The organism is Bradyrhizobium liaoningense, from assembly GCF_018130785.1.
Lineage (GTDB): Bacteria > Pseudomonadota > Alphaproteobacteria > Rhizobiales > Xanthobacteraceae > Bradyrhizobium > Bradyrhizobium liaoningense_A.
In genome coordinates this window covers 54,788-165,545 of sequence record NZ_JAFCJT010000002.1, presented here as the reverse complement: position 1 = coordinate 165,545, position 110,758 = coordinate 54,788, and the positions used below count along the sequence as shown (strand labels likewise).

Sequence of the window (110,758 nt, the reverse complement as noted above, 5' to 3'; positions counted from 1 at the left end):
GGCCGCTTCCGCGACCGCCTTGCCCATCGTCATCTCGCGTAGTGCGGCCGCGTCCTTCATGTTGGCGAGAACGGGATAGTTCACGGTCGCGCTGCCGATCGTGACGAGCGGATCGGCAGCCAGCTTCGCCAGATCCTCCCAATCCATCGAGGCCTCGCGCGAGAGCGCGCCGAGGTCGATCCGGTAGCGCGCGCAGAGATCGGCGATCGCAGCCGACAAATCCGCGGGCGGCAGCGACCGCAGCCACTCCTCGACGAACGAGAACAGCGCCCGCTTTTCGGCATTGCCCGTGACGGTGAAGCGCTGCTCTCTCTCGCCCATCATCAGGCTGATCCGGCTCTCGCGCGCGATCACCTGCTCGAGCCCGAGCCACCAGGCCTCTCCGACTCCATCGGGAAACGCGGTTGGCACGTAGACGGTGAAAGGCACGGCGTGGCGCGCCAGCACCGGATAGGCAAAGCTGATCAGATCCTTGTTCGCACCGTCGAAGGTGAGCGCCACGAAGCGCCGCCTCTCCGGCAGCGTCACCGCGCGGCGGCAGACATCGTCCATGCCGACGAAGTCATATCCCCACCGCTTCAGTGCACGAATGGCGCGATCGAGAAATTGCGGACTGATCTCGTTTCCGCGCAGTGGCTGAAACGCGCCGCGCCGCCTCGGCCGCACGCGTTGAAAGCGCAGGATCGTGCCGGCACCGCGGCTGCGCAGCGCAGCCTGACCGGTGAACCATGCCAGTTCAAGCCGCAACCGCTCCAGCCATCTGTCGTCGGATGCCAATATCCCACCTTCGCGTTCGCCGGCGGCCTGTTCCCTCGCTCATTGTCATTACCCTTTGTTGACATTTCTTTGCAAAGGTCGGCCACAGGCCGAACTACGCAAATTTTCGTTTCTCGACAGGTTTCGTGAATGACCATGGCTGCGGCGATGCAAAGCCGGACGGCAGAATCGCCAGCGCGGTCGAAAGCGAGCCGCATCGCGCATGTCGATATCGTCACCGATCTGGCCGAGGCCGAGACGGTCTGGCGCGCGTTCGAGCAGAGCGGCCACCTCTTCACGCCCTACCAGCGCTTCGACCTGCTTAGCCCATGGCAACGGCTCGTCGGCAGCCATGAAGGCGCCCGCCCCCTCATCGTCATTGCCCTCGACGCCGAGCGCCAGCCGCTCCTGCTGCTGCCGCTTTCGCTGCGGCAAAGCCACGGCGTGCGCACGGCCTGCTTCATGGGCGGCAAGCACACGACCTTCAACATGGGCTTATGGAATGCCGAGTTCGCAGCCCAGGTCGCCATCGCCGATCTCGACACGCTGCTTGCGCCTCTGCGCGAGCATGCCGACGTGCTCTCGCTGACGCAGCAGCCGCTGCGCTGGCACGACCAGCACAACCCGTTTGCGGCTCTCCCGCGGCAGAGTGCGATCAACGGCTGTCCGCTGCTCGTGACGGAGCCCGGCGGGCCGCCCGCGTCGCGGATCAGCAATTCCTTCCGCCGCCGCCTCAAGAGCAAGGAAAAGAAGCTCCAGGCGCTCGCCGGCTATCGCTATCTCCTCGCCACCACGGATGCGGACGTCACCCGCCTGCTCGACTGGTTCTTCCGCGTCAAGCCGGCGCGGATGGCCGAGCAGAAACTGCCAAACGTCTTTGCCGAGCCCGGCGTCGAAGCGTTCATCCGCAGCGCGTGCCTTTCGGCGCGCGGCGAAGGCCGCGTCATCGACATCCATGCGCTCGAGTGCGATGACGAGGTGATCGCGATCTTCGCCGGCGTCGCCGACGGCCAGCGCTTCTCGATGATGTTCAACACCTACACGATGTCCGAGCACGCCCGCTACAGCCCCGGGCTGATCCTGATGCGATACATCATCGACCGCTACGCCGAATGCGGCTACTGCTCGCTTGATCTCGGCATCGGTTCGGACGATTACAAGCGGATGTTCTGCAAGGACGACGACGACATTTTCGACAGCTTCGTGCCCCTGACCGCGCGCGGAAAACTCGCGGCGATGGCGATGTCCTCGCTGAGCCACGGCAAGCGGCTGGTGAAGCAGAACCAGATGCTGTTCGATCTGGCGCGGCGCTTGCGGCAGGCGTTCGGGTAGCCGTCGCAGTTCGTAGGGTGGGCAAAGCGAAGCGTGCCCACCACGTCTACCGCAATCGTTGAAAGGTGATGGGCACGGCGCAAGTGCGCCTTTGCCCACCCTACGATTCCGAACTCGTGGAGAAAGATCCCCACCTGTCTCGCCGCTAGCGCGGCGAGCCCCCCTCTCCCACAAGGGGAGAGGGAAGAGAAGCTACGCCGCCACGACGCGCGGTGCTTCGGCCGCATTCGACGGCTGAACCGGCCTGCTCAGCATCGTCACCTCGCTGAAGCCGACAGCGCGGAGCTGCTCGCACATCAGCGTGCGCGCATCGGCGGCCATCGACGCGTCGGGCACCACGACGGCGCGGGCATGCGCCGTCAGCAGTTCGGCCGGGAGGTCGGAGGCGCTTCCGGCGTCCACCAGCACGTGGTCGTAGGCGCGGAGCAGCGCATCGATCGCGAGCGTCACCCGCGGCGATTGCAGCAGGCTGCGGTCGAAGCCGGGACGGCCGGCCATGACCAAATGCAGCCGCGAGAGCTTGTCCCGGGTGATGATTTGCGCGAACGAGGCCTCGCCCTGCATCAGCTCGGCGAGGCCGGGAGCCGAAGCATCGACGGACACCGCGGCGATGGTCGGCGAGGATGCGGCGAGATCGACCACAACGACGCGCGCATCGCGCGCCAGGTGCCGGGCCAGCGTCAGCGTTGACAGCGTGATGGCTTCGCCGGCTGCGGTGCCGAGCACCGTGACCTTCTTCGCCGCCGGTCCCGCAGCTCGCAGGCTGTCGGCGAGATGCTCGATCTCGGCGAATTCGGAGACGTCGGCATCGGCAGTCATCTCGGGCTGAAGCGGCGCAAGGTCTTCCACAACGGGATCGAGCATCGGTTCGACCACCGGCTGAACCACAGGCTGGACTACAGGCTCTTGGCGCACCGGCGCCTGCGTTTGCGCCTGCGTGAACACGGCCACCGCGCGCGGCGCGGTCTGGCGCAGCAGTTCGCCGGTGACGACGACGCCGGACGAGAGCAGCAGCGTCGCGATCGTCGCGATCAGCACGATCGGCAGCTTCTTCGGATAGGCCGGCGTATTCGAGACGATGGCGCGCGAGATGATGCGGCCCTCCGCCGGCGCGGTATCGATGCTCTCGCGGGTGCTGGCCTCGCGATATTTCCCAAGATAGGTCTCGAGCAGGTCACGCTGCGCCTTGGCTTCGCGCTCGAGCGCGCGGAGCTGGACGTCCTGACCGTTGGTCGAGGTCGCCTGCTTCTTGAGCTGATCGAGGCTCGCCGTCAGGCCGTCGACCCGGCCACTGGCGATCCGCGCATCGTTTTCGAGCGAGCGCGAAATCTTGGCCGCTTCGTCGCGAATTTGGTTGTCGAGGTCGCCGAGCTGCGCCTTCAACTCCTTGATCCGCGGGTGATTGCCGAGCAGCGTGGACGATTGTTCGGCAAGCTGCGCCCGCAACGTCACCCGCTGCTCGGACAGCCGCCGCATCAGTTCGGAATTCACCACCTCGGACGCTTCGATCGGCTTGCCGCCCTGGAGCATCTCGCGGATCAACCGGGCCCTGGACTCTGCGTCAGCCTTCATCGAGCGTGCGTTGTTGAGCTGGGTATTGACCTCGCCCATCTGCTGGTTCGACAGCGTGGTGTTGTTGGTGCCGATGAACAGGCTCGACTTAGAGCGGAAATCCTCGACCTTGGCTTCGGCATCGGAAACCTTCTTGCGCAAATTCTCGATCTCGCCCGAAAGCCACTGGCTGGCGTTGCGCGCCTGGTCCTGCCGCGCATTCTGCTGCAGTACGAGATAGCCGTCGGCGATCGAATTGGCGACGCGCGCGGCGAGCTCGGGATCGGCCGACTGGAATTCGACCACGATCACGCGCGACTTGTCGACAGCGTAGGCCTGAAGGCGATCGTAATAGGCGTCCAGCACGCGCTCTTCCGGCGTCATCGAGAACGGATCGCGGCCGATGCCGACCAGCGCCGCCAGCGACTTCAGCGGTGAAATCCCCTGAAGCACGGGATCGAACTCGGGCCGCTCCGAAAGCTTGTTCTTCTTGATGATCTCGCGCGCGAGATCGCGCGACAGCACGAGCTGGACCTGGCTCGTCACCGCCTCGGGATCGAGTGCCTGCCGCTCCTCGGTGCTGCGGTCGCTGCTCGGGCGCAGGAACACGTTCTCGCGGCCGTCGATCAGGATGCGCGATTCCGACTTGTAGCGCGGCGTGACGAGATTGACGGCAGCGACGGAGGCGACGAGTGCGAGCACCGTCGGCACGACGATCCAGCCGCGCTTGCGGGCGAGCGCGCCACCGAGCGCATGGAGATCGATATCGCCGGATTCGACTGGCGCCTGCTTCGCGGCAACGGGCGCAGGCTTTGCTTCAACCTTGGGCGCGGTTTCGGTCACCTTGGTGTCGGCCACCCTGGCTTCAGCTTTGGACTTCGAAACAGCCCGCTCGACCACAGCCTTGTCCTTGCCGGCACGCCAGAACGCTAAACGCATCGAACACTCCCGCAGGGCAATGCTGCGACTCTACCTCAACCGGGGCGATTACACTCCATTAAGGTTGCCGCTGAGTTAATCGTGGCTCGCCGCGACCGGCGCGCACGGCGCCGACACCGTTTGTTAACTACGAGGGCTCTTAATCCGTCTCGATATTTCGAGAATTGTTCGAGCATTCGCCGTCGAGCGCTAGTTCTGATCATGCCCCCCTCTCCCGACCGGCCGCTCCGCATCCTGCACGCCGTGCGCGCTCCCGTGGGCGGCATCTTCCGCCACATCCTCGATCTCGCCAACGGTCAGGTCGATCGCGGTCATCACGTCGGGATTCTCGCCGACAGTCTCACCGGCGGTGAGCGCGCGGAAAAGGCGCTGGCCGAGCTCGCGCCGCGGCTGAAGCTCGGCGTGCACCGGCTGGCGATCCGCCGCGAACCGTCACCGGACGACGTCCTGGTCTGGCTGCGGATGCGACGCCTGATTGGCGAACTCAAACCCGACGTCACGCACGGCCACGGGGCCAAGGCCGGCGCCTTCGTCCGCATGCGGCGGCGATCCGACGACACCATCCGCATCTACACCCCGCATGGCGGCTCGCTGCACTATCCCCTCAACACCCTCAAGGGCGAGTTTTATGCGCGGCTCGAACGCACGCTCATGGACGCGACCGACCTGTTCCTGTTCGAGAGCGCGTTTGCCCGCGACACTTATCAACGCATCGTCGGCACGCCCAAGGGCGTGGTGCATTGCGTCTTCAACGGCGTGACGCCGGAAGAATTCGAGCCGGTTATCATCGCCGACGATGCCACCGATCTCGCCTATGTCGGCGAGTTCAGGCACATCAAAGGCGCGGATCTCCTGGTCGATGCCGTGGCACGCCTGCACGCGGGCGGCAAGAAGGTCACGCTCACGCTCGGCGGCGACGGCGAGGAGACGGCGGCGCTGAAGGCGCAGGTCGACAAGCTCGGCCTCACCAGCGCCATCCGCTTCATCGGGCACGTCAAGGCGCGCTACGGTTTCTCCAAGGGGCGACTGCTGGTCGTGCCCTCGCGCGGCGATTCCATGCCCTATGTCGTGATCGAGGCGGGCGCGGCCGGCATTCCCATGATCGCGGCCCGCGTCGGCGGCATCCCCGAGATTTTCGGGCAAGAGAGCCCGGCGCTGTTTGCGGCGAGCAACGCCGAGGCCATGGCCGAAGCGATCGCGGCCGCACTCGACGATCCGCAAGCGATCGCGCAGCGCGCAGCCTCCCTGCGCGAGCGCATCTCCGCGCATTTCTCCCAGCAGGCGATGGTTGACGGCGTGCTCGCGGGTTATCGCGACGCCTTTGCCAATCATTAACCAACCTTAAGGCCCGCTTTAGAGAATCTTCCGATTTGTCCGATAATCGACGTCCCAGGGGATGCTCGCCCGGGGCGCAACGCTGCGACCCACGGTTTTTTTGGAATGGACGTGGACGCCCGTGGAACCGCTCAACGCACGCTCGATGCTCGATGCCGCGACAAGCGCCGCTGCAAAGCCTGCCGACCAACCCTTTGTGGAGCGCCGTCGCCGGCTCTCGCCCGCCGCGCTCGAAGTCGTCAACCAGAAGGTCGCCCGCGCCTATTCGCCGATCGTGATCGCCGGCTTCGTCCGCTTGGCCGATTTCGCGCTGCTGAGCCTCGTCGGCATCGCGCTCTATGTCGGCTATGTCATGCCGCTCGCCGGCTCCTTCAGCTGGGTTTATCCCGCGCAGATCATCGCCGTCGCGGTCGCCGCCGTGGTCTGCTTCCAGGCCGCCGACCTCTATCAGGTGCAGCTGTTCCGCGGTCAGCTCCGGCAGATGACGCGGATGACCTCCTCCTGGTCGTTCGTCTTCCTGCTGTTCATCGGTGCATCTTTCTTCGCCAAGTTCGGCAGCGAAATGTCGCGGCTGTGGCTTGCCGCCTTCTACTTCCTCGGGCTCGCCGCGCTCATCTCCGAACGTCTGGCGCTGCGCTCGCTGGTGCGCGCCTGGGCACGCCAGGGCCGGCTCGACCGCCGCACCATCATTGTCGGCTCCGACAGCAACGGCGAGCAACTGGTCGAGGCGCTGAACGCCCAGGAGGATTCCGACATCCACGTGCTCGGCGTGTTCGACGACCGCAACGACAGTCGCGCGCTCGACACCTGCGCCGGCGCGCGCAAGCTGGGCAAGGTCGACGACATCGTCGAATTCGCCCGCCGCACCCGGGTCGATCTCGTGCTGTTCGCGCTGCCGATCTCGGCGGAGACGCGCATCCTGGAGATGCTGAAGAAGCTCTGGGTGCTGCCGGTCGACATTCGCCTCTCCGCGCATACCAACAAGCTGCGGTTCCGTCCCCGCTCCTACTCCTATCTCGGCGAGGTGCCGACGCTCGACGTGTTCGAGGCGCCGATCACCGACTGGGACCTGGTGATGAAGTGGCTGTTCGACCGCATCGTCGGTGGCCTTGCGCTGCTCGCAGCCCTGCCGGTGATGGGACTGGTGGCGCTGGCGGTGAAGCTCGACAGCCCCGGCCCGGCGCTGTTCCGCCAGAAGCGCTTCGGCTTCAACAACGAGCGCATCGACGTCTACAAGTTCCGCTCGATGTACCACCATCAGGCCGACCCGACCGCCTCCAAGGTCGTGACCAAGAACGATCCGCGCGTCACCCGCGTCGGCCGCTTCATTCGCAAGACCAGCCTCGACGAGCTGCCGCAGCTCTTCAACGTGGTGTTCTCGGGCAATTTGTCCCTGGTCGGCCCGCGCCCGCACGCGGTGCAGGGCAAGCTCCAGAGCCGCCTGTTCGACGAAGCCGTCGACGGCTATTTCGCCCGTCACCGCGTCAAGCCCGGCATCACCGGCTGGGCCCAGATCAACGGCTGGCGCGGCGAGATCGACAATGAAGAGAAGATCCAGAAGCGCGTCGAATTCGACCTCTACTACATCGAGAACTGGTCGGTGCTGTTCGACCTCGTCATTCTCCTGAAGACGCCGGTCTCGCTGCTGACCAAGAACGAGAACGCGTATTGAGTTGAGTCGTGCCCGAGCCTCACTGTCATCGCCCGGCTTGACCGGGCGATCCAGTAATCGCCGGCAGTAGAAACTGCCACGAACGGCTCGGAGTACTGGATGCCCCGCTTTCGCGGGGCATGACGTCGGAAGTTGTGTGCGTGTACGAGTAGCGTGAGCGTGTGATGGCGTATGCGGCGACAGCCGGTGGAGTGAACGTGGCCGCACCGGCTGCGCCCGGCGTGCTGGCCATCCAGCGCGCGCTGGTGTGGCTGGTCGGCGCCTCCGGCGCCATCGTCTTCATTGAGCCGAGCCCGTACGAGATCGCGACGCTGCTCGCGACCGTCACCTTCTTCGCGACCGGCCTGCGCCTGCGGCTCGTTCTGATGCCGCTGATCCTGATGCTGGTGCTGCTCAATGTCGGCTACACGATCAGCGCCATCCCGCTGTTCGATCAGTCCGAGGTGGTGAGCTGGATCGCGACCTCCTGGTACATGGCGGTCACCGTGGTGTTCTTCGCCATGGTCACGTCCGAGGACACCGCGGCCCGGCTCGACATGCTCCGCCGCGGCCTCGTGGTGGGCGCGATGGTCGCTTCGCTGCTGGCGGTTGCCGGCTATTTCCACCTGGTTCCCGGCGGAAACGACCTCCTCACGCTCTACGGACGCGCGCGCGGCACGTTCAAGGATCCGAACGTGCTCGGGGCGTTCCTGATCCTGCCGGCGCTATTTGCACTCCAGAGCGTAGTCTCGGACAAGTTGGCCAAGGCGTTCCGCAACGTCATCGCCTTCGGCATCATGTCGCTCGCCATCCTGCTCGCCTTCTCTCGCGCCGCCTGGGGCGGACTGGTGCTGACCTCCGCCTTTATGCTGGCACTGATGGTGCTGACCAGCCGCTCCAACGCGCAGCGCTCACGCATTGTCATCATGGCAATCGTCGCCGCGGTGCTGGGCCTCGCGCTGATCGCGGTGCTGCTGTCATTCGACTCCACCGCCGAGATGTTCAAGCAGCGCGCGAGCTTCGACCAGAGCTACGACGAAGGCCGCTTCGGCCGCTTCGGCCGGCACATCCTGGGCGCGGAGATGGCGCTCGACCTGCCGTTAGGCATCGGTCCGCTGCAATTCCACCGCTACTTCCCCGAGGACACCCACAACTCTTACCTCAACGCCTTCATGTCCGGCGGATGGCTCTCCGGCATGTGCTATCCCGCGCTGGTCTTCACCACCGTGATCATGGGCTTCCGGCACATCTTCGTCCGCGTGCCCTGGCAGCGCGCTTATCTCGCCGTCTTCTCCGCCTTCGTCGGCACCGTCGGCGAAAGCTTTGTGATCGACACCGACCACTGGCGTCACTTCTGGATGATGCTGGGCGCGATGTGGGGCATGATCGCGGCCGCGCAGATCTACAAGATCAAGGCTGTCGACGAAGCTTCTTCAGCTTGAGATCGGGCCGCTTTTCCGGCGGCGTATCGATGAGGCTCTTGAGCGCCTCGGTTGCCGCAAGCACGCCCTTGTAGCCCTCATTGGCGAAGCGCAGCAGTAGCCGCAGCTCCTCGTCGGAATAGGCGCCAAACACCTTCTCCATCGCCTGCTGCATCGGCACGTAGAGCTCGCCGATCTTCATCGCTTTCTCCGGCACGACGGAAATGAAGACCTTGCGCCGGTCTTTCTCGTCGCGCTCGCGGCGCACAAGCCCAGCCTTCTCGAGTCGGTCGACGACGCCGGTGATCGCACCGGTCGTCAGCCCCGTGACCTCGGCGAGCCGGCCCGCGGTGACGCGGCCTTCGAGATAGAGGATGTCCATGCATTCGAGGTCGGAATTGGCGATTCCGGCAACGTTCGCAACGGTCTGGCCATAAAGCACGCCCTGCGCGGACGACCGGCGCATCGCCTCCTCGAGATCCTGCAACAGCGCAGCGCGCACCTTCGTCCTTGACAAGGTCGGCCTCATATCTTAGTCGATATATATCTTAGTCACTAAGAGATTTAGCGACCGTAATTTCTCCTAGCACCACGGAAACGTCGGGAGCAAGCCATGTCCTACCGTCCCCGCAAAGCCCTGATCATCGGCGCCGGCATCGCCGGGCCCGTCACTGCGATCCTGCTGCGCCGCGCCGGCATCGAATCCGCGATCTACGAGGCCTGGCCCTATTCGAAAGGCATCGGCGGCGGCCTCCAGATCGCGCCGAATGGCATGCATGTGCTGGACGAGATCGGTCTTGCGAACGAGCTGATCAGCCGCGGCTCGATCGCGGAGGCCTTCGACTTCTATTCGCAGGGCGGAGAGCGGCTCGGCTCGATCAACCGCGACATGGCGCGACGCTTCGGCCAGCCGGCCGTCAACGTCTGCCGCGCCACGCTGAACGAAATCCTGATCGACAAGGCCTGGTGCGCCTGCGTCTCGCTTTATTTCGAGAAGCGCCTGATCAAGATCGAGGACCGCGGCGACCAGCAGATCATCGCCTACTTCTCCGACGGCACCACGGCCGAGGGCGATTTCCTGATCGGCGCCGACGGCGTGCATTCGGTCGTGCGCCGCCAGGTGGTGCCGGACGGGCCGCAACCGTTCGACACCGGGCTGATCGGGTTCGGCGGCTTCGTGCCGCACGCCGTGCTCGACGGCAGGCCGATCGGCCGGCACGTCGAGACCACGTTCGGCAAGAGCGGGTTCTTCGGCTATGGCTATTGCAGCCCGGATCCGAACGACGGCGTGATGTGGTGGAGCACGCAGCCCGCGCACGGCATGGACGCGGCGATGTTCCGCGCGCTCGACCACGCGACGCTGAAGCAGCATCTGCGCGGCTTCCATCACGGCTGGCACGATCCGATCCCCGATATCATCGAGGCGGCCGAGAACATCGTGGTCACCGACACGCTCGACGTCGCGACCTTGCCGACCTGGTCGCGCAAGCGCTCGCTGCTGATCGGCGATGCCGCGCATGCGACCAGCCCTCACGCGGGCCAGGGCGCTTCGCTCGCGCTCGAGGACGCGATGCGGCTCGCGCGGCTGATGCAGGAGGGCCAGGAGCTCGGCGCCACCTTCCACGCCTTCGAGGCCGAGCGGCGCCCGCGCACCGAGAAGATCGTCGCGATCGCGCGCCGCAACGGCAACAGCAAGCGCGAATTCAGCGCCACCGGCGCGTGGGTCCGCAATCAGATGATGAAATGGCTGTTGCCGCTGGGATCGAAGAGCATGGAGTTCATGTACGCGTATGATGCGCGGGCGGCGTAGGCCCGCCGCTGTCGTAGGGTGGGCAAAGGCGCAACGCGCCGTGCCCACCGTCTCTCCGCAGTTCGCTTCGCAAGTGGTGGGCACGCTTCGCTTTGCCCACCCTACGATACCGAACTAGGCCTCCACCCCGAACGTCAGCCCGGCGTGATCGACCAGCCGCTTGATCAGCTTGTGCTGCATCGCCGCGCCCGGGGTCCAGAAGCCGGCTGGCACATCTGTCACATCGCGCAACAGGCAGATCGCGCATTCCGAGATCATCTTCGAGGTCGAGCCGTAGCCGGGATCGCGATCGCCGGTGACGCCGGCGCGGACCATGCGGCCGTCGGGTGCGATCGCGATATAGAGCAGATCGAAGAGACCGTTTTCGCGCTCTTCCTTCGAAGGCCCCTCGCCGGGCTTCGGTGCGTCCGGGCCGGTCTTACCGGCGTTCGCCGCCATCACGCGTTTGGCGTTGGCCTCGCCCTTCTCGCCGGGACCGGTCAGAACCATCTCGTCGTAGACGAACTCGCGGCCGTAGGGAAAGCCCATCAGCATGTTGGAGCGGTGGACGTTGCGCGTGTTGATCAACGCCATCATGAAGGGCGCGGTCCAGGATTGCAGGTCCTCCTCGAAGGCCGCCCTGTTGCCCTTCGGCTGCTTCGGGCCGGTGAAACCGGGCGTCAGCGCGAAGTGATCGTTGAGAATGGCGACAAGGCTGAGATCCTTGGCGACCGCGTCGAAGGTCGCTTTCGCGCTCGCCGCGGTGCCGCCTGACAGCGTGCCGCGCATGTCGCGCACGCGGCCCTTCACGCGCGCGGCGGGCGCACCGAACACACGCCTGGCCTCGTCCTGCACGAAGAACGTGCCGAGCTCGAACGGTACGGAATCGTAGCCGCATGAAAACACGATGCGTGCGCCGCTCTCCTTGGCTTCCGCCTCGTACTTGTCGATCATCTGCCGCATCCACACCGGCTCGCCGCACAGATCGAAATAATCCGTGCCGGTGGCGACGCAGGCCGCGAGCAGTTCCTCACCGTAGAGCTGATACGGGCCGACGGTGGTGATCACCGACATCGTCTGCTCCGCCATCGCCTTCAGCGAGGCCGCGTCCGACGCATCCGCGACGATCAACGGCGTATTGCCGGGCGCGCCGATCGCGTCGCGCACCGATTTCAGCTTGCCGAGGCTACGGCCTGCCATCGCCCATTTGAGTGCGTTGTCGCCCTTGTAATGTTGAGTCAGATATTCGGCGACGAGCTGGCCGGTGAAACCTGTCGCGCCATAGACAACGATGTCGAATTTCGCAGAGCTCATGGTCGGCCTTTACTTCTTCGCGTAACTCACGCCCATGCCGGCACGGACGTCGCTTTGAATACCATAGGGCGGGATCGGATAGCGCAGGCCGTTCCTGGCCAGCGCCTTCATGCCCTCGATCGCCTTGGCGAGATGCGAGGGCTTCAAGGCCATCAGCATCTCCTCGTCCGGCACGCCGCCATAGCGCCGTTCGGCATAGCATGGCAAGGACAGGCTGGGCTCCCCGGTCTTGAGCGCCCGGCCCCAGGAATCCGCGCAGGCGGTCTCACCGACGACGCCCCAGTCGAACTTCTTGTAGCCGGTATATTGCAGCCCGTTGATCAGGATGATCATCTGCCCCGGCGTCGCGTAGACCAGGCAGATGTCGGGCGGATCGAGCCGTCCGCTCGCGAGCGGACTGACCGCGAGCGCCTGATACTGCCCGAACGGAACCACGTCCAGCGCCTCCTGGCGCTTGCGCGCGTCTTCCGCCGTGCCGTGCCAGACGCCGACATAGTTTTCGCCGGCGAGCCATTTTTCATCCTGCGGCGCAAGGCCGATCACCGCACGGCACTGCGCGCCGACGAGATCGTCGGCGGTGATGCCGACCGTCCAGCCCAGACGTGCGGCCATGCTGACGATCTGGTCGGTGGTGTGCACCGCGTTCGGCCGCCGGATTTTCGGGATCGCCTCCATGTCGGCGGCACGCGCGAACAGCTTCATGCCGATCACCGTCGTCTTCAGCCGCAGCAGGCTGTTGAGGTCGGCAACGAGGCCGGCAAGATCGATCCTGTCTGCGCTCTGCTGTTGCATGCCGTCCTCCCGACCGGCCATCGCGCGCCGGTACCGTGCTCTTGTTTTGCGGCTCTCGTTTTAGTCCTTGCCGGGTCCCGGAAGCAACTCGCCGGTCCGCCCCAGGATGCGATACGTCAAGAGGCCGATCCATTCGCGCACGGCGACGTCGGTCTTGCCGAGACCGTCCGCCCCGTTGCGGGTGAAGGCGAAGAGCTCGTCGCGCCCGCCCATCCGCCAGTCGACCGGATAGGCTTCGACATCAAATCCGGCCTTGCGAAAAATCCCGATCGAGCGCGGCATGTGGAAAGCCGACGTGACCAGAAGCCAGCGTTCGCCCGGCTTCGGCGTCACCAGCTGCTTGGTGAAGATCGCGTTCTCCCAGGTGTTGCGGGAGTCGCGTTCGAGGATCAGGCGTTCCTTCGATATGCCCAGGCTTTCCAGGATCGGCGCGGTGTAGTCGGCCTCCCTCGCCTCCGTCGAGACCAGGTTCGCCGTGCCGCCGGTGAAGACGATGCGGGCATTCGGATAGCGTCGCGCGAGCTCGGCCGGCGCCAGCATGCGATCGGCCGCGTGCCCGACCACCGGCGTGCGATGCGCCGCCGACAGATCGGTGTCGATCGAGCCGCCGAGCACGATGATGCCGTCGGGCGCGCCCCGCGACGGGTCCCACGCCGGAAAGCGCGACTCCAGCGGATAGAGCAGAAGATTGCCGAGCGGCGAGAACGCGACCAGTGCCAGCAGGACCAGCGTGGTCACGGCGAGCTTGCGGCCGAGCGCTGCAAAGCGCGTCGCCATCAAGACGAGCGACAGGATTCCGAGCTCGACCAGGAGATTGACCGGCAGCAGCGCGGTGCCGAGGGTCTTGGAAAGAAAGAAATACAGGGGAGCCTCGCTGGACTGATCGTGCCTTGCGCGGGCTTGACCGGCCCGTCCATCTTCAGAAATCTTCTTGAAAGAGGATCGATCGCCCGGTCAAGCCCGGGCATAACAAGTTCTCATGACGAGTTCTGATCAAACCGAACGGACGCGGCAAATGACCCATCACCACCTGCATTCAAGTCCCGAAACCTGCCATTGGGGCTTCTTCGAAGCCGCGCTCGAGCCCGTCGTCACCATCAAAAGCGGCGATGAGGTGACGGTCGACACCATCAGCGGCGGGCCCGACATGCTGCCCGACCGCGACAAGTTTCACATTCCGCCGGAGATGCTCGAGGTTCATGCCAAAAACGAGCGCATGCTGCCCGGCCACATCCTCACCGGCCCGGTCGCGGTCGAGGGTGCCGAGCCCGGCGACGTGCTCGCGGTCGAGATCCTCGACGTCCAGCTCCGGCAGGATTGGGGCTGGAACATGATCAAGCCGCTGTCCGGCACCCTGCCCGACGATTTCCACGAGACGCGCATCCTGAACATCCCGCTCGACCGGGCGCGGATGGTCGGCCGCATGCCCTGGGGCCTCGATCTGCCCCTCAAGCCGTTCTTCGGCGTGATGGGCGTCTCGCCGCCGCCGGCCTGGGGCCGCATCTCCTCGCTCGTGCCGCGCGCGATGGGCGGCAATCTCGACAACAAGGAACTCGGCGCCGGTGCGACGCTGTACCTGCCCGTGTTCGTCCCCGGCGCGCTGTTCTCCTGCGGCGACGGCCATGGTGTGCAGGGCGACGGCGAGGTCTGCGTCACCGCGATCGAGACCGCGCTCCAGGGTCGCTTCCGCCTGACGCTGCGCAAGGACCTGCGGTTCGACTATCCCCGCGCCGAGACGGCCACGCATTACATGACCATGGCCATGGATCCCGACCTCGACCAGTGCGTGGTGCGCGCGCTGCGCGACATGATCGTGCTGCTCGGCGAGACGCGAAACCTGTCGCGCGAGGACGCCTATACGCTGTGCAGCCTGGCGGCCGATCTGCGGGTGACGCAGACCGTCAACGGCTGCAAGGGCATCCATTGCATGATCGAAAAGGCGATCGTGCACGGCTGAGCCAGACCCGGCTCCCCTGACCTGTTGACGCCACGCCGCCGCGCGGTCTCCCGCGCGGCGCATCCTGGCGTGTCTAATTTCCTATGAGATTCCAATGGGCTAAGCGACGCCCTCAGCTTGCATTTGACTCCTGCCCCTGGACACCTAAATAGAGTCTTAATCGTTACTTTTATGTACCCGAGTAAGAGGCTAGCGTTCGGGCCATGGCCACCGAAAAAGCCGAGACTGACCGCATTCCCGTAACCTTGGCGCTCTCGACCATCACCTACCTGGAGAAGTTGGTGAGACAGGGCACCCACGGCACCAGCGTTCCCGGCGTCGCACGTACACTGATCGAGGAAGGCATCCGTCTCGCCATCAAGGATGGACTTCTGTCGATTCGCGACAATGGCAGGACGTGAGCACGCGCCGGACGTGAGGCGGACGGATCTCGACAGGCGGATGGCCGACATCTGCAACCTGGGACCGTTACAATGCCTGTTCTCTCACCAACCTGGACCGACGAACGAGTTGAACTTCTGAAGCAGCACTTCGAGGCCGGCCTCACCTGCAGCGAGATCGCCGCCGGCATCGGCGTCAGCCGCAATGCGGTGATCGGCAAGCTGTCCCGGCTCAATCTCACGCGCGGCAGGACGAGCGACGAGCGCAAGTTCGAGCGGAGCCTCGCGCCGCGGCGCGGGACGCGAGCCGTGCCGCGGCTGCAATATGAGATGCTCGCCACGATCTACGGCGAGACCGGCGCGCCCGTGGTCGCAGGTCCAATCGACGATGCCAATCGCTGCTCGCTGCTGGAGCTTGCCGAGAATTGCTGCCGCTGGCCGATCTCGACGCCGGGTGCAGACGACTTCTGCTTCTGCGGCAATATCGCGCCCGACGGCCAGTCCTACTGCACCGGCCACAGCCGCCTCGCCTACCGGCCGAACTCACGCCCCCGCGTGATGCGCGGCTGAAGGCGAAGTCCCAAAACGAAAAACCTCCGGCGGGGCATCGCCGGAGGTTTCTGGAGGCTTAGCATGAGGCTAAGAGCCGTGACTTTCGTAATCGGCTAAAAACAAGATAGCTGATCAACTCAGGTAAGTAAATAAATTTGAGGACGATCGAATCGCATAGCTCGTCTTCGTCGCTTGCAACGGGCTGCCGGATTTTCCGAAATCTGCTTTCATGAAAAAGCCCCGGCGGGTATCCCGCCGGGGCTCTGTCAGATCGTGAACGGCCTTGAGCTTACCAGTTGCGCTGGGCGCGCAGCAGCAGGCTGTAGGTGTCCTGGTCCTTCAGCTCGTACGTGGCGGCCGGCTTGGCAACCGACGTCAGCGCCGGGCTGGTGATCACGCCCGAGTACTTCTGGTCGAGGTGGCTGTAGGTGAAGTCAGCCGAGAAGGTCAGGTTCTTCACCGGCGTCCAGCGGGTGATGACACCCACCTGGCCGATGTTGAAGTCCGGGTTGCAGGTGCCGGTCAGGGTCGCGAACGCGGCGCTTCCGCAGATCATGGACTTGGCCGTGCCGCTGTAGTTGACCGCAGCCCACGCGCCGTAGAGCGCCGTGTTCCAGTACGGGCTCCAGTTGTGGGTGTAGGCACCACGGAAGCCGTAGGTCTTGGTCAGCTCGAGCTGGCCGCTGGGACCGAACACCGCGTCAGACACGCCGGCAAAGCCGATGCTCTGGTACGCGCCGCCCGAACCGCCGAACATCGAGTAGCTGGTCGCAGCCAGCTCCTGGAAGTTGTAGCGGCTCGCACCTTCTGTGTAGACGCCCGAGAGGTTGATCACGTCGCCGGCACCGGTCGGGATGTTCTTGATCTGCAGAGCGAGCTGCACGGCCCAGCCCCACTTGTCTTCCGGATGACCTGTGACTTCGGTCGCACCGTAGTAGGCGGCGTGGTTGTCGTGCGCGGCCACCGACGCCTGGAACAGGCCCCAGGCCTGGTCGACGCGGACCATGGCGACGAGGTCGGGAGACCGGGTGCCGCCAAAGTCGCTCGTACCGTAAGCGCCGCCGAGAACGCTGGAGGTGGTCATGCCCGCGGTGTTCCAGATGTTGGTCTGGAAGGCCTGGGTCTGATCCTGCGCCGAGAACGCAGCCGTCACGCCCTGGCCGAAATCAGCGGTGTAGGTGAACTGGGCAACGCCGTTGGTGGTGCCGCTGCCGCCGACCAGCTGGTCGAAGTTGTTGCCGGGATAGTTGATCCAGGGCGCGTCGAACTGCGACACCGCCTTACCCATCGTGAAGCCCGCGAACTGGACGAAGGCGTAGTAGACGCCGAGCGTACCACCCGAGATATTGCCCGCGTTTGCGTTGTTCGGCGCAGACACGCCGGTGCTTCCGAGTTGTGAGTAAACGGTCGCACCCGGCGTCGTGCCGCTTCCCGTCGTGAAATCGGTCGTCCAGGTGAACACGGCGTCAAAATAAGTACGAACCACGCCGTATTCGGTCGCGGTACGGGTATCGATGTTGAGGTCTTCGCGAGCGCGCGCCGAGTAGTAGTTGGCCAGGCGGTTATTCGCGGCGGAAACGCCGTTGTAGGAGCCGCTGTAGTTGCCGCCGGCATTGAGCGCGACTTCAGCACGCAGATAGCCGCCGAGCTTGATGCAGGTATCGCTGCCCGGGATGTAGTAGAAACCCGCGCCGTAGAGCGTGCAGATCTTCACGTACTCGACCGCCTTGGCCTTGACCGGAAGATCGGCCGCCTGGGCTCCACCGACGGCCATCAGAACCGCCGAAGTGCCGAGCAAAAGGCTCTTCACCACTTTCATATAAAACCTCCAAGTTGCTCATTTTGCGGAGACCGGACCGTGAGGCCCCCCAGATCCCCGTCTCTTCAAATCCGCTCGGCCGCTTCGCGCTTTTGGACACACCCGCATCGACGCGAGGGACGTGAGCGAACCACCTGCAACGGGACGATTGAGTACCCCCCACCGTCACGGGCCAATATGCCTGCGCCGTTCCTCTAATCAAAATAGTTTATTTGGTAAGCTTTGTGGTTTCAATAAACCTGTGCCTCCGGCGCAACACTCGGGCTGCGGCAAATAGACTGAGCTGCTCATCTTTGTAATTTTAGTGACAAAATTACCCTGCTCTGCACTTGCGTCAGGGCAGGCTTGCGTGGACTATGGCCGTGCAAGACACCGGCCGGCAAAGAATCAGATCACGGGGAGTGACGCTGTGTCAGCGACGAGGAAAGAAGGGGCGCGCCTCCGCCCCATCGGCAATCTGGATATCATCAGGCGTTTCACCTGGGAGATATCGTCGATCAACATGTATCTGGAGGAGCTGCGTCAGTTCTGGGCGCGGACGCTGGGCATCAGCGGTCCGCAATGGCTGATCCTGATGGCGATCTCCGACCTCGACAAGGACGACGGCGTTCCGGTCAACGTGGTCTCCAAGCTGCTCCACGTCGACCCGTCCTTCGTCACCACCCAGTCCAAGCTGCTCGAGAAGAAAGGCCTGCTGCGCCGGCGGCCCTCGCCCACCGACGCCCGCGTGGTGCGGCTGTCGCTGGTCGACAAGACGCAGAAGCACATCGCCAGCCTCAACGAGCAGTACAAGACGATTCGCGAATTCGTCTTCCAGGAGTTCGACGAGAACGAGCTGACCGAATTCACCGGCAAGCTCGCGACGCTGAAGACCCGGCTCGAAAAGGCCTGCGTCCGGATCTCTCTCGACTTCTGAGCAGCCGTTCAGATCCGCCGGCCGCCGGCGCCGAGCTGCGATTCCAGCCAGTCGAAGATATATTCGTTGGCTAGGCTGGGATTGTCCGCGTGGGCCTGCGCCGCGCCGGTCTCTTCCGCGGTAAACACCTTCAGCACGATATCGGAGCTGCCGAGGCGCGACTTCTGCACGATCTGGCGCGCCCGGTCGGCCTTGAGCCAACCGTCCTCGCCGAGCGTGATCAGCACCGGACAGTCGACGCTGGAGGCCATCAGCGGCGAATGCGGCACCGGGACGATGCTGAGGTCGCTCATCGCAAAACGGCTGGCGAAAAAGGATCGCTCGTGCAGGTCCCACAGGCCGCCGTCGCACACGGCTGCTGCGAATCGCGGCTCCTGCAACACCGCGCGGGCAACGAAGGAAGACCCCCACCCGTCGGCCACGATCGCGACGCGATTGAAATCGACGTCGCTGCGCGTCTCCAAATAGTCCATGACGCTCGCAATCGAGCTCTCGAGATCCCGGCGCTGCAACAGCGTGTCGGTATAGTCGTCGCGCTGGTCGCCGAGCAGATCCAGCGCCAGCATCGACAAGCCGCGCTCGCGCGCATGCGGCGCGAGCTTGAACAGGAATTCTTCCTTGCGATGGCCCGGCTCGCCGATACAGATCACGGTCGGAGCCCGCCCATTCGCCGACGGCGCGGGCAGGAAATAGCCTTGCAATGCGTGTCCGTCGTCGGCCCAGGGAATCGTCACGACTTCGCCGGCCGGACCGCGTGCAGTGAGGAAGCGCCGCGCGCATTCCTGCATCGCGAGCACCGCGACCCAGCGGCGCTCGTCGTCCTGATCCAGCGGCATCGCGGCCGCGCCGTAGTAGTTCATCGCCCGCAGCCAGTTGCGCTGCGCGGTCGCCATGTGGCCTTCCGCGTATGCCGCCTCGGCACGATGCCGGTTGGCTTGCGCCAGCCTCTTCCATTCACGGTGCCAGGATTGCTCGCCGCCCTGCTTGAGCTGGCGTGCGATCATCAGGCATTCTGCGATAGTGGCGCCGCCCTCCTGCGCCGCGGTGAGGAGCCGCGAGAATTCAGCGGAAATGTCCTCTCTCTCCGGGCAAAGGATCCAGTCGTCGGAGAGGCATGCGGGTATCATCGGAGCTACGCTTTATGATGGCATTACCCCTGTTTGACTAAACTATTTTGGTTCCCCAACCAAGCTGCCGTGCGCCGAATGAGAGCCGTTCGAGATCACCATCGCTTGAACATTGCTTGAACGACGAGCATGTCGCATGCGTGACATTCCAAATCGTCATAAGCCGGCCAATACTGGCAAGAGGTGGCACGCAAAATTGCCTGCGCACCTCTTGCCATGATGGTCATCATACCTATATCGGCGCGCGTTCGTCGACGATGTCAGCCGAGCCGCCAGCCGACCTCCTGTGTAAAGCTCTCGTAGAAGGCGCGGTCATAGGCCTGCTCCGGCGTTGCCCGCACGCGCTCGTCAAGACGCTTTGCGTCCTCGCCCACAAGAATGCGCCAGCGCTCGGCCTTGACGCCGTCGAGGATGATTTTCGCGGCCTGCGCAGCCGTCGTCGGCGCATCTTCGAGGAAGCTGCGGGCGCGCTCGGCGAACGCCGCCTGGATGTCCTCGTCCGACATCCTGTCGGCATCCGGCACGCCGGCCGCGACCATGCGCTTGCGGGTCAGCGCGACCTCGTCGGCATTGAGCCGCTCCGACCCGTCGGCGCTCTGCACCTTGCGCGAATTGGAGACGATGGAAGTGCCGATATGGCCGGGCATCACCACCGAGCATTTGACATGCGGCGCATGCAGGCGGAGGTCGTTGATCAGCGCTTCGGTAAATCCCTTCACCGCGAACTTGGCCGAGCTGTAGGCGGTGTGCGCCTGCCCCATGCCGATCGAGGCCCAGAACCCGTTGACGCTGGCGGTGTTGACGATGTGGGCCTCGTCCGCGGCGACCAGCATCGGCAGGAACGTGCGCACGCCGAGATAGACGCCGCCCCAGCAGATGTTGAAGGTGCGCTCCCACTGCTCGCGCGTATTGGTGAACAGGCTGCCGCCGCCACCGATGCCGGCATTGTTGAACAGGAGATGGATCCTGTCCGTCTTCTGCTGCTCGGCGAGCTCATCGCGGAAGCGCTTCAGATGATCCTCGATCGAGACGTCGGCGACATGCGTCGTGACGCGTAGGCCCTGCGGCAGCTTCTCGACCTCGCAGAGCCGCCTGGTCTCGGCCATCGCGGCTTCGGAGACGTCGCACATCGCGACATTGCACCCCTCGGCGACGAGCTGCCGCGCGAGCTCGCGTCCCATTCCCGTGCCGCCGCCAGTGATGACGGCGATCTTTCCTGCAAAATCCTTCATGGGACTTCGGTCCCTCCCCTTGTCGGTATGTTTCTTCACAGCTGGCGCCGCGCATCGGGGCGCGCGCAAAATGTAGCAGCGCCGCATCCGCAGGTAAAAGCGGATCGGCGCTGCCATCTTCACATCAGTTATTTCGGGCTGCGGACTATTCAGCCGCTTCGACGCGCGCCCCGTTCAGCGCCCCGAGCGCCTCCAGCGCCTTGCGGGTCGCGGCCTGCTGCGCCGGCGAGGCCTCCGGCATCGGCGCGCGCGGATAAGTCTTCGGCAAGCCCTGGAGCGTCTGGGCGTAGCGCGTGCAGGCCGGCAGGTTGTCGGCGATAACAGCGTTCCACAGCGTCAGCAGCTTCTTGTGCAGGTCGAGCGCGCGCGGATGGTCGCCCGCCTTCACCGCATCCCACAGCGCGACGGACGCATGCGGTGCCGCAGTCAGGATCGCGGCGATCGAGCCATGGGCCCCGAGCGTATAGGACGGATACATCAGGGCATCGACGGCGCTGTAGATCAGCTTGTCCGGCGCCATCATCATGAGGTCCGCGAACAACTTGAGGTCGCCCGCGCTCTGCTTGACGCCGACCACCAGCGGCACCTCGGTCATGATCCGCGTCAGCAGCGCCGGCGAGAGGTACGACCACGGCACCACGTTGTAGATGATGATGGGCATGCCGGTCTCGTCCGCCATGGCGCGGAAATGCGCGACCATCGCCTCGTCGTCCGGCTTGAACAGGTAATGCACCGGCGTGACCTGGAGCGCTGCGACATTCATGTCGCGCACCAGCTTGCCGCGGCGGATCGCATCGCGCGTGGAGTCCACGATGATGCCGGCGATGACAGGAATGCGCCCGTTCACCGCTTCCACCGTCGCGGCCATGAGGTCGCGATATTCCTCGTGATCGAGCGTGTGGCCCTCGCCGGTCGAGCCGCCGGCCGCGACGCCGTGCGCGCCGGCGCCGATCATCCAGTCGACCTGGGGCGCCACGAGCCCAAAGTCGATCTCACCGTCTTTTCGGAACGGCGTCGTCATCGGCGGGATCACGCCGGTCGGTCGTGCCTTCATGGTCTGCCCTCGCGTTTCCTTTGGTCCTGTGGCGGTCCCGCTCTTTTGACGAGTATCCGCAAGCTTCCGAGCCTATCGGCTGCGCAGGCCTTGTGAAGGGGCGGTTCGCGCGGCGCTGCCCCCACAATCAATCATTCCTGCGCTCATTCCTGCGTCGATCGCTGTGGGTTCCCCGTATTTGTCCGGCTTCGGTTTAGGGGCAATTTTTTTACAATCCGAATCGCCAAATGGGGGTGGCCGCGGGGGTCGAGTCGGCTAGGCCAGCGTGTTGTTTGTGTCACAGGCTCTGGCACTCCGCTTGCATCCTCTTCGTGGTCTGAAACGACCGATGAGGTGACAGGAATGTTCGTGACCGTGGTTGCCGTGCTCTGCCGGCTGAGCGCAGCCAGCTCAGGCAGTTGCATCGAGGAAATCGTGACCGACAGCAACATGACGCCCGAGATGTCGATGATGCAGTGTGCGATCGGCGCACAGGCCCCGCTTGCAAAATGGATGGGCGAGCATCCGATCTATCACGCCAACTGGCGCCTCGAGCGCTACAAATGCGTGCCGGGTCATTACGAGATCAAGGGCCACGCCTAAGGCCACGCAAGACGACCGATGAGGAAACGCCCCGGAGGCCGCCTGGTCTCTCCGCACGGGAACCACTGGCGCCAGACCCCATTGCGGCGGCGCGCCGCTGTGACAACGATCACGCCTTCGCTTTAAGCCACTGCACGCAGAATGATCGCACGCGCATGTCGCCCTTCCGGCGTCGGCATCAGCGCAAAATTGTGCGGCTGGTCACGGAGCAGATGCAGTTCGACCGCCACGCCCGCCGCCCTCGCCCGCTCCGCGAGATCGACGCTGTCAGGGTAGAGCAGATCGCGCGTGCCCGAGAAGATCGTCATCGGCGCGAGCGAACGGAAGGCGCCGTTGAGCGGGCTGACGAAGGGATGGCCGACATCGAGCTCGCCGGCATAGAGCCGCCCCGCCTCGACGATCCCCGGAATGTCCTGGATCGGATCGCGCGCCGCGATCTCGACCTGCTCCGGGCGGCTGACCGACGCATCGGCCGCGGGCGAGATCAGCATCAGCCGGCCCGGCTGCCGATGCCCGCGATCGCGCAGCCACTGGCAGGCGGCGAGCGCAAGGCCCGCGCCCGCGGAGTTGCCGACCACCGTGACCTTTGCAGGTCCCGCATCCTCCAGCAGCATCCGCAGCAGCTCGGCCGTCGCCGGCACGACGTCCTTCGCGGTCGCGCGCGGCGCCAGCGGATAGATCGGCACGACGCACACGACGCCCCCCTTGCGCGTCATCTCGCCGACGAAGCGCCAATGCGCCGGCACGATCTCGTTGATGTAGCCGCCGCCATGCAGGAACATGACGAAGTTGCAGCCCTCATGGCCCGAAGACGGCGCCGTGTAATAGACCGGCCATCCGCCCATCTTGGTCAGCGTCGCCCCGACGCCGCGGCCTAAACCCGTCGGCTCGTAGGAGGCTGGCTGCAATGCGAGCTTCTGCACATGTGCCTGCACCGCCTCGACGGACGCGAGCTGCTGCTTGTATGGAAGCAGCCTGAGCAGCAGGTTGAAGGCGCGGCTTTGCAGGCTCGGCGCGGGATCGCGCGGCGCCCGCGCACCGAACACGCAGCCGCCCGGGCAGAATTGAAAAGCCGACACAAGTCTTGCAACGCTCATGGTCCGTTCCCCACCTGGCTCAGCGTCCATATGGCGACAAAGAGAGCTGGCGACAGGCCGCCACATGCGAATATAATGCGAGTATTCGCTCGCTTTTCCTACTCGCATTTGGATCGCAAGGACCATGGCGCGCAAACCGCCGACAAAACCCCGGAAAAATGCCTCGCAGGCGCGATCCCGCGCCACCGTCGACGCGCTGGTCGAGGCGACCGCTCGCATTCTGGTCCGCGAAGGTTTCGAGAAAGCGAGCACCAACCGCATCGCCGAAATCGCCGGCGTCAGCGTCGGCTCACTCTACCAGTATTTTCCCAGCAAGGAGGCGCTGGTTGTCATCGATCGCCACAACGACGAGATCATGCAAATCGTCCGCGCCGCGTTCGTCGAGGTCGCGGACATGCCGATCGAGAAAGCCGTGCGCCGCTTGGTCACCGTCGCGATCGAGGCCCATCACATCGACCCCGACCTGCACCGCGTCCTCGCCGAGCAGATTCCACGCTCCGGTCGGCTCGCCGAGGTCGAAGCCTTCAATCACGAGGTCGACGGCCTTGTCCGCGCCTATCTCGAAAGCCACCGCAAGGAAATGCGCAAGATCGATCCGGGGCTGGCAGCCTTCATGTGCGTCAGCGCGATCGAAGCGGTCGCGCACAACACGGTGCTGAACCCGGCCGAGATGTTGTCGGAGAAAATGGTGCGGACGCTGGTGGATGAGACGACACGGATGGTGGTGGGGTATCTGAGGTAGTTTGCGAAACCGTCGCCTCATGCACCCTCTACGCGGGAGAGCGGGCATCCTGCTAAGCGGTTGATTTATCTGCGGGCTGCATTGAGCCGAGCCCATGGCCATGAGTTTTCCATTTTTGATGGCGATCAATTCAGCTTTCTTAATTGAGGACAAAACATATGCCCAAGGAAAATTGCCTGATAGTCCATGCCGCCGGAAGACAGCTCGACCTACTGCGCGGAGAGGCTTCCCGCATTGCGAAGGCGAACAACGTCGACTGGTGGATCGATCGTGCCGACGTCGGCACACTTTTTTGCTTTGAAGACGCAAATGCTACAGATGCCTTCGCTCGCACCTGCGACAACCTCGGAGTCCGATGCCAAGACCGCTAGCTCAAAAACCCCGCCGGCTTTGTGAGCCGGCGGGAGTTGAGTGAATACCTACGAAAACCGGCCCATCGCCAAACGCGCGTCGGACGGTGGGGCCGTTCCGGGTGGATGGCGGGACCTTGAGGAGGTCCAGATTCGCCACAGACCAATTTTTCAATCTCTCCCTTGGAGAGTCGTTCCTCAGACGCCGCGATGCCAATATTTTTGTGATCTGGCGCAAAAGGAAGGCCCCAGCCAATGGGGAAGACCGGGGCCTTCACAGGCCTTGCGATGGATCACACGCAAGACCGATCGCTGGATAGCTGCAGGAGCGCTCGTTCCTCCTGCGGACGCAATCTCGACCCAAGTTGGCTGCAACTCCAGATGAGTCGCGAGAGCCAGCATTCCAGCAGCCAAATAGGGGCTAGAGTGTGTCCGAAGTTGCAGCAGACGCGGGCGAAAACCAACGTGCTGAAGCCGCTATCCGACTCGAGTGTTTCGCAAATTATCGATTCTTCGCAGGTCGAACCCGCGGCGAGCGACTAGGGCGCGTGGGTGAAGATATCCACTCGTCGATTTCGTCTGGCTCTACTCGCCACGAAGGTGAGACGCCATCGGCTGTCCGGGCTGTGACACGGTATCGGCGCTTACGCAGCTTGGCTGCCAAATTCTTCGCGCCGTCTTCGTCTCGACATTCAATAGAAAAATTACCGTAACAAACAACCCAGCGCTTCCGACTTACTTTTCGTTTGGATCGCGCTGAACGCTCCATCTAAGGGACCCCGTGAGTCCCCAAGCCCATCCCAGTATCAAGACTCCATTCTTACCAAACCGTTTAAACCTGTCCGCGACCTCGCCAAGGGCAGCAGACCGCGGCGCGGACGCTACTTGCTTGCCGCCAGGACAGGTGACGCATCATAGCGCGGAGAGAAGCCAACTCCGCTCCGGACGTCGCGCCTCCCAAGTCCCTGCGACAATGCATTGAAGCAGCCGTCGTGAATACTCCCCCGTCCCACAGGCTGGCATGGTGACATCATGCTCCTGTTTTGCCCGACGCGTCAAACCGATTCGGAAAAACGTCATCCGCCAATGGTTTCGCTACTGTGCATGGGGTTGTTTTCGACATTTTAATTTGCCGACCACCGAAGCGGCCACCCGCTACCGGTCGTCGCGCATGCGTCACGCAGCGGGAGCAGGCTCCACGCCGACGGTCAATCCACCGATGAGTTGGAAAAAATGGTCGGAGCGAGAGGATTTGAACCTCCGACCCCTAGTCTCCCAGACTAGTGCGCTAACCGGGCTGCGCCACGCTCCGAACGTCGTTCCATTAGCTAGGATCGCCGCTTTGCGCAAGGCGAGGTCACACCATTTTGGCGTCCTGCCCCCAAGGCCTCGGAACTGCCGGCAAAGCTCGCGAAAAGCGCCCTCACCCGTCCTTCAGCGCCTGATCCAACATTTCCCGGCAGGCGACGAGGTCGGCGAGTGCCCGTCCGAGGCGCTCCCGATCGATGGCGCTGGGGCCGGTGGGTGCGGCGGCAGCGCCGCCCTTGCGGAAGGTGGTGAGGATGTCCTCGTCGTCGACCTCGGTGAAGCGGAAGTCGATGCCTTCCTCCTCGTCGCCCTGGTAGTCGTCATCGTCGGTGTCAGTGATGCCGCGGATGGGCGCCTCGTCGTCGTCGGGCTCCATCAGGCTCTGGCCGATGGCGTCCTCGATGGCCCCGAACGAGACCGCGGCCGCGCTGTCGGCGAGGCCCTGCACCGACTTGACGCCGTGCTCTTTCAGGATCCGCTGCACCCCGCGGATGGTGTAGCCCTCCCCGTAGAGCAGGCGGCGGATGCCCTTGAGCAGGTCGACGTCGTCGGGGCGGTAGTAGCGGCGGCCGCCGCTGCGCTTCATCGGCTTGATCTGGGAGAATCGGGTCTCCCAGAACCGCAGCACGTGCTGCGGAATGTCGAGTTCCTGCGCTACTTCGCTGATGGTTCGGAACGCATCCGGCGCCTTGTCCAAATGCCAAATCCTTCGCGCAGGCGGTTACGCCTCGGGTTGAGCCTTGCTGGCATCGCCATTGCCGCGATGCTGGGTGTTGATCCGCTGCTTCAGGATCGCCGACGGCTTGAACACCATGACGCGGCGCGGCGAGATCGGCACCTCGGTGCCGGTCTTCGGGTTACGACCGATGCGCTGACCCTTCTTGCGGACCATGAAGGAGCCGAAAGAGGACAATTTCACCGTCTCGCCCTTCTCCAGGCAGTCGGTGATCTCCTTCAGCACGAGTTCCACGAACGCAGACGATTCCGTCCGCGACAGGCCCACCTTCTGGTAGACGGCCTCGCAGAGATCAACACGCGTTACGGTTTTGCTTTGATCGGTCATCGCCCTGCCCCACATCACGGCGAACAATTGTTGTCTGAAATTATGAGGTTACGATACGGCGGTCAACAGCGCTCATCAATGCAGACGCATCGATAATCGCGGCTAATTCCGGCAAAATTTTATCGATTGTGGCCCTACCAGCGCACCAGCGCGGAGCCCCAGGTGAACCCGCCGCCCATCGCCTCCAGCAGAACCATGTCGCCGCGCTTGATGCGGCCGTCCTTGCGCGCCACCGACAGCGCCAGCGGGATCGAGGCCGCCGAGGTGTTGCCGTGGCGGTCCACCGTCAGCACCACCTTCTCCGGCGCGATGTGGAGCTTGTGGGCGGAGGCGTCGATGATTCGCTTGTTGGCCTGGTGCGGCACGAACCAGTCGATGCTGTCGGCATTGAGCCCGGTGGTCTGGAAGGCGTCGACGATCACGTCGGTGATCATGCCCACCGCGTGCTTGAAGACCTCGCGGCCCTCCATGCGCAGATGGCCGACGGTCTGGGTCGAGGACGGACCGCCGTCGACGAACAGCTTTGCCTTGTGGCGGCCGTCGGAGCGCAGATGCGTGGTCACGATGCCGCGGTCGGTCGCGGCATTGCCCGGCTGCTCCTGCGCCTCCAGCACGACCGCGCCGGCACCATCGCCGAACAGCACGCAGGTGCCGCGATCGTTCCAGTCGAGAATGCGCGAGAAGGTTTCGGCGCCGATCACCAGCGCGCGCTTGAAGGCGCCGGTGCGCAGGAAATTGTCGGCGGTGGCGAGCGCGAACACGAAGCCCGAGCACACCGCCTGGAGATCGAACGCCGCGCCATGGTTGATGCCGAGCGCGTGCTGCACCGCGACCGCGCTCGCAGGGAAAGTGTTGTCGGGCGTCGAGGTCGCCAGCACGATCAGCTCGATCGACTGCGCGTCCACGCCGGCGTCGCTGAGCGCGGCCTGCGCCGCCTTGATCGCCAGATGCGAGGTGAACTCGCCCTCGGCCGCGATATGCCGCTCGCGAATGCCGGTGCGCTGCACGATCCACTCGTCGGACGTGTCGATGCGCGCCGCCAACTGGGCGTTGGTCACCACCTGCTCCGGCAGATAAGAGCCGCAGCCGAGCACGACCGAACGAATTTGAGTCACGAAACAGCCTCCTGCGCGGCCTGCACGGAACTAAGTGCACCACCCTCGCGGTTGAGCATCTGATTGATCTTGTTCAGGAGATCGTAGTGAGCCATCTCATAGCCAACATCGATCGCATAGGCAAAGCCTTCGGCGCTGGTTCCACCGTGGCTCTTGACCACCAGTCCGTTCAGACCCAGGAACACGCCGCCATTGGACTTGTTCGGGTCCATTTTGTCGCGCAGGGCCTGGAAGGCGCTGCGCGCAAAAAGATAGCCGAGCTTGGACAGCCAGTTCCGCTGCATCTCGCTGCGGAGTAATTCCGCCATCTGCCGGGCGGTTCCCTCGGCGGCCTTCAGGGCAATATTGCCGCTGAAACCTTCGGTCACGATGACGTCGGCGAGCCCCTTGCCGATGCCGTCGCCCTCGACGAACCCGATATAGTCGAGTTCCGGCAGGTTTCTGGCACGCAGGATTTCTCCGGCCTCGCGGATCTCCTCGTGCCCCTTGATCTCCTCGGTCCCGATATTGAGCAGGCCGACCGTAGGCCGGGGCTTGTTGAACAGCACGCTCGCCATCGCAGCACCCATGAGCGCGAGCGCCACCAGATGGTGCGCGTCGCCGCCGATGGTGGCGCCGAGGTCGAGCACGGCGGACTCGCCGCGCTTGGTCGGCCATATCCCCGTAATCGCCGGGCGGTCGATCCCTTTCAGCGTGCGCAGGTGGAAGCGCGCCATCGCCATCAGCGCGCCGGTATTGCCGGCGGAGACGGCGACATCCGCTTCGCCCTTCTTCACCGCGTCGATGGCGAGCCACATCGAGGAGGTCCTGCGGCCGCGCCGCAGCGCCTGACTCGGCTTGTCCGAGCCGCTGACCGCAACGTCGGTATGGATGATCTTCGACGCGGCCTTGAGGGCGGGATGCTTCTCGAGTTCGGGCTCGATCTTGGCGCGGTCCCCGACCAGCAGGAACTCGATCTCGCGATGCCTCTGAAGCGAGATGGCGGCGCCTGGAATGACCACGGCGGCGCCGACGTCGCCCCCCATGGCGTCAAGCGCGATGCGAACCTTGCTTGGCATAAAAGTCCTGGAAACCTGGTCTGGTGCGGTCTTGAACGAGCGGGGCCGCAAATGGATTCGCCATGGACATGGCGACCGGCCTAGCGCCACGCCGCGCCCGGACCGGGGCGCGACAATAGCGTTTTGTTATCCCGAAACAACCTCTTGCCCCCAGCCTTTTGCATTCGGGGCGATCTGCGGGCGGCGGCACGATTTCAGAAGAAATATATCGAAATCAGATAGATAAGCCGGCCTTTCAACCGACTGCCGCAAGCGCCTCGCGCCCCGTAGCAACGCGGGTCTTACGGGGAATGCCCAGCTATTTGCCTTTCTTTCTGTCCTGAAGCGCCTTCAACCCCGCGAAGGGATGGTCCTCCGGATCGAGGGCGGTGACTTCGGCCTCGAATACGGCTCCCTCCTTGCGCGGATAGGGATCGACCGCGAGAAACACCGCGTCGGTCGCGATCCGGCCAAGGTCGATGATTCCATTGATGATCGCCTCCGGCGGATCGATCACCTCCGGGGGCTCCGCGTCGTCCTGTCCCTCCTCGATCAAGTCGGCCATCTTCCGAACCTCGGCTTCGGGGGCGAACACCAGGTCCACCTCCTCCTCGATCTCGCTCTCGATCGGATCGAGGGTGACGACGCAGGTCTGGCCGATCCGGGCCCTGACGCTGCCCGTGACCTGGAAGCGGCCGCCGCTTTTCGGCACGATTTCGAGGTCGGCCTGGGCGGAAAGGACCTCCCGCAAGCCGGCGACCTCGGCCATCGCCTGCCGCTCGATGGCCGAGGCCTCGAGCTTGCGATGCAGGCCGGTGTCGGGAATCTGCGCGACGATGACGGGCGACCGCCAGGGATCGGGCCTAGCTTCGGCATTCGGTCGGCTCATGGCGTGATGTCCTCCGTGAGCGCTGGGGGAAATTTGAAGGACGCGCACAGCAACGCGGCCTCGTCGGCCCGGCCGAGATCGGCCTCGGTGGCCCGGGCGTAAGCCGCGAGCTGTCGGGCCTGGTCCATCCTCGTCCCATTCAAGATATTCTTGCAGATCGCCGCTGCCAGCGCCTCGCCGCCGTCCATGGCCTGGTCATAGGCCTGCACCCGGCCGTAGAAGGCCTCACCAAAAGCCCGCATCCGCTTCGGCACGGTCTGGTCGCCGATCCCCATCTCGCGCAGATTGTCGTCCATGTCCTCGCAGAAGCGGTCGAACAGCGCCTGGGACAGCTCCGTGGCGCCCTGGACCGTGCGCAGACGCCGCAGCAGCAGCCAGAGATGCAGCAGCAACAGGTCGAAACGGCCGTTAACCGTATCGGGTACGCCCAAGTCGCGGTAAAATATGGGTTCTCGCGCCTGCGTCACGATCATGCCATAGATGGCTTCAATGGTGCCGCGCGGGGCTTGCCGGGGTTTCCTGAAGTGATTGAACGGCCAAACCATTGTGGGTTCCGCAAGCGGGCGTGCGTGTGTTGCAATTGCAGCCTCCGCCCGGTACTTCAGCGCCTCGCGCGACGCAAGGGGACGGAATCAGTTCCGCTATGACGATAACGAACCAGACCAGCCTGCGCGCCGACAAGCCGCGCGGCCATCATGCACGCTGGCGCGGCTTGCGCATGCTCGCCGCCGTGGCTCTGGTCGGCGCCGCCCTTGCCGGCTGCACCGGCGAGCAGTTCCAGAAGGGTTACATCCTGCCGCCCGGCGCGCTGGAGCAGATTCCGATCGGCGCGAGCCAGGACCAGGTGCTGATCGTGATGGGCACGCCCTCCACGGTCGCGACCCTCGACGGCGAGGTGTTTTACTACATCTCGCAGCGCTCGGAGCGGATGGTCGCCTTCATGAACCAGAAGGTGGTCGACCAGCGCGTCATCGCGATCTATTTCGACAAGAACCGGCGCGTGCGCCGGCTGGCGAATTACGGCCTCCAGGACGGCAAGATCTTCGACTTCATCAGCCGGACCACGGCGACGTCGGGCCAGGAGATGAGCTACCTCGCGCCGCTGTTCAAGCTGCTCAGCTTTAACTGAGTCTTCAGCCTGCGGCGTCGTGCCGCCTCCCGCGCGGCACTTGCCGTCGCGCACGGCTTGCCGTTGCGCGTCCGGTTCCATACGCTCCCTGCAAAACAAGAAGCAGGGAGTGGATTCGTGCACAATAAATTTCTGTCTCGCCGCCGCGTACTCGCGGGTGCTGCCGGCCTCTCGGCCGCAGCGATCCTGCCGCGATCGAGCCTGGCCGACTGGAAACCCACCGAAAACGTCCGCGTCGTTGTGCCGGCTGCGGCCGGCGGCTCGACCGACGTCATGGGCCGGCTGCTGGCTGCCCATATGCAAACCGCCTGGGGCCAGTCGGCCGTCGTGGAAAATCGCTCCGGCGGCGGCGGCACCATCGGCACCGCCGAGGTGGTCCGCGCCAAGCCGGACGGCCACACCATCCTGATCGGTAACCCCGGGCCGAACGCGATCGCCTACAGCATCTTCAAGAACCTCACCTACAAGCCGGACCAGCTCCAGCCGGTCTCCAACATGATCCGGATCCCGAACATCGTCTCGGCGCATCCGAAGACCGGCATCAAGTCGGTCGCCGAGCTGATCGCGTATCTGAAGGCGAACCCGGACAAGCTAAGCTACGCCTCGTCCGGCGTCGGCCAGAGCCCTCACCTCACCGGCGCCTGGTTCCTCCAGCTCACCGGACTGAAGATGACGCACATCCCGTTCCGCGGCGCAGGGCCGGCGCTCCAGGCCGCGCTTGCCGGCGACATCCAGATCCTGTTCGACAATCTCTATCCGAGCCTGCCGCAGGTGCAGAACGGCACCCTCACCGGCCTCTGCGTCACCACGACCGAGCGCAGCGACCTTGCGCCGAACCTGCCGACCATGCGCGAGAGCGCGCCGGAGCTGGCCAATTTCGACGTGTCGTCGTGGTTCTCGGTGTTCCTGCCGAAGGGCGTTCCCGCCCCCGTGCTCGAAGCGCTCAATCTCCAGGTCAAGGCGATGCTGGAGCGCGACGACATCAAGAAGAACATCGCCGCCATGGGCGCCCGCGCCGACTACGGCACGCCGCAGCAGTTCGCCGACTTCGTGGACGCCGAGACGAAGAAGTTCGCCGGCATCATCCAGAAGGAAGGCCTGCAGATGGACGTGCAGTAGCTACGTCCTCCGTCATTGCGAGCGAAACGACTTGTCCGCCGAAGCGTTTGGCGAAGGCGGAAGCAATCCAGAGTCCATCCGCAGAGACAATCTGGATTGCTTCGCTGCGCTCGCAATGTCGTGGTGAGAGCCACGCAGAATGTCTCTTGACTTAGAGTGCGCTCAAACCCGTAGCTTCCCATGCGTCGTGATGAGAGACAGGTGGGTATGAAGATCGGTGAACTGGCTAGGCGTTCCGGACTGACCGCCCATACGATCCGCTACTACGAGCGGATCGGGCTGTTGCCCTATGCCGACCGGAATCAATCCAGCCATCGTGACTACGATGCCTCGATCCTGCTCTGGATCGAGTTTCTCGGCCACCTGAAGACGACCGGGATGCCGATCCGGGAAATGCTCCGTTATGCGGAGCTTCGGGAGCGAGGCAGCGGCACGGGGGCAGAGCGACGCGCACTGCTGGAGCAGCACCGCGAACGCGTGCGTACCCATGTCGACGAACTGAACGCCTGTCTTCTCGTCCTCGACACCAAGATTGGCGGTTACGCCGAAACGGAACAAAGGATGAAAGACTATGACGCAACATTTCCCGCACGCAGGCGAAAGCCGGTTGGAGCGCGGTCATCGGGCTCTCGCTGAGATCGACGGACAGGCCGGGCAAGAGGTCGTGGCAGCACTCGCCGATATTGCCCCGGACTTCGCCACCTATGTGCTCGAGTTTCCATTCGGCGACATCTATTCGCGGCCTGGGCTCGACCTGCGTTCGCGGGAGATCGCGACGATCGCGGCGCTCGCGGCCATGGGGAACGCCACGCCTCAGCTCAAGGTGCATATCGAGGCAGGCCTGAATGTCGGGCTTAGCCGCGACGAGATCGTCGAGACCCTGATGCAGATGGCCGTCTATGCCGGCTTCCCCGCCGCTCTCAACGGTCTGTTCGCTGCGAAGGAGGTGTTCGCGCAGAGAACTGGGCAAGGATCGGAGGCCGGGGCGTGAGCCTCAACGACTCTCAATAACAAGACCCCCGCGGCTTGCGCCGCGGGGTATTGCGTTCATCCGTACCGGCACCTCAGTGCGCCAGGATCGCCAGCAGCAGCAAGGCCACGATGTTCGTGATCTTGATCATCGGGTTCACCGCCGGGCCCGCCGTGTCCTTGTAGGGATCGCCGACGGTGTCGCCGGTCACCGCCGACTTGTGGGCATCGCTGCCCTTGCCGCCGAAATGGCCGTCCTCGATGTACTTCTTGGCGTTGTCCCAGGCGCCGCCGCCCGAGGTCATCGAGATTGCGACGAACAGGCCGGTCACGATCACGCCGAGCAGCATCGCGCCTACGGCCGAGAACGCTGCCGACTTGCCGGCCGCGCCGCCGCCCGCGATCGCGTAGATCAGGAAATAGACGACGATCGGCGACAGCACCGGGAGCAGCGAGGGGATGATCATCTCCTTGATCGCCGCGCGGGTGAGCAGGTCGACCGCCTTGCCGTAGTCCGGCTTGTCGGTGCCCTGCATGATGCCCGGCTTCTCGCGGAACTGGCGCCGCACCTCCTCGACGATCGCGCTGGCCGCACGGCCGACGGCCGTCATGCCCATCGCGCCGAACAGGTACGGCAGGAGGCCGCCGAACAGCAGGCCCACCACCACGTACGGGTTGTTGAGCGAGAAGTCCGGATTGACGCCGGCGAAGTAGGTGTGGCGCGCAGAATCCGCAACGAAGAACTTGAGGTCCTGGTTGTAGGCTGCGAACAGCACCAGCGCGCCGAGACCGGCGGAGCCGATCGCGTAGCCCTTGGTCACCGCCTTGGTGGTGTTGCCGACCGCGTCGAGCGCGTCGGTCGACTTGCGCACCTCCTTCGGCAGGCCCGCCATCTCGGCGATGCCGCCGGCGTTGTCGGTGACGGGACCGAAGGCGTCGAGCGCGACGACCATGCCGGCCAGCGCCAGCATGGTGGCGGTCGCGATCGCGATACCGAACAGGCCGGCGAGGCTGTAGGTCACCAGGATGCCGGCGATGATGACGATCGCGGGCAGCGCGGTCGCTTCCATCGAGACGGCGAGCCCCTGGATCACGTTGGTGCCGTGACCGGTCACCGAAGCCTGGGCGATCGACTTCACCGGACGATAATCCGTGCCGGTGTAGTACTCGGTGATCCAGATGATCAGCGCGGTGACGACGAGGCCGACCACGCCGCATTCGAACAGCGCCATGCCGGTATAGTCGACGCCGTCGAGCTTGCCGAAGCCGATCAGGTAGTAGATCACGCCGGCGATGCCGACCAGCGACAGGATGCCGGTGGCGATCAGGCCCTTGTAGAGTGCGCCCATGATCGACTGGCTCGGCCCGAGCTTCACGAAGAAGGTGCCGATGATCGAGGTGATGATGCAGATGCCGCCGATCGCGAGCGGCAGGGTCATCATGTTGGCGAGGATCGGCGTCTTTGCGAAGAAGATCGCCGCCAGCACCATGGTGGCGACCGCGGTCACCGCATAGGTCTCGAACAGATCGGCCGCCATGCCGGCGCAGTCGCCGACATTGTCGCCGACGTTGTCGGCGATGGTGGCCGGATTGCGCGGATCGTCCTCGGGGATGCCGGCCTCGACCTTGCCGACGAGGTCGCCGCCGACGTCCGCCCCCTTGGTGAAGATGCCCCCGCCGAGACGGGCGAAGATCGAGATCAGCGAGGCACCGAAGCCGAGCGCCACCATGGCGTCGACCACGGTTCGGCTATCGGGCGCGAGCTTCAGCGAATGGACCAGGAAGCCGAAATAGAGGGTCACACCGAGGAGCGCGAGACCCGCCACCAGCATGCCGGTGATCGCGCCCGCCTTGAAGGCGAGTTCGAGGCCGCCGGCGAGCGACGTGGTCGCGGCCTGGGCGGTGCGCACGTTGGCCCGGACCGAGACGTTCATGCCGATGAAGCCGGCCGCACCCGACAGGATGGCGCCGATGGCGAAACCGATTGCGACATAGAGTCCGAGGAAATAGGCAAGCAGCACGAAGATGACGATGCCGACGATGCCGATCGTGGTGTACTGGCGCCGGAGATACGCCTGTGCGCCTTCACGCACCGCTCCCGCGATCTCCTGCATGCGCGGTGACCCCGCATCCGCACTCAACACCGAAGACGTCGCCCAAATCGCGTAGACGACGGAAAGCACTCCGCAGAGCACTATCAACCATAATGCTGTCATGTGATTTTTGCCTCAGATCCTTGATGTACGTACCCCCGGCGCCTTTTGTTTTTCCGTCATGCGGTGGGCGCCCTTATGTTGAACAGGGCCGCCCCTCGCACGAAGGTGTGGCCCTGGTCGGTCACAAGCTTGCCAAAATCAAATTGAGGGTGCAACGCCGGATAAGGCCGAAAAAGCCGATCTCGGCAGGTATTTAGGCCAATTCTGGAGCGCTCGACCGACGGCTTGACGCAACTCCGCGAGGTGCCTCTCCGAACCGGGCGACGCTTGGCCGCGGCCCCGCCTATGCGGCCGACCTCACGGGATGGCGAGACGCCGCCGCCAGTTCCAAGGTCTGCCCATCGGCTGTCGTGCGTCGGCTGAAGATCTTGACGTCGTAGACGCTGCCATTGGGGCCAGCCTCCAGCGTCACCGAAATGACCTGCTCGGGCTTGAGGACGCCGAGCGGCACATCCTGGTCGGGCAGGATGAGCGTCGCCTGCTCATTGACCAACACCACGACAAGATGGCCTTTCGCCATGTTGCTCTTCGACAACCCGCGCAACTGGCCGTGATAGGGCTCCCGGGTCCAGGCCGATGGCAGGCCGGGATCGACCACGACATGAATGTTGTTGGTCCCGGGATGCAAGGTGAGCACCATCTTCGACTGATCCGGCTTCCATTGCATGGACATCGACGGCATGGTCTTCCAGAGACAATTGAACGCGGCGCACTCGTCCGGCAGATTGTCGTGGATCGTGCAACCCCGGCCGGGCTTGCAATGCGAGCACCATTTGCCGGCGGCCTTGCCGAGCTCGACCACGTTGTAGACCTTGCAACAGAGCGTGCAGCTTCCGCACTCCCTCCCGGGAACAATCTGCACCTCGCTCAAACCCGCAACGGCCGCCGTCATCGAATCAAATCCATTGGCTGCATTCGCACCAACGGTTCGGATACATCTACTTGCTTTCGTCGGGGTTGCGGCAAGCGGCGACCGGCAAATCCGGACAGATCGGGCTTGAGGCGGGTCGAATTCAGAAGTGGCTGTAGGACAAGCGCTTCAAGGCCAGTTCCTGGCCCTGACCATCCAAAAAGCGCGGCGGTTCGCGGCCCGCGACGATCGTGCCGATCGCCGCGACGGCCACGCCCGCCGCCTGCCCTGCGGCAATCAGCGCCGCACTTTGCGCCGGCGGCACCGCGCACAGCACCTCGTAGTCGTCGCCCCCGGCGAGCAGCGTCTCAACGCAAACGACGTTGCCCGCGATCAGGCCGGCCGCAGCAGCCGAGAGCGGCACGTTCGCGATGTCGATCGTGGCCGAGACGCCGGACGCCGCGCAGAGTTTCGTCAGGTCGCCGGCGAGCCCGTCGGACACGTCCATCGCGGCGGTCGCGTGGTCCCGAACGGCCTGCGCCAGCACATTGCGCGGCTGCGGCACGCGATAGCGTGAGACGAGCGCGTCCCTTGCCGCAGGATCGGACGCGAGGGCCGAAGCCACGGCGCCTCCTGTGAGCAGGTCGAGGCCGAGCGCGGCATCGCCGATCGTTCCCGTCACCAGGATGCGGTCGCCCGGCCGCGCGCCGGTGCGGCCGACCATCCGCCCCTTCGGCACGCGGCCGAAGGCGGTGATCGAGATCATCTGCGGTCCCGGCGTCGACACCGTGTCGCCGCCGAGCAGCGGGCACGCGAAGGTCCTGCTGTCCTCGCCAAGCGCATCCGCAAACGGCCTGAGCCAGGTATCCTCCTTGCTGCGCAGTGCCAGCGTCAGCACGAACCCGGCGGGCGCCGCCCCCTTGGCGGCGAGATCGGACAGGTTCACCCGCAGCGCCTTGCGCGCGATCGTGTCGGGGGGATCGGTGGCGAGATAATGCACGCCCTCGACGACGGCGTCGGTGGTGACGACGATGTCCTCGCCGGACGAGGAGAGCACAGCGGCATCATCGACCAGCCCGAACGCGCCGGGGTCAGTCGCCAGCGGCTTGAAATAGCGCGCGATGAGGGAGTCTTCGGCGGAGACCTGGTACTTGTCCTGACTCACGATAGCTGCCCCGTCATCCCCGCGCAAAAGCGCAGCTTTTGTCGCTGGAGGTGCGAGCCCTTGCGAGCCTCGAAGGATGCACGGCCGAGATGCACCTTCAGCGGCACGCCGCCGCCCTTCGAGGCCTCCGCTTCGCTACGGCACCTCAGGGTGACGGCTGCTGCGAGGGCCATCGACCGATCCTACCCCCGCCCGAACTCGTCGCCGCGGAACTGGCGGCCGATCTGGTCTAGCACGGCGTTGACCATGCCGGTCTCCTCGCGATCGACGAAGGCATTGGCGACGTCGACATATTCGGACACGACGACGCGGCCCGGCACGTCCTTGCGGTGCTGCAGCTCATAGGCCCCTGCCCGCAGCACTGCGCGCAGAATGGCCTCGATGCGCTTCAACGGCCAACCCGTCGACAGCGCCTCGTCGATCAGGGGATCCAGCTTCTTCTGGTCGCGCACGACGCCGGACACGACATCCCGGAAAAACGCGGCTTCCGCCGGCAGGTATGTATCGCCCTCGACCTCGTTGCCGAGCCAGTGGCTTTCGAACTCCGCAAAGATGTCGTTGATGCCGGCGCCGGCGATGTCCATTTGATACAGCGCCTGCACGGCCGCGAGCCGCGCCGCACCGCGCCGGTTCGCCTTCTTCTCGGTGCCAGCCGGCGGCTTTTTGCTGTTGTCGGCCATGATCAAGCCCGCGCCAGCCGGCGTTTGATGCGCAGCATCGCAAGTGCGGCGCGCGCGGCATCGCCGCCCTTGTTGAGTTCGCTGGCGCGCGCGCGCGCCCAGGCCTGCGCCTCGGTGTTGACGGTGAGGATGCCGTTGCCGAGCGGCAGCTTTCGCGACACCGCAAGATCCATCAGCGCGCGCGAGGATTCCTGCGAGACGATCTCGAAGTGAATCGTGTCGCCGCGGATGACGCAGCCGAGCGCGATGACCGCGTCATAGGGCTTGCCGTTCGCCGCCGCGGCATCGACGGCGATGGCGACCGCCGCCGGGATTTCCAGCGCGCCGGGAACCGTGATGACGTCATGCGTCAGACCCGCCGCCTTCAGCTCGGTCACCGCGCCGTCCAGAAGCGCATCCTGGAGATCGTCATAGAACCGCGCCTCGACAATCAGCGCGCGTGCGCCGGAAATGTCGGTCTGGTCCTTCAGGGGTGCGCGCCGCGCGTCTGCCATCGTCTCAATCCGTTTAGTTAAGTCGTCTCTTGGTTAGTCTCTTGGGTCGGCGCGTTATGTAGTCGCCGCGAGCGGGTAAGCCAAGTTTTAAACCGTCATTTCCGTCAGCCGCGCCGCATAGCGGGCCATCAGATCGACCTCGATATTGACCTCGTCGCCCGCCTTCCAGCCGCCGATCGTCGTGACCGTCAGCGTATGCGGGATGATCAGCACCGAAAAGGTCACGTCCTTCACCGTATTGACGGTCAGCGAGACGCCGTCGAGCGTGATCGAGCCCTTGGTGGCGATGAAGCGCGCGAGCTCCCGCGTGGTCGAGAGCTCGAACCGCGCCATGTCCGGCAAGTCCTCGCGACTGACGAGGGTGGCGACACCGTCGGCATGGCCGGCGACGATATGGCCGCCGAGCTCGTCGCCGATCTTGAGCGCGCGCTCGAGATTGAGCCGCGTGCCGACCTTCCAGTGCCTTGCAGTTGTCAGCGCCAGCGTCTCGGCGGCGGCATCGACGTCGAACCAGGTTCTGCCGCCCGCGACGCCGGAGGCAACCACCGTCAAGCAGACGCCGTTGCAGGCGATCGAGGCGCCGTCGGCGATGGTGGTCTGATCGTAGCGGCAGGCGATGCGCAGCCTGTGCAACTGGCCCTGCGCCGTTGGCGTGAAGCCGACGATCTCGCCGATATCGGTGACAATGCCAGTGAACATTACGAGCGCTCGTAGATGGTGAGAGTATCCCTGTCGAATGTCTCGCTAGCATGAACCTTATAGGCCTGCGACTGCGTGATTTTCGACAGGGGCAATGCATCGAGTGCATCGACGCCGCCCGGGCCGACCTCTTCCGCTCCGCGGAACAGCCATATCTCGTCGGCGAGGTCGGCCGCGACGAAGGACGCCGCAACGCGGCTGCCGCCCTCGACCATCAGCCGCGTGATGCCCTTCTCCGCCAGCACATGCAGCACGGCCGGAAGATCGAGCCCGGAAGCGTTTCCTGGCGGTACGCGGATGATCTGAGCGCCGGCCGCTCCGAGCCGCGTGGCGGCGGCGGCTTCCGCAAGCTCGGAGCCGATCACCCAGAGCGGCGTCTCTCGCGCGGAACGACCAAGCTGGCTTGCGGCCGGAATACGCAGATTCTGGTCGAGCACGACGCGTATGGGAGAACGTGCTTCCATGCCCGGCAGGCGACAGTTGAGCTGCGGATCATCCGCCAGCACCGTGCCGATGCCGACCAGGATGGCGTCGCTCTGCGCGCGGAGCAGATGCACGCGATTGCGCACGGCCTCGCCGGTGATCGCAAGCGGCTTGCCGCCAGCCGCGCCGATCTTGCCGTCAGGCGAGACCGCGAGCTTCAGGATCACATGCGGGCGCTTGTCACGGATGCGGCGAAAATGCCCGGCATGGTCGAACGCGGCCTCTGCCGCGCACAGACCCACATCCACATTGATGCCGGCGGCGCGCAAGCGCGCATGACCCTGGCCCGCGACTTCCGGATTGGGATCCTCGATCGCCGCAACCACCCGCGTGATACCGGCGGCGATCACCGCGTCTGCGCAGGGCGGCGACTTGCCGAAATGCGAGCAGGGCTCCAGCGTGACATAGAGCGTGGCGCCCCGCGCGGCCTCGCCGGCCCGGCGCAGCGCTTCGGGCTCGCCATGCGGCCGCCCGCCTGGCTGCGTCCATCCGCGGCCGATGATGACCCCGTCTTTCACGATGACAGCGCCCACGGCAGGATTGGGCCAGGTGCGCCCCTGCCCGCGCCGGCCGAGCGCCAGCGCAAGCTGCATGAAACGGCGATCGGCATCTTTGGACTCGCGGGCCTTCTGCGCGAACTGATCCTCAAGGATCCGGAAGATCATTTGCGGATCGCGGCGAGCCGCGCTTCCTCCTCACCGGAGAGCTCGCCGAGCACGTCGGCGAAATCCTTGGCCTCGCGGAAATTGCGGTAGACGGAGGCGAAGCGGACATAGGCGACGTCGTCGAGCGTGCGCAGATGCTCCATCACGGTCTCGCCGATCACCTCGGAGGAGATCTCGGCCTCGCCGCCGGTCTCGAGCTCGCGGACGATGGTGGAGACCATCTTCTCGACCCGCTCCGGCTCGACCTGCCGCTTGCGCAAGGAGATCGACACCGAGCGCATCAGCTTGTCGCGATCGAACGGCACGCGGCGGCCGTTGCGCTTGATCACCGTGAGCTCGCGCAGCTGCACACGCTCGAAGGTGGTGAAGCGGAAATTGCAGGCGACGCACACGCGCCGCCTGCGGATGACGGAAGAATCCTCGGTCGGACGCGAGTCCTTTACCTGCGTATCGAGACTGTTGCAGTTCGGGCAGCGCATCCGTTTACCCTAGACCTTACTGATAGATCGGGAACCGATCGGTTAGCGCCTTGACCCGTTCCTTGATCGCGGCTTCGACCAGCGGCGCCTTGCCGTCGTCGGACTGCGCGATCGCGTTCAGGACCTCGGCGATCATGCCGCCGACCTGCTGGAATTCGGCGACGCCGAAGCCGCGGGTCGTCGCCGCCGGAGTGCCGAGACGCAGGCCCGAGGTGACGAAGGGCTTTTCGGGGTCGAACGGAATGCCGTTCTTGTTGCAGGTGATGGCGGCGCGGACCAGTGCCTTCTCCGAGACGTTGCCCTTCAGGCCCTTCGGCCGGAGGTCGACCAGCATCAGATGGTTATCGGTGCCGCCGGAGACAATATCGAACCCGTGGCTCTTCATCGCCTCGGCCAGCGCCTTGGCGTTCTCGACGACGTTCTTCGCATAGATCTTGAAGTCCGGACGCAGCGCCTCGCCGAAGGCAACCGCCTTCGCCGCGATCACGTGCATCAGGGGGCCGCCCTGCAGGCCCGGGAAGATCGCCGAGTTGAGCTTCTTGGCGAGCGCCTCGTCATTGCTGAGGATCAGGCCGCCGCGCGGACCGCGCAGCGACTTGTGCGTCGTGGTGGTCGTGACGTGGGCATGCGGCACGGGCGACGCATGCACGCCGCCGGCAACGAGGCCCGCGAAGTGCGCCATGTCGACCAGGAGGTATGCGCCGACGCTGTCCGCGATCTCGCGGAAGCGCTTGAAGTCCCAGGCACGCGAATAGGCCGAGCCGCCGGCGACGATCAGCTTCGGCTTGACCTCTTCGGCCTGCTTGGCGACCGCGTCCATGTCGATGATCTGGTCCTCGCGGCGCACCGTGTAGTGCGCGGCCTTGAACCACTTGCCGCTCATGTTGACGGGCGAGCCGTGGGTGAGATGGCCGCCGGCCGCGAGGTCGAGGCCCATGAAGGTGTCGCCGGGCTGCAGCAGCGCCAGAAACACGGCCTGGTTCATCTGGCTGCCGGAGTTCGGCTGCACATTGGCGAAGTTGGCGCCGAACAGCTTCTTGGCGCGATCGATCGCGAGGTTTTCGGCGACATCGACCCACTCACAACCGCCGTAGTAGCGCGCGCCCGGATAACCCTCTGCGTACTTGTTGGTCATCACCGAACCCTGCGCTTCCAGCACGGCACGGCTGACGATGTTCTCGGAGGCGATCAGCTCGACCTCATGGCGCTGCCGGCCCAGCTCGCCCTTGATGGCGGCGGCGATTTCCGGGTCGGCCTGGTCGAGCGAGGCGGTGAAAAACGAGTCGGGCGCGGAGGCGGTTCTGGCTGAGGTCATCTTGCGAATATCTCCACCGCCGCAGCCTTTTGGCGGGCTACGGGCGGTCTGGTGTGGCGATCGGAAGCGGCGAGCGCGATCTACCACATCACCCGCCCCCGGCCAAGTATTTGCGGGTCGGGCCTGATATTTATGCAAGATATGGTGGGGATCGAAGGATTCGGGCGGGAGGACGGCTCTTTGAACCGTCCGACTTGATCCGTCCCGAAGGGTCCGGTTTGGACCCTAAAATCCGTGCCGGCGTCGGCCGATGCGAGCCGGACCGCCCCCTAAAGCCCCGTATACCCCGCCTTCACCGGGTCCACGCTGCCATCGAGCTGGCGCAGATAGGTCAGTCCGCACACCGTCAACCTGTGGGGGTCCTTTTCGCCGGCTTCCATCAAGGTATTGAGATAGGTCGTGACCTTCATGCGCGCCTCCTCGCTCGCCGCCGCGGTGCGGTTGGCGAGCAGGTCATAGGTCTGCATGATGCGGTCGATGGCAGCTTCCATGGCACCCTCTGGTTCACTTGAATTCTGGGAGTTTTGATCAGGCAACCGCCCTGGCCTCGGATTGCGCCTCGAACCGGGCGATCGCCTTGTTGGCGAGCCTGATCTTGTTGAATTCGCCGCGCTGGAGCAGCTTGATGATGATCTCGAGCAGGCGTTCGTTGGTGACCAGCGTGTCGGGAATCGCGCCGGAACGGCGGAGGTAATTCGCAGCGATGGCATAGGCATCGCTCACGAGTTCGACGTTCATTGCCTGAAGCCCGCGCTCGACCAGCATCGCATCCCTCCGATCCGCAGTAACAACTGCGGCGCGAGGAACTGGTTCCGCCCCGCTGGGTAGTTATTTCGCAGCCGCGAAAACGACAAAACGCACCGGTCCGGGACAAGCCGGGCCGGCGCGCTTGGGGAGGTCAGGCACGTTCGGGAGGCTTGCCGGTCTTGTTGTGGGCCGGCTTGGCCAAGTCCCGTCGAAACGAGCTCAGAGACGATACAGGATCTGGTCGGTCCAGAACCGCTCGAGGCGGTGCAGCGACTTGTTGAGGGTCGAGAACTCCTCGCCCGAGATGCCGCCGACCTGCTCTACCGTCTTGACGTGCTTCTGGTAGAGGGAGTCGACGATGCGACGGACTTCCTGGCCCTGCGGGGTCAGGCGGATGCGCACCGAGCGGCGATCGACGCGCGAGCGCTGATGATCGAGGAAGCCGAGCTCGACGAGCTTCTTCAGATTGTAGGAGACGTTGGAGCCGAGATAATAACCGCGCGTGCGCAGCTCGCCCGCGGTCAGCTCCTTGTCGCCGATGTTGTAAAGCAGGAGCGCCTGCACCGAGTTGATGTCCGCTCGGCCGCGGCGATCGAATTCATCCTTGATGACGTCGAGGAGCCGGCGATGCAGCCGCTCCACCAGAGTCAAAGCTTCCAGATAGAGCGACTGCACCGAACCCTGCTGGCCGGAGACGCGCTCTGCGGTATCGGCCGCGGTTGCGACGGCTTTCATCATGACACTTCCCCTGTTGTCGTTTTTATCGACACTTATTCGACGAAACTTGTGCTCCGTCTGATAGGTGCAACTTAAGGGGGGCGTTTGAAGATCGGCTTAAATAAGAGAATAAAGAGATCATGAATTTAAGACAGTGAATTGCGGATTAAGCCTGTGCCACAAGGGCTTTTCGCAACTGTCTGTTGACCTTCGCAAGTTCCTGTTCACCCTCCGTCCGCCACCTCTGTCGCATTCCAGCACAGGGCCGCCCCGTTTCGAAACGGGCGCGTAAGAGCTGTGGCGGAACACGCTGGTTAGCGAAAAGTTACGTCGAATTTTACGCAACCAACGGTCAACCAAGCGCGTGAAACGTTGCATGTCCCGGAGCGGAACAGACCGTGGGATGGGTAGAGCGAAACGAAACCCATCCTGCAAAAATGCCCGCACGTGCGATTGCTACGGCGGTCTCTCGCGCGCGGCCATCCAGGCGAGCGCGAGATATGCGGCGAGCATGAAGGCTTCGACACCGACGACGATCAGGCTGCCGCCGTAGATGCCCGGGAACATCAGCTCGATCACCGCCATCGACACCACGGTCGTCAGCCACACCACCGCGCCCCACGGCGTGGCGAGCCAGAGGCCAACCGCGGCGACGAGCTCGATCACGGCGAAATAGACGGTGGCGGCCTGCCAGGCCATCGACTGGTTCTCGAACGCCTCGTCCTCGCCGCCGACGAAGCCGGTGACCTGGGCCCAGTGATACAGGCCCTTCAGAATCGACAGCAGCGCCATCACCCGCAGGAACAGCACGAGCCGGCGCGTCCAGACATTGTCGTCGGACTCCTGGCGCTCCGACGAAATCGCCGCCACCGACATCGCGTTGTCTCTGGCGTTGTCTCTGGCGGCGTCCCTGGCACTGGCGCCGTCGCGGGCCGCATCGCGGGTGGAGATCTCGGACATGGCCCCCTTCTGGCTGCTTCGCCCCGCAAAATCAATCGGCTGCCCAAGTGAGTTCAATTCTGCCTTGCGGCAGGTCAAGCCGCGGTGGCGGGAACCATGCGAGCTGGTATAAGAATAATTCCAGCCGGAGGAAGAATGATGGCGATCAAATACGGACGTCCGATCGAATTGCGCGAGGTTTCGCGCCGGGATGGCGCTGCGGCCTCCCCTGCCCTCGATCTGACCGTCCGCCCGCGCCGCAACCGCAAGGCCGAATGGGCCCGGCGCATGGTGCGCGAGAACGTGCTCACCACCGATGATCTGATCTGGCCGCTGTTCCTGATCGACGGCAACAACAAGCGTGAGGCGATCGCCTCGATGCCGGGCGTCGAGCGCCTGAGCGTCGACCAGGCCGTCCGCGAGGCCGAGCGCGCCATGAAGCTCACCATCCCCTGCCTCGCGCTGTTTCCCTACACCGACCCGTCGCTGCGCGATGAGGAAGGCTCGGAGGCGACCAATCCGAACAATCTGGTCTGTCAGGCGGTGCGCGCGATCAAGAAGGAGCTTCCCGAGATCGGCATCCTCTGCGACGTCGCGCTCGATCCCTTCACCAGCCACGGCCATGACGGCCTGATCTCCGACGGCAAGATTTTGAACGACGAGACTGTCGCGGTGCTGGTGCGTCAGGCGCTGGTACAGGCCGAAGCCGGCTGCGACATCATCGCGCCCTCCGACATGATGGACGGCCGCGTCGCCGCGATCCGCGAGGGGCTGGACCGCTCAGGCCTGCTCGACGTGCAGATCATGGCCTATGCGGCCAAATACGCCTCCGCCTTCTACGGCCCGTTCCGCGACGCCATCGGCTCGGCCAAGACGCTCACCGGCGACAAGCGTACCTACCAGATGGACAGCGCCAACACCGACGAAGCGCTGCGCGAGGTCGAGCTCGACATTTCCGAGGGCGCCGACATGGTGATGGTGAAGCCCGGCATGCCCTATCTCGACGTCGTCCGGCGCGTGAAGGACACGTTTGCGATGCCGACCTTCGCCTACCAGGTCTCCGGCGAATACGCGATGATCGCGGCCGCCGCCAACAACGGCTGGCTCGACGGCGAACGCGCGATGATGGAGAGCCTCTTGGCGTTCAAGCGCGCCGGCGCCGATGGCGTGCTCAGCTATTTCGCACCGAAGGTGGCGGAGAAGCTGCGCGCCCAAGGATAAGATGCCGTAGGGTGGGTAAAGCGAAGCTTGCCCACCAGTCCATCCATCTTGCACGACAGCGAGCAATGGTGGGCACCGCTACGCGCCTTTGCCCACCCTACAGCCCTTCTAAGTCCCCGCCCCCGAATCGCCGGAATATTTCGGCTTGGTGACACCCGCGCCCTTGGCACGGGGATGAGCTGTTCCCATGTCCTGCCACGGGAGTTTCCCTCTGTGAGGACGGACTATGTCGTATTCGGACTCGGGCAATGCCTGGCGCAATGACGGCGCGGTGCAGCCGCACGCCTACGACCCCGACCTGCACCCGGAACTGTTCCGCGGCGTCGCGACGCGGCGGGCGTTCGCCTTCCTGATCGACCTGGTCATCATCTCGGTGCCGGTGATCCTCGGCTACGTCTTCATTTTCTTGTTCGGCGTGGTCACGCTCGGCGTCGGCTTTCTCCTGTTCGGGATCGCCTGGCCGGCCTCCGTGGTCTGGGCCATCGTCTATTACGGCGCCTGCATCGGCGGTCCCTCGTCCGCGACGATCGGCATGCGCCTGATGGATCTGGAGCTGCGCACCTGGTACGGCGCGCCCGGCTATTTCGTGCTCGGCGCCACCCATGCCGTGCTGTTCTGGGTGACGGTCTCGTTCCTGACACCTTTCGTGGTGCTGGTTGGGCTGTTCAACGGCCGCCGGCGCCTGCTGCATGATTTCGTGCTGGGAACGGTCGTGATCAACAATTCCGTCCGCGCACCCGTGCCGCAGGCCGCAAGGACCTACTGAGAAGCTGATGATCAAGGACCTATCAACCAGGACCGACTAAACTGACTGATCTGATCTGCCGAGTAGACCGATTGACCAGGGGCCTTCGTAGCGCGATGCTAATACCCATTTCGGAGGCCCACGACGTCCCTTGACCCAGCACTCGCGCGACACCCCCCAATTTTACCTCACGGCGCCCTCTCCCTGCCCGTATCTTCCGGGCCGGCATGAGCGCAAGGTGTTTACGCACCTCGTGGGTGAGCGCGCTGGCGACCTCAACGACCTGCTGACCCATGGCGGGTTCCGCCGCAGCCAGTCGATCGCCTACCGGCCGGCCTGCGACCAGTGCCGCGCCTGCGTCTCGGTCCGCGTCATTGCCAACGAGTTTCGCGCCTCCCGCAACTTCCGCAAAGTCATCGCACGCAACGCCGACATCATCGGCGAGCAGCGCAGCGCCGTGCCGACCTCCGAGCAATATTCGGTGTTTCGCGCCTATCTCGACTCCCGCCACCGCCATGGCGGCATGGCCGACATGACCGTGCTCGACTACGCCATGATGGTCGAGGACAGCCATGTCGAGACCCGCATCATCGAGTACCGCAAGCGCGGCCCCGACAGCGGCATCACCGGCCGCGGCGAGGAGCTGATCGCGGTGGCGCTCACCGACGTGCTGAGCGACGGCCTGTCGATGGTCTATTCCTTCTTCGAGCCGAGCCAGGTCAGCCGCTCGATGGGCACCTTCATGATCCTCGACCACATCGCCCGCGCCCGCCGGCAAGGATTGCCTTACGTCTATCTCGGCTACTGGATCGAGGGCTCCAAGAAGATGGACTACAAGGCCCGCTTCCTGCCGCAGCAGCGCTTGGCGCCGTCAGGCTGGCTGCGCATCGATGCGCAAGGTGACGCGACGTCAGAGCCGCAGGATTAGGGCGTTCACCCGAACAGCGTATCGGCCAGCAGCTTCAGATTCAGAACCACGATGACGCCCGCCACGATCCACGCGATCGCGGCGACCGACGTCGGTATCGCGAACTGGCCCATCTTGCGGCGGTCGGAGACGAAGCGAACCAGCGGGATGACGGCGAAGGGCAGCTGCATCGACAGCACGACCTGGCTGAACACCAGCAGATCGGCGGTGCCGCGCTCGCCGTAGATCGCGGTGACGATGATCACAGGAATGATGGCGATGCCGCGAGTCAAGAGGCGGCGCGCCCAGCTCGGCAAACGCAGGTCGAGAAAGCCTTCCATCACGATCTGGCCGGCGAGCGTCGCCGTCACTGTCGAGTTCAGGCCCGAGGCGAGCAGCGCAATCGCAAACAGCGTCGAGGCGATGCCGAGGCCGAGCAGCGGCGACAACAGCTCGAAGGCTTGGCCGATCTCGGCGACGTCGGAATGGCCGCTCTTGTGGAAGGTCGCGGCCGCAACGACGAGGATCGCGGCGTTGATGAACAGCGCCAGCATCAGGGCGATGGTCGAGTCCGTCGTCGCCCATTTGATCGCCTCGCGCCGGCCGGTGTCGTTGCGCTCATAGGCGCGCGTCTGCACGATGGAAGAATGCAGATAGAGATTATGCGGCATCACGGTGGCGCCGATGATGCCGATGGCGATGTAGAGCATCTCGGAGTTGGTGAAGATCTCCGCCTTCGGCATGAAGCCGCGCAGCACCTCGGCAACCGGCGGTGCAGCCGCCACGACCTGGACCGCGAAGCACACCGCGATCACGGCCAGCAGCGCCATGACGAAGGCTTCGAGGAAACGGAAGCCGCGGTTCATCAAAAGCAACAGCAGGAAGGCGTCGAGGGCTGCGAGCAGCGCGCCGCCGATCAGGGGAATGCCGAACAGCAGTTTCAGCGCAATCGCGGTGCCGATGACCTCGGCGAGGTCGCAGGCGATGATCGCGGCCTCGCAGGCGAGCCAGAGCAGAAAGTTCACCGCCGGCGAATAGGTCGCGCGGCAGGCCTGGGCGAGGTCTCGGTCGGTGACGATGCCAAGCCGCGCCGCCAGCGACTGCAGCAGGATCGCCATCAGGTTTGAAAGGAGGATGACCGAGAGCAGCGTGTAGCCGAACCTGGAACCGCCGGCGAGGTCGGTCGCCCAATTGCCGGGGTCCATGTAGCCGACCGAGACCATATAGCCTGGGCCAACGAAGGCCAGCAGCCGCCGCCACCACTGCCCCGCGGCGGGAATGGCGACCGTGGCATTCACCTCGGCAAGGCTTTTGGTGGTCGGCGCATCGCTGCGCCAGCCGGTGGCATCACTAGTCAGATCGGGCGATCGGGCATCCATGCGGTCAGAATACCGAAGTCGAGCCTTATTGCAATTCATTTGCAACTGCATCTAGCCGCATCGGTTCCCGGCGCGGCCGCGCTTTCCCCGCTCCTGTCGGGAACCGGGTGGGTTTGGCCAGCGTCGGGAGCGGATACTGGCGCCAATCCGACTTTGCAGGAAATGAGCCATGTCAAATCCGCTTCGCCTCCCCGACACGTTCAACCGCCTCGCCTGGTCCAACCTGGCGGCGCAATCGGCCGAGCAGATCGCACTGGCCGCAGCTCCCATCGTCGCCGTGCTCACGCTGGGGGTTGCGGAAGGCCAGACCGGCCTCCTCCAGACCGCCCTCACCCTGCCCTTCGTCCTGTTCGCCATTCCGGCCGGCCTGCTCGCCGACCGCATCTCCCGCCGCTCGCTGATGGCCGGTGCCGAAGCGCTGCGAGCGATCGCGCTGGCGGCCATTGTGCTGCTGCTCACACTTGGTGCGCTCAATTTGCCGCTGCTGGCTCTGCTCGGCTTTGCCGCCGTATGCGGCACGGTCGTCTACAGCGTGGCGGCGCCGGCCCTGGTGCCCTCGCTGGTGAGCGCGGAGCTGTTGCCGTCGGCGAATGCCCGCATCGAGCTCGCCCGCACCATCGCCTTTGCAAGCGGGCCCGCGCTCGGCGGCGCGCTGGTCGGCTGGTGGGGCGCGAGCCCGGCCTTCGGCTTTGCCGCGGCGCTTTCGGCCATCGCCGTCGTGCTGCTCTCCGGCATCTACGAGCCGGCGCGCGCACCGGTGCCGCGGCGGCATCCGTTCCAGGATATCCGCGAGGGCGCGGCCTTCGTGTTCCAACATCCGCTGCTGCGGCCGGTGTTCATTACCCAGTTCATCTTCAACACCGGCTGGTTCCTCCAGATCGCCGTGTTCGTGCCCTATGCGGTGCGCCATCTCGGCCTGACGGCCGCAGGCGTCGGCACAGTGCTGACGATGTACGGAATCGGCATGGTGATCGGCGCGTTGTTCGCCACGCGCGTGATGAAACGCATCGCCTTCGGCACGGTGGTCGGCCTTGGCCCGGTCACCGGCTTCGTCGCCGCGGTGGTGATGGCGCTGACCGTGCTGGTGCCCTCGCCGTGGCTCGCGGGCGTGAGCTTCTTCCTGCTCGGCGTCGGGCCGATCCTGTGGGTGATCTCGACCACGACCCTGCGCCAGTCGGTGACGCCGCCGCGCCTGTTGGGGCGCGTCTCCGCGATCAACATCATGAGCTATGGCGCCCGCCCGCTCGGCTCGGCATTGGGCGCGATCGTCGGCGGCTTCTGGAGCGCGGAAGCGTGCCTCTATCTCGCAGCCGCCGTGTTCGGCGTGCAGGCGCTGGTGATCTGGCTGTCGCCTGCGGTGGCGTTGGACCGGCAGCCGGCCATGGTGGGAGATGAGGCGGTGGCGGCGCGGTGTTAGCCCACGCCGTCATTGCGATAGCCCGGCCTAGTTCGCCAGATACCGCTCGTAGCTCCCCGTCACCGGCTCGCTCGCGTCAACATCGGGATCCAGCGTGTAGAGGTCCTGCGCGCGGCCGATGCCGCGCAGCGCGTAGCGGCCCGTGGAGACGAGATAGCGGCGGCCGGCGGCGTCCAGGCCCTTGTAGAACTCCGCGGATGCGAGGAGCTCGCGGTCGACCGAGCGGCTCATCGAGGCGATGCGGCTGACCTCGTTGACGGTCGGGCCGACCACCGTGAAATCGAGCCGGTCCTCGCTGCCGATATTGCCGTAAAAGACCTCGCCGACATGCAGGCCGATATAGGCGGACGTGGTTGGACGACCGTCGGCCTCCCGCCGCTTGTTCAGCCCCGCGACGTTCTGGCGGAACAGATGCTCGGCACGGAGTGCCGCGCGCCGGGCATGCGCCATGTCCTCGCCGGTGAACATCGCGAGCACACCGTCGCCGATCAGCTTCAGCACGTCGCCGCCGGCATCGTGGATGGCGTCGATCACGGCCTGCGCATAATCGTTGAGGAACGGGATGATCTCGTCGGGACCGATGCTCTCGCTGATCCCGGTCGAGCCGCGCAAATCCGAGTACCAGAGCACGGCCTTGATCCGCTCGGTGACGCCGCGCGAGATGCGGCCGCCCAGCACCTGCTCGGAGGCACCGCGGCCGAGATAGACCCGCCCGAGCGTGCGCGCGATGTCGACCTGCTGCGCCGACTTAATCGCGAGCCCGAGCACCGGCACGAGACCACGCATGGCCTCGAGCTGGGCTTCGTCAAACCCTTCATCGCGCCGCGTGGTCCAGCAGGAATAGAGGCAGTCCATCAGCCCGAGCGCGCCGTTCTCGCCGAAGCGATGCACGAAGGCCAGATAGTGCTTGTGGCCCTTCTCGGCGAGCTCGCCGATCTGCGAGAAATCCATCGACGGCGCGTCGGCAAGATCGATCACCATCTCGTCGTGGCCATGCTCGAGCATGTGGAAGAACACCGAGCGGCGCCAGCTCTTGTTGGCATCGCCCTCGGCGGTCGAGCCGTACTCGAACATTTCGCTCTCGTTGCTGGCGCGGTCGCTCCAGCGGAAGCCACGCCCCTCGTAGATCGGATGCAGTGTGTCGATGACGACCAGCGCGCGCGAAAGTTCCAGGCCCTCGGCGCGACAGCGCTCGCAGAACCCCCTGAGCAGTTCGTTTTCGGGCAGGCCCGTGAGCCCCTGGCCGGTCAGCCAGTTCATCAGCGCTAGGCGCGAGGTCAATTGCATGCGCCATTATGGCGTGTATTCATGACCAGCGAAAGGCGGATGTCCGCACGCGCCCAAGGCTACTTCCGCAGCAGGTCGAATATGCCGCAGACGCTGTTGACGCGCTGTCGCTGCGGGCTGCAAATGCAACGGATGACTCCGCCGACCGGAAATACAGGGATATGAGCCAGCGCCAGCTTCCGATCATCCTGGCGCTCGGTACGACGCAGACCCTCGCCTGGGCCTCCAGCTACTATCTGCCGGCGCTGATCGCCGATCCCATGGCACGCGATCTCGGCGTCTCCTCCAACTGGATTTTTGGCGCGTTCTCGGCTTCGCTGGTGATCTCGGCGATGCTCGGCCCGCGCATCGGACGGCAGATCGATCTCGTCGGCGGGCGGCAGGTGCTGTCGGCCTCGAACCTGACCATCGCTGCCGGCCTCACCCTGCTTGGCTTCTCTCACTCCGTCCCGGTGATGGCGTTCGCCTGGCTCGTGCTCGGCATCGGCATGGCGATGGGGCTCTACGACGCCGCCTTCGCCGCCCTCGGCCGCATCTACGGCACCGAAGCGCGCAGGCCCATCACGGGCATCACGCTGATGGCAGGCTTCGCCTCGACCGTCGGCTGGCCGCTCACGGCCTGGGGCCTGTCGCATATCGGCTGGCGCGACACCTGTTTCGCGTGGGCTGCCGCCAACATCCTGATCGGCCTGCCCCTCAACTTCTTCATGCTGCCGGCGATCAAGGGGGCGAAGCAGGCCGCCGCCACGGCCGAGAAGCCGCACCTGCCGCTCGACCGCACCATGATCCTGCTCGCCTTCATCTTCGCAGCCGTGTGGACCGTCACCGGCGCGATGGCCGCCCACTTCCCGCGCATCCTGGAAGCAACTGGCGCGACGCCGGTCGAGGCGATCGCTGCCGGCGCGCTGATCGGCCCGGCCCAGGTCGCCGCGCGCATTCTCGAAGCGGGCGTCCTCAGCCGTTTCCATCCGCTGTGGTCGACACGGCTCGCCTGCCTCACCCATCCAATCGGCGCGGTGATCGTGGCGATCTTCGGCGGTGCCGCGGCGAGCCCGTTTGCGCTGTTCCACGGCTCGGGCAACGGCATCCTGACCATCGCACGCGGCACGCTGCCGCTATCGATCTTCGGCCCGAAGGATTTCGGCTACCGCCTCGGCATCATCGGCGCGCCGGCAAGAATGGCGCAGGCCGTGGCGCCGCTGGCCTTCGGCCTGCTGATCGACATCATGGGCGCCAAGGTGCTGATCGTCTCGTCCGCGCTCAGCCTATCCGCCCTGGCCGCGCTGCTCCTGGTACGCCCGGGACCGCGGCCGGATTGACCGCGCAACCGCTTTCGCGCACAAGCGGGCCATGAGCGATGACACTGGCCCGCCCCGCACCTTCAAAGGCCTCTTGCGCTGGGCGACCACGCGGCCGCAGGCCTGGGGCGTCTATCTGCTCGCCGTCCTGCTGGTGTGGCTGGTCTCGTTCTACGTCGGTTCGCTGAAGCCGAAGAAGGCGCCGGACGCGAACCCGCCGGCGGTCACTGCGCCAAAGAGCTAAACCGGCTTCGCCTCGCTGGTCGCGATCCAGATGCCCGCGAACACGGCGACCAGCCCGATCAGAAGGTTTGCCGTGATCGGCTCGCCGATCAGCAGCGCCGCCAGCAAGGTCGCGGCAATCGGATTGACCGTCATCGTATTGGCGACGCGCGTCGGCGTCGCGCGCGCCAGCGCCATGACCCACAGGATGAAGGCGAGCGCGCCACCGCCGATGCCGAGATAGATGCCGGCAATCCACTGCCCCGTCGTGAAGTGATCGAGCGCCGCAAAGCTGCCCTTCACAAACCCCGCCAGCACCAGCACGGCGGCGCCCGCCCCCATGCCAACGGTGAGAAAACCCAATGCGCTGGAGCGCTGCATCAGCGGGCGCGACAGCACGTTGTAGAACGCCATGCAGAACACGGCACCGGTCATGATCAGCTCGCCGCGCCAGGCGCCGGGCGGGCTCTGGGCGAGGCCAGCCGCCAGCGCCGCTGTCACACCGAGCACGGCGATGCCGACGCCGATAATCTTGCGCGCCGTCAACCGCTCGACGCCGAGCAGCGCGCCGACCACCATGGTGTGGAGCGGCAGCGTCGCGAGCGCGAGGCTGGCGCGTGCGGCGGTCGTGTAGGACACCGCGATGTTGTAGAGGATGAAGAACAGGCCGAAGAAGCAGATGCCGAGGAGCGCCACCGCCGGCCAGTCCGACCGCTGCGGCCAGCGCACGCCGAGCAGGAGCGCGCACGGCAGGAGGCAGAGAAAGCCGATCCCCCAGCGCAGGATCGCGAGCAGAACCGGATCGGCGCCGCCGACGAGATATCGGGTGATCGCCGCGGCGGTTCCGCCGAGGATGCTCGACGCCAGCGCGATCGCAACCCCGGCCCACTCTCCCACGATCATCTCCTGTCGCGGAGCTTTCCGGGCCCGTAGCACGCTGCTGCTGCCAGCATCATGGCAGCAGCCTCGGCGCAAACGCTAGTCGTAGAACTCAGGCGCCATCTTCTGGCTGTCGCGCTGGGCCTTGTCGTGGTTGATCCAGAGCTGCGCCTTCTCCTTGGTCAGCGTGTCGGCGATCTTCTGCATCGAGGCCGCGCTCATGTCCTTGTTGGCGTTCATGCTGGGGACGCGGCGATTGTCCCAATTATCCCTGAAGTGGACGGCGTCGCCCGACAGCACCACCGCGCCGGTCTTCGGCAATTTCACCAGCAGCGACTGGTGTCCCGGCGTGTGGCCGGGCGTCGACAGGATGGTCACGCTGCCGTCGCCGAACACGTCCTTGTCGCCGGTGAGCAGCTCGACGGGATGCGAGGGCTTGAAGCGCGGCTCGTTGTTGGCGCCGGGCCAGTCATATTCGGCCTTCTGCACGTAGAGCGTGGCTTGCGGGAACAGCTCGACATTCCCGGTATGGTCGGGATGGGTGTGCGAGACCGCCATCGCCTTGACGTCGTCAGGCTTGAGCCCGAGCTGTTCGAGCTGGGCGGCAAGCGTCTTCGGCCGGCGCCAGGTCACGGCCTTGGGATCGGCGGGGACAAGGCCATTCGGCATGGCGGCGACGGCGTCGGCGATGCCGGTGTCCCACAGGAACCAGCCCCTGCTGTGCTTGATCAGATAGCAGCTGTCGACGAAGTCCATCGACTTGCCTTCGTTCAGGCCGGGCGTCCAGCGCGAGATGTCGCCGGCGGTGCCCTCCCCGCAATTGAGGACGTAGAGCTTTTCGACGCCTGATTTCTCGGACTGCGCAACGGCGGCGTGGCCGAACAGAGCCAGCGCGGCGACGGCGAGAGCAAACTTCATCCTGGGCATCATCCTTGGTCCCCTTTGCAGAGCCTTGTATGGCTGCGATCGAGGATCAACCCCGGCCGCGCCGCCGAATTCCGTTTCGGCGGATCACATCAATGCGGGCAGGTCTCGACCTCGACCGTGACGTGGCTCAGGCCCTTCAGCCCAGCGAGCCGCTTCTTGTAGACGGCCGGCTGCTTCGGCTTGTCCGACACCACCGAGACCAGCACGGCGCAATGGCCGGGCCCGACCTGCCAGAGATGCAGGTCGGTGACGCGGTCCTCTCCGACCTCCATGCGCGCCCGGATCACCCGCTCCAGCTTCTCGTCCGCGCGCACGTCGAGCAGCACGGCGCCTGACGTCTTGATCAGGCCGAACGCCCAGCTCGCGATCACGGCGCTGCCGATCAGGCCGACTGCCGGATCGGCCCAGACCCATCCCGAATACATCGCGACGACCAGTGCGGCGATCGCCAGCACCGAGGTCGCCGCATCGGCCATGACGTGGACATAGGCCGCACGAAGATTGTTGTCGTGATGATGGTGGTGATGACCGTGATCGTGGTCATGATCGTCGTGATCATCATGCGCATGCGCATGCCCATGGCCGTGGTCATGGCCGTGATCATGGCCGTGATGATGGTGATCATGGCTGTCGCGCAGCAGCCACGCGCTGGCGAGGTTGACGCAGAGGCCGAGGGCAGCGACCGCGATCGCCTCGCCATAGACGATCGGCACCGGCGAGAACAGCCGCAGCACGCTCTCATAGGCGATCTCGACCGCGATCAGACCCAGGATGATCGCGCTGGAGAAGGCGGCGAGATCGCCGAACTTGCCGGTGCCGAAAGTGAAATGCGAATTCCCCAGATGCCGGCGCGCGAAGCGGTAGGCGAAGGCCGCAATGCCGAGGGCCGCCGCATGCGTCCCCATGTGCCAGCCGTCGGCCAAAAGCGCCATCGAGCCGAACAGCGAGCCGGCCACGATCTCGCCGACCATCATCACCAGCGTCAGGACGACCACGAGCCAGGTGCGCCGCTCGTTCTCGTCGTGCTTCTCGCCCAGAAAGGCGTGGTCATGGGTCCACTGTTCAATGGAGTGGGAATGCATCGAATTCTCCAGAAGATTCAGGTCCGTTGGCGCACATTATAGACCGGCGGCAACCTGTTTTCTAAGGCCCAATCGCTCCGTGGATTGACAGTTCCGTTTAGTTTCGCTGTAATTGGCCTATGGGGATTTGAGCGATCTCCCCACGAGGCGACATGCCCAAGTATCGCGTCCCGTTCGGTTTATGCGAGGACGCATCATGTCTACGTTCACGACCATATCATGTGACAAATTGGTCCGGCTGATCGGCACGGCGAACGCGCCTGTCCTGATCGATGTCCGCACCGAAGAGGATTTCGCCGCCGACCGGCGGCTGATCCCAGGCTTCCTCAAGCTCAGCCACGACAATGTGACGGACTGGGGCGGCGCATTTGCCGGCCGCCGGGCCGTCGTCTCGTGCTTCCGCGGCGAGAAGCTCGCGCAGGGCACGGCGGCCTGGCTCCGCCAGCTCGGCGTGGCGGCCGAGACGCTGGAGGGCGGCTTCGAGGGCTGGAAGGCGGCCAAGCTGCCGCTGCTCGACACGCGCAAGCTGCCGCCGCGCGACGCGAAGGGACGCACCGTCTGGGTGACCCGGGCGCGGCCGAAGGTCGATCGCATCGCCTGCCCCTGGCTGATCCGCCGCTTCGTCGATCCCAACGCGGTGTTCCTGTATGTCGCGCCGTCCGAGGTCGTCGCCGTGGGCGAGCGTTTCAACGCGGCGCCCTTCGACATCGAGAACGTGTTCTGGAGTCACCGCGGCGAGCTCTGTACCTTCGACGTGATGATCGAGGAATTCGGGATCGCAACACCGCCCCTGCTGCGGCTCGCCACGCTGGTCCGTGGCGCCGATACCGCGCGGCCCGACCTCGCGCCGGAGGCGCCCGGCCTGCTCGCGGCCTCGCTCGGGCTGTCGCGAATGTACGATGACGACCTCGAACAGCTCGAGGCCGGCATGCTGCTCTACGACGCCTTCTACCGCTGGTGCCGCGACGCCACGGGTGAGACCCACAACTGGCCGACCAACAAGGTGAAGGCCTGATGGACACCCGCGCCAACCGAACGGAAGCTGATGCCGGTCACGGCATCAGCTTCGGCGAAGCGCTTCGCGTCTGGCTCCGCGTCGCCTGCCTGAGTTTTGGCGGGCCCGCGGGCCAGATCGCGGTGATGCACCGCATCCTGGTCGAGGAGAAAAACTGGATCTCGGAAGGCCGTTTCCTGCATGCGCTGAACTACTGCATGCTGCTGCCCGGGCCGGAGGCGCAGCAGCTTGCAACCTATATCGGCTGGCTGATGCATCGCACCGCCGGCGGATTGATGGCGGGCGGGCTGTTCATCCTGCCCGGCATCTTCGCCATCATGGGCCTCAGCTACATCTATGCCGCTTACGGCAATGTCAGCTTCGTCGAGGCGCTGTTCTTCGGCCTCAAGGCCGCCGTCCTCGCCATCGTCGTCGAGGCCGTGTTCCGGGTCGGCAAGCGCGCGCTGAAGAACCGCATCATGATCGCGCTGGCCGCGATCGCGTTCGTCGCGATCTTCTTCTTCGCGGTCCCCTTCCCGGTCATCATCATCGCCGCCGGCGTGATCGGCTATGTCGGGGCCAGGCAGGGCCGACCGGAATTTGCTCCGTCCGGTCATGGCCAAGACGACAGCAGTGCCGTGATCGACAGCATGCTCGGCGAGGCCGTGCCCGAGCATGTCCGCCCCAACACCGCGCGCGCGATCCGCACCGGCGCGCTGTGGCTCGCGCTCTGGCTGGTGCCCGTGATCGCGCTGCTCCTGGTCCTCGGTCAGGCCAGCGTCTTCAGTCAGATCGCGCTGTTCTTCTCCAAGATGGCGCTGGTCACCTTCGGCGGCGCCTATGCCGTGCTGGCCTATGTCGCCCAGCAGGCGGTCGAGCATTATCACTGGCTGAAGCCGCACGAGATGCTCGACGGTCTCGGCATGGCCGAGACCACGCCGGGCCCTCTGATCATGGTGCTCCAGTTCGTCGGCTTCATGGCCGCCTACCGTGATCCGGGCGGGCTGTCGCCGATGCTCGCGGCGACCTTCGGCGGCTTGCTCGCAATCTGGGTCACCTTCACGCCCTGCTTCCTCTGGATCTTCGTCGGCGCGCCCTACATCGAGCGCCTGCGCGGCAACAAGGGCCTTGCCGGCGCGCTCGGTGCGATCACCGCCGCCGTCGTCGGCGTGATCCTCAACCTCTCGGTCTGGTTCGCGCTGCACACGCTGTTCCGCGAGACCGTGCCGGTCCACGCTTTCCCGTTCGCATTCGACATGCCGGTGCTGAGGAGCGTCGATGTCCCCGCGCTCCTGCTGTCGATCGCGGCGGCAACCGCGATCTTCCGGTTCAAGCTGGGTATGCTCACCGTGCTCGCAGGCAGCTGCGCCGCAGGCGTGGTCCTGCGGCTGGTGGGGGTGATCTGAGGTACCAGCCCCATCCTCGCTGTCATCGCCCGCGAAGGCGGGCGATCCAGTACTCCGAGACGGCTGTGGTTGAATCGATAGGCCGCGGCGTACTGGATGCCCCGGTCAAGCCGGGGCATGACAGCCGTGTTGGAGCGGCAAGCTGCCCGCCCACCGGGCTTTCGCCTACCGCATCATCATCCGCGCGATCGCTTCGCCGATCACCACCGTCGTGAAATGGGTGTTGGCGCGACAGTCGGACGGCATGATCGAGGCGTCGGCGACGCGCAGGCCTGAGATACCCTTCACCGAACCATCAGGATTGACCACGCCATCGGCGTCGTTGACACCGCTCATGCGGCAACTGCCCGCGGCGTGCTGGATGTCTCCGGTCTCTCGCCGCAGCAGCGCATCGAGCTCGTGATCCGGCAGGCTAGCTGCCTGCGGCAGCGTCAGATCGGTGTCGGTGAGCCGGATCCAGTCGGCAATGCCTAAAAGCGCCGGCTGCGAGGTGATCACGGCCAGCCGCTTCACCGCATCCTTCATGCGCAGCATGTCGCGGGGATCGGCCAGCATGTTCTCCTCGACGACCGGATCGATCGCGGGATCGGCCGAGGCCAATTTGAGCGTTCCACGAGAATACGCATTGAACAGGCCGGCACCGATCGCACCGGGCACGCCGATGCCGCGGTGGTTGAAGGCGATCAGGATCATGTCGCGCTTGCCGCCATCGGCGAGGCCGGAGGAATAGGTCACGCAGCAATTGGTGTGGCGGGTGTCCGGATCGGTCGGCCGCAGGTTTTCGTGGAGCTGGATCGTGGCGCGAAACAGCGGGTGGTCGAAGAAGTGGCGGCCGACCGGCAGATCGCGCTCGACCGCGATCCCCATTGCCCTCAGCTCGTCCGCCGGTCCGACGCCCGAACGCAGCAGGATCGCCGGGCTGTGGATGGCACCGGCGCACAGCACGATCTGGCGCGCACTGATCTCGTGGGTGCCCTGCCCCTCGAAATGGACGCGGAGGCCAGTCGCCCGGCCGTCGCTGATCAGCACGCGATCGACCAGCGCGTGCCCGCGAATCTCGAGATTGGCACGGCCGCGCGCGGGCTCGAGATAGCCCTCATTGGTCGTGATGCGGCGGCTGTCGCGGCTGTTGATGGGATAGCAGGCGACGCCCTCGCCATCCGGGCCGTTGAGATCGGCGCACCACGGGTAGCCGCTCGCCAGCGCCGCATCGCGCAAGCCCCGATCGATCGGGCCCCACTTCTCGGGCGGAGCGCGATAGACCGGCAACGGTCCGCCGCTTCCATGGCCCGGGGCGTCACCAAATTCCAGGTCGTCCTCGATCACCGAGAACAGCGGCATCACGTCCTTGGCCGACCAGCCGGTGCAACCACCGGCGGCCCATTCGTCGAACGCGTCGGCAACGCCGCGGATCGCAATCTGGCCGTTCATCATCGATGAGCCGCCGAGCCCCTTGCCGCGCCAGTAGAAGCGCGGTTCCTGCTCCGCCACCCGGCGCGTCAGAAGATCAGGCCATTGCCATTTCTCCTGGTACTCACGCTTGTGGATGATCGGGATCGGATTTGGCGTCATCACCTCCCAGGGCGCCTCGTCGGCGCGCCAGTCCAGCCCCGCTTCGAGCAGCAGGACGCGCCGTGCGGAACCCTCGGAAAGCCGCGCCGCAACAGCGGCGCCGGCGGAGCCGCCGCCGACAACAATGACATCGTACATCGCGTTACTTCTCAACATTCCAGAAAACCGGGATGGCGGACGGTATCAGACCGCGCAAGGTGGCGCGATAGGCGGCCGGCTGGGCGAACTGGCCCCACGGGATGGCAGGCGCCTGATCGTACATCACGGTCTGGATCTCGCCGGCGATCTTCTTGCGATCCTCCTCGGCGGGCGCCTTGGCGAAGGCTTCCATCAACGGCGTGATCCGTGAATCGCACTGCCAACCGGTGAAGTCGGCGCAGTTGAAGGCAACCATGACGTTGGTGAGCGGCGAGCCAAGGTCAAAACCGCCGGCGTGAACGCCATAGACGCTCCAGCCCTCCTTCTTGGCGCGGCGCGCCAGCACGCTCGCCCAGTCCATCACCTGGAGATCGACGTTGAACCCGGCCTGCTTCAGCCGCTCGGCCAGCACCTGCGCCGAGACGCGCGGGGCTTCGAGATCGTTGGCCTCCATGACGACGACGGGCTCGCCGGCATATTTCGTCGCCTTCAGCGCGGCCTTCGCCGCCTCGATCGATGGCTTGGCGGCAGCTTCAATGCCGGCCTTGCTGTCATAGGTGGTGCCACAAGTGAAGTAGGTCGCGCAGGGGGTGGCGTATTTGGCATCGAGCCCAAGGGCGTCCAGCACCTCGCGCTGGTCGACCAGCTTCCACAGCACGCGCCTGATGGCGGGATCGTCGAACGGCTTTGATGCCGCATTGAGGCGATAGGCGCCTGCGAACATGTTGCCGCCGGTGAAATTGACGAGCTTGACGCGCGCGTTCTTTTCCAGCTGCGGCAACAGGTCGAACGGCGCGTATTGCATGAAGTCGATCTCGCCGGCCTGCAGCGCAGAGGCCGCGGTCGCACCATCGGGAATGACGCGGATCTCGAGCGTATCGATGTTGACGCGCTTGCCGCCGGCGAGGAAGTCGGCCGGCTCGGAACGCGGCACGTAGTCGGCGAATTTCTTCAGGATCATGCGATCGCCGGTACGATGATCGGCCTTGCTGTAGACGAACGGACCGGAGCCGACGATCTCGGTGATGCGCTGGTCGCCGGGCGTCTTGGCAATGCGCTCGGGCATCATGAAGGCGACGGGGCTGACGGGATTGCCGAGGGCATCGATGACGAGGCCGGACGGCTCCTTCAGCGTCAGCACGAAGGTTTTCGCATCCGTCGGCTCAAGCGAGGCCGTGATCGCGAAGATGCGGCGGCCGAGCGCGCTGCGGGTGCCCCAGCGGCGCAGCGACGCCACGCAATCGGCCGCCGTGACCGGCTGGCCGTCGTGCCACTTCAAGCCGTCGCGCAGCGTGAAGCTGTAGGTCAAACCGTCCGCAGAGACCTTCCAGTCCTGCACCATCTGGGGCTTGATCTCGCCCTTGGAGTCCTTCGCGAACAGCGTGTCGAACACCATGTAGCCAAACGTGCGCGAAATATAGGCCGTGGAGAAATGCGGATCGAGCGTGACGATCTCCGCCTCGGGCACTGCGACGAGATTGTCCGCCGCATGGGCCGGCGTGAGCGTGGGTGCCGCAACAGTCGCGAACCCGAGCAGCGCCGGAATGAAAGCCTTCAGTTTGAACATTGGTGTCTTTTTGCCTTTTGACTGAAACGTTCGCAGTCGTCAGGAAAAAGCAATGTTCGTGCCCATACGGCGGAAGCACTTATGCGCTCACGGCTATCTGCCGCGCGTTTGCGCGCCACACTCTCGCTGTCATCGCCCGGCCTTGACCGGGCGATCCAGTATTCCAGAGACGGGCGTGATCAAACCGAGAGGCCGCGGCGCACTGGATGCCCCGCTCCCGTGCGCGATTGCGCACTAGGCGGGGCATGACACCGGTGTTGTGGCGACAGTCGCGGCCTGCGCCCTACCCGATCACCTTGCCGAACTTGTTCGACTTCGGGAAACCCTTCGGCGGCAGGCGGCCGGCGTCGGCACGGGTGCCCTGCCACTCGGCGAGCTCCTTCATGGTCGCCGAGAATTCGCGGCCGGCGGAGTCCTTCCAGGTGAGGCCCGCCTTGGCGTCGAACACGGCAACGTCCGAAAGCCCGCCGTCCTTGTACTTCTGCAGGCGGACGCCGCGACCGCGAGCCATCTCTGGCACCTGATCGAGCGGGAAAACCAGCATCTTGCGGTTCTCGCCGATGACTGCGACGGTGTCGCCGAGCACCTCGGTAACCGTGCGCGCCTCGTTCGGCATGTCAACGTTGAGGACCTGCTTGCCCTTCTTGGTGGTGCCGACGCAATCGTCCTCGTTGACGACGAAGCCCTGGCCCTCGTGGCTCGCGACCAGGAATTTGCGCCCGCCCTTGTTGACGAACAGCGCAACGGGGGCTGCCTCCTGCTCGAGGTCGATGAACAGGCGGATCGGCTCGCCATGGCCGCGACCGCCCGGCAGCTTCGCAACGTCGAGCGAGTAGAATTTGCCATTGGTGGCGAACAGCAGCAGCTTCGACGTCGTCTCCGCGAAGAAGGCGAAGCCGAGCTTGTCATCCTGCTTGAAGGCCAGGCCCGAAAGGTCCTCGACATGACCCTTCATGGTACGGATCCAGCCCTTGTCGGATACGACGACGGTGACCGGCTCGCGCTCGACGAGGGCTTCCTCCATCGCGGCGAGGTCGTGCTCGGGCGCATCCGCAAAGGTGGTGCGGCGCTTGCCGAGCGGCGTCTTGGGCCCGAACATGTCGCGGACCTTGCCGACCTGCTCGGCGACCTTCTTCCACTGCTCGGGCTCGGAGGCGAGCACGCCTTCGATACCCTTCAACTCCTTGCGCAGATCCCTGTCTTCATTGCGGATCTCCATTTCCTCGAGCCTGCGCAAGTTGCGCAGACGCATGTTGAGGATGGCCTCGGCCTGAATTTCGGTAAGCTTGAACGCCTTGATCAAGGCCGGCTTCGGCTCGTCCTCGGTGCGGATGATCTTGATCACCTTGTCGAGGTTCAGATAGGCGACCAAATGGCCGCCGAGCACTTCCAGCCGATGCTCGATCTGCGCCTTGCGGTAATTGCTGCGGCGGATCAGGACGTCGCGCAGATGGTCGAGCCATTCGCGCAGGCACTCCGCGAGCCCCACGACTTTGGGGATGCGGCCCTTGATCAGCACGTTGAGGTTTAGCGGAATCTTGTTTTCGAGCTCGGTCAGCCGGAACAACGATTCCATCATCAGCGCCGGATCGACGTTCTTCGATTTCGGCTCGATCACGATACGGACGTCTTCGGCCGACTCGTCCCTGATATCACCGACCAGCGGCAGCTTCTTCTGGTCCAGCAGCTCCGCGACCTTCTCGATCAGGCGCGACTTCTGCACCAGGAAGGGAATCTCGGTGACGACGACGACCCAGGTGCCGCGTGCGCCCTCTTCGTGCGACCACCTGGCGCGGACGCGGAACGAGCCGCGGCCGGTCGTGTAGGCTTCAGCGATGGCCTGCTTGGAATCGACGCAGATGCCGCCGGTCGGGAAATCGGGCCCCTTGACCCATTTCATCAGCGCCTTCGACTTCGCGTCAGGCTTCTCGATCAGATGCAGCGCGGCTTCGCAGAGCTCGGCGGCATTGTGCGGCGGGATCGAGGTCGCCATGCCGACCGCGATGCCCTGCGCGCCGTTGGCGAGCAGGTTCGGGAAGCCGCCGGGCAGCACGACCGGCTCTTTCGACTGGCCGTCGTAGTTGGCGCGGAATTCGACGCCGTCCTCGTCGATGCCCTCGAGCAGAAGCCGCGCGACATCGGTCATGCGCGCTTCGGTGTAACGGTAGGCGGCCGGGTTATCGCCGTCGATATTACCGAAATTGCCCTGGCCGTCGACCAGCGGGTAGCGCGAGGAGAAATCCTGCGCGAGACGCACCATGGCGTCGTAGATCGCCTGGTCGCCGTGCGGATGGAACGAGCCCATCACGTCGCCGACGATCTTGGCGGATTTCTTGAAGGCCGTGCCAGGGTCAAGCCTGAGCAGGCGCATGCCGTAAAGGATGCGCCGATGCACCGGCTTCAGGCCGTCGCGCGCGTCGGGCAGCGCGCGGTGCATGATGGTGGAGAGGGCATAGGCAAGATAGCGCTCTTCCAGCGCTTCCTGCAGCCGGACCTCGTGAATTTCGGCCGGTTCTTCCGGCGGAACGATTCGTTTTCCCATGCCGCCCGGTTAAACCGTGGAAGCGAATCGGGCAAGGATCGATTGGTTCCCTGTGGGCGGACTACTGCCCTGCCCAGCCGGCCGTCACAGCCTGGGTCTTGGTCTGGGCAGGCGCCGGCGCGTTGGTCAGGCAACGACGGGCAGCCTCGATTTCGGCCTCTGTCGCACCCTTGGACCGCGCCCATGTCTCTGCGGCCGCAGCAGAATATTTCGCCACATAGTACCGGACGACGGTGCAGGATGCCCGGCGAAACACGCCCGGTTGCGGCTCGCCGGCCAGCGCATCAGGCGCGAAAGCGAGCAGCGCCGCGGACAAGGCAAATCCCCTGATCAACATTTAGGCCGTCCCCCCGTTGTGGAACCCAGCCCGGCCAACTCCAGCAGCCGGATTTTGTTCCGGGGAACCTCATGTCCTGAGGCAACCCAAGGACGCGGTCGGTTCACGGCGCGGGAAGCACGACCCTCGCCTGTTGCCGCGTCAGGGCATTGATGAAGCCCGCGCGCGCGTCGGAATGGCCCTGGCCGCGCGGCTCGAGCACATGGCGCAGCAGGAAGAGGCCGGTGAGCCGAAAGCCGTCCTGAAGGTCCTGATCGGTGAGGTCGCTCGCGGCCTCGCCATGACGCAGGAACGGCGGCAGGCGCAACAGGCGGTCGCGCCACGGCTCGCCGGCGCCGCGCGACACCGCGCCGCCGGATTTCGGCGAAACATAGATCAGGTCCGTGGTCTCGCCGGTCACCGCGCAGTTTTCCAGCGCGAGCCCAAAGCCGAGCTCGGCCAGCATCGCCAGCTCGAAATGGATGAGGTGCACGGCGGCGCTGCCGATGTCGTCGAAATCGTCGAGCGAATGTTCGAGCAGCGCAAAGATGTCTTCGTGCGGATCGCGTTCCGGCAGCAGCCGGGCAATCGAGGCGAGATGGGTGACGCCGTAGACCCCGTGGGAGGAGCCCAGCAGCGTCGCCGCGCGCAGCTTGAGGCCTTCGATGGCATAGGTGCCGAGATGCTCGTCGAGCCGCGCCCGCCACACCGCGCTCACGCTGTTGCCGGGTTGCAGCAGCGGCCGCATCCGCGAACCGGCGCCACCGCGCACAAGGCCGAGATGCCGGCCGTGCGTGCGGGTCAGCAGCTCGACGATGGCGCTGCTCTCGCCATGCCGCCGCACGCCCAGCACGATGCCTTCGTCGGTCCATTCCATGGAACGGAGCTTATCGCATTTCAGGTGATCGTAGGGCGGCCAAAGCGAAGCGTGCCCACCAATTTGATCTCCGGCACGATTATGGTGGGCACAGCGCGCAGGGGCGCGCCTTTGCCCACTCTACAGGACCGGACGAAACCTCACGCGTTGAACCAGCCCTGCGCGTCGCCGGTGAAGGAGAAATACAGGCCCATCGTCGTCAGCACGCAGGAGACGATCTCGATGGCGCTGTCGAGCTCCATGCCCTTCTCCCCGATGATCTGGCCGAGCGAGATCACCGACAGCACGAGCGCTGCCGCCAGCACCCAGCGCGGCCAGTTCTTGCGCCAATGCGCGGCGAGCCAGACGAAGTAGACCAACAGCACGATCATGCCGCCGGCGAGCAGGGTCGCCATCATGATCATCGGCTCGGTCATCTCGGCATTGGGCGTGCGGTCCTGCACCGCGACCGACAGGGCATCCAGCATCAGTGAAGCATAGAGCAGCGCTTCGAAGCGCTGGACGTTGCTGGGTACGCTCATCGGACCGATCTTTTCTTGGTTATTCTTTGGGAAATTCCAGGCCCATCTCGCGATAGCGATCGGGATCGTCACCCCAGTTTTCGCGCACCTTGACGAACAGGAACAGGTGCACCGGCACGCCCAGGATCTCGGCGAGCTCCTTGCGCGAGTCCGCGCCGATCGACTTGATGGTGGCGCCACCTGCGCCGAGCACGATCTTGCGCTGGCTCTCGCGCTCGACGAAGATGGTCTGCTCGATCCGCACCGACTTGTCCTTGCGCTCCTCCCACTTGTCGGTCTCGACCGTGGATTGGTAGGGCAATTCCTGGTGCAGCTTGCGATAGATCTTCTCGCGCGTGATCTCGGCCGCAAGCTGCCGCATCGGCGCGTCCGACATCTGGTCTTCGGGATAGAGGAACGGCCCCGGTGGCACGATTTCGGCCAGTGTATGCCTGAGATCGTCGACGCCGTCGCCCGAGATCGCCGCGATCATGAAGGTCTTTGCGAAGGCCATGCGTTCGTTGGCGGCCTGCGCCAGCGCCAGCAGCTTCTCGCGCTGGACCAGATCGACCTTGTTGATGACCAGAATCTTGTCGTGATTGACGCTCGCCGCCTTGGTGAGGATCGCCTCGGCCTCTTCATCAATCCCGGTCTTGGCGTCGAGCAGCACGCAGACGAGGTCGGCGTCATGCGCTCCGCTCCAGGCGGTCGAGACCATGGCGCGGTCGAGCCTGCGCTTGGGCAGGAAGATGCCGGGCGTGTCGACCAGGATGATCTGCGCGTTGTTCTCGATGACGATGCCGCGGATCAGCGCGCGCGTGGTCTGCACCTTGCGCGAGACGATCGTGACCTTGGCCCCGACCAGCGCGTTGACCAGCGTGGATTTTCCGACGTTCGGCGCGCCGATCAGCGCAACGAAGCCGCAGCGCGTAGCAGTGGGCGCCTCGCCGCTTGCTTCAGCCGTCATTGCCGCCGCCAACACCTTCACGTTCGATCATCACTGAAGCCGCCACCTTCTCTGCTGCGCGCTTGCTGCCACCGATGCCTTCGGCCGGCGCCAATCCCGGCAGATCCACCGCGACGCGGAACTGCGGATCGTGATGCGGGCCGGTGCGCTCGACCTCGCGGTAGACCGGCGTCGGCAGCCCCTTCCCCTGCGCCCATTCCTGCAGCACGGTCTTGGGATCGCGCAGCGGACGCCGCGGCTTGTGCATGCGTTCTGTCCAGTTGCGCCTGACGAATTCCGCCGCCGCCGCGTAGCCGCCGTCGAGGAAGACGGCGCCGATCACGGCCTCGCAGATGTCGCCGAGCACGCTCTTGCGCAGGCGGGCATCGGCGCTCGGCCCGACCGAACCGAGCTTGACGTCGTCGAGCAGACCGAGCGACTTGGCAACGTCGGCGCAGCTCTCCTTGCGCACCAGTTCGGCAAGTCGCTTGGACAGCTCGCCTTCGTCGGCATTCGGGAAGGCGTGGTAGAGCATGTCGGAGACGACGAGCCCGAGCACATGGTCACCTAGGAACTCCAGGCGCTGATAGCTGTCGCCGCGCTTGCGCCCGGACTTCAGCGCCGAGACATGCGTGATCGCCTGCATCAGCAGATTCGGATCGGCGAAGCTGTGGCCGATGCGCGCTTCGAGCGCCGCGTTCGCATCCGAGCCCTTGGCCTTGCTGCTCCGCACCCGCTTCTTCCTTGCAGGCGTCTTGGTTTCAGGCGTCTTGGTTTCAGGAGTCTTGGTTTCAGGAGTCTTGGTCGCAAGCGTCTTGGTCGCAGCTTCGCCGTCGGCGCCCGCTGCGGGCTCGTTCGATTGGATCGGGATGTCCTTGGCTTCGTCTTTCATCGAACGATTTTGAAGAAGCGGTTCCAGCGCACGGCCCACGGCCAGCGCCAGAACATCCAGGCATGCTCACCTTCGGCGATGGAGAAGAAGATCATCTGGGCGCGGCCGATCAAATTCTCCTGCGGCACGTAGCCGACCTGACCGAGGAAGCGACTGTCGGTGGAGTTGTCGCGGTTGTCGCCCATCATGAAGAAATGGCCCGGCGGCACGGTGTAGACGTTAGTGTTGTCCATGTAGCCGTTGTCGGCGCAGTCCAGCGTCTCATAGGACACGCCGTTCGGCAGCGTTTCCTTCCAGCGCTTCACCCGCGAGATGCCGCCGCCTTCGGAGCCACAGGGATCCTCGCCGACAAATTCGCTCATGCGCTGCCGCTCGACCGGGGTGTCGTTGATGTAGAGCAGCCCATCCTTCATCTGAACGCGGTCGCCGGGAAGGCCGATGACGCGCTTGATGTAATCGGTGGAATCGTCCTTCGGCAGGCGGAACACGACGATGTCGCCGCGGTTCGGGTCCGAGCCCCAGATCCGCCCCGAGAACAGCGGCGGCGAGAACGGGATCGAATAGTGGCTATAGCCGTAGGAATATTTCGAGACGAACAGATAGTCGCCGACCAGCAGCGTCGCCTTCATCGAACCGGACGGAATGTTGAACGGCTGGAACAGGAACGTGCGGATCACGAGCGCGATCAGGAGAGCGTGGATCACGACGCGGATCGTCTCGCCGACGCCGCTTTCAGTTTTCGTTCCCGAAGTCACGCTCATTGCTCTCTCATTCCGGCCGGCGATCACAGAGCGCCCTCCTCCCGCGAACAGCCCATCGCGTCGCGGCCCAAGGAGATTGTCCTGATTCTGATAATGAGGGCCAATTCCGGCGTAAAGCCGAATTCGCCCAGCCTGATTTGCGTTCGCGGACTTTTAGACGGTTGTCGGGGGGCACGCAATCAAGGATCGCATCAAAACTGCATAAGACATTGATGTTTAATGCGAATTATAAAAATCACCCGCTGCAGGTCAGGACCTGGCCAGCGGCACCGCGGAAATGATGACGAAGGCCTGCGCCAGCGGCCAGTCATCGGTGATCGACAGGTCGATCTTCGCCTCGAACCCCTCGGGCGTCAGGGCCTGGAGCCGGGCCAGCGCCCCGCCCGTCAATTGCATGGTCGGCCGCCCTCCCGGCAGGTTGACCACCCCCATGTCGCGCCACCAGACACCGTTCCGGATGCCGGTGCCGAGCGCCTTTGAGCACGCCTCCTTGGCGGCGAAGCGCTTGGCGTAGGTTGCGACCACCATCTTCTCGCTCTTGGCGCGCCGCTCCGCCTTGGCCCGCTCGGCCGCGGTGAAGATGCGGTCGAGGAAACGCTCGCCATGGCGCTCGATCACCTTGCCGACGCGGGTGATGTCGATCAGGTCGGAGCCGATGCCGATGATCATGCCCGGCTCCGGCCGCGGTCCATCGCCGCGCGCATGCTGCGCACCGTCTCGGCGAGACCGACGAACAGCGCCTCGCCGATCATGTAGTAGCCGATGTTGAGCTCCATGATCTCCGGCAGGGCCGCGATCGTCTCCGCCGTCGCATAGTCGAGCCCATGGCCCGCATGGACCTCGAGCCCCGCTTCCTTCGCCAGCTTCACCCCTGCCACGATCCGCTGCCATTCTGCCTCGGCCTTCCCGGTGTGGCCGTCGACGACGGCGTCGCACCAGGCCCCGGTGTGGATCTCGATCACGGGCGCGCGCAGCCGCGCCGCCATCTCGATCTGCGCTGGATCGGCGGCGATGAACAGCGAGACCCGGATGCCCGCATCGTTCAGGCGTGCGATGTAGGGCGCGAGCGCATTGTGCTGGCCGACGACGTCGAGGCCGCCTTCGGTCGTCACCTCCTGGCGGCGCTCCGGAACCAGGCACACCGCGTGCGGCTTGGTCGCAAGCGAGATGCGCATCATGTCGTCGGTCGCCGCCATCTCGAAATTGAGCGGCTTGGAGATCTCGGCCCTCAGCCGCGCCATGTCCTCGTCGCGGATGTGCCGCCGATCCTCGCGCAGATGCGCGGTGATGCCGTCGGCGCCGGCCTCGATCGCAAGCAGCGCCGCGCGCACCGGATCGGGATTGCGGCCGCCGCGCGCGTTACGCAGGGTCGCGACATGGTCGACATTGACGCCGAGGCGGAGCGGAGCTGCGGGCATTTCAGGACTCACGAAATCGGAGGGACAGACGCATGCGAAAGGCGCCTATCCATTAACACGTTCGACGCGCGCGACGACCGCCTTCGCGCGCAACTGGGCGAGGATCGCGCTCAAATGCTTCAGATCGTAGACTTCGAGATCGATCGTCGTCTCGGTGAAGTCGGGCGAGCGGCGCTGCATGCTGATGTTGTCGATGTTGCCGTCATGCTCCGCGATCACGGTCGCGATCTGCGCCAGCGCGCCGGGCTCGTTGACGTTCTCGACCTTGATGCGGGCCGGGAAGCGCTGCGGGGCGGAATCCTCGATGTCCCAGCGCACGTCGAGCCAGCGCTCCGGCTCCTCCTCGAAATCCTTCAGGGCCGGCGCCTGGATCGGGTAGATCGTGATCCCCTCGCCCGGCGTGACGATGCCGACGATGCGGTCCCCGGGCACGGCGCCGCCGTTCGGCGCGAACTTCACCGGCAGGTCGGAATTGATGCCGCGGATCGGGATCGCGACCGGGCTGCGCGGCGGTTCCGACGACTTCTCCTTGAGCTTGGCGGCGAGCCCCTTCTTGACGCCATAGCGCGCGATGCGCTCCTCCTTGTAGTCGGGATACATCGCACGCGCGACGTGGGAGGCCTTGATCTCGCCGCGGCCGACCGCCGCCATGACGTCCTCGATCGAGGTCCGCGCCAGCCGCGGCAGCGCGCCCTTCAGCTTGTCGTCGGCGTATTCGATCTTGGCGCGCTCGAACAGGCGTTCGACGATGCGCCGGCCGAGACCGACATATTGGTCGCGCACCGCAGTCCTGGTGGCGCGGCGGATCGCGGCGCGCGCCTTGCCAGTGACCGCGAGCGTTTCCCAGGCCGACGGCGGCGCCGCTTGCGCTTCCGAGGTCAGCACCTCGACCTCGTCGCCGTTCTGGAGTTCCGAGGACAGCGGCGCGAACTGGCCGTTGATCTTGCAGCCCACCGCGCTGTTGCCGACGTCGGTATGCACGGCATAAGCGAAGTCGATCACATTGGCATGGCGCGGCAGCGCGATCAGCTTGCCCTTCGGGGTGAAGCAGAACACCTGGTCGTGGAACAGCTCGAGCTTGGTGTGCTCGAGGAATTCCTCGGGGTTGGCGCTTTCCGAGAGGATGCCGATGGTGTGGCGCAACCAGGCGAACGCAGTGGACTCGCGCTTGAGAAATTCGGTCGGCGAGCCCACGCCTTCCTTGTAGAACACGTGCGCAGCGATGCCGCGCTCGGCGATCTGGTCCATCGCCTCGGTACGGATCTGGAGTTCGACGCGCTGGTTGCCCGGGCCGATCACGGTGGTGTGGATCGAGCGGTAGTCGTTCTGCTTCGGCGTCGAGATGTAGTCCTTGAAACGCCCGGGCACGACCGGCCAGGTGGTGTGGACGATCCCGAGCGCGCGATAGCAGGCCTCGATGTCGTTGACGACGAGGCGGAAGCCGAAGATGTCGGACAATTGCTCGAAGCCGACCGACTTGCGCTCCATCTTGGTCCAGATCGAGAATGGCTTCTTGCGGCGGCCATAGACCCGCGCGCCCAGCCCCCGGTGGCGCAGATTGTTGGAGAGCTGGTCCTCGATTTCGCCGATCAGGTTGCGGTTGCGCTCGGCGAGCGCATCGAGCCGCTGCATCACCACCGAATAGGCTTCGGGATCGAGGGTGCGGAAGGACAAGTCCTCCAGCTCCTCGCGCATTTCCTGCATGCCCATGCGACCGGCCAGCGGCGCGTAGATGTCGAGCGTCTCCTCGGCAATGCGCCGGCGCGACTCGGTCGGCACGAAGTCCAGCGTACGCATGTTGTGCAGGCGGTCGGCGAGCTTGACCAGCAGAACGCGGACATCGTCGGCAATGGCCAGCAACAATTTGCGCAGGTTCTCGGCCTGCTTGGCCTCGCGCGACACGAGTTCCAGCCGCTTCAGCTTGGTCAGGCCCTCGACCAGCGCGCCGATCTCGGGCCCGAAGATCTGGTCGATCTCGGCACGCGTCGCCTCGGTATCCTCGATCGTGTCGTGCAGCAGCGCGGCCACGATGGTGGCATCGTCGAGCTTCAGGTCGGTGAGAATCGCCGCCACTTCGAGCGGGTGCGAGAAATACGGATCGCCCGAGGCACGGGTCTGCGAGCCGTGCGCCTTCATGGCGTAGACATAGGCGCGGTTCAGCAGGTCTTCGTTGGTATTGGGATTGTAGGACCTGACGCGCTCGACGAGGTCATATTGACGCATCATGCGCGCGCGAGGCTTGGCCGGGCGCCCCACCGGCGCAGTCGGGGCCACGGCAACCGATTCGGTTGCGGCCAGCATCTGCGTTGGTCTGCGGCGCCGATACACCATGCCATCCTGCCTTCAAACGGACGATGACCGCCCGTTGCATTACATCTTAGCCTCGATCGCGCATGCGTCCGATCAATTCAGTGACCGGCGCGCAACGCGATGTGCCAACGCTATGGTAACCACGAAAACGCCAACAAAAGCAAAGGCCCGAACGCGGGTTCGGGCCTTTGATAAGATCACAAGAAGTCGACGACTGCGATGGGACGATTACTCGTCCTCCTCGGGCTGCTCTTCCGGCGGTGCGAGGCCCTCGAGGCCCTTCAGGAGTTCCTCTTCGGTCATGCGCTCAACGGCAACTTCGGTATCGTCCGCATCGACGCTGGCGCCGGCGGAACCGATCAGCGGCACAGTATCGGGCTCGGGCTCGTCGACCTCGACGAACTTCTGGAGCGAGTGCACCAGCTCCTCGCGGAGGTCCTCCGGCGAGATGGTCTCGTCAGCAATTTCGCGCAAGGACACAACAGGGTTCTTGTCGTTATCACGGTCAACCGTTAGTTGTGAACCGGACGAAATCATGCGGGCACGGTGGGCGGCCAGCAGGACCAGGTCAAACCGGTTGTCGACCTTGTCGATACAATCTTCTACGGTGACGCGAGCCATGGACTGTCGCTCCGTTGTGGGTGGGACGAAATATGTGGATGATCGGGGCTAGTTATAGGGGCCAAGGCGGTTTCGCAAGGCCAATTTGTGATTTGGCCTCGCCAAACGGCTCTGCTACCCCCACATTAGGGCTAGGATGGGTGATTTGCCGGGCTGCCGTTGAGGGCGGCGCCGGGCGTATGCGGGTCCGTCATAACTATACCTTGATTGCCCCGACTTCTCCGGATTTGCGGTTTCGACGGGTTTGGGCGGCACCCTAAGACTGCGCGGCTTGCTGCCGCCGCGCCAACAATAAACGATTAATCACGACCACTACGCGAGCAAACTGAATGTCACCTTCTGCCACTAACAAGATCGCGCTCTTCATCGATGGGGCCAATCTCTACGCGACGGCGAAAACTCTGGGCTTCGACATCGACTACAAGCGCCTGCTGAAGGAGTTTCAGAGCCGCGGGACGCTGCTGCGGGCGTTCTACTACACCGCGATCATCGAGGATCAGGAGTACTCCTCGATCCGACCGCTGATCGACTGGCTGGACTACAACGGCTACACCGTCGTCACCAAGGCGACCAAGGAATTCATCGACGCCTCCGGCCGCCGCAAGGTCAAGGGCAACATGGACATCGAGCTCGCCGTGGACGCCATGGAGCTCGCCGAGCACATCGACCAGATGGTGCTGTTCTCGGGTGACGGCGACTTCCGCTCCCTGGTCGAGGCCGTCCAGCGCCGCGGCGTGCGGGTCACCGTGATCTCCACCATCGCGAGCCAGCCGCCGATGATCGCCGACGAGCTGCGCCGCCAGGCCGACGTCTTCACCGACCTCGTCGAGCTGCAATCCAAGCTCGGCCGCGACCCGTCCGAACGCCCCGCCCCGCGTGACCGCGGCGAGCGTGGCGAGGGACGCCACCATGCCCCGCAGTTCCTCCAGCGCGCGACCACGATGGCGCCGAGGGGCGATGACGACTTCGAGGAGTGAGGCGGCACGGTCAAGCCGCCAGCCCCCCACCGTCGTTCCCGACCGCGACTGTCCGCTCTGCCCGCGCCTGGTCGCCTTTCGCGAGGCGAACCGCGTGCGCGAGCCGTCGTGGCACAATGCGCCGGTTGCGCCCTTCGGCGACAGCAAGGCGCGGCTTCTGATCGTCGGCCTCGCGCCGGGCATGCAGGGCGCCAACCGCACCGGCCGTCCGTTCACCGGCGACTATGCCGGCGACCTGCTCTACGCCACGCTGCTGGAATACGGATTTGCCAAGGGCATTTATCAGGCGCGGCCTGATGATGGCCTGAAGCTGGTCGACTGCCGGATCGCGAATGCCGTGCACTGTGTGCCGCCGCAGAACAAGCCGCTGCCGATCGAGATCAATACCTGCCGCCAGTTTCTCGCCGCGAATCTCGCGACGATGCCGAACCTGCGCGCGATCGTCGCGCTTGGACGCATTGCACACGACACCGTGCTCAAGCCGCTGAACCTGAAGGCCTCGCAAGCCCCCTTCGGCCACGGCGCCGTGCATCAGGCCGGTGCGTTCAGGCTCTACGACAGCTATCATTGCTCGCGCTACAACACGAACACCGGCGTGCTGACGACGGACATGTTCCGGAGCGTATTCGCGAAGGTGAAAGCCGACCTGGATTAGAACTTGGCTGGATTGGCCTTCAGCCAGTCCAGGACATCGCCGGCGTTCCGGTCGGGCGGAAACACCGGATAGAACACATGCGTGACCTCGGCATTGTCGATGATCAGCGCGAGCCGCTTGATCAAGGTGAGGCCTGCGACCTCCATGGTCGGCAAATCGAGAGCGCGCGTGAGTGCCAGCTTCTCGTCCGACAGCACGGGGAACGGCAGGTGCAGCCGCGATGCCATCTCGGTCTGATAGGCGTTGCTCTGCGTCGAGAGGCCGTACACCTGGGCTGCGCCGGCGGCCTTCAGCTCGGCGAACAGATCGCGAAACGCGCAAGTCTGTGGAGTGCAACCGCGCGCGCCCGGGATCATGTCCCAATCGTCGACCAGCGCAATCTTGCCGGGCTCGCCGGTGCGGGGATAGGCGAACACCACGGTCCGGCCGCCCAGCGCCGACAGCGTGACTGACGTGTCGTCGGTGGCGAGCAGGCTGATCGCCGGCAGCGTCGTGCCCTTGAGATGCGCGGCGCCTCCGTCATCGGCTGGCGCCGGGATCTGGCTCCAATCGACCTCGAGCAGGTTCTTCTGAGTCATCCCGCTATCCCCTCGCCCGCATCAACCGGCCCTTCTCCCGGCTCCAGTCGCGCTTCTTCTCGGTCTCGCGCTTGTCGTGCAGCTTCTTGCCCTTTGCAACCGCTAGCTGCAATTTGGCGCGACCGCGCTCGTTGAAATAGAGCTTGAGCGGGATCAGCGTCATGCCTTCGCGATCGACCGCGCCCATCAGCTTGTTGATCTGCTTGCGGTGTAGAAGCAGCTTTCGCGGCCGCTTGGGCTCGTGATTGAAGCGGTTGCCCTGGAGATATTCGGGAATGGTGGCGTTGATCAGCCAGATCTCGCCGTCCTTGGAATCGGCATAGGACTCCGCGATCGTGCTCTTGCCGTTGCGGATCGATTTCACCTCGGTGCCGGTCAGCGCAATGCCCGCCTCGATCGTATCCTCGATCGCATAGTTGAAGCGGGCCTTGCGATTTTCCGCCATGACCTTGATCGGACGTTCGTTCTTATCGGCCATAACCTACGAAACCTGGCAATAAACCTGATCGAGATGCGCAGCAAAGCTAACAGTTTGGATGAAGCGTGCGCGTCACTTCTTGAGGAGATCGCGGATCTCGGTCAGCAGCACGACCTCCGCCGACGGCTTCGCCGGCTCCGCGGGCTTGGTCTCTTCCTTGCGCTTCAACGTGTTCATTGCGCGGATCACCAGGAACAACACGAAGGCGACGATGATGAAGTTGATCGTCAGCGTCAGGAAGCTGCCGTAAGCAAGGACGGCGCCTTGCTTTTTCGCATCAGCCAAGTTGGTGGCGGTGACCGCCTTCGACAAGGGGACGAAGTAGTTCGAGAAGTCGAGGCCGCCGGTCGCAGCGCCAATGATCGGCATGATGACGTCGCCGACCAGCGACGTGACGATGGCGCCGAAAGCCGCGCCGATGATGACGCCGACCGCGAGATCGACGACGTTGCCCTTCATGGCGAACTCGCGGAACTCCTTGAGCATTTGCGCACCCTTTTCCTCGACGCTCATGAATAAGCTCCCGGATCGGATCGGCTAGCGCATCAGTTGATCAGGCCGGCGTGCACCATGGCACTGCGCACGGCAATGCGCGTCGGCTCGGAGACCGGAACCATCGGCAGCCGCAGCGTCTCGTCCAGCTTGCCGATGAGCGACATCGCGTACTTGATCGGCGCCGGATTGCTTTCGATGAACAGGTTGTTGTGGAGCGGCATCAGCTTGTCGTGGATCGCGAGCGCTGCCTTGGTGTCGCCCTTCGCCCAGGCGGCCTGGAACTCCGAGCACAGGCGCGGCGCGACATTCGAGGTCACCGAGATGCAGCCATGGCCGCCATGCGCCATGTAGCCGAGGATGGTCGCGTCCTCGCCGGAGAGCTGGTTGAAATCCTCGCCCATCGCCGCGCGCTGCTGCGAGACGCGGACCATGCTGGCGGTGGCGTCCTTGACGCCGGCGATGTTCTTCAGCTCCCACAGCCGCTTCATGGTGTCGACCGACATGTCGATCACCGAGCGTGGCGGGATGTTGTAGATGATGATCGGAATGCCGATCGCATCGTTGATCGCCTTGAAGTGCTGGTACATGCCTTCCTGGGTCGGCTTGTTGTAATAGGGCGTCACCACCAGCACGGCATCCGCGCCCGCCTTCTCGGCGTGCTGGGCGAGCTCGATCGCCTCCTTCGTCGAATTGGAGCCGGCGCCCGCGACAACAGGCACGCGCCCCTTGGCTTCAGCGATGCACCATTCGACGACCTTCTTGTGCTCGTCATGGCTGAGCGTCGGGCTCTCGCCGGTGGTGCCGACCGGGACCAGGCCGTTGGTGCCCTCCGAGATCTGCCAGTTGACCAGGGAGCGGAACGCCGCCTCGTCCAGCGAGCCGTTCTTGAACGGCGTGACCAAGGCGGTGAACGATCCCCGGAATTTCGTCTTGGCTGCCATGGACTTCCTCCGTACGCGGCTATCTAAAGAGCAAGCCGCATTCATATCGGGTCTATCCCGTCGGTAAAAGGCCCGCTTCCGCGTGACGCACCGTTTAGGCCGCGATTTTGCCGCGGTGGTGGTGCAAACCCGGCAAAGGTAAGCGGCTGTTGGTATTTTGTCCGCATATTCAATCGAATACAGCTAGGTTTTGAGCCAACTGACTGATTCGGGGCGACGAAACGCCGTGACCTCCTTTCCTCGTGCCGCATGGCGCTCCACCGGTCTGGTCGTGTGCCTCATGGCAGGGCTGTCGGTCGGCTGCGCCGCCCTCGCGAAGTCCAATGAGACGACCGCGGAAGGGGCCAAGGACACCGCGAAGCCGGCCGCCAAGGACGCCGCGAAAGGACCAGCCAAAGGAACCGGCAAGGAAACTTCGAAGGAAACTTCGAAGGACACAGCCAAGGGCGCGAGCAAGGGTCCGGCTAGTGCCCCGGCCAAGGATGCCGCGAAGAAACCTGCCAAGGACGCTGGGAAGAACGCCGGCAAGAACGCGGGGAAGGAACCCGCGAAAGACAAGCCCAAGCCTGCGGCGGCTGCCGCTACGCCAAAGCCGCACCCGCCCGCCAACGGTTCGGCCCCCAAACCCGCCTCCGCGCCGGCCGTGACGGCCACCGTCAGACCTACCGCCCCGGCGCCGGTCGCCAAGCCCGTCGCAGCTCCCGTCCTTGCGCCGGCGACCCGCCAGCACGCCGCGCCGCGCAAGCCGGTCACGCCGGCGGCGGTCGCCGCGACCTCCTCGACGTCGCAAGCCGACAAGGACACGCTGGAGACCGTCATCGAGCTCGTGCGCAAGCGCAAGGCGGGCGACGCCACCAATTACGCTGCCTCGATCTCGGATCCCGTCGCGCGAAAGCTCGCCGAATGGATCATCCTGCGCAGCGAGGACAATGGCGCGACCGTGGAACGCTACCGCGCCTTCCTCTCCACCAATCCGAGCTGGCCGTCGCAGACCTTCCTGCGCCGGCGCCTCGAGGCCGCGATGTGGGACGACAGGCGCGACGATTCGGTCGCGTGGTCGTGGTTCGAGAATGAATCGCCGGTGTCCGCCAAGGGCCGCTTCACGCTTGCCAAGGCGATGCTGGCGCGCGGCGACCGCGCCAATGCCGAGCGGCTGGTGCGCGAGGCCTGGCGCAGTGATCCGATGTCGGAGGACACCGAGAACAACGCGCTCGACCAGTTCGGCGCGCTGCTGACGCCCGGCGATCAGAAGGCGCGGATGGACACGCTGCTCTATGGCAGCGAGAACGAGGCCGCGCTGCGCGCCGCAAAGCGCCTCGGCGCCGGCTATATCGCGCTCGCCAAGGCCCGTATCGCCGCCGTCAAGAAGGCGCCGAACGCGCGCGCGCTGCTCGATGCCGTGCCGCGCGAGCTGCACAGCGATCCCGGCTTCATCTTCAGCAAGATCCAGCTCCTGCGCCGCGAGGAGAAGTTTGCGGAGGCCGCCCAGCTGATGCTGTCGGCGCCGAAGGATCCGAACCGGCTCTACAATCTCGACGAATGGTGGATCGAGCGGCGCCTGCTGGCGCGCAAGATGATCGACACCGAGGAATTCCGCAGCGCCTATCTGATCGCGCGCGATGCGGCCCTGCCCTCGCGCGACATCTACAAGACCGAGCAGGAATTCACCGCGGGCTGGATCGCGCTGCGCTTCCTCAACGATCCCGCGGCCGCCACCCAGCATTTCGCCCGCATCGGCGTCGGCAGCGTCAATCCGACCACGCTGGCGCGCGCCGGCTATTGGCAGGGCCGCGCCGCGGAAGCCGCGGGCCGCCAGCAGGAGGCACGCAACGCCTACGCGCGGGCAGCCGAGCAATCCACCAGCTATTACGGCCAGCTCGCGCGCGCAAAACTCGGCCTGCCGCAGATCGAGCTCAACAGCCAGCCGCGCGGCCGCGGCGCCGAACGGCTGGAGATCGTGCGCGCCGCGCACCTGCTCTACGAGCTCGACGAGCGCGAGATGGCTGTGCCCATGCTCGCCGACATGGGCGAGAACGGCGATCCCGAGGCGCTTGCCGGCCTCGGCGAGCTCAGCCAGCGTTACAGCGACGCGCGCGGCATGCTGCTGCTGGGCAAGGCCGCGCTCAACCGCGGCCTGCCGTTCGACTTCTACGCCTATCCCGTCAACGGCATTCCGCAGTTCACGCCGATCGGCCCCGAGGTCGAGCGCAGCATCGTCTATGCGATCGCGCGGCAGGAAAGCGCGTTCAACCCCTCCGTGGTTTCGCCGGCGCAGGCTTACGGCCTGATGCAGGTGACGCCGGATGCCGCGCGCTATGTCTGCAAGCGGCACGGCGCGACCTACGATCTGGGGCGGCTGAAGGACGATTCGGTCTACAACGCCACGCTCGGCTCGGCCGAGCTCGGCGGACTGCTCGAGGATTACCGCGGCTCCTACATCATGACCTTTGCCGCCTACAATGCCGGCCGCGGCAGCGTGAAGAAATGGGTCGACCGCTACGGCGACCCGCGCGATCCCAGGATCGACGCGGTCGATTGGGTCGAGCTGATTCCGTTCTCCGAGACGCGCAACTACGTGCAAAGGATCATGGAGAATCTTCAGGTCTATCGCGCCCGCTTCGGCGGCGGCACACGGTTGCAGATCGAGGCTGATTTGCGCCGCGGCGCAGGCGGCGAGTAGACGCCCTTCTCCCGAAACGGAACCTCCCGAGTTGGGTAGCCTCTTTCGGTATCAAGCGTCACGCGTATCAGGAGCCACCGCGGGCGTCGCTGCGCCGCGCGCCTCGGCGATCACCGCCCGCCCGTCGCGGCTGACTTGCCGGCCTCCAGGTACTGGGTCGGATATTCCGCCGAGAACTCCGCCGTCACGCCCTGAGCGAGATTGGCAGTGTAGGTGAACTGGTTGATACCAGTGACCGTGCCACGGCCTACCGAACGTCCTGCCCACGCCAGAGAACGCTCCGAAACGGGCCTATTAAGTTCGTTTTCCGACGGGTATTACAGAAATAATCCGCCGAAGTGATCAAGCCATCCCTTTAATATGTTGTTTTTGTTATTTTAATTCCCCCTGGGCGCCGAGACAGACGCTCTATATGGCGTGCGCGGGGATGGACCGGGCATCGAGGTCGGCAGCTCGGCCGACCCAGGCGGGGGCTTGAACCTCGACAGGCCCTTTTGCGCCACCAAACTTAATTTCTAAGTAGAATCAATTCGTTACATGGAAACTAGCGTCTTGCGCGTGAAAGCCATATTGAACGATACGCGCCAGACGTCGAACCTCAGCGCCCGTTCTCACGGCATTATGGTCTCACTTTCAAAAGCAAACCCGTTTTGCCTGGAAGATCGCTGGGAATATTCGAACGAAAACACGCGCTTCCAAATTGACCGGCCCAAGTAATTAGATGCATAAGGCTCGCACCGGAGAGGTGGCCGAGTGGCTGAAGGCAACGCTTTGCTAAAGCGTCATACGGTCTCAAGCTGTATCGAGGGTTCGAATCCCTCCCTCTCCGCCATCCAGCAGCAGAATCGATAGCGGTACGCTCATTCACCCGAACGCGACCACCGAACGGCGGCGAAAGCCTGGCGCAAGGATCAGCGCGGCTGAACTGAGCCCGATTCGCTCTCTCCTTACATAAGTGTCAGCGTAACTAGATGCGGGATCGCCAGATCCGCCAATGCGAGGGCGATATCAGCACCGCCTCACCGGCCCAGACATTGAACCAGACGCCGGCCTTGCGGCGGCACGGAAAGGTCAACGGCAGGATGCCGGTCTTGTGCGGCCGTCCGAGCTCCAGATCGCAATCGTCGGGCGCGATCTGAATCGGCAGCCATTGACTCGGTCCTGAGTCATTCTTGTCGGGGTCGCCCATGCCGTGCGGGTTCTAGTGGCGGCACTGACGCCGGGATTTGATTCAGCTCAACCAAACCCACCCGTGCAAACACGGATGCGGGTGCGATTCCCGGTTCGATGCATCTTCCAGCGAAGTGGATACCGGCTCGCGTGACGAAAACGCGTCAAAGCAAGAATCCTTAGCCCCGTTCCGATTCCATCGGAACGGAAATGGCTCAGTGAGCGGAAACCCAGGCCCGCGCGTCGCGCTGCGCGGCCGCGATCTCGGCATCGGACATCTGGCCGGCGACTTCCTGGCGCAGCGCCACGGCGTCCTTGCGGCCCTTCAGGGCGGCGAGGTTGAACCATTTATGTGCGGCGACGAGGTCGACGAGGCCGGAGCGCCCGCTCGCCCAATAGATCCCGCGCTCGAACAGCACGTCCGACAGCGCGCTCGCGTCGATCGGCGTCGCCGTCTCCAGATCGAAAGTACCCTGAAACATAACGCATCCCCTTTTTTCTTATGCCGCCTCGTTCCCCCGAGCGCGGCTCCCGTCCAAATGATTGTTCAACTCGTCCCCATGCCGTTTGCCGGCTTGTTGAAGGCGATGATGGCGGGCAAATTTGAATGGCAGTTTAAGTATCGCGATGAAGCAGACGTAAACGCCCCCGCACGGGGTGCGCACGACAAATGCAAGAAGTCCTCGTTTTGCAGGCACTTCTGCGATTCTTCAGATTCGGTTTACCTTGGGATTTTGGGAGAACGATAACCATCGCGCGCGGTGACGCGTGTCCTGCGGTTACGATTTGCGGAAGGGGCGTGCCTGGAAAGGCCGCATGGACGCCTGGCGCCGCGGCGCCACCCGGTGGCCGACAGGCCGCGCAGCGCGAGGCTCGCTACTCGGAAGCGGAGCGCTTCGCATTGCCGCCTGAGCGGCCACCCTCGGGGCAAACGGCAGTTCGCTGCAGCCCTCGCCTGCCCCAAGGCAGTACGGTCACGTCACGGTCAGATCGGCGATGTCGGAAAAGGGAATGCCGGCAATACCCCGGCCTCAAGAGAACGAGGGCGTCGGCGAACACGTCAGGACCAGATTCCACGTTGGCCCGAAGGCCGCTTGTGAAATTGCGGAGCTCCTTGCAGAGAACCGCACCGAACGAAGAAAACTTGTTTCTTCTGCCGGGCCGCGAAAGAGAACGACCCGACCGTTGACCTGATGTCTCGCCGACACCCTCTATCGTCGACCAGAACCTTTTAGGAGGCGCTGATGACGTGCCGGCTCTCTAGGAGCCGGCAACTTCAGAAGTCGAAGTTACTTCTTCTTCTTCGCGACCTTGCGGGTCTTCTTCGCAGTCTTCTTCACTGCGCTCTTCGCCTTCTTCGCCTTCTTCGCTTTCTTGGCCATGTTGCCCTCCGATGTGTGAGATGGCTTTAATCGCTGCGCGCATTCGGGGATCGAATGCACTCACCCCGAATACACCAACACGACGAAAAAAACATCTTCTCACTTAAGGAAGTGTTGACGGCGCAGTGCGCGTGGGTCAGCCGCGCTTGATTTGCGGACACGCGGAGACACGCGTTTGCGATTGCAAATGCTTCTCGCAGCATTGACGTCAACAACAGCAGCGATTGCAAAAAGACTCTATGCAGCAAGTAGTATTCTGCGCGCGCACATCACGCGTGATCAGCGCAATGAAGCACGCCGCAAGGCGCTCGATCGCGTCGCGGAGGCGACTCGCGGACTCTGAGTCGCGGATTTTGGCAATGAAATTATTTTCATGCTTAACGGCGCGAACGCTCGTCGGCGCGAGTGGGAGCCGCCGTTTTGCGCGAATCGCGTGGCGGCGATTCGGTCGCAGCATCGCCGCCGATCGGGATGAAGTTTGCCGTCGAGGGTGCGCGCGAGCGTCGCAGCGCGAAGCGGAAGCGAGGTGACGGAGCGTATCCGTCACCTCGTTCAAATGTGTGACGTCAGATGCCGAGCTTCGACTTCAAGAGGTCGTTGACGCTCTGCGGGTTGGCCTTGCCACCGGACGCCTTCATGACCTGGCCGACGAACCAGCCGAGCGACTGCGGCTTGTCCTTGACCTGCGCGGCCTTGTCGGGATTGGCCGCAATGATGTCGTCGACAACCTTTTCGATCGCCGAAAGATCCGTCACCTGCTTCATGCCGCGGCTTTCGACCAGCGCGCGCGGATCGCCGCCCTCCTGCCAGAGGATCTCGAACAGATCCTTGGCGATCTTGCCTGAGATCGTGCCCTCGCCGATCAGGTCGATGATCGCAGCCAACTGCTCGGCGTTGACGGGAGAGGCCGTAATATCCCGGCCTTCCTTGTTGAGACGGCCGAACAGCTCGTTGATCACCCAGTTCGCCGCCATCTTGCCGTCGCGGGCGCGATTGCCGAGCTTGTCCAGCACGGTTTCGTAGAACACCGCGCTCTCGCGCTCTGCGACCAGCACGCTCGCATCGTAAGCCGACAGGCCGAAATCGGCGACGAAGCGCGTCTTCTTCTGGTCCGGCAGCTCGGGGAGCTTCTGTTTCAGCTCGTCGACGAAGCTTTGCGAGAACTCGAGCGGCAGCAGGTCGGGATCGGGGAAATAGCGGTAGTCGTGCGCCTCTTCCTTGGACCGCATCGATCGCGTCTCGCCCTTGTTGGGGTCGTAGAGCCGCGTTTCCTGGTCGATCGCGCCGCCGTCCTCGAGGATCTCGATCTGGCGCCGCGCCTCGTACTCGATCGCCTGGCCGATGAAGGTGATCGAATTCATGTTCTTGATCTCGCAGCGGGTGCCGAGCGGTGCGCCCGGCTTGCGCACGGAGACGTTGACGTCGGCGCGCAAGGATCCCTTCTCCATGTCGCCGTCGCAGGTGCCGAGATAGCGCAGGATCGAACGCAGCTTGGTCACATAGGCCTTGGCCTGCTCGGCGTCGCGGATGTCGGGCTTGGAGACGATCTCCATCAGCGCCACACCACAACGGTTGAGATCGACATAGGACATGCTCGGCGACTGATCGTGCAGCAACTTGCCGGCGTCCTGCTCAAGATGCAGGCGCTCGATGCCGATGGTCGCGGTCTTGCCGCCATCCAGTTCGACCACGACCTCACCTTCGCCGACGATCGGCGACTTGTACTGGCTGATCTGGTAGCCCTGCGGCGAGTCCGGATAGAAATAGTTCTTGCGGTCGAACACCGAACGCAGATTGATCTGCGCGTTCAGCCCGAGCCCGGTCCGGACAGCCTGTCTGACGCATTCCTCGTTGATCACGGGCAGCATGCCCGGCATCGCGGCATCGACCAGCGACACGTGGCTGTTCGGCTCACCGCCGAACGTCGTGGACGCGCCCGAGAACAGTTTCGAGTTCGAGGTCACCTGGGCATGGATCTCCATGCCGATGACCATCTCCCAGTCACCGGTGGCGCCCTTGAGAAGCTTGTGCGTGGCCGTGCTCATGTCTTGCTCCCGAGCAGCGTGGCAACGATCCGCTGCCACTCCGCCTCCAATGAATCCTTTGCCGTCGGCTGGCCGGCCTGGCGATACCAGTAGCCGGCATTGCCGAGATCGCCTTCGACGCGGTGCAGATAGGCGTGCACCCAGGCGGCGTCACGGCTGCTGTCGTCCTGAACGATCTTGTGCGCCTGGTCCCAGTCACCCTTCGCAGCCCACCAGAGACCGGTGAGCGGCGCGTTCAGATCCGGCGCGGGCGCCGCGCCGTCGAGGCTCGCGATGAATGCGGCGACATTCACCACCACCTCGCGGGCGTGAAGCGGCCGGCGGCCTGCTCGATCACCTCGCCGAGCGAGAACAGCGTCTCCTCGTCGAAGGGACGGCCGATCAATTGCAGGCCGAGCGGGAGGCCCTGCGCGTCCTTGCCGGCGGGCACGGCGATACCTGGCAGGCCCGCCATGTTCACGGTCACCGTGAAGATGTCGTTGAGATACATCTCGACCGGATCCGCGCCACCCTTCTCGCCGATGCCGAAGGCGGCCGACGGCGTCGCCGGCGTGAGGATCGCGTCGACGCCCTTGGCGAAGCAATCCTCAAAATCCTTCTTGATCAGCGTGCGCACCTTCTGGGCGCGCAGATAATAGGCGTCGTAATAACCCGCGGAGAGAACGTAAGTGCCGATCATGACGCGCCGCTTCACCTCGGCGCCAAAACCTTCGGCGCGGGTGTTCTCGTAGAGCTCGATGATGTTCTTGCCCTGATCGCGCAGGCCGTAGCGGACGCCGTCGTAGCGCGCGAGGTTGGAGGACGCCTCCGCCGGCGCCACGATGTAATAGGCCGGCAGCGCGTACTTGGTGTGCGGCAGCGACACCTCGACGAGCTCGGCACCGGCCGCCTTCAGCCAGGCCGCGCCCTCGCTCCAGAGCTTCTCGATCTCGGCCGGCATGCCGTCGAGACGATACTCCCTGGGGATGCCGATCCTGATGCCTTTCACGGACTTGCCGATCGCGGCCTCATAGTCTGGCACGGGCATGTCGACCGAGGTCGTGTCCTTCGGATCGTGCCCGGCCATCGAGCGTAGCAGCATCGCGCTATCGCGCACGCTGCGCGCGATCGGACCGGCCTGGTCGAGCGAGGAGGCAAACGCGACGATGCCCCAGCGCGAGCAGCGGCCATAGGTCGGCTTGATGCCGACGGTCGCGGTGAACGCCGCCGGCTGTCGGATCGAGCCGCCGGTGTCGGTCGCAGTCGCACCCATGCACAGCAGGGCCGCCACGGCCGAGGCCGAGCCGCCGGACGAGCCGCCCGGCACCAGCGTCGTGTTGCTTCCCTCGCGCCGCCAGGGATTGCCGACGGGACCGAAGCAGGAGGTCTCGTTCGCCGAGCCCATCGCGAACTCGTCATTGTTGAGCTTGCCGAGCATCACGGCGCCGTCGCGCCAGAGCTGGGAGGTGATCGTGGACTCATAGGTCGGCACGAAATTACCGAGGATTTTTGAGCACGCCGTCGTGCGCACGCCCTTGGTCGCGAACAGATCCTTGATGCCGAGCGGGATGCCGGCGAGCGGACCGGCATCACCCTTGGCGATCTGGGCGTCCGCCTCGCGCGCCATGGCGCGCGCCTGCTCGGGCGTCTCCATCACGAAGGCATTGAGCACACGCGCGGCTTCGATCGCGGACAGATGCGCGTCTGTCAGCTCGAGGGACGTGAAAGTCTTGGCCGCGAGACCCTTGCGGGCCTCGGCGAGCGTCAGCGATGTCAAATCAGTCATTTATTGATCGGGCTGCAGAAGAACGGAGAGAGGGTCTTGTCGTTGGCCGGGTCGTCTTTTTTCTTGGCGGCGGCGTTCGCAGCGGCCTCGATCTCGTCGAGCACGGCATTGACGGCGACGTTGGGATCGGCAGCCTTGCCCTGCCGCTCCATCTTGTCGAGATAGTTCATGTAGGCCTGATAGGCCTTCTCATCGTCGCAAAGCATGCACATCGGACTTGGTCCTAAGACTCTTTATTTGACGCGTTTTCTTCACGCGAACCGGACTCCACTTCGCTCGAAAACGCTATGCTACTCGACGACCTTCGGCACCAGGAAGAAGTGACCTTCGGTCGCGGGCGCGTTGGCAACGATATCGTCGGCGATCTCGCCGTCATTGACCACGTCTTGCCGCTTTTTCATCTCCATCGGGGTGACCGAGGTCATCGGCTCCACGCCCTCGACATTGACCTCCGAGAGCTGCTCGACAAAGGCGAGCATGGCGTTGAGCTCGCCCTGCAGATGCGGAACCTCGCCCTCGGAAACCGCAATGCGCGCCAGATGCGCGATGCGGCGGACGGTAGCGGCGTCGACGGACATTATATAAGGCCTCTCACGGCAAAACCTATGTGCCGTATAGCAGAGGCCGGTTTTGCGCCGCAACCGGCGGCGCGACCTTAGCCAGCCAGTCCCTTCATGCGGGCCAGGGCCGATTTGGCGAAATCCCGGGTCAATTCGGCCGCGGGGACCTCACGGCCCAGGGCCACGGCCTGGCCGGCCCAGAGATTGGTGAAATCCACCCTGCCCTGCTTTTCGGCAGCCGCCTTCAGCGGCCCCAGCGCGGTCGCGGCATGGGGAAACGGCGGCGCCTCGGGCGAGATCGGGCCGGCTTCGCGCATCAGGCGGTTCTGGACGCCGCGCGCCGGACGCCCGGTCATGACATTGGTGATGACGGTGGAATCGTCCCGCGCTTCAGCCAGCGCCTTGCGCCCGCCCGCGCTCACCTTGGATTCCGGGCAGCGCAGATAGGCACTGCCGATCTGCACGCCGGATGCGCCGAGCGCGAAGGCCGCGGCGATGCTGCGCCCGTCGGCGATACCACCGGCCGCGATGACAGGCACCTTCACGGCGTCGGCGACCTGCGGTACCAGCGCAAAGGTGCCGGGCTGCTCGGAGATCTTGTCGGTCAGGAACATGCCGCGATGCCCACCCGCCTCGGCGCCTTGCGCAATGACGGCATCGACGCCACGCTCTTCCAGCCAGACTGCTTCCTTCACCGTCGTGGCGGACGAGATGACGAGGCAGCCGGCCGCCTTGACGCGCTTGAGCAGCGCCTGCTCCGGCAGGCCGAAATGAAAGCTGACGATCTCCGGCTTCAGCTCCTCGACGACCTCACAGAAGGCGGCGTCGAACGGCGCACGGTTCGCAGCGTTGATGGGCGCGGCGGGATCGAGGCCGTGCTCGGCGTAATAGCCCGCGAGCCGCTGCTTCCATCGCGCTTCGGCTTCAGCCGTGAGGTCGACCGGCGTGTGGCAGAAGAAGTTCATGTTCACCGGCGACTTCACCCGCTGGCGAATGATGTTGACCTGTTCGCGCGCCTTCTCCGGCGACAGCATCGCGCTCGGCAGCGAGCCGAGCCCGCCGCCCTCTGCCACGGCGATCACCAGTTCGGCATCCATCACACCGGCCATCGGCGCCAGCACGATCGGGAATTCGGTCTTGAAGAGATCGATCAGTCGACGGTCAGGCCACATAATTCTTGCCTCATGTTCGCTCTTCCCTCTCCCCTTGTGGGAGAGGGTGGATCGCCGCGCAGCGGCGAGACGGGTGAGAGGTTTGCATCCGCGGAGACAGACCCCTCATCCGGCGCGGATTGCATCCGCGCCACCTTCTCCCACAAGGGGAGAAGGAAAAGAAGAAACCGAGTTGCGTCGCCCGGCAAGAAGCTGCTCCGCCTCGATCGCAATCCGCTCCACGATCTCGGCCGCCGGTGCAATATCATGAATCAATCCGACCGCCTCGCCCGCGATCACGGCCGCGACGTCGAAATTGCCGGCGGCCTTTGCCGCAACATAGTCCGTCGCAACTGCGGCGACATTCTGCATCAGCTCGACCTCGCGACCGATCCAGCGTCTGGCGTGATCGTTGACCAGACATCTTCCCGTGAACGGCGCCGGCCAGACATTGTTGCGTGAGAGATCGAAGATGATACCGCGCACGGTCGAGCCGCTGTTCGCTGCGCAAATGCGCCGCTTGGCTTCCTCCGCGCCGTCGGCCTCCTGGCTCGCATAGAAGCGTGTGCCGAGCAGCACGCCGCTTGCCCCCAGCATCATCATGGCAGCAAGCCCGCGCCCGTCGGCGATGCCGCCGGCCGCGACGACAGGCACACGGCTCGCGGCGAGGTCAACGATGGCGGGCACAAGATCGACGGTGGTACGGGAGGCACCATGACCACCCGCCTCCGTCCCCTGCGCGATTAGGATGTCGGCCCCGGCATCGAGCGCCTGCCGCGCCATCGCCTCGTCCTGCACCTGGCAGATCAGGCGCGCGCCGGCGGATTTGATCTTGAGCGCGAACGGCGCGGGATCTCCGAAGGACAACATGATCGCGGACGGCTTTGCGGCGAGCGCCACGTCGAGAAGCTCGGGCCTCTTGGCCAGGCTCCAGGTGATGAAGCCGATCCCGAACGGCGCATGTAATCCGGCGAGCTTGGCGGTCTCCTGCTCCAGCCACGCCCTCTCTCCATAGCCGCCGCCCAGAATGCCAAAACCGCCGGCGCGGCTCACGGCCGTCACCAGCCGGCTGCCGGCGACGATATCCATTGGCGCCAGCAGGACGGGATGCGTGATCTCCAGCAGCGTGGTCAGCGATGTCGCAATCGGCATGGCTCCCTCCCCATCTGGACAGGAACACTAGGCGCGAGTAGCATTCTCGAAAAATGAATTCTAGCGAACGCTGCCATCACAAAAGCGAAACGACGCCATGGAACTCAGCGATATCCAGACCTTCGCCGCGGTCGCCCGCACCGGCGGCATCACCCGCGCAGCGGAAGAGCTCAACACGGTCCAGTCCAACGTCACCCAGCGCGTGAAGGCGCTGGAAGCCGAGATCGGAACGCCGCTGTTCGAACGCCACAGCCGCGGCATGACGCTGACGGGCGCCGGCAAGCGTCTTCTCCCCTACGCACAGCGGATGGCGGCGCTATCACGGGAGGCCGTGCTCGCCGCGCGTGACGATGGCGAGCCGAAGGGGCCGCTCGCGATCGGTTCGATGGAGACGACGGCAGCCGTGCGGTTGCCGCCCCTCCTCGCCGATTTCCACCGCAACTTCCCGGCCGTACGCCTCTTCTTGCGCACCGCAACGACGGCCGATCTCGTCGCGGGCGTGCTCGAAGGCACGCTCGACGGCGCCTTCGTCGCGGGCCCCATCGCACATGCCGACCTCACTGCGACGAGTGCGTTTCGCGAAGAGCTGGTGCTGGTCAGCGCGCGGCGCTGGACCTCGCTCGCCGAGCTGCGCGCCGGCACGCCGGAGTCCGGTCCGACCGCGCTGGTGTTCCGCACCGGCTGCACCTACCGCCAGCGTCTCGAACAGATCTTTGTCGAGTTCGGCTGGCCCTCGGCGGCGCGCCTCGAGCTCGGCACGCTCGACGGCATGATCGGCTGCGTCGCCGCCGGCATGGGCGTGACGCTGCTGCCGCGCGCCGTGGTCGAACGCAGCGCGATGGCCGGCAGCGTGTCGATCCACGCGCTGGGCCCGTCACACGCGCGCGTCGAGACGCTCTTCATCCAGCGTAGCGCCGGACATCAATACAGCGCGCTTCAAGGTTTCATGTCCTGCCTGAAGAAAGACAACGACGTCATCGCGGCCTGAGATACCAGCGCCGGAGCGCCACCACCGCCCAGATCGCCTCGACCAGCCCAAATGGCCAGGCGCCTTGCAGGAAGCCGTAAGCCGAGCCGAGCGCGCAGGACACCGCGAACAGCAGCACGAACCAATGGCTGCGATCCTCCAGGGCATAGCAGACCAGCATCGCCGTCACGGCAAACAGGCCGAATAGTGTCAGTGCATCCATGTTCCGGGTTCACTCCGCAGCGCGACGCGTGATAAGCGCTAGTCCCATGCCGGCTCTTATCCTGCCCCTGATCGATGCTGCAACCCACTGGCCCGAACGCGGCGGGTTGGTCGGCCTTGACCTCGGCACCAAGACCATTGGTGTTGCCGTGTCCAATCCGGACCGGCGCATCGCGACGGGCGTCGAGACCATCCAGCGCAAGGCGTTCAAGCAGGATGCCGCCCGGCTGCTCGCGATCGCGGCCGAGCGCAAGGCGGTCGGCTTCGTGCTCGGCCTCCCCATCAACATGGACGGCAGCGAGGGCCCGCGGGCGCAATCGACCCGCGCCTTCGCCCGCAACCTTGCCGGGCTGACCACACTCCCCATCGGCCTCTGGGACGAGCGTCTGTCGACCGCCGCGGTCGAGCGCGAACTGATCGGCATGGACGTCAGCCGCGCCAAGCGCGCCGAGGTGATCGACGAGCACGCCGCGATCTTCATCCTGCAAGGCGCGCTCGACCGTCTCGCCAATCTTCGCGCGGCATTGGGCTGATCCATGGCCGTCGTGATCGCGGCGCTGCTGCCGGTCTTCATCCTCATCGTGCTCGGCGTGGTGCTCAGGCACACCCTGATGCGGCTCGACACGCAATGGCACGGGCTGGAGCGGCTGACCTATTTCGTGCTGTTCCCGATGCTGCTGATCCAGACACTGGTGAAGGCCGACCTCTCCAGGGTGCCGGTCGCCGGCGTCGGCGGCGCGCTGCTGCTGTCGGTGCTCGCGATGTCGCTGCTCTGCCTCGCGCTCCGCCCGGTGCTCGCGCGGCTCGACATCGACGGTCCCGCCTTCACCTCGATCTTCCAGGGCGCGACGCGCTGGCAGACCTATGTCGCGCTCTCCGTCTCCGCCAACATGTTCGGCGATGTCGGACTGGCGCTGGCCTCCGTGGCGATGGTCGCGATCATTCCGCTGGTCAACGTGTTCAGCGTCGCCGTGCTCGCGCACTATGCATCGCCCGAGAAGCAATCGGCGCGCGCCATCGTCATGACGGTGATCCGCAATCCCCTGATCTGGGCCTGCGTGATCGGCCTCTTCATCAACGTCATTCATCTGCCGCTGCCCAAGATATGGCATGATGTGGCGGACGCGCTGAGCCGGTCCTCGCTCGCCATCGGCCTGCTCGTGACCGGCGCCGGCCTGCAGCTCAACGGCCTGCTCCGCCCGAGCGTGAGCGCAACCATCGGCGTGGCGTTCAAGCTGGCGCTGATGCCCGTGCTCGCGCTGGCGCTCGCCGCCTGGTTCGGGCTCTCGGGCGACAGCCTGGCGATCGTCGCGATCTGCGCGGCGGTGCCGACCTCCCCCAGCGCCTACGTGCTGGCCCGCCAGATGGGCGGCGATGCGCCGCTGCTGGCGCAGATCATCACGCTGCAGACGATCTTGGCGGCGATCACGATGCCGGTCGCGATCGCGCTGGTGGCCTAAAACTCGTCATTGGTGCGCACCTCCCTCGCCTCGTCATTGCGAGGAGCTCGTGACAAAATTGCGAAGCAATTTTGCACTGATGCGACGAAGCAATCCAGACTATCTCTGCGGGACGATTCTGGATTGCTTCGCTGCGCTCGCAATGACGGAGTGTGAGGCCTCAGCTCCCCAGCCACATCGTCAGCACCACCGCCGTCAGATTGTTCAGCGCGTGAAGCACGATGGTGAGCCAGAGCGAGTTGGCGCGATAGCGCATGTAGCCGAACCACAGGCCGATGGAGAAGACCTCGGCGAGGAAGTACATGTCGTACTGCAGATGCACGACCGTCCACACCAGTGACGACAGGATGATCGCGCCGGGCACGCGCAGGAAGCTCGCCGACCAGCCGCGAAACAGGAAGCCGCGTGCCAAAACCTCTTCCGACATCGGCGCAGCGACACTGAACGCGAACAGCAGCATCACAGCCGCGCCCTTGTCGCGGCCGGATTTCAACAGATCGGTCATGAAGCCCGGCGTCGCCTCGCGGCCCAGGCTCCGCGACATCGTCTCCCAGGCGACCACGATCAGGACAAGCCCGATGGCGCCGAACAACATTTGCTTCCAGGACGGCCAATGCAGCGCGAGGTAGTCGACGAACGAGGCCTTCTTGATGCGGATGGCGAGCCACACCGCAGCCAGCGTCGCCGGCAGGCCCATGGTCACCGACAGCGCGAGCGCCGCGGGCTCGCGACCGACCCGCTGTATCGACATCAGGTCGACGGCGTCGCCACGGTCCCAGGCCAGATAGAGGATGGCACCGACCTGGCCGAGAAACATCGCGACGAAGATGAGCAGGCCCCACACCGCCGTGCCCCAGAATTTCCAGACGCGCGCGTCGACCGCGGGCGTCACGGTGAGCGGCGGGAGATCGGGATTGAGGGAATCCATTCAAGCGCTTTCGTTGGGACAGCACCGTCAATCCGGGGCCATTCGCACGACGATCTACTTCGTTCGCGGCGGAATCGGGAAATCATAGGCCGCCCCGCCCGCCCCCGGCAGGGAAAAATGCCACCACTCCTTCGCATAGTTCACAAAGCCTTGCTTCGCCATCGCAGCCACCAGCCGCTTGCGCCAGGCGCGCTGGTCCGGATTGATTGACGGTGCTGCGGTATGCCCCTTCGCGTCGGTGCAGTCGTAGCCCGTGCCCATGTCGACGCTGCCCTCCGGCAATCGTGCCTCGACCGGCGCCGTGCAATCGGCATAGGTTTTCGACGGGTCGTATCTGGCGGAATTGTCAGCCTTGAGATCGACCAGCGTGAGATCGAGCGCCGCGCCCATGGAATGCTGCGAGCGGCTCGCGATGTAGCCGAGGCGGAACAGCTCGGTCTTCGGGATTTTCGGATTGTAGCGCCGCTCCGCCGCCGTCTCGTGGCCGTTCTGCGACCACCTCACCATGTCGAGCGAGGCCCGCGCCGGCCGGTAGCAGTCGAACATCTTCAGCGACAGGCCTTGCGCCGCCAGCTCCTGCTGGACCGCCTTCAACCGCACCCCCACCTCCCGCTTCACCACGCATTCGCCCGCGCCGTAGCCGGCGAGCGGGCGGCCGACGAAATTGTTCGAGCTGGCGTAGCGGATGTCCTGGATGATGCCGGGATCGATGTCGCGCAAATAGACGAAACCGCCGGGGAGCGATTGGGCGTGGGCACCGCTGATCATCATTGCGGCCAGAAGAGTTGTCGCCTTTATTTTCATCAGTGGCCCCGCATCGTCATGGCCGGGTTTATCCCGGCCATCCACGTCCTTTTTCATTCAAATGCGATAGAAGATCGTGGATGCCCGGGACAAGCCCGGGCATGACGGAGATCGACGATTGGGCCCGTCGGCGAAACCGACAGATCAGGGGATAACTCCCCACCCCGGCATTGGCCCTTGCCCCCCCAGCCATCCGCGCCTATAGCTCTCGCTTTAATGACATCGAAATCGACCTTCGTCCTCGGCCACCGGCATTTGCTGGGCATCGAGGGCCTTTCCGCGGCCGACATCACCGGCCTCCTCGACCTGTCCGAAGAATATGTCGAGCTCAACCGTCAGGTTGACAAGAAGCGCACCGTCCTGCGTGGACGGACGCAGGTGAACCTGTTCTTCGAGGCCTCGACCCGGACCCAGTCCTCGTTCGAGCTCGCCGGCAAACGGCTGGGCGCGGACGTCATGAACATGTCGGTCTCCTCCTCGTCCATAAAAAAGGGCGAGACGCTGGTCGACACCGCGATGACGCTGAACGCCATGCACCCGGATATCCTGGTGGTGCGCCATCACGCGTCCGGCGCGGTGGAACTGCTGGCGCGCAAGGTCGACGGTTCCGTGATCAATGCCGGCGATGGCGCGCACGAACATCCGACGCAGGCGCTGCTCGACGCGCTGACGATCCGTCGCAACAAGGGCCGGATCGAGGGGCTCGTCATCGCAATCTGCGGCGACGTGCTGCATTCGCGCGTCGCCCGCTCCAACATCATCCTGCTCAACACCATGGGCGCCCGCGTCCGCGTCGTCGCCCCCTCCACCCTGCTGCCGCCCGGCATCGAGCGGATGGGGGTCGAGGTCGCACGCGACATGCGCGAGGGGCTCAACGGCGCCGATATCGTCATGATGCTTCGGCTCCAGCGCGAGCGCATGAACGGCTCGTTCGTGCCGTCGACCTCCGAATATTTCAACTATTTCGGACTCGACCAGAAGAAGCTCGCTTACGCCAAGCCGGACGCTCTCGTGATGCATCCCGGTCCGATGAATCGCGGCGTCGAGATCGACACCGCGGTCGCCGACGGCGCGCAGTCCCTGATCCGCGAACAGGTGGAGATGGGCGTGGCCGTACGTATGGCGGTGCTGGAAGCGCTCGCCCGTAACCTGCCGAACGCGTGATGCCGATGCTGACCGACCGCCGCCCGATCCTGCTCGCCAACGCCCGCGTCGTCGATCCCAGCAGGGATTTCGACGGCGTCGGCGACGTCCTCATCGCCGATGGCACCATCCGCGAGACGCGCCGCGGCATTGGCGCGGCCGGCGTCCCCGAGGGCACCGACATCGTCAACTGCTCCGGCAAGGTCGTGGCGCCCGGCCTGGTCGACATGCGGGCCTTTGTCGGCGAGCCCGGCTTCAGCCACCGCGAGACCTTTGCCTCCGCGAGCCAGGCGGCTGCGACCGGCGGCATCACCACCATCATCTGCCAGCCCGATACGTCTCCGGTGATCGATAACTCGGCCACCGTCGACTTCGTGATGCGCCGCGCCCGCGACACCGCGATCGTCAACATCCAGCCGATGGCCGCGCTGACCAAGGGGATGCGCGGCGAAGAGATGACCGAGTTCGGCCTCCTGAAAGCCGCCGGCGCGGTTGCCTTCAGCGACGGCGACAGAAGCGTGACCAATGCGCAGGTGATGCGCCGCGCGCTGACCTATGCCCGCGACTTCGACGCGCTGATCGTGCACCACACCGAGGACCCCGATCTGGTCGGCGAAGGCGTGATGAACGAAGGCGAGTTCGCCTCGCGGCTCGGCCTGATGGGCATTCCCAACGCGGCGGAGGCCGTGATGCTGGAACGCGACATGCGCCTCGTCGCACTGACCGGTGGCCGCTATCACGCGGCCTCGCTGTCCTGCATCGACTCCCTCGACGTGCTGAAGCGCGCCCGCGACGCCGGGCTCGCCGTCAGCGCCTCGGTCTCGATCAACCATCTTGCGCTGAACGAGAACGACATCGGTCCCTACCGTTCGTTCCTGAAACTGTCGCCGCCGCTGCGCACCGAGGACGACCGCCGCGCGCTGGTCGCTGCGATGGCCTCCGGCCTCGTCGACGTCATCATGTCCGACCACAATCCGCAGGACGTCGAGGTCAAGCGCCTGCCGTTCGCGGAGGCCGCACCCGGCGCCGTCGGTCTCGAGACCATGCTCCCTGCGGGCCTGCGCCTCGTGCACAATGGCGAGATGGAACTGAAGACGCTGATCAGGGCGATGTCGACGCGGCCCGCCGAGCTGCTCGGGCTGGCAGGCGGAACCCTGCGCGCAGGCGCGCCGGCGGATGTCATCGTGATCGACCCCGATGTGCCCTGGGTTGTCGATCCCGCCGATCTGAAGTCGCCCTGCAAGAACACCCCGTTCGACGAGGCCCGCTTTACAGGCCGCGTGGTGCGCACCATTGTCGGCGGGCGTACGGTGTACGAGCATGTCTGACGGGCAAATTCATGCGTGGCGTCGCGGTTCAGCATGGAGATGCGGCCATGGGGCTTGAAGCCTTCCTGCCGGTGGCCTTCGTCATCGGCTACCTCCTCGGCTCGATTCCGTTCGGGCTGATTCTGACCAGGCTCGCCGGCACGCAGGATATCCGCTCGATCGGCTCCGGAAGCATCGGCGCCACCAATGTGCTGCGCACGGGCCGCAAGAGCCTTGCCGCGGGCACCCTGCTGTTCGACGCGCTCAAGGGCACGGTAGCGGTGGTGATCGCCGGCTACATCGCGGGCCCCAACGCCGCCATGGTCGCCGGGCTCGGCGCCTTCCTCGGTCATCTCTTCCCGGTCTGGCTGAAGTTCAAAGGCGGCAAGGGCGTCGCCGTCTATATCGGCATTCTGCTCGGCCTGTTCTGGCCGGGCGCAATCGTGTTCTGCCTGATTTGGCTCGCCACCGCCTTCACCACCCGCTACTCCTCGCTCTCCGCGCTGGTGGCGTCGTTCATCACCCCGATATTCCTGTGGTGGTTCGGTCACCTCGCGCTCGCATCGCTGTTCGCGGTGCTGACGCTGCTGCTGTTCTACGCGCATCGCGAGAACATCAAGCGACTGCAATCGGGCAAGGAAAGCCGGATCGGCGAAAAGGCTTAAAGCCGGAAAAAGTCCGGATACCGCCGCAACCCCTCCGCATTATATGCCAAATCCTGTTCGCAACTCTCAGCCGACTCTCGGCTGGAGTGGCGAACAGGTTCCATGCCTGTCATCCTGACACAGAAGTGGCGTTACGCGGTTGCTCAGAATGAGCGAGAAGATTGTCGGCGCGCATGACGGGCCTGGTTCGCACGGTGCTTCCAGCACCGCGGCAAGCCGGCTGCTCTCGATGACCAATGTCTGGTCCGATGCGCCCTCGCCGCCTCCCGCGCCAGAGCCTGCTCCCGTTCCCCCGCGAGCGACCCAGCCTGCGCCCGTCGCGCAAGCCGTAGCTCGCGTCGAGATCGTGACCGCGGCCGCGCCGGTCGCACCCGCGCAGCCACGCTCCGACCAATGGCCTCCGCAAAAACTGTCGCTAGCCCTTCAGGGCGGCGGCACTTTTGCGGCCTTCACCTGGGGCGTGCTGGAGCGGCTGCTGGAAGAGCCGTCGATCGAGATCGACACCATCAGCGGCGCCAGCGCCGGCGCCATCAATGCGCTGCTGCTCGCCTCCGGCCTTGCCGAAGGCGGCCGTGAAGCGGCTCGCTCGCGGCTGAACCGGTTCTGGGTCCGGCTGATGCACGAGGCCTCGTTCCGCTCCTTGATGCTGGTCGGCGGATTCTCGCCGGCGGGAAGCTCGGTCGCGTTCGGTCCGACGCTGCGCTCCGGCCAGTTCGATCCGTTCGATCTCGATCCGCTGCGGCAGGCGCTGTCGCGCGACATCGATTTTGCCGCCTTGCGCGACGCGGCCTGCCCCAAACTGCTGATCGCCGCGACGCGAATTCGCGATGGGCAGCAGCAGATCTTCCGCAACGATTCCATCACCACCGACGTCGCGCTGGCCTCGACCTGTCCGCCCTTGGTTCACTGCGCCGTCGAGATCGACGGCGAGGCCTATTGGGATGGCGGCTTTGGCGGCAATCCGCCGCTGGTGCGCCTGGTGCAGGAATCGACGACCTCCGACGTGCTGCTGATTCAGGTCACGCCCACGCGCGACAGCTACGTGCCGATCACGCTCGCCGCGATCGACCGCAGGCTCGACCAGGTCGCAGCCAACGCCGCCCTCAACGCCGAGATCGCGGCGCTGGAATGGGCGCGAGCAACCGCTGCACCTTCGCTGCGGCTCTCCAGGATCGCGGCCGAAGACTCCGTCGAGGGACTTGCGCAACGCTCATCCACCGATCTCGGCCGCGGCTTCATTCGCACGCTGCACCGGAGCGGCCGCGAGGCCGCCGAGCGCTGGCTCGGGCAAGGCGCGACGGCGACTGATGCCCAACGCGCCCCTCCCGTTGCGGAGCCGGCGCTAGCCTGATTTCGCCAGCGCGTTCTCCAGGAACCAGGCGGACGCCAACGCCATCGGATCATTGCCGAAGCGCGCGATCACCTGCACGCCGATCGGCAAACCGCCGACCTTCAGCACCGGCACGTTGACGCAAGGATTGCCCATCAGCGTCCACACCCGGTTGTAGCGGGGCGAGCCGGTCGAGGCGAGCTCCTTGGCCGGCGCGGTGCCCGGCGCCGAATAGGTCAGCAGCACGTCAAACCCCTCGAACAGCTCGCCAAGCTCGCGGCGGCCACGGCGGGCGATGCGGCGTGCGTCATCATATTCCTTCGGCGTCAAGCCGACGGTCGCATCGAGGCTCTCGCGCAGCATCGGCGCGATCTCGTCGTGATGCTCCGAAAACTCCCAGGCGAGCGCGCGATGCGCCTCGAAATCCTGGATGATCGGGTGGATACGCCAGGCCTCCTGCACCGACTCGGGCAGATCGATGGCCTTCACGCTGGCACCGGCCTTCTCGGCCGCCTTGATCGCAGCCTGTAAGCCCTCCTCCGCCGCCGGCTCCACGGCCTCGGCAAACTCCTGCCGGACCACGCCGATGCGCGGCGCCTTCGCCGGGGCAATGCCGTCGAATTCGGTGCGCCTGGTAATCGCCAGCAGTCCGCGTGCGAGATCCTCCGCGCGACTGCCGAACAGACCCACCGTGTCGAGCGCCCACGAGTAGCACTTCACGCCGATGGTCGGCAGCATCCGGAACGACGGCTTGATCGCGGCAGCACCGCAATAGGCCGCCGGCCGGATCACCGAACCGCCGGTCTGGGTGCCCAGCGCCAGCGGGATCATGCCGGCGCCAACCGCGGCGGCCGAGCCCGAGGACGAGCCGCCCGGCGTATGGCCGGGATTGTGCGGATTGAGCGTCGGGGTCGGATCGCGCGAGGCGAACGCGGTCGTCGTGGTCTTGCCGATGATGGTGGCACCCGCCCGCTTCAGCATCATCACGACCGGCGCATCCGCGCGCGGCTGCCAGCCGCGATAGATCTCCGAGCCCATCTCGGTCGGCATGTTGGCGGTGTCGATGATGTCCTTGATGCCGACCGCGATGCCGCGCAGCGGGCCGGAGGCCTGCGCCTTCGCCGATTTGTCGTGCCGGACGAAGGCGCGGACGTCCTTCTCCTTGGCCTCGATCGCCGCGTGCGACTGGGCGATGGCGTCATCGGGCGAAAGCTTGCCCGCTTCAATGCGGCGCTGGAGGTCGGCGAGTGAGATCATGGCATCATCCTTTTTATTGGGATCGCTTTTAGCATCGGGGCGAGGTCGCGCAAGCGCACGTCACTGTTGCCCACGCCCTCAGGTTGTTCCATGCTGCCCCTGCAAGGAGACGCCGTGGACGCCATCAATCCGAGCGTAGAGCTGACCGAGGCTGAGCGGATCGACCGCCTGCGGCTGATCCGCTCCGACAATGTCGGACCGCGCACCTTCCGCTCGCTGGTCGATCATTTCGGCACCGCGCGTGAGGCGCTTGAGCGCCTGCCCGATCTGGCTCGCCGGGGCGGCGCGTCGCGGTCGGGGCGAATCTGTAGCGCGGATGAGGCGAAAGCCGAGCTCGCCGCAAGCCGCAAATTCGGTGTCGCCTGGCGGGCGCCCGGCGAGGTCGGCTATCCGGCGCGGCTGGCGATGATCGACGACGCGCCGCCGCTGCTCGCTGTGCGTGGCGACAACGCGACCTTGATGCGGCCGATGATCGCCATCGTCGGTTCGCGCAACGCCTCCGGCGCGGGCTTGAAATTCGCCGGCCAGCTCGCGCGCGAGCTTGGCGAGGCCGGCTTCATCATCATCTCCGGGCTCGCCCGTGGCGTCGACCAGGCCGCGCATCGCGCCAGCGTCGCGAGCGGCACGATCGCCGTGCTCGCCGGCGGACATGATTGCATCTATCCGCCCGAGCATGGCGATCTCCTCGCAGCAATCCTCGATCCCCGGGGCGCGGCGATCTCCGAGATGCCGCTCGGCCACGAGCCGCGCGCCCGCGACTTTCCCCGCCGCAACCGGCTGATCTCGGGCGCCGCGCTCGGCGTGATCGTGGTGGAGGCGGCGCACCGCTCGGGCTCGCTGATCACCGCGCGCATGGCGGCCGAACAGGGCCGCGAGGTGTTCGCGGTGCCCGGCTCGCCGCTCGACCCGCGCGCTGCCGGCACCAACGACCTGATCAAGCAGGGCGCAATGCTCGTCACCGAAGCGTCCGACATCATCAACGCTGTCGCCCCGATCATGGAGCGGCCGATCATGCATCCGGTGAGCGAGCCCGACAGCGAGCCGTTCGAGAGCGATCCGCAAGGACACGACCGCGACCAGATCACCGGCCTGCTCGGCCCTGCCCCCATCTCGATCGACGACCTCGTGCGGATGTCCGGCGCCTCGCCGGCGATCGTGCGCACTGTGCTGCTGGAGCTGGAGCTTGCGGGGCGCCTCGAACGCCACGGCGGCGGATTGGTGTCGCTTCTCTAGGTGTCGTTGCGCCGATCGAATTGCGTCCGTGCAGCCTCGATCTTCGTCAGATGGTCCATGGCCCACTGCCCGAGCGCCTTCACCGGCTGTTGCAAGCCGCGGCCGAGGTCTGTCAGCTCGTAATCGACACGCGGCGGAATGGTCGGGAAGATCGTCCGCGTGACGAGGCCGTCGCGCTCCAGCCCGCGCAGCGTCAGGGTCAGCATCCGCTGCGAGATGCCGCTGATCATGCGCTTCAGCTCATTGAAGCGCTTTGGCCCGTCGCTCAGGTTCATGATGACGAACACGCTCCATTTGTCGCCGACGCGTGACAGGACCGAAGCCACGCCGCGGCAGTCGGCATGATCAGGATCCGGCAGCCGTGGTGCAGGCAAATCGGTGTGTGCAGGTTTCAATGATGTGCCCATGGCCCAAAAAAGTGCGTTCTTGCGGGGATTTTGACAGTCACTCATGTAGTGCGGGTTACAAATCTATACCATGGGTGAATCCAATGAAACTCCTCCATATCGACTCCAGCGTTCTCGGCCCCCACTCCGTCTCCAGGCAGGTTTCCGCCGCCATCGTCGACCGCCTCAGGCAGGCGACGCCGTCGCTCAACCTCGTCTATCGCGATTTGACGCAGATCCCGCTCGCCCACCTCTCCGGCTCGCATCTGGCGGCCGCGCAAGGCGCGCCGGCGCCGGCGGAACTCGGACCCGACCTTGCCGCGAGCGCGGCGGTGCTGAACGAGTTCCTCGATGCCGACATCGTCGTGATCGGCGCGCCCATGTACAATTTTACGATCCCGAGCCAGCTCAAGGCCTGGATCGACCGCGTCCTCGTGGCAGGCAAGACCTTCAAATACGACGCGAATGGTCCGCAGGGCCTTGCCGGCAACAAGCGTGTGATCGTGGCGATCTCGCGTGGCGGCTATTACGGCCCGGGTACGCCCGCGGCATCGCTCGAGCATCTCGAAACCTATCTGCGCGGCGTGTTCGCGTTCATGGGCATCACGAGCCCCGAATTCATCGTCGCCGACGGCATCCAGGTCGGCCCCGAGCATCGTGAGAAGGCTCTGGCCGGCGCGCTTCAGGCTGCCACCAGCCTGCAGGCGGCGTAACACTTACGCCGACGCCAGCCGCTGCCGGAGACCGGCGGCGGCTGAGAGTTCGATTGAGCTTTAAAACCAGGCGCCCTGAACGCCAAGGATGACGGCCACGAGTGAAATGAACAGGCCGATGCCAGAGAAAAGTGCCACGCCGATCAGTTCGGACGTCTCGGAACTCTTGGCGGGAATGGCGGAACGTTCGGTGTAAATACGCGGTGCTGAAATCGACGAAAAAATGCGAGCTGCCTTTGGCATCACGGGCTCCATGAAAATGAGTCTTATGACCCTCTGCCCGTAGAAGGGTCTTGGCAGCGCAAGCGAAGGTTCAACGCCTCACGGAAGGTTCAGGGGAACACAGCCCGCGAGATGCAGCAACCGGTCGGCGCAAACCGCACCGACCGATTCAATTTTCGCAAACATTGATCAGCCGCGATAGATCGGCGCGCCCGCGGGAGAGGCAACCGCGCCACCATCGACGAAGATCTCCTGGCCCTGAATGTGGGCGGCATCATCCGACGCAAGGAACAGCACCGTCTTCGAGATGTGATCCGGTTCACCAATGCGCCCGAGCGGTGTCGACAACCCGATGCGCTTCTCGAACGCCTTCTCCGCTTCCGGCGTTGCGATCGCGGCGCCCCATATCGGCGTGCGGATCGCGCCGGGCGCGACGACGTTGACGCGAATCCCGCGCGGCGACAGTTCCGACGCCATGATCCGCGCCATCGCGCGCACACCGGCCTTGGCGGCGCCGTAGGCCGAATAGCCGGGAATGCCGAGGACAGAGATCACCGAGCCGTTGAGGATGATCGAGGCATTGTCGTTGAGATAGGGTAGCGCCGACTGCACCGTGAAGAACACGCCGGTGAGGTTGGTGCTGATGACCTTCTCGAAAACCTCCAGCGTCGCCGAACCGAGCGGCGTGCCACCGGGAATGCCGGCATTGGCAAACACGATGTCTAGCTTGCCGAATTTTTCGGCGCCCTTCTTGATCGCGGCTTCGGTGGCGGCAATGTCGGTGGCGTCGGCTGCGACCGCGAACCCGTTCGGGCCAAGCTCCTTCGCCGCGGCCTCCAGCGTCTCCTTGTTGCGCCCGGTGATGATCACCTTGGCGCCCTCGGCCACGAACAGCTTTGCCGTCGCCAGGCCAATGCCGCTATTGCCGCCCGTAATCAATGCCGTCTTGTTCTTCAGTCTCACGCTCGCCTCCAGTGGTTGCATAATAAAACTATGTTGCCATCTAGGGCATATGGTTTTATGATGCAACCACACAAGCGCGTGATCGGCGCCGAAATCGGGCGAACGCGACAGGACCAGGACGATGGTGAAACGAACGAGCTTCGAGGGCGATTCCTGCCCGATCGCGCGGTCACTGGAAGCGATCGGCGACTGGTGGTCCCTGCTGATCATCCGCGAGGCGCTGTTCGGGCTGCGCCGCTTCGGCGAGTTTCAGAGCAAGCTCGGCATGGCCAAGAACATCTTGTCGGCCCGGCTGCGCTCACTCGTGGACCACGGCATTCTCGCCACCGCCCCCGCCTCCGACGGCAGCGCCTATCAAGAGTATGTGCTGACGCCGAAGGGCCGCGGCACCTTTCCGATCCTGGTCGCGCTCCGGCAATGGAGCGAGGAATTCGACGATCACCCCGAGCAGATCGCGACCGTTCTCGTCGATCGCGAGAAAGGCCGCCCGATCCGGAAGCTCGAAATGCGCGCGGAGGATGGGCGATTGCTCACGCCCGCGGACACGATGGTGAAGCTACGGCCGCCGCCGCGCAGGCGGTCGGCGTGACGACGCACAACTGCCGCCACACCGTCATTGCGAGCGCAGCGAAGCAATCCAGGATTTCACCGCGGAGGGATTCTGGATTGCTTCGCTGCGCTCGCAATGACGACGTTGATGCGGCGTGCCTCCATATACCGCCGTCACCCTGAGGTGGCCGCTTCTTCAGCGGCCCTCGAAGGGCGACGGCCCGGCTGCGGCATCTCGGCCGCTCATCCTTCGAGGCTCGCTACGCGAGCACCTCAGGATAACGGATTGGATAGTAAGCCCCCCCCTCACGACAGCTTGCGCTTGCTCCGCAGCCGCAGATGCTCGTCGGCTTCCAGCTTGGTCATCCCCAGGAGATAATGCAGCACGTCGAGCTTGTGGCGCTCGGCGAGCTTGCGCAATGCCCCGACCTGTTCGGCAATGAAGGCGACCGCCTCATCGACGCCGCCCTCTCCCGGTTCCTCGTGGCGCGCGCCCGCCGGCGCGCCTGATGCGGCGCGCGCCCGTTTCTTTCCTGGCTTAGTCACCAGACCCCACCCGAATCCATGCCCCGGAGGACTCTACGCCGACATTGACCGCAACTCCAAGGTGGTATTTTGCAACTTTCTCGATATGAAACTTTTCCCATTCAAGGTGCTTTCAACACCCCTCGATTTGACAGCGAGGGCCTCACCACCCATGTTCGGGTCGAAACGGCCGATCCGAATCTCATCGAAAGCGGCTCGTAATTTCCCCGTAAGTTACTGGAACTACATGAATATCGTCATTGTGGAGTCGCCGGCGAAAGCCAAGACGATCAACAAATATCTGGGCTCGTCCTACGAGGTTCTGGCCTCGTTCGGCCATGTCCGCGACCTCCCGGCGAAGAACGGTTCCGTCGATCCGGATGCCAATTTCAAGATGATCTGGGAGGTCGACCCCAAGGCGGCCGGCCGGCTCAACGATATCGCCAAGTCCCTGAAGGGCGCCGACCGCTTGATTCTGGCGACCGACCCTGATCGCGAGGGCGAGGCCATCTCCTGGCACGTGCTGGAGGTGCTGAAGGAAAAGCGCGCGCTGAAGGATCAGAAGATCGAGCGCGTGGTGTTCAACGCCATCACCAAGCAGGCTGTCACGGACGCGATGAAGAATCCGCGCCAGATCGACGGCGCGCTGGTCGACGCCTACATGGCGCGCCGGGCGCTGGACTATCTGGTCGGCTTCACCCTCTCCCCCGTGCTCTGGCGCAAGCTGCCGGGCGCCCGCTCGGCCGGCCGCGTGCAGTCGGTGGCGCTGCGGCTGGTCTGCGACCGCGAGCTCGAAATCGAAAAGTTCGTGCCGCGCGAATATTGGTCGCTGATTGCGACCCTCTTGACGCCGCGCGGCGATGCCTTCGAGGCGCGTCTCGTCGGCGCCGACGGCAAGAAGATCCAGCGGCTCGACGTCGGTAGCGGCGCCGAAGCCGAGGATTTCAAGAAGGCGCTGGAAGTAGCCGCCTACACCGTGACCGCGGTCGACGCAAAACCGGCCCGGCGCAATCCGCAGGCGCCTTTCACCACCTCGACGCTCCAGCAGGAAGCCAGCCGCAAATACGGCTTTGCGCCGGCGCACACGATGCGCATCGCCCAGCGCCTTTATGAAGGCATCGACATCGGCGGCGAGACCACCGGACTCATTACTTATATGCGTACCGACGGCGTGCAGATCGATCCGTCCGCGATCACCCAGGCGCGCAAGGTGATTGGCGAGGATTACGGCAACGCCTATGTGCCGGAGGCCCCGCGCCAGTATCAGGCCAAGGCCAAGAACGCCCAGGAGGCGCACGAAGCGATCCGCCCGACCGACATGTCGCGCCGCCCGGACAGCATGAGCCGCAAGCTCGATGCCGACCAGGCGCGCCTCTATGAGCTGATCTGGAAGCGCACCATCGCGAGCCAGATGGAATCGGCCGAGCTCGAGCGCACCACCGTCGACGTCACCGCGAAGGCCGGCGGCCGCACGCTGGAGCTGCGGGCGACGGGTCAGGTCGTCAAGTTCGACGGCTTCCTCGCGCTCTATCAGGAAGGCCGCGACGACGAGGAGGACGAGGACTCCCGCCGCCTGCCGGCGATGAGCCCGAACGACGCGCTCAAGCGGCAGTCGCTCGCCGTCACCCAGCACTTCACCGAGCCGCCGCCGCGCTTCTCGGAGGCCTCGCTGGTCAAGCGGATGGAAGAGCTCGGCATCGGCCGGCCCTCGACCTATGCCTCGATCCTCCAGGTCCTGAAGGACCGCGGCTACGTCAAGCTCGAGAAGAAGCGCCTGCACGGCGAGGACAAGGGCCGCGTCGTGGTCGCGTTCCTCGAAAGCTTCTTTGCCCGCTATGTCGAATACGACTTCACCGCGGGTCTCGAAGAGCAGCTCGACCGCATCTCCAACAACGAGATCTCCTGGCAGCAGGTGCTGAAGGATTTCTGGACCGGCTTCATCGGCGCCGTCGACGAGATCAAGGACCTGCGCGTAGCCCAGGTGCTCGACGTGCTCGACGACATGCTGGGCCAGCACATCTATCCGCCCCGCGCCGATGGCGGCGATATCAGGCAGTGCCCGAGCTGCGGCAACGGCCGGCTGAATCTCAAGGCCGGCAAGTTCGGCGCCTTCGTCGGCTGCTCGAACTATCCGGAATGCCGTTACACCCGCCAGCTCGCCGCCGACAGCGAGACCACCGCCGACCGTTCGCTCGGCCAGGACCCTGATACGGGTCGCGATGTCTGGGTCAAGGCCGGCCGCTTCGGGCCCTACATCCAGCTCGGCGAGCAGAAGGATTATGAGGAAGGCGAGAAGCCGAAACGCGCAGGCATCCCGAAGGGCACCTCTCCGAGCGATGTCGAGCTCGAGCTTGCGCTGAAGCTGCTGTCGCTGCCGCGCGAGATCGGCAAGCATCCGGAGACCGGCCAGCCGATCACGGCGGGACTCGGCCGCTTCGGGCCGTTCGTGAAGCATGAGAAGACCTACGCCAGCCTGGAAAGCGGCGACGAGGTCTTCGACATCGGCCTCAACCGCGCCGTGACGCTGATCGCGGAAAAGGTCGCGAAGGGCCCGAGCCGCCGCTTCGGCGCCGACCCCGGCAAGGCGATCGGCGACCATCCGACACTCGGCACCGTCACGGTGAAGAGCGGCCGCTATGGCGCCTATGTCACGGCAGGCGGCGTCAACGCGACGATCCCTGCCGAGTTCGAAAAGGACACCGTCACGCTGCCGCAGGCGATCGCGCTGATCGACGAGCGCGCAGCCAAGGGCGGCGGCAAGAAGCCGAAGAAGGCGGCAAAGCCGGCCAAGGCCAAGAAGGCCTCGGAGAAGGCCGCGGACGGCGACGACGCCGCACCAAAGAAGAAGCCGGCCGCGAAGAAAGCGGCCAAAACCAAATCCGAATCCACCAGCAAGGCGCGCGCAGCCGTATCGTCGACCGCCAAGACGTCGCCGACCAAGGCAGCCGCTACCAAGGCTCCGGCCAAGAAGAGTGCCGGCAAGAATTAGAGGTTAAGTGAAACGCAAGCATGACCATGGCTTTCCCGACCGGAGCGCCATCGTCGCCTTCATCAAGGCAAATCCCGGAAAGGTCGGGACCCGCGAAATTGCGCGCGAGTTCGGCCTGAAGAACGCCGATCGCATCGAGCTCAAGCGCGTGCTGCGCGAGCTCGCCGACGACGGCACTATCAAGAAAAAGCGCCACAAGGTCTCCGAGCCGGACAGCCTGCCGCCGACGCTGGTCGCTGACATCACCGGCCGCGACGCTGACGGCGAGCTGATCGCTTCCCCCACCGAATGGGATGAGGTCGAAAGCGGCGAACCGCCAAAGATCCTCATCGTCATGCCGCGCCGGCCAAAGCCCGGCACCGCGGCCGGCGCCGGCGACCGCGTGCTGCTGCGCGTCGAGCGGTCCGATGAGAGCGAGGGCCCGGCCTATCGCGGCCACATCCTCAAGGTCTTCGACAAGACCAGGAGCCGCATCCTCGGCGTGTTCCGCGAGCTGCCCGAAGGCGGCGGACGGCTGGTTCCGGTCGACAAGAAGTCGGCCGACCGCGAGCTGAACATCGCCGCGGCCGACACGCACGGCGCCCGGGACGGCGACCTCGTCAGCGTCGACATCATCCGCTCGCGCGCCTTTGGGCTGGCCTCAGGCCGGGTCAAGGAGAAGCTCGGCTCGGTCAAGTCGGAGAAGGCGATCAGCCTGATCGCGATCTATGCCCACGACATCCCCCTGCAATTCCGCCCCGCGGCCGAGCGTGAAGCCGAAGCCGCAGAGCCTGCGACTTTGAAGGGGCGCGAGGACTGGCGCGACGTCCCGCTCGTCACCATCGATCCCCCTGATGCGAAGGATCACGACGACGCGGTGCATGCGCAGCCCGATCCCGATCCGAACAACAGAGGCGGCTTCATCGTCGACGTCGCCATCGCCGATGTCAGCTTCTACGTCCGGCCGGGCACCGCGCTCGACCGCGACGCGCTCGACCGCGGCAACTCGGTCTATTTCCCCGACCGCGTCGTGCCGATGCTGCCGGAGCGCATCTCCAACAATCTCTGCTCGCTGGTGCCGGGCGAGCCGCGCGGCGCACTCGCGGTGCGCATGATCATCGCCCCGGATGGGCGCAAGCGCTCGCACAGTTTTCATCGCATCCTGATGCGTTCGGCGGCCAAGCTGAGCTACGCGCAGGCGCAGGCCGCGATCGACGGCCGGCCGGACGACACCACAGGTCCGCTGCTCGATCCGATCCTGAGGCCGCTCTACGCCGCCTATGCCTGCGTCAAGCGCGCCCGCGACGAGCGCGATCCGCTCAATCTCGATCTGCCCGAGCGCAAGATCCTGCTGAAGAGCGACGGCACGGTCGATCGCGTCATCGTCCCTGACAGGCTCGACGCGCACAAGCTGATCGAAGAGTTCATGATCCTGGCCAATGTCGCGGCGGCGGAGATGCTCGAGAAGAAGTCGCTGCCGCTGATCTACCGCGTGCATGACGAGCCGACGCTGGAGAAGGTCCATGCGCTGGCGGAGTTCCTGGAGACGCTGGACGTTCCGTTCGCGAAAGGCGGCGCGCTGCGCCCCGCTTTGTTCAACCGCGTATTGGCACAGCTCGAAGGCCACGACCACTTCCCGCTGGTGAGCGAGGTCGTGCTGCGTGCCCAGGCCCAGGCCGAATATTCCTCGGAGAATTACGGTCATTTCGGCCTGAATTTGCGCCGCTATGCACACTTCACCTCGCCGATCCGCCGATATGCCGACCTGGTCGTGCATCGCGCCCTGGTCCGTGCGCTCGGGCTCGGCGAAGGCGCCCTGCCCGACAGCGAGACGCCGGAAAGCCTTGGCGAGGTCGCAGCCCACATCTCGGTGACCGAGCGGCGCGCGATGAAAGCGGAGCGCGAGACCGTCGACCGCCTGATCGCCCATCACCTCGCCGACCGCATCGGCGCGAGTTTCCAGGGCCGCGTCTCCGGCGTCACGCGCGCCGGCCTGTTCGTCAAGCTGAGCGAGACCGGCGCTGACGGATTGATCCCGATCCGATCCCTCGGCACGGAATATTTCAACTATGACGAGAGCCGCCATGCCCTCGTCGGCACGCGCAGCCGCACCATGTATCAGCTTGGCGACGTGGTCGACGTCCGCCTGATCGAAGCGGCACCTATCGCAGGCGCGTTGCGCTTCGAGCTGCTGTCGTCTTCCAGTGAGACCGCGCCGCGCGACCGCAGGTCATCCGGTCCGCAACGCCGCCCCTCGTTCAAGGCGCATCCCGGACGCAGTCCGGAGAGAAAACGCAAGCCGCCGAAGCAAAAGTCCGGCAAGGCGAAGAAGGGGAAAGGCAAGAACAAGGGAAAAGGCGGGGGTCAGAAGGGCAAGGCATGGTGACGACGAGCACAGCCCCGAAGATCTGGACGCGCGAGACCGGTCTGGTCGAGAAGCGCGACGTCTGGACGGCAATGAAGCGCGGCTTTCGCAGCCGCTGCCCGCGCTGCGGTGAGGGAAAGCTGTTCCGCGCCTTCCTGAAGACCGCGGACAATTGCTCGGTCTGCGGCCTCGACTTCACACCACATCGCGCCGACGATCTGCCGGCCTATCTCGTGATCGTCATCGTCGGCCACATCGTGGTGCCCACGATTCTCTGGATCGAGACCAATTACACCACGCCGGCCTGGCTCAGCTTCGCCGCCTATCTGCCCTTCACCTTCGTCGCCTCGCTCGCGCTGCTCCAGCCGGTGAAGGGAGCTGTGGTCGGCTTGCAATGGGCTCTGCGCATGCATGGCTTTGACGACAATCCTCCGGATGGTATTCCGCCGGTCTAAGCAAAATAATCAAAAAGCGGTTTGGGTGAGGACATGACGGATACGTCGCAGGCAGCCGAGAAGGCAAAGATCCACGAGGGCAAGGAAGCCGACCACCATCCCTATTTCCGTCCCCGCGATGCGGCGACGCTGATCCTGGTCGATCGCAGCGACACGATTCCAAAAGTCCTGGTCGGCAAGCGCCACGACAAGGTGGTGTTCATGCCCGGAAAGTTCGTCTTCCCCGGCGGTCGCGTCGACAAGGACGATTACCGGGTGCCGTGCGCTGCACCCATCACCTCCGAGCTGGAAGCCAATCTCGCCAAGGGCAGCCCGAAGACCCCGGCCTCACGCGCAAAGTCGCTTGCGATTGCCGCAATCCGCGAGGCCTGCGAGGAGACCGGCCTCTGCCTCGGGCGCAAGGCTGAGGGCAAGGCCAGGCTCGAGGGCGCCTGGAAGCCGTTCGCGGATGCGGGCCTGCTGCCCGACCCGTCCAGCCTGTTCCTGATCGCACGCGCGATCACCCCGCCCGGCCGCGTCAAGCGGTTCGACACGCGCTTCTTCACGGCGGATGCTTCCGCGATCACCCACCGCGTCGAGGGCGTGATCCATGCGGATGCCGAGCTGGTCGAACTGGTCTGGGTCGAGCTCGGCTCAAAACCGCTTGCCGATCTGCATCCGATGACACGCAACGTGCTCAACGAGCTCGACACGCGGCTTGCCACCGGCCCGCTCCGCCACGACGCGCCGGTGCCGTTCTTCCATTTCTACGGCGGCAAGATGCAGAAGGATATCTTGAGCTGATCCGGCCGCCGATTTCTCCAGGCCTGCTCACGCAATCAGCAAACTCAACGCGGCACCTCTGAAGGCACGGTCTTCGCTGCCGCCTTGTCCGTGACCGATGGCCCAATGCCGGGGCCACACAAGCTGCTCCAACCCTCGCGCCGTCGCGGAGGTGAAGGACGACCAACGCGGGGAGCCGTGATCGCGGTAGAGGAGACCGCCGGGGCCCACATCCGGATAGATCGTGACGTGGATATCGAAACCGTCGCCCGCCGGAAGGTCAGGTCCAAGCCAATAGGATGGACTGCGTCCCGGCTCACGCCCCACGATGGCTGTCAGAGTTTGCTTCGGTCCCCTGAGACCAAGCCAGAACGGCGCGATCGAACCAGGCGTGAAGGCCGTGAAAATCGTCTGGGCTGATGCGACATCGGTCGCAGCGCTTTGCCCCACAAGCCTCAGCTCGATCCGCCGCCCGCTCTCCACACATCCGCTGAACGGCGCTTCGATTTCACCGA

111 protein-coding genes and 2 tRNA genes (2 of these 113 cut by a window edge) are annotated in these 110,758 nt (G+C 65.0%); 41 read left to right on the top strand and 72 right to left on the bottom strand.

Annotated elements, in window-relative coordinates; translation table 11 throughout:
* Window positions 1-777, bottom strand: partial view of a polysaccharide deacetylase family protein gene (locus JQ627_RS06415; RefSeq protein ID WP_212483323.1) — the 5' portion only. Its footprint begins 267 nt before the window's first position; the window shows 777 of its 1,044 coding nt (coding positions 1-777); the start codon lies at window positions 775-777; the stop codon falls past the left edge of the window.
* Between the two features lie 129 nt (window positions 778-906).
* Here JQ627_RS06415 and JQ627_RS06410 point away from each other — a divergent pair, with 129 nt between their 5' ends.
* Window positions 907-2,088 carry a GNAT family N-acetyltransferase gene (locus JQ627_RS06410; RefSeq protein ID WP_212483322.1) on the top strand — a complete coding sequence of 394 codons (1,182 nt, stop codon included), beginning with the start codon at window positions 907-909 and terminating at the stop codon, window positions 2,086-2,088.
* A gap of 192 nt (window positions 2,089-2,280) precedes the next feature.
* Here JQ627_RS06410 and JQ627_RS06405 read toward each other — a convergent pair whose 3' ends face one another.
* Window positions 2,281-4,578 (bottom strand): exopolysaccharide transport family protein, encoded by a 2,298-nt coding sequence (locus JQ627_RS06405; protein WP_212483321.1) that lies wholly within the window; start codon window positions 4,576-4,578, stop codon window positions 2,281-2,283.
* 201 nt (window positions 4,579-4,779) lie between these two features.
* On the opposite strand from JQ627_RS06405, the gene JQ627_RS06400 reads away from it, so the two are divergent.
* The 3 genes from JQ627_RS06400 to JQ627_RS06390 all read left to right on the top strand — a co-directional run bounded on the left by JQ627_RS06400 (window position 4,780) and on the right by JQ627_RS06390 (window position 9,006).
* Window positions 4,780-5,913, top strand: coding sequence for a glycosyltransferase family 4 protein (locus tag JQ627_RS06400; protein ID WP_212483320.1), 1,134 nt, complete (start codon window positions 4,780-4,782; stop codon window positions 5,911-5,913).
* 121 nt (window positions 5,914-6,034) lie between these two features.
* Window positions 6,035-7,585 carry an undecaprenyl-phosphate glucose phosphotransferase gene (locus JQ627_RS06395; protein ID WP_212483319.1) on the top strand — a complete coding sequence of 517 codons (1,551 nt, stop codon included), beginning with the start codon at window positions 6,035-6,037 and terminating at the stop codon, window positions 7,583-7,585.
* A 164-nt stretch (window positions 7,586-7,749) separates the two neighbouring features.
* Entirely contained in the window at window positions 7,750-9,006 is a 1,257-nt protein-coding gene (locus JQ627_RS06390) for an O-antigen ligase (RefSeq protein ID WP_212483318.1), read from the top strand.
* Here the strand turns inward: JQ627_RS06390 and JQ627_RS06385 are convergent.
* Window positions 8,975-9,451 carry a MarR family winged helix-turn-helix transcriptional regulator gene (locus JQ627_RS06385; RefSeq protein ID WP_212484061.1) on the bottom strand — a complete coding sequence of 159 codons (477 nt, stop codon included), beginning with the start codon at window positions 9,449-9,451 and terminating at the stop codon, window positions 8,975-8,977. The two genes, JQ627_RS06390 and JQ627_RS06385, sit on opposite strands and share 32 nt — an antisense overlap.
* 147 nt (window positions 9,452-9,598) lie before the next feature.
* Here JQ627_RS06385 and JQ627_RS06380 point away from each other — a divergent pair, with 147 nt between their 5' ends.
* Complete coding sequence (locus JQ627_RS06380) at window positions 9,599-10,795, top strand: FAD-dependent monooxygenase (protein ID WP_212483317.1); 1,197 nt, start codon at window positions 9,599-9,601, stop codon at window positions 10,793-10,795.
* Between the two features lie 114 nt (window positions 10,796-10,909).
* Here the strand turns inward: JQ627_RS06380 and JQ627_RS06375 are convergent, their stop codons facing one another.
* The 3 genes from JQ627_RS06375 to JQ627_RS06365 are packed head-to-tail and all read right to left on the bottom strand — an operon-like array spanning window position 10,910 to window position 13,657.
* A complete protein-coding gene (locus tag JQ627_RS06375) occupies window positions 10,910-12,088 on the bottom strand; it encodes a trans-acting enoyl reductase family protein (RefSeq protein WP_212483316.1) in 1,179 nt (392 codons plus the stop codon).
* Window positions 12,089-12,097: 9 nt separating this feature from the next.
* Window positions 12,098-12,880, bottom strand: a complete 783-nt coding sequence (locus tag JQ627_RS06370) for a DUF169 domain-containing protein (protein ID WP_212483315.1) — start codon at window positions 12,878-12,880, stop codon at window positions 12,098-12,100.
* Between the two features lie 60 nt (window positions 12,881-12,940).
* Complete coding sequence (locus tag JQ627_RS06365) at window positions 12,941-13,657, bottom strand: YdcF family protein (protein ID WP_249142935.1); 717 nt, start codon at window positions 13,655-13,657, stop codon at window positions 12,941-12,943.
* Window positions 13,658-13,895: 238 nt separating this feature from the next.
* Here JQ627_RS06365 and JQ627_RS06360 point away from each other — a divergent pair, with 238 nt between their 5' ends.
* From JQ627_RS06360 to JQ627_RS06350, 3 genes are all read left to right on the top strand, one after another.
* The gene (locus JQ627_RS06360) at window positions 13,896-14,837 is read left to right on the top strand and encodes an acetamidase/formamidase family protein (protein ID WP_212483314.1); all 942 of its coding nucleotides are present in this window, start codon (window positions 13,896-13,898) and stop codon (window positions 14,835-14,837) included.
* Between the two features lie 203 nt (window positions 14,838-15,040).
* Window positions 15,041-15,238 carry a hypothetical protein gene (locus JQ627_RS06355; protein ID WP_007603456.1) on the top strand — a complete coding sequence of 66 codons (198 nt, stop codon included), beginning with the start codon at window positions 15,041-15,043 and terminating at the stop codon, window positions 15,236-15,238.
* 72 nt (window positions 15,239-15,310) lie between these two features.
* Window positions 15,311-15,787 carry a GcrA family cell cycle regulator gene (locus JQ627_RS06350; RefSeq protein WP_212483313.1) on the top strand — a complete coding sequence of 159 codons (477 nt, stop codon included), beginning with the start codon at window positions 15,311-15,313 and terminating at the stop codon, window positions 15,785-15,787.
* A gap of 271 nt (window positions 15,788-16,058) precedes the next feature.
* On the opposite strand, the gene JQ627_RS06345 is transcribed toward JQ627_RS06350, so the two are convergent.
* Entirely contained in the window at window positions 16,059-17,588 is a 1,530-nt protein-coding gene (locus JQ627_RS06345; protein WP_212483312.1) for a porin, read from the bottom strand.
* 409 nt (window positions 17,589-17,997) lie between these two features.
* On the opposite strand from JQ627_RS06345, the gene JQ627_RS06340 reads away from it, so the two are divergent.
* Window positions 17,998-18,504, top strand: coding sequence for a MarR family transcriptional regulator (locus tag JQ627_RS06340; protein ID WP_212483311.1), 507 nt, complete (start codon window positions 17,998-18,000; stop codon window positions 18,502-18,504).
* A gap of 8 nt (window positions 18,505-18,512) precedes the next feature.
* Here the strand turns inward: JQ627_RS06340 and JQ627_RS06335 are convergent, their stop codons facing one another.
* The 3 genes from JQ627_RS06335 to JQ627_RS06325 form a co-directional block, all read right to left on the bottom strand.
* A complete protein-coding gene (locus tag JQ627_RS06335; RefSeq protein WP_212483310.1) occupies window positions 18,513-19,631 on the bottom strand; it encodes an alpha/beta hydrolase in 1,119 nt (372 codons plus the stop codon).
* Between the two features lie 260 nt (window positions 19,632-19,891).
* On the bottom strand, window positions 19,892-20,863 hold the full coding sequence (locus JQ627_RS06330; RefSeq protein WP_212483309.1) for an SDR family oxidoreductase: 972 nt from the start codon (window positions 20,861-20,863) through the stop codon (window positions 19,892-19,894).
* A gap of 145 nt (window positions 20,864-21,008) precedes the next feature.
* Complete coding sequence (locus tag JQ627_RS06325; protein ID WP_212483308.1) at window positions 21,009-21,917, bottom strand: dihydrodipicolinate synthase family protein; 909 nt, start codon at window positions 21,915-21,917, stop codon at window positions 21,009-21,011.
* A gap of 342 nt (window positions 21,918-22,259) precedes the next feature.
* Here JQ627_RS06325 and JQ627_RS06320 point away from each other — a divergent pair, with 342 nt between their 5' ends.
* Entirely contained in the window at window positions 22,260-22,499 is a 240-nt protein-coding gene (locus JQ627_RS06320) for a hypothetical protein (protein ID WP_028152628.1), read from the top strand.
* A 122-nt stretch (window positions 22,500-22,621) separates the two neighbouring features.
* Here the strand turns inward: JQ627_RS06320 and JQ627_RS06315 are convergent, their stop codons facing one another.
* Window positions 22,622-23,596: an alpha/beta hydrolase fold domain-containing protein gene (locus tag JQ627_RS06315; protein WP_212483307.1), complete on the bottom strand. Its 975-nt coding sequence runs from the start codon at window positions 23,594-23,596 to the stop codon at window positions 22,622-22,624.
* A 124-nt stretch (window positions 23,597-23,720) separates the two neighbouring features.
* On the opposite strand from JQ627_RS06315, the gene JQ627_RS06310 reads away from it, so the two are divergent.
* Window positions 23,721-24,338, top strand: a complete 618-nt coding sequence (locus JQ627_RS06310; protein WP_212483306.1) for a TetR/AcrR family transcriptional regulator — start codon at window positions 23,721-23,723, stop codon at window positions 24,336-24,338.
* A gap of 1,584 nt (window positions 24,339-25,922) precedes the next feature.
* Here JQ627_RS06310 and JQ627_RS06305 read toward each other — a convergent pair.
* The 7 genes from JQ627_RS06305 to JQ627_RS06275 form a co-directional block, all read right to left on the bottom strand.
* Window positions 25,923-26,000: transfer RNA gene (locus JQ627_RS06305), tRNA-Pro, on the bottom strand.
* Between the two features lie 111 nt (window positions 26,001-26,111).
* Window positions 26,112-26,693 carry a MerR family transcriptional regulator gene (locus JQ627_RS06300; RefSeq protein WP_212483305.1) on the bottom strand — a complete coding sequence of 194 codons (582 nt, stop codon included), beginning with the start codon at window positions 26,691-26,693 and terminating at the stop codon, window positions 26,112-26,114.
* Between the two features lie 24 nt (window positions 26,694-26,717).
* Entirely contained in the window at window positions 26,718-27,059 is a 342-nt protein-coding gene (locus JQ627_RS06295) for an integration host factor subunit alpha (RefSeq protein ID WP_028152484.1), read from the bottom strand.
* A 134-nt stretch (window positions 27,060-27,193) separates the two neighbouring features.
* On the bottom strand, window positions 27,194-28,174 hold the full coding sequence (locus tag JQ627_RS06290; RefSeq protein WP_212483304.1) for a beta-ketoacyl-ACP synthase III: 981 nt from the start codon (window positions 28,172-28,174) through the stop codon (window positions 27,194-27,196).
* Entirely contained in the window at window positions 28,171-29,232 is a 1,062-nt protein-coding gene (gene plsX / locus JQ627_RS06285; RefSeq protein WP_212483303.1) for a phosphate acyltransferase PlsX, read from the bottom strand. Before plsX ends, JQ627_RS06290 begins: the two co-directional genes overlap by 4 nt.
* Window positions 29,233-29,530: 298 nt before the next feature.
* On the bottom strand, window positions 29,531-30,100 hold the full coding sequence (locus JQ627_RS06280; protein ID WP_212483302.1) for a DUF177 domain-containing protein: 570 nt from the start codon (window positions 30,098-30,100) through the stop codon (window positions 29,531-29,533).
* The gene (locus JQ627_RS06275) at window positions 30,097-30,645 is read right to left on the bottom strand and encodes a ubiquinol-cytochrome C chaperone family protein (protein WP_212483301.1); all 549 of its coding nucleotides are present in this window, start codon (window positions 30,643-30,645) and stop codon (window positions 30,097-30,099) included. Before JQ627_RS06275 ends, JQ627_RS06280 begins: the two co-directional genes overlap by 4 nt.
* Before the next feature lie 98 nt (window positions 30,646-30,743).
* On the opposite strand from JQ627_RS06275, the gene JQ627_RS06270 reads away from it, so the two are divergent.
* From JQ627_RS06270 to JQ627_RS06255, 4 genes are all read left to right on the top strand, one after another.
* Window positions 30,744-31,229: an outer membrane protein assembly factor BamE gene (locus JQ627_RS06270; RefSeq protein ID WP_212483300.1), complete on the top strand. Its 486-nt coding sequence runs from the start codon at window positions 30,744-30,746 to the stop codon at window positions 31,227-31,229.
* Window positions 31,230-31,346: 117 nt separating this feature from the next.
* On the top strand, window positions 31,347-32,348 hold the full coding sequence (locus tag JQ627_RS06265) for a tripartite tricarboxylate transporter substrate binding protein (RefSeq protein WP_212483299.1): 1,002 nt from the start codon (window positions 31,347-31,349) through the stop codon (window positions 32,346-32,348).
* Between the two features lie 207 nt (window positions 32,349-32,555).
* Window positions 32,556-32,984: a MerR family transcriptional regulator gene (locus JQ627_RS06260; protein ID WP_212484059.1), complete on the top strand. Its 429-nt coding sequence runs from the start codon at window positions 32,556-32,558 to the stop codon at window positions 32,982-32,984.
* Window positions 32,920-33,339, top strand: coding sequence for a carboxymuconolactone decarboxylase family protein (locus JQ627_RS06255; RefSeq protein WP_212483298.1), 420 nt, complete (start codon window positions 32,920-32,922; stop codon window positions 33,337-33,339). Before JQ627_RS06260 ends, JQ627_RS06255 begins: the two co-directional genes overlap by 65 nt.
* A 73-nt stretch (window positions 33,340-33,412) precedes the next feature.
* On the opposite strand, the gene JQ627_RS06250 is transcribed toward JQ627_RS06255, so the two are convergent.
* The 14 genes from JQ627_RS06250 to JQ627_RS06185 form a co-directional block, all read right to left on the bottom strand.
* Entirely contained in the window at window positions 33,413-35,533 is a 2,121-nt protein-coding gene (locus JQ627_RS06250) for a sodium-translocating pyrophosphatase (RefSeq protein WP_212483297.1), read from the bottom strand.
* A 283-nt stretch (window positions 35,534-35,816) separates the two neighbouring features.
* A complete protein-coding gene (locus tag JQ627_RS06245; protein ID WP_212483296.1) occupies window positions 35,817-36,425 on the bottom strand; it encodes a hypothetical protein in 609 nt (202 codons plus the stop codon).
* 121 nt (window positions 36,426-36,546) lie between these two features.
* Window positions 36,547-37,548, bottom strand: coding sequence for a thiamine-phosphate kinase (gene thiL / locus JQ627_RS06240; RefSeq protein WP_212483295.1), 1,002 nt, complete (start codon window positions 37,546-37,548; stop codon window positions 36,547-36,549).
* Entirely contained in the window at window positions 37,545-37,721 is a 177-nt protein-coding gene (locus JQ627_RS06235) for a hypothetical protein (protein WP_212483294.1), read from the bottom strand. The genes thiL and JQ627_RS06235 overlap by 4 nt, the downstream gene beginning before the upstream one ends.
* A 9-nt stretch (window positions 37,722-37,730) precedes the next feature.
* Window positions 37,731-38,228 (bottom strand): transcription antitermination factor NusB, encoded by a 498-nt coding sequence (gene nusB, locus JQ627_RS06230; protein ID WP_212483293.1) that lies wholly within the window; start codon window positions 38,226-38,228, stop codon window positions 37,731-37,733.
* A 2-nt stretch (window positions 38,229-38,230) separates the two neighbouring features.
* Complete coding sequence (gene ribH / locus JQ627_RS06225) at window positions 38,231-38,722, bottom strand: 6,7-dimethyl-8-ribityllumazine synthase (protein ID WP_212483292.1); 492 nt, start codon at window positions 38,720-38,722, stop codon at window positions 38,231-38,233.
* Between the two features lie 87 nt (window positions 38,723-38,809).
* Complete coding sequence (locus tag JQ627_RS06220; RefSeq protein WP_212483291.1) at window positions 38,810-39,421, bottom strand: riboflavin synthase; 612 nt, start codon at window positions 39,419-39,421, stop codon at window positions 38,810-38,812.
* Window positions 39,421-40,569, bottom strand: coding sequence for a bifunctional diaminohydroxyphosphoribosylaminopyrimidine deaminase/5-amino-6-(5-phosphoribosylamino)uracil reductase RibD (gene ribD / locus JQ627_RS06215; protein WP_212483290.1), 1,149 nt, complete (start codon window positions 40,567-40,569; stop codon window positions 39,421-39,423). Before ribD ends, JQ627_RS06220 begins: the two co-directional genes overlap by 1 nt.
* Window positions 40,566-41,048: a transcriptional regulator NrdR gene (gene nrdR / locus JQ627_RS06210; protein ID WP_007603426.1), complete on the bottom strand. Its 483-nt coding sequence runs from the start codon at window positions 41,046-41,048 to the stop codon at window positions 40,566-40,568. The genes ribD and nrdR overlap by 4 nt, the downstream gene beginning before the upstream one ends.
* Window positions 41,049-41,064: 16 nt before the next feature.
* Complete coding sequence (glyA, locus tag JQ627_RS06205; protein ID WP_212483289.1) at window positions 41,065-42,363, bottom strand: serine hydroxymethyltransferase; 1,299 nt, start codon at window positions 42,361-42,363, stop codon at window positions 41,065-41,067.
* A 269-nt stretch (window positions 42,364-42,632) separates the two neighbouring features.
* Window positions 42,633-42,854 carry a hypothetical protein gene (locus tag JQ627_RS06200; RefSeq protein ID WP_212483288.1) on the bottom strand — a complete coding sequence of 74 codons (222 nt, stop codon included), beginning with the start codon at window positions 42,852-42,854 and terminating at the stop codon, window positions 42,633-42,635.
* A 37-nt stretch (window positions 42,855-42,891) separates the two neighbouring features.
* Complete coding sequence (locus tag JQ627_RS06195; protein ID WP_212483287.1) at window positions 42,892-43,128, bottom strand: hypothetical protein; 237 nt, start codon at window positions 43,126-43,128, stop codon at window positions 42,892-42,894.
* Between the two features lie 201 nt (window positions 43,129-43,329).
* Window positions 43,330-43,848, bottom strand: coding sequence for a transcriptional regulator LdtR (ldtR, locus tag JQ627_RS06190; RefSeq protein WP_011087797.1), 519 nt, complete (start codon window positions 43,846-43,848; stop codon window positions 43,330-43,332).
* A gap of 435 nt (window positions 43,849-44,283) precedes the next feature.
* Window positions 44,284-44,787, bottom strand: coding sequence for a DUF6163 family protein (locus tag JQ627_RS06185; RefSeq protein ID WP_212483286.1), 504 nt, complete (start codon window positions 44,785-44,787; stop codon window positions 44,284-44,286).
* Between the two features lie 138 nt (window positions 44,788-44,925).
* Here JQ627_RS06185 and hemB point away from each other — a divergent pair, with 138 nt between their 5' ends.
* The 3 genes from hemB (at window position 44,926) to JQ627_RS06170 (ending at window position 47,660) form a co-directional block, all read left to right on the top strand.
* On the top strand, window positions 44,926-45,987 hold the full coding sequence (hemB, locus tag JQ627_RS06180; protein ID WP_212484058.1) for a porphobilinogen synthase: 1,062 nt from the start codon (window positions 44,926-44,928) through the stop codon (window positions 45,985-45,987).
* Window positions 45,988-46,213: 226 nt separating this feature from the next.
* Window positions 46,214-46,753, top strand: a complete 540-nt coding sequence (locus JQ627_RS06175; protein WP_212483285.1) for an RDD family protein — start codon at window positions 46,214-46,216, stop codon at window positions 46,751-46,753.
* 130 nt (window positions 46,754-46,883) lie between these two features.
* Window positions 46,884-47,660 carry an arginyltransferase gene (locus tag JQ627_RS06170; RefSeq protein WP_212483284.1) on the top strand — a complete coding sequence of 259 codons (777 nt, stop codon included), beginning with the start codon at window positions 46,884-46,886 and terminating at the stop codon, window positions 47,658-47,660.
* 5 nt (window positions 47,661-47,665) lie between these two features.
* Here JQ627_RS06170 and JQ627_RS06165 read toward each other — a convergent pair whose 3' ends face one another.
* Window positions 47,666-49,018 (bottom strand): Nramp family divalent metal transporter, encoded by a 1,353-nt coding sequence (locus JQ627_RS06165; protein ID WP_212483283.1) that lies wholly within the window; start codon window positions 49,016-49,018, stop codon window positions 47,666-47,668.
* Between the two features lie 169 nt (window positions 49,019-49,187).
* On the opposite strand from JQ627_RS06165, the gene JQ627_RS06160 reads away from it, so the two are divergent.
* On the top strand, window positions 49,188-50,435 hold the full coding sequence (locus tag JQ627_RS06160) for an MFS transporter (protein ID WP_212483282.1): 1,248 nt from the start codon (window positions 49,188-49,190) through the stop codon (window positions 50,433-50,435).
* Window positions 50,436-50,462: 27 nt separating this feature from the next.
* Here the strand turns inward: JQ627_RS06160 and JQ627_RS06155 are convergent, their stop codons facing one another.
* The gene (locus JQ627_RS06155; protein ID WP_212483281.1) at window positions 50,463-51,722 is read right to left on the bottom strand and encodes an adenylate/guanylate cyclase domain-containing protein; all 1,260 of its coding nucleotides are present in this window, start codon (window positions 51,720-51,722) and stop codon (window positions 50,463-50,465) included.
* Between the two features lie 161 nt (window positions 51,723-51,883).
* Here JQ627_RS06155 and JQ627_RS06150 point away from each other — a divergent pair, with 161 nt between their 5' ends.
* Both JQ627_RS06150 and JQ627_RS06145 read left to right on the top strand, forming a co-directional pair.
* Window positions 51,884-53,041 carry an MFS transporter gene (locus JQ627_RS06150; protein ID WP_212483280.1) on the top strand — a complete coding sequence of 386 codons (1,158 nt, stop codon included), beginning with the start codon at window positions 51,884-51,886 and terminating at the stop codon, window positions 53,039-53,041.
* Window positions 53,042-53,072: 31 nt separating this feature from the next.
* Window positions 53,073-53,264, top strand: coding sequence for a hypothetical protein (locus JQ627_RS06145; RefSeq protein WP_212483279.1), 192 nt, complete (start codon window positions 53,073-53,075; stop codon window positions 53,262-53,264).
* Here the strand turns inward: JQ627_RS06145 and JQ627_RS06140 are convergent.
* The 3 genes from JQ627_RS06140 to dmeF form a co-directional block, all read right to left on the bottom strand.
* A complete protein-coding gene (locus tag JQ627_RS06140) occupies window positions 53,261-54,139 on the bottom strand; it encodes a DMT family transporter (RefSeq protein WP_212483278.1) in 879 nt (292 codons plus the stop codon). The two genes, JQ627_RS06145 and JQ627_RS06140, sit on opposite strands and share 4 nt — an antisense overlap.
* Before the next feature lie 81 nt (window positions 54,140-54,220).
* Complete coding sequence (locus JQ627_RS06135) at window positions 54,221-55,051, bottom strand: N-acyl homoserine lactonase family protein (RefSeq protein WP_212483277.1); 831 nt, start codon at window positions 55,049-55,051, stop codon at window positions 54,221-54,223.
* A gap of 86 nt (window positions 55,052-55,137) precedes the next feature.
* Window positions 55,138-56,130: a CDF family Co(II)/Ni(II) efflux transporter DmeF gene (gene dmeF, locus JQ627_RS06130; protein ID WP_212483276.1), complete on the bottom strand. Its 993-nt coding sequence runs from the start codon at window positions 56,128-56,130 to the stop codon at window positions 55,138-55,140.
* Between the two features lie 196 nt (window positions 56,131-56,326).
* Here dmeF and JQ627_RS06125 point away from each other — a divergent pair, with 196 nt between their 5' ends.
* Window positions 56,327-57,145 carry a sulfurtransferase/chromate resistance protein gene (locus tag JQ627_RS06125; RefSeq protein WP_212483275.1) on the top strand — a complete coding sequence of 273 codons (819 nt, stop codon included), beginning with the start codon at window positions 56,327-56,329 and terminating at the stop codon, window positions 57,143-57,145.
* On the top strand, window positions 57,145-58,530 hold the full coding sequence (chrA, locus tag JQ627_RS06120) for a chromate efflux transporter (protein ID WP_212483274.1): 1,386 nt from the start codon (window positions 57,145-57,147) through the stop codon (window positions 58,528-58,530). Before JQ627_RS06125 ends, chrA begins: the two co-directional genes overlap by 1 nt.
* 165 nt (window positions 58,531-58,695) lie before the next feature.
* On the opposite strand, the gene JQ627_RS06115 is transcribed toward chrA, so the two are convergent.
* From JQ627_RS06115 to rpoZ, 13 genes are all read right to left on the bottom strand, one after another.
* Window positions 58,696-60,240, bottom strand: a complete 1,545-nt coding sequence (locus tag JQ627_RS06115; protein WP_212483273.1) for a GMC family oxidoreductase — start codon at window positions 60,238-60,240, stop codon at window positions 58,696-58,698.
* 4 nt (window positions 60,241-60,244) lie between these two features.
* A complete protein-coding gene (locus JQ627_RS06110; protein ID WP_212483272.1) occupies window positions 60,245-61,807 on the bottom strand; it encodes an ABC transporter substrate-binding protein in 1,563 nt (520 codons plus the stop codon).
* Window positions 61,808-62,090: 283 nt separating this feature from the next.
* Window positions 62,091-64,349, bottom strand: coding sequence for a DNA topoisomerase IV subunit A (parC, locus tag JQ627_RS06105; protein ID WP_212483271.1), 2,259 nt, complete (start codon window positions 64,347-64,349; stop codon window positions 62,091-62,093).
* Between the two features lie 61 nt (window positions 64,350-64,410).
* Complete coding sequence (locus JQ627_RS06100) at window positions 64,411-64,686, bottom strand: hypothetical protein (RefSeq protein ID WP_212483270.1); 276 nt, start codon at window positions 64,684-64,686, stop codon at window positions 64,411-64,413.
* A 103-nt stretch (window positions 64,687-64,789) separates the two neighbouring features.
* A complete protein-coding gene (gene recO, locus JQ627_RS06095; protein ID WP_212483269.1) occupies window positions 64,790-65,542 on the bottom strand; it encodes a DNA repair protein RecO in 753 nt (250 codons plus the stop codon).
* A gap of 140 nt (window positions 65,543-65,682) precedes the next feature.
* The gene (locus JQ627_RS06090; RefSeq protein WP_212483268.1) at window positions 65,683-66,063 is read right to left on the bottom strand and encodes a hypothetical protein; all 381 of its coding nucleotides are present in this window, start codon (window positions 66,061-66,063) and stop codon (window positions 65,683-65,685) included.
* A 19-nt stretch (window positions 66,064-66,082) separates the two neighbouring features.
* Window positions 66,083-67,009, bottom strand: a complete 927-nt coding sequence (gene era / locus JQ627_RS06085) for a GTPase Era (protein WP_212483267.1) — start codon at window positions 67,007-67,009, stop codon at window positions 66,083-66,085.
* The gene (rnc, locus tag JQ627_RS06080) at window positions 66,999-67,880 is read right to left on the bottom strand and encodes a ribonuclease III (protein WP_212483266.1); all 882 of its coding nucleotides are present in this window, start codon (window positions 67,878-67,880) and stop codon (window positions 66,999-67,001) included. Before rnc ends, era begins: the two co-directional genes overlap by 11 nt.
* Window positions 67,877-68,641 carry a signal peptidase I gene (gene lepB / locus JQ627_RS06075; protein ID WP_212483265.1) on the bottom strand — a complete coding sequence of 255 codons (765 nt, stop codon included), beginning with the start codon at window positions 68,639-68,641 and terminating at the stop codon, window positions 67,877-67,879. Before lepB ends, rnc begins: the two co-directional genes overlap by 4 nt.
* A gap of 249 nt (window positions 68,642-68,890) precedes the next feature.
* Complete coding sequence (gene acpS, locus JQ627_RS06070) at window positions 68,891-69,310, bottom strand: holo-ACP synthase (protein ID WP_212483264.1); 420 nt, start codon at window positions 69,308-69,310, stop codon at window positions 68,891-68,893.
* A complete protein-coding gene (locus JQ627_RS06065) occupies window positions 69,307-70,059 on the bottom strand; it encodes a pyridoxine 5'-phosphate synthase (RefSeq protein ID WP_212483263.1) in 753 nt (250 codons plus the stop codon). Before JQ627_RS06065 ends, acpS begins: the two co-directional genes overlap by 4 nt.
* Before the next feature lie 45 nt (window positions 70,060-70,104).
* Window positions 70,105-72,390, bottom strand: coding sequence for a bifunctional (p)ppGpp synthetase/guanosine-3',5'-bis(diphosphate) 3'-pyrophosphohydrolase (locus JQ627_RS06060; protein WP_212483262.1), 2,286 nt, complete (start codon window positions 72,388-72,390; stop codon window positions 70,105-70,107).
* Between the two features lie 207 nt (window positions 72,391-72,597).
* Window positions 72,598-72,990 carry a DNA-directed RNA polymerase subunit omega gene (gene rpoZ / locus JQ627_RS06055; RefSeq protein WP_014494742.1) on the bottom strand — a complete coding sequence of 131 codons (393 nt, stop codon included), beginning with the start codon at window positions 72,988-72,990 and terminating at the stop codon, window positions 72,598-72,600.
* A gap of 329 nt (window positions 72,991-73,319) precedes the next feature.
* Here rpoZ and JQ627_RS06050 point away from each other — a divergent pair, with 329 nt between their 5' ends.
* A complete protein-coding gene (locus JQ627_RS06050) occupies window positions 73,320-73,967 on the top strand; it encodes an NYN domain-containing protein (RefSeq protein WP_014494741.1) in 648 nt (215 codons plus the stop codon).
* Complete coding sequence (locus JQ627_RS06045) at window positions 73,948-74,622, top strand: uracil-DNA glycosylase (protein WP_212483261.1); 675 nt, start codon at window positions 73,948-73,950, stop codon at window positions 74,620-74,622. The genes JQ627_RS06050 and JQ627_RS06045 overlap by 20 nt, the downstream gene beginning before the upstream one ends.
* Here JQ627_RS06045 and JQ627_RS06040 read toward each other — a convergent pair.
* The 4 genes from JQ627_RS06040 to dapA form a co-directional block, all read right to left on the bottom strand.
* Complete coding sequence (locus JQ627_RS06040; protein WP_212483260.1) at window positions 74,619-75,200, bottom strand: peroxiredoxin; 582 nt, start codon at window positions 75,198-75,200, stop codon at window positions 74,619-74,621. The genes JQ627_RS06045 and JQ627_RS06040 overlap by 4 nt on opposite strands.
* A gap of 4 nt (window positions 75,201-75,204) precedes the next feature.
* Window positions 75,205-75,678 carry an SsrA-binding protein SmpB gene (smpB, locus tag JQ627_RS06035; RefSeq protein WP_094891864.1) on the bottom strand — a complete coding sequence of 158 codons (474 nt, stop codon included), beginning with the start codon at window positions 75,676-75,678 and terminating at the stop codon, window positions 75,205-75,207.
* Window positions 75,679-75,750: 72 nt separating this feature from the next.
* Entirely contained in the window at window positions 75,751-76,191 is a 441-nt protein-coding gene (gene mscL, locus JQ627_RS06030) for a large conductance mechanosensitive channel protein MscL (protein WP_249142932.1), read from the bottom strand.
* Between the two features lie 32 nt (window positions 76,192-76,223).
* Window positions 76,224-77,114, bottom strand: a complete 891-nt coding sequence (gene dapA, locus JQ627_RS06025) for a 4-hydroxy-tetrahydrodipicolinate synthase (protein WP_212483259.1) — start codon at window positions 77,112-77,114, stop codon at window positions 76,224-76,226.
* A 280-nt stretch (window positions 77,115-77,394) separates the two neighbouring features.
* Here dapA and JQ627_RS06020 point away from each other — a divergent pair, with 280 nt between their 5' ends.
* Both JQ627_RS06020 and JQ627_RS06015 read left to right on the top strand, forming a co-directional pair.
* Window positions 77,395-79,794 carry a lytic transglycosylase domain-containing protein gene (locus JQ627_RS06020; protein WP_212484056.1) on the top strand — a complete coding sequence of 800 codons (2,400 nt, stop codon included), beginning with the start codon at window positions 77,395-77,397 and terminating at the stop codon, window positions 79,792-79,794.
* Window positions 79,795-80,533: 739 nt separating this feature from the next.
* A tRNA-Ser gene (locus JQ627_RS06015) sits at window positions 80,534-80,626 on the top strand.
* Window positions 80,627-80,761: 135 nt separating this feature from the next.
* Here the strand turns inward: JQ627_RS06015 and JQ627_RS06010 are convergent.
* From JQ627_RS06010 to JQ627_RS05970, 9 genes are all read right to left on the bottom strand, one after another.
* Entirely contained in the window at window positions 80,762-80,983 is a 222-nt protein-coding gene (locus JQ627_RS06010) for a hypothetical protein (RefSeq protein ID WP_212483258.1), read from the bottom strand.
* A gap of 196 nt (window positions 80,984-81,179) precedes the next feature.
* Window positions 81,180-81,446, bottom strand: a complete 267-nt coding sequence (locus tag JQ627_RS06005; RefSeq protein ID WP_212483257.1) for a hypothetical protein — start codon at window positions 81,444-81,446, stop codon at window positions 81,180-81,182.
* A 1,466-nt stretch (window positions 81,447-82,912) separates the two neighbouring features.
* Window positions 82,913-84,391: an Asp-tRNA(Asn)/Glu-tRNA(Gln) amidotransferase subunit GatB gene (gatB, locus tag JQ627_RS06000; protein WP_212483256.1), complete on the bottom strand. Its 1,479-nt coding sequence runs from the start codon at window positions 84,389-84,391 to the stop codon at window positions 82,913-82,915.
* Entirely contained in the window at window positions 84,388-84,690 is a 303-nt protein-coding gene (locus JQ627_RS05995) for a hypothetical protein (RefSeq protein WP_212483255.1), read from the bottom strand. Before JQ627_RS05995 ends, gatB begins: the two co-directional genes overlap by 4 nt.
* Window positions 84,681-86,156, bottom strand: a complete 1,476-nt coding sequence (gatA, locus tag JQ627_RS05990; RefSeq protein ID WP_212483254.1) for an Asp-tRNA(Asn)/Glu-tRNA(Gln) amidotransferase subunit GatA — start codon at window positions 86,154-86,156, stop codon at window positions 84,681-84,683. Before gatA ends, JQ627_RS05995 begins: the two co-directional genes overlap by 10 nt.
* Window positions 86,153-86,368, bottom strand: coding sequence for a hypothetical protein (locus JQ627_RS05985; protein ID WP_014494728.1), 216 nt, complete (start codon window positions 86,366-86,368; stop codon window positions 86,153-86,155). The genes gatA and JQ627_RS05985 overlap by 4 nt, the downstream gene beginning before the upstream one ends.
* 78 nt (window positions 86,369-86,446) lie before the next feature.
* Entirely contained in the window at window positions 86,447-86,734 is a 288-nt protein-coding gene (gene gatC / locus JQ627_RS05980) for an Asp-tRNA(Asn)/Glu-tRNA(Gln) amidotransferase subunit GatC (RefSeq protein ID WP_212483253.1), read from the bottom strand.
* Between the two features lie 77 nt (window positions 86,735-86,811).
* On the bottom strand, window positions 86,812-87,888 hold the full coding sequence (locus JQ627_RS05975; RefSeq protein ID WP_212483252.1) for a nitronate monooxygenase family protein: 1,077 nt from the start codon (window positions 87,886-87,888) through the stop codon (window positions 86,812-86,814).
* A 105-nt stretch (window positions 87,889-87,993) separates the two neighbouring features.
* Entirely contained in the window at window positions 87,994-89,019 is a 1,026-nt protein-coding gene (locus JQ627_RS05970) for a nitronate monooxygenase family protein (protein ID WP_212483251.1), read from the bottom strand.
* A 97-nt stretch (window positions 89,020-89,116) separates the two neighbouring features.
* Between JQ627_RS05970 and JQ627_RS05965 the strand changes: the two genes are divergently transcribed.
* Window positions 89,117-90,007 (top strand): LysR family transcriptional regulator, encoded by an 891-nt coding sequence (locus tag JQ627_RS05965; RefSeq protein ID WP_212483250.1) that lies wholly within the window; start codon window positions 89,117-89,119, stop codon window positions 90,005-90,007.
* Here the strand turns inward: JQ627_RS05965 and JQ627_RS05960 are convergent.
* A complete protein-coding gene (locus JQ627_RS05960) occupies window positions 89,994-90,209 on the bottom strand; it encodes a hypothetical protein (protein WP_212483249.1) in 216 nt (71 codons plus the stop codon). The two genes, JQ627_RS05965 and JQ627_RS05960, sit on opposite strands and share 14 nt — an antisense overlap.
* A gap of 46 nt (window positions 90,210-90,255) precedes the next feature.
* Between JQ627_RS05960 and ruvX the strand changes: the two genes are divergently transcribed.
* On the top strand, window positions 90,256-90,741 hold the full coding sequence (ruvX, locus tag JQ627_RS05955) for a Holliday junction resolvase RuvX (RefSeq protein ID WP_212483248.1): 486 nt from the start codon (window positions 90,256-90,258) through the stop codon (window positions 90,739-90,741).
* A gap of 3 nt (window positions 90,742-90,744) precedes the next feature.
* Window positions 90,745-91,668: an AEC family transporter gene (locus JQ627_RS05950; RefSeq protein WP_212483247.1), complete on the top strand. Its 924-nt coding sequence runs from the start codon at window positions 90,745-90,747 to the stop codon at window positions 91,666-91,668.
* Between the two features lie 160 nt (window positions 91,669-91,828).
* Here JQ627_RS05950 and JQ627_RS05945 read toward each other — a convergent pair whose 3' ends face one another.
* Together JQ627_RS05945 and JQ627_RS05940 are read right to left on the bottom strand one after the other, a co-directional pair.
* Complete coding sequence (locus JQ627_RS05945) at window positions 91,829-92,596, bottom strand: CPBP family intramembrane glutamic endopeptidase (protein ID WP_212483246.1); 768 nt, start codon at window positions 92,594-92,596, stop codon at window positions 91,829-91,831.
* 54 nt (window positions 92,597-92,650) lie between these two features.
* Window positions 92,651-93,400 carry a M15 family metallopeptidase gene (locus tag JQ627_RS05940; RefSeq protein WP_249142931.1) on the bottom strand — a complete coding sequence of 250 codons (750 nt, stop codon included), beginning with the start codon at window positions 93,398-93,400 and terminating at the stop codon, window positions 92,651-92,653.
* 216 nt (window positions 93,401-93,616) lie between these two features.
* On the opposite strand from JQ627_RS05940, the gene JQ627_RS05935 reads away from it, so the two are divergent.
* The 4 genes from JQ627_RS05935 (at window position 93,617) to JQ627_RS05920 (ending at window position 97,866) form a co-directional block, all read left to right on the top strand.
* Window positions 93,617-94,564: an aspartate carbamoyltransferase catalytic subunit gene (locus JQ627_RS05935; RefSeq protein WP_212483245.1), complete on the top strand. Its 948-nt coding sequence runs from the start codon at window positions 93,617-93,619 to the stop codon at window positions 94,562-94,564.
* A 5-nt stretch (window positions 94,565-94,569) separates the two neighbouring features.
* Window positions 94,570-95,871: a dihydroorotase gene (locus JQ627_RS05930; protein ID WP_212484054.1), complete on the top strand. Its 1,302-nt coding sequence runs from the start codon at window positions 94,570-94,572 to the stop codon at window positions 95,869-95,871.
* Between the two features lie 47 nt (window positions 95,872-95,918).
* Window positions 95,919-96,515 carry a glycerol-3-phosphate 1-O-acyltransferase PlsY gene (gene plsY / locus JQ627_RS05925; RefSeq protein ID WP_212483244.1) on the top strand — a complete coding sequence of 199 codons (597 nt, stop codon included), beginning with the start codon at window positions 95,919-95,921 and terminating at the stop codon, window positions 96,513-96,515.
* A gap of 148 nt (window positions 96,516-96,663) precedes the next feature.
* On the top strand, window positions 96,664-97,866 hold the full coding sequence (locus tag JQ627_RS05920) for a patatin-like phospholipase family protein (protein ID WP_212483243.1): 1,203 nt from the start codon (window positions 96,664-96,666) through the stop codon (window positions 97,864-97,866).
* Here the strand turns inward: JQ627_RS05920 and JQ627_RS05915 are convergent.
* On the bottom strand, window positions 97,858-99,102 hold the full coding sequence (locus tag JQ627_RS05915; protein WP_212483242.1) for an amidase: 1,245 nt from the start codon (window positions 99,100-99,102) through the stop codon (window positions 97,858-97,860). The two genes, JQ627_RS05920 and JQ627_RS05915, sit on opposite strands and share 9 nt — an antisense overlap.
* Before the next feature lie 90 nt (window positions 99,103-99,192).
* Here JQ627_RS05915 and dprA point away from each other — a divergent pair, with 90 nt between their 5' ends.
* Window positions 99,193-100,335 carry a DNA-processing protein DprA gene (dprA, locus tag JQ627_RS05910; protein WP_212483241.1) on the top strand — a complete coding sequence of 381 codons (1,143 nt, stop codon included), beginning with the start codon at window positions 99,193-99,195 and terminating at the stop codon, window positions 100,333-100,335.
* Here dprA and JQ627_RS05905 read toward each other — a convergent pair.
* The gene (locus JQ627_RS05905) at window positions 100,332-100,742 is read right to left on the bottom strand and encodes a helix-turn-helix domain-containing protein (protein ID WP_212483240.1); all 411 of its coding nucleotides are present in this window, start codon (window positions 100,740-100,742) and stop codon (window positions 100,332-100,334) included. The two genes, dprA and JQ627_RS05905, sit on opposite strands and share 4 nt — an antisense overlap.
* 83 nt (window positions 100,743-100,825) lie before the next feature.
* Here JQ627_RS05905 and JQ627_RS05900 point away from each other — a divergent pair, with 83 nt between their 5' ends.
* Window positions 100,826-101,434 carry an FMN-dependent NADH-azoreductase gene (locus JQ627_RS05900; RefSeq protein WP_212483239.1) on the top strand — a complete coding sequence of 203 codons (609 nt, stop codon included), beginning with the start codon at window positions 100,826-100,828 and terminating at the stop codon, window positions 101,432-101,434.
* Between the two features lie 60 nt (window positions 101,435-101,494).
* Here the strand turns inward: JQ627_RS05900 and JQ627_RS05895 are convergent, their stop codons facing one another.
* Both JQ627_RS05895 and JQ627_RS05890 read right to left on the bottom strand, forming a co-directional pair.
* Window positions 101,495-101,677, bottom strand: a complete 183-nt coding sequence (locus JQ627_RS05895) for a hypothetical protein (protein WP_212483238.1) — start codon at window positions 101,675-101,677, stop codon at window positions 101,495-101,497.
* Window positions 101,678-101,845: 168 nt separating this feature from the next.
* Window positions 101,846-102,619: an SDR family oxidoreductase gene (locus tag JQ627_RS05890; protein WP_212483237.1), complete on the bottom strand. Its 774-nt coding sequence runs from the start codon at window positions 102,617-102,619 to the stop codon at window positions 101,846-101,848.
* Window positions 102,620-102,740: 121 nt separating this feature from the next.
* On the opposite strand from JQ627_RS05890, the gene JQ627_RS05885 reads away from it, so the two are divergent.
* The gene (locus tag JQ627_RS05885; RefSeq protein WP_212483236.1) at window positions 102,741-103,208 is read left to right on the top strand and encodes a helix-turn-helix domain-containing protein; all 468 of its coding nucleotides are present in this window, start codon (window positions 102,741-102,743) and stop codon (window positions 103,206-103,208) included.
* A 266-nt stretch (window positions 103,209-103,474) separates the two neighbouring features.
* Here the strand turns inward: JQ627_RS05885 and JQ627_RS05880 are convergent, their stop codons facing one another.
* Window positions 103,475-103,714, bottom strand: coding sequence for a hypothetical protein (locus JQ627_RS05880; RefSeq protein ID WP_212483235.1), 240 nt, complete (start codon window positions 103,712-103,714; stop codon window positions 103,475-103,477).
* A 226-nt stretch (window positions 103,715-103,940) separates the two neighbouring features.
* Here JQ627_RS05880 and topA point away from each other — a divergent pair, with 226 nt between their 5' ends.
* Genes topA through JQ627_RS05860 form a run of 4 tightly spaced genes read left to right on the top strand, consistent with a single transcriptional unit; the run spans window position 103,941 to window position 110,264 of the window.
* The gene (gene topA, locus JQ627_RS05875) at window positions 103,941-106,682 is read left to right on the top strand and encodes a type I DNA topoisomerase (RefSeq protein ID WP_212483234.1); all 2,742 of its coding nucleotides are present in this window, start codon (window positions 103,941-103,943) and stop codon (window positions 106,680-106,682) included.
* A gap of 7 nt (window positions 106,683-106,689) precedes the next feature.
* Window positions 106,690-109,047, top strand: a complete 2,358-nt coding sequence (gene rnr / locus JQ627_RS05870) for a ribonuclease R (RefSeq protein ID WP_212483233.1) — start codon at window positions 106,690-106,692, stop codon at window positions 109,045-109,047.
* Window positions 109,041-109,481, top strand: a complete 441-nt coding sequence (locus tag JQ627_RS05865; RefSeq protein ID WP_212483232.1) for a DUF983 domain-containing protein — start codon at window positions 109,041-109,043, stop codon at window positions 109,479-109,481. The genes rnr and JQ627_RS05865 overlap by 7 nt, the downstream gene beginning before the upstream one ends.
* A 33-nt stretch (window positions 109,482-109,514) precedes the next feature.
* Window positions 109,515-110,264, top strand: a complete 750-nt coding sequence (locus JQ627_RS05860; RefSeq protein WP_212483231.1) for an NUDIX hydrolase — start codon at window positions 109,515-109,517, stop codon at window positions 110,262-110,264.
* A gap of 27 nt (window positions 110,265-110,291) precedes the next feature.
* Here the strand turns inward: JQ627_RS05860 and JQ627_RS05855 are convergent, their stop codons facing one another.
* On the bottom strand, window positions 110,292-110,758 hold the 3' portion of the coding sequence (locus JQ627_RS05855) for a metallophosphoesterase (RefSeq protein WP_212483230.1). Its footprint extends 892 nt past the window's final position; only the last 467 of its 1,359 coding nucleotides appear in the window; the start codon falls outside the window, past its right edge; the stop codon is at window positions 110,292-110,294.

Coding starts and splice junctions, on each gene's coding strand:
- JQ627_RS06150 (WP_212483280.1), top strand. CDS start 51,884: ATGAGCCAGCGCCAGCTTCCGATCATCCTGGCGCTCGGTACGACGCAG.
- JQ627_RS06155 (WP_212483281.1), bottom strand. CDS start 51,722: ATGCAATTGACCTCGCGCCTAGCGCTGATGAACTGGCTGACCGGCCAG.
- JQ627_RS06255 (WP_212483298.1), top strand. CDS start 32,920: ATGACGCAACATTTCCCGCACGCAGGCGAAAGCCGGTTGGAGCGCGGT.
- JQ627_RS06370 (WP_212483315.1), bottom strand. CDS start 12,880: ATGCAACAGCAGAGCGCAGACAGGATCGATCTTGCCGGCCTCGTTGCC.
- JQ627_RS06010 (WP_212483258.1), bottom strand. CDS start 80,983: ATGGGCGACCCCGACAAGAATGACTCAGGACCGAGTCAATGGCTGCCG.
- plsX (WP_212483303.1), bottom strand. CDS start 29,232: ATGCCAAGCAAGGTTCGCATCGCGCTTGACGCCATGGGGGGCGACGTC.
- JQ627_RS05940 (WP_249142931.1), bottom strand. CDS start 93,400: ATGAAAATAAAGGCGACAACTCTTCTGGCCGCAATGATGATCAGCGGT.
- smpB (WP_094891864.1), bottom strand. CDS start 75,678: ATGGCCGATAAGAACGAACGTCCGATCAAGGTCATGGCGGAAAATCGC.
- acpS (WP_212483264.1), bottom strand. CDS start 69,310: ATGATCATCGGCATCGGCTCCGACCTGATCGACATCACCCGCGTCGGC.
- JQ627_RS06125 (WP_212483275.1), top strand. CDS start 56,327: ATGTCTACGTTCACGACCATATCATGTGACAAATTGGTCCGGCTGATC.
- ruvX (WP_212483248.1), top strand. CDS start 90,256: ATGCCGGCTCTTATCCTGCCCCTGATCGATGCTGCAACCCACTGGCCC.
- JQ627_RS06400 (WP_212483320.1), top strand. CDS start 4,780: ATGCCCCCCTCTCCCGACCGGCCGCTCCGCATCCTGCACGCCGTGCGC.
- JQ627_RS06050 (WP_014494741.1), top strand. CDS start 73,320: ATGTCACCTTCTGCCACTAACAAGATCGCGCTCTTCATCGATGGGGCC.
- JQ627_RS06020 (WP_212484056.1), top strand. CDS start 77,395: ATGGCAGGGCTGTCGGTCGGCTGCGCCGCCCTCGCGAAGTCCAATGAG.
- JQ627_RS06250 (WP_212483297.1), bottom strand. CDS start 35,533: ATGACAGCATTATGGTTGATAGTGCTCTGCGGAGTGCTTTCCGTCGTC.
- JQ627_RS06365 (WP_249142935.1), bottom strand. CDS start 13,657: ATGGCGACGCGCTTTGCAGCGCTCGGCCGCAAGCTCGCCGTGACCACG.
- gatA (WP_212483254.1), bottom strand. CDS start 86,156: ATGACTGATTTGACATCGCTGACGCTCGCCGAGGCCCGCAAGGGTCTC.
- parC (WP_212483271.1), bottom strand. CDS start 64,349: ATGGGAAAACGAATCGTTCCGCCGGAAGAACCGGCCGAAATTCACGAG.
- JQ627_RS06260 (WP_212484059.1), top strand. CDS start 32,556: ATGAAGATCGGTGAACTGGCTAGGCGTTCCGGACTGACCGCCCATACG.
- JQ627_RS06175 (WP_212483285.1), top strand. CDS start 46,214: ATGTCGTATTCGGACTCGGGCAATGCCTGGCGCAATGACGGCGCGGTG.
- JQ627_RS06235 (WP_212483294.1), bottom strand. CDS start 37,721: ATGGCCCTCGCAGCAGCCGTCACCCTGAGGTGCCGTAGCGAAGCGGAG.
- JQ627_RS05920 (WP_212483243.1), top strand. CDS start 96,664: ATGAGCGAGAAGATTGTCGGCGCGCATGACGGGCCTGGTTCGCACGGT.
- ribD (WP_212483290.1), bottom strand. CDS start 40,569: ATGATCTTCCGGATCCTTGAGGATCAGTTCGCGCAGAAGGCCCGCGAG.
- JQ627_RS06100 (WP_212483270.1), bottom strand. CDS start 64,686: ATGTTGATCAGGGGATTTGCCTTGTCCGCGGCGCTGCTCGCTTTCGCG.
- JQ627_RS06350 (WP_212483313.1), top strand. CDS start 15,311: ATGCCTGTTCTCTCACCAACCTGGACCGACGAACGAGTTGAACTTCTG.
- JQ627_RS06275 (WP_212483301.1), bottom strand. CDS start 30,645: ATGGTTTGGCCGTTCAATCACTTCAGGAAACCCCGGCAAGCCCCGCGC.
- JQ627_RS06310 (WP_212483306.1), top strand. CDS start 23,721: ATGGCGCGCAAACCGCCGACAAAACCCCGGAAAAATGCCTCGCAGGCG.
- rnc (WP_212483266.1), bottom strand. CDS start 67,880: ATGAAAGACGAAGCCAAGGACATCCCGATCCAATCGAACGAGCCCGCA.
- JQ627_RS05960 (WP_212483249.1), bottom strand. CDS start 90,209: ATGGATGCACTGACACTATTCGGCCTGTTTGCCGTGACGGCGATGCTG.
- ribH (WP_212483292.1), bottom strand. CDS start 38,722: ATGGCAGACGCGCGGCGCGCACCCCTGAAGGACCAGACCGACATTTCC.
- JQ627_RS06375 (WP_212483316.1), bottom strand. CDS start 12,088: ATGAGCTCTGCGAAATTCGACATCGTTGTCTATGGCGCGACAGGTTTC.
- lepB (WP_212483265.1), bottom strand. CDS start 68,641: ATGAGCGTGACTTCGGGAACGAAAACTGAAAGCGGCGTCGGCGAGACG.
- JQ627_RS05970 (WP_212483251.1), bottom strand. CDS start 89,019: ATGCCGATTGCGACATCGCTGACCACGCTGCTGGAGATCACGCATCCC.
- gatC (WP_212483253.1), bottom strand. CDS start 86,734: ATGTCCGTCGACGCCGCTACCGTCCGCCGCATCGCGCATCTGGCGCGC.
- JQ627_RS06195 (WP_212483287.1), bottom strand. CDS start 43,128: ATGCTGGTCGAGCGCGGGCTTCAGGCAATGAACGTCGAACTCGTGAGC.
- JQ627_RS05950 (WP_212483247.1), top strand. CDS start 90,745: ATGGCCGTCGTGATCGCGGCGCTGCTGCCGGTCTTCATCCTCATCGTG.
- JQ627_RS06185 (WP_212483286.1), bottom strand. CDS start 44,787: ATGTCCGAGATCTCCACCCGCGATGCGGCCCGCGACGGCGCCAGTGCC.
- JQ627_RS06045 (WP_212483261.1), top strand. CDS start 73,948: ATGACGACTTCGAGGAGTGAGGCGGCACGGTCAAGCCGCCAGCCCCCC.
- JQ627_RS06330 (WP_212483309.1), bottom strand. CDS start 20,863: ATGAAGGATTTTGCAGGAAAGATCGCCGTCATCACTGGCGGCGGCACG.
- JQ627_RS05985 (WP_014494728.1), bottom strand. CDS start 86,368: ATGTGCATGCTTTGCGACGATGAGAAGGCCTATCAGGCCTACATGAAC.
- chrA (WP_212483274.1), top strand. CDS start 57,145: ATGGACACCCGCGCCAACCGAACGGAAGCTGATGCCGGTCACGGCATC.
- ldtR (WP_011087797.1), bottom strand. CDS start 43,848: ATGATGAAAGCCGTCGCAACCGCGGCCGATACCGCAGAGCGCGTCTCC.
- plsY (WP_212483244.1), top strand. CDS start 95,919: ATGGGGCTTGAAGCCTTCCTGCCGGTGGCCTTCGTCATCGGCTACCTC.
- JQ627_RS06360 (WP_212483314.1), top strand. CDS start 13,896: ATGACCCATCACCACCTGCATTCAAGTCCCGAAACCTGCCATTGGGGC.
- JQ627_RS06115 (WP_212483273.1), bottom strand. CDS start 60,240: ATGTACGATGTCATTGTTGTCGGCGGCGGCTCCGCCGGCGCCGCTGTT.
- JQ627_RS06065 (WP_212483263.1), bottom strand. CDS start 70,059: ATGCCCGCAGCTCCGCTCCGCCTCGGCGTCAATGTCGACCATGTCGCG.
- nusB (WP_212483293.1), bottom strand. CDS start 38,228: ATGGCCGACAACAGCAAAAAGCCGCCGGCTGGCACCGAGAAGAAGGCG.
- JQ627_RS05945 (WP_212483246.1), bottom strand. CDS start 92,596: ATGGATTCCCTCAATCCCGATCTCCCGCCGCTCACCGTGACGCCCGCG.
- JQ627_RS06090 (WP_212483268.1), bottom strand. CDS start 66,063: ATGAGCGTACCCAGCAACGTCCAGCGCTTCGAAGCGCTGCTCTATGCT.
- JQ627_RS06385 (WP_212484061.1), bottom strand. CDS start 9,451: ATGCGCCGGTCGTCCGCGCAGGGCGTGCTTTATGGCCAGACCGTTGCG.
- JQ627_RS06145 (WP_212483279.1), top strand. CDS start 53,073: ATGAGCGATGACACTGGCCCGCCCCGCACCTTCAAAGGCCTCTTGCGC.
- JQ627_RS05975 (WP_212483252.1), bottom strand. CDS start 87,888: ATGTGGCCTGACCGTCGACTGATCGATCTCTTCAAGACCGAATTCCCG.
- JQ627_RS05965 (WP_212483250.1), top strand. CDS start 89,117: ATGGAACTCAGCGATATCCAGACCTTCGCCGCGGTCGCCCGCACCGGC.
- JQ627_RS05885 (WP_212483236.1), top strand. CDS start 102,741: ATGGTGAAACGAACGAGCTTCGAGGGCGATTCCTGCCCGATCGCGCGG.
- JQ627_RS05900 (WP_212483239.1), top strand. CDS start 100,826: ATGAAACTCCTCCATATCGACTCCAGCGTTCTCGGCCCCCACTCCGTC.
- JQ627_RS06040 (WP_212483260.1), bottom strand. CDS start 75,200: ATGACTCAGAAGAACCTGCTCGAGGTCGATTGGAGCCAGATCCCGGCG.
- JQ627_RS06405 (WP_212483321.1), bottom strand. CDS start 4,578: ATGCGTTTAGCGTTCTGGCGTGCCGGCAAGGACAAGGCTGTGGTCGAG.
- nrdR (WP_007603426.1), bottom strand. CDS start 41,048: ATGCGCTGCCCGAACTGCAACAGTCTCGATACGCAGGTAAAGGACTCG.
- JQ627_RS05860 (WP_212483231.1), top strand. CDS start 109,515: ATGACGGATACGTCGCAGGCAGCCGAGAAGGCAAAGATCCACGAGGGC.
- hemB (WP_212484058.1), top strand. CDS start 44,926: ATGGCGATCAAATACGGACGTCCGATCGAATTGCGCGAGGTTTCGCGC.
- JQ627_RS06135 (WP_212483277.1), bottom strand. CDS start 55,051: ATGATGCCCAGGATGAAGTTTGCTCTCGCCGTCGCCGCGCTGGCTCTG.
- JQ627_RS06060 (WP_212483262.1), bottom strand. CDS start 72,390: ATGGTGTATCGGCGCCGCAGACCAACGCAGATGCTGGCCGCAACCGAA.
- JQ627_RS06345 (WP_212483312.1), bottom strand. CDS start 17,588: ATGAAAGTGGTGAAGAGCCTTTTGCTCGGCACTTCGGCGGTTCTGATG.
- JQ627_RS06270 (WP_212483300.1), top strand. CDS start 30,744: ATGACGATAACGAACCAGACCAGCCTGCGCGCCGACAAGCCGCGCGGC.
- JQ627_RS05865 (WP_212483232.1), top strand. CDS start 109,041: ATGGTGACGACGAGCACAGCCCCGAAGATCTGGACGCGCGAGACCGGT.
- JQ627_RS06335 (WP_212483310.1), bottom strand. CDS start 19,631: ATGATACCCGCATGCCTCTCCGACGACTGGATCCTTTGCCCGGAGAGA.
- JQ627_RS06245 (WP_212483296.1), bottom strand. CDS start 36,425: ATGACGGCGGCCGTTGCGGGTTTGAGCGAGGTGCAGATTGTTCCCGGG.
- JQ627_RS06295 (WP_028152484.1), bottom strand. CDS start 27,059: ATGACCGATCAAAGCAAAACCGTAACGCGTGTTGATCTCTGCGAGGCC.
- JQ627_RS05930 (WP_212484054.1), top strand. CDS start 94,570: ATGCTGACCGACCGCCGCCCGATCCTGCTCGCCAACGCCCGCGTCGTC.
- era (WP_212483267.1), bottom strand. CDS start 67,009: ATGACGGCTGAAGCAAGCGGCGAGGCGCCCACTGCTACGCGCTGCGGC.
- JQ627_RS06325 (WP_212483308.1), bottom strand. CDS start 21,917: ATGAAGGCACGACCGACCGGCGTGATCCCGCCGATGACGACGCCGTTC.
- JQ627_RS05905 (WP_212483240.1), bottom strand. CDS start 100,742: ATGGGCACATCATTGAAACCTGCACACACCGATTTGCCTGCACCACGG.
- rpoZ (WP_014494742.1), bottom strand. CDS start 72,990: ATGGCTCGCGTCACCGTAGAAGATTGTATCGACAAGGTCGACAACCGG.
- recO (WP_212483269.1), bottom strand. CDS start 65,542: ATGGAATGGACCGACGAAGGCATCGTGCTGGGCGTGCGGCGGCATGGC.
- JQ627_RS05895 (WP_212483238.1), bottom strand. CDS start 101,677: ATGCCAAAGGCAGCTCGCATTTTTTCGTCGATTTCAGCACCGCGTATT.
- JQ627_RS06110 (WP_212483272.1), bottom strand. CDS start 61,807: ATGTTCAAACTGAAGGCTTTCATTCCGGCGCTGCTCGGGTTCGCGACT.
- topA (WP_212483234.1), top strand. CDS start 103,941: ATGAATATCGTCATTGTGGAGTCGCCGGCGAAAGCCAAGACGATCAAC.
- JQ627_RS06220 (WP_212483291.1), bottom strand. CDS start 39,421: ATGTTCACTGGCATTGTCACCGATATCGGCGAGATCGTCGGCTTCACG.
- JQ627_RS06280 (WP_212483302.1), bottom strand. CDS start 30,100: ATGAGCCGACCGAATGCCGAAGCTAGGCCCGATCCCTGGCGGTCGCCC.
- JQ627_RS06005 (WP_212483257.1), bottom strand. CDS start 81,446: ATGTTTCAGGGTACTTTCGATCTGGAGACGGCGACGCCGATCGACGCG.
- JQ627_RS06355 (WP_007603456.1), top strand. CDS start 15,041: ATGGCCACCGAAAAAGCCGAGACTGACCGCATTCCCGTAACCTTGGCG.
- JQ627_RS06200 (WP_212483288.1), bottom strand. CDS start 42,854: ATGGAAGCTGCCATCGACCGCATCATGCAGACCTATGACCTGCTCGCC.
- JQ627_RS06380 (WP_212483317.1), top strand. CDS start 9,599: ATGTCCTACCGTCCCCGCAAAGCCCTGATCATCGGCGCCGGCATCGCC.
- glyA (WP_212483289.1), bottom strand. CDS start 42,363: ATGACCTCAGCCAGAACCGCCTCCGCGCCCGACTCGTTTTTCACCGCC.
- dapA (WP_212483259.1), bottom strand. CDS start 77,114: ATGGCAGCCAAGACGAAATTCCGGGGATCGTTCACCGCCTTGGTCACG.
- dmeF (WP_212483276.1), bottom strand. CDS start 56,130: ATGCATTCCCACTCCATTGAACAGTGGACCCATGACCACGCCTTTCTG.
- dprA (WP_212483241.1), top strand. CDS start 99,193: ATGCTGCCCCTGCAAGGAGACGCCGTGGACGCCATCAATCCGAGCGTA.
- mscL (WP_249142932.1), bottom strand. CDS start 76,191: ATGAGCGTCGAGGAAAAGGGTGCGCAAATGCTCAAGGAGTTCCGCGAG.
- JQ627_RS06165 (WP_212483283.1), bottom strand. CDS start 49,018: ATGGATGCCCGATCGCCCGATCTGACTAGTGATGCCACCGGCTGGCGC.
- JQ627_RS06160 (WP_212483282.1), top strand. CDS start 49,188: ATGTCAAATCCGCTTCGCCTCCCCGACACGTTCAACCGCCTCGCCTGG.
- JQ627_RS06410 (WP_212483322.1), top strand. CDS start 907: ATGACCATGGCTGCGGCGATGCAAAGCCGGACGGCAGAATCGCCAGCG.
- JQ627_RS06320 (WP_028152628.1), top strand. CDS start 22,260: ATGTTCGTGACCGTGGTTGCCGTGCTCTGCCGGCTGAGCGCAGCCAGC.
- gatB (WP_212483256.1), bottom strand. CDS start 84,391: ATGAGCACGGCCACGCACAAGCTTCTCAAGGGCGCCACCGGTGACTGG.
- JQ627_RS05935 (WP_212483245.1), top strand. CDS start 93,617: ATGACATCGAAATCGACCTTCGTCCTCGGCCACCGGCATTTGCTGGGC.
- JQ627_RS06390 (WP_212483318.1), top strand. CDS start 7,750: ATGGCGTATGCGGCGACAGCCGGTGGAGTGAACGTGGCCGCACCGGCT.
- JQ627_RS05915 (WP_212483242.1), bottom strand. CDS start 99,102: ATGATCTCACTCGCCGACCTCCAGCGCCGCATTGAAGCGGGCAAGCTT.
- JQ627_RS06315 (WP_212483307.1), bottom strand. CDS start 23,596: ATGAGCGTTGCAAGACTTGTGTCGGCTTTTCAATTCTGCCCGGGCGGC.